Consider the following 115,343-nt stretch of genomic DNA (forward strand, 5'->3'; position numbering starts at 1 on the left):
CTTTTTTCAGCGATTTTCTCCGGCGGCTCAGCTTCCCGAGCCTCCTGAACACCGCGCTTCGTAAGCCGTTGTGCCGTGTCAGTGGAGGCGCATTATAGGGAGTTCTTTCCGGCTGACAAGCATTTCTTTGAAATTAATTTCCGGATGCCTTTTTTTTAACCGAACGGTTTAAAAGCACGCTTTTCCAGGTGAAAAACCGCACAGAAACGGACATGCGCGATGGAAATTGCCCCCCTGCCCCTTTATGCCGATGCTATGCTGTCACTTCGGTTCCCCGCCAGTTACTGACACATATATATAGAAGGATTTTCGATGATACGATCCGCGCGCAGTATGGCCGGTCTGCCATGGATAGCCGCCATGGCGTTTTTTATGCAGGCACTGGATGCCACCATTCTCAACACCGCGTTACCCGCCATCGCTCACAGTCTCGAACGCTCTCCTCTGGCCATGCAGTCCGCCGTTATTAGCTACACGCTTACCGTCGCGATGTTAATTCCCGTCAGCGGCTGGCTCGCTGACCGCTTCGGTACACGCAAGGTGTTTATCATCGCCGTTTCGCTCTTTACCTTTGGCTCGCTGGCCTGCGCCTTTTCGCAATCGCTGACGGTGCTGGTTATCTCACGCATCATTCAGGGCGTTGGCGGCGCGATGATGATGCCCGTCGCGCGTCTGGCGCTGCTGCGCGCCTACCCGCGCAGCGAACTTCTGCCGGTACTGAACTTCGTGACTATGCCTGGTCTGGTCGGCCCGATACTGGGCCCGCTGCTCGGCGGACTGCTGGTCACTTACGCGACCTGGCACTGGATATTCTTAATCAACATTCCGGTCGGCATCCTTGGCATTTTCTATGCGCGGAAATATATGCCGGACTTCACGCTTCCTAAGCGTCGCTTCGATTTCCTCGGTTTCTTGCTGTTCGGCGCCGGGCTAGTGTTGCTCTCTATCGGCATCGAGCTGTTCGGCGAGCGCATCGTCTCCGCCTGGCTGGCGTCGGGCGTGCTGGCTATGGGCGTAATACTGCTGCTTCTTTATATTGTTCATGCGCGTCGCCATCCGTCCCCCTTGATCAGCCTGCCGATGTTCAAGACCCGTACCTTTTCGGTCGGTATTATCGGTAATATTGCTTCGCGCCTCGGTACCGGCTGCGTACCCTTCCTGATGCCGTTAATGCTGCAGGTTGGCTTTGGTTTTTCAGCGGTGGTGGCGGGCTGCATGATGGCGCCTACGGCCATAGGCTCGATTCTGGCGAAATCGACGGTGACTCAGGTGCTACGCCTGTTCGGCTATCGCCGTACGCTGGTCGGCATAACCGTCATCATCGGCATCTTAATCGCCAGCTTTGCGCTGCAGTCACCCACTGAGAGCATTATTTTGCTGCTGCTGCCGTTGTTTATTCTTGGTATGTCGATGTCAACGCAGTTCACCGCGATGAATACCATCACGCTGGCCGATCTGAATGATGAGAACGCCAGCGGCGGCAACAGCGTGCTGGCGGTAACGCAGCAGCTGTCGATTAGCTTTGGCGTCGCGGTGAGTGCGGCGGTGCTGCGTTTTTATCAGGAATTCGAAACCGACACCGTTACGCAGTTCCATGCGACCTTTCTGACGATGGGCATCGTAACGGTCATCTCCGCCTTTACCTTTGCATTGCTGCGGTCCGGCGATGGGCGTCATCTCATCACCAACCGCGATAAAAAGAAAAAAACCGCTTAGGTCGAAGCGCGTACCACCAGTTCCGGCGTCAGCACCAGGGTTTGCTGGCTGGCGTCGGGATCGCTCAGGCGATGGATTAACGTATCTATCGCCAGCTGGCCCAGCTCATCTTTCGGCTGATGAATGGTAGAGAGCGGTGGCGTCAGATAGCGCGCCAGCTCAATATCGTCATATCCCATCACCGCGATATCCTGCGGGATGCGCAACCCGGCTTCAAACAGCGCGTGATAAACGCCGACCGCCATCGCATCGTTGCTGGTGAACACCGCCTGCGGCGGTAACGCCAGCGCCAGCAGTTGCTTCATGGCGCTATAGCCGCCCTGAAACTCAAAGTCGCTGTTAACCACATAGCCGGGCGGGATAGCCAGACCATTCTTCTCCATTGCATGGTAATAGCCCTGCAGACGCATGCGCCCCGGCGTTTTATCCAGCGGACCGGAAATGCAGGCGATGCGCGTATAGCCAGTATCAATCAGATGCTGCGTCGCCATTTCGCCACCCAGCAGCGCATTGTCCTGAATAATATCCCCACGTCCCTCAAACGGCGCCCAGTCCATCATGACGGTCGGAATAGAAGGGTAGCGGTTAAGAATAGCCGCCGACGGCAGGTGGCTTTCGGTACACATGATGAGCAGTCCGTCGACGCGCTTTTGCAGCAGCGTTTCCAGGCTGCGATTCATGCGATCTTCATCGCCAGCCGTATTGCAAAGGATGAGGCTGTAGCCGCGCTCGTAGCAGCTATCCTCAACGCCGCGCACCACTTCGGCGTAGAAGGGGTTGCTGCTGGTCGTCAGCAGCATACCGATAGTATGCGTCTGGTTAAGCTTGAGGCTGCGCGCCAGCGCCGAGGGCGCATAGTTTAGCGTGCTGATCGCCTGCTCGACCTTCTCGCGCACCGCTTCGCTGACAAAACGGTTATTGTTGATTACGTGCGAGACGGTAGAGGTGGAGACGCCCGCCAGGCGGGCGACATCTTTCATGGTTGCCAAGGCTTAACTCTGCTGAAGTAAAAAATCATCAATTTCCGCGCGCCACGGCACAGAGGGCTGCGCTCCCGGACGCGTGACGGCAATCGCCGCCGCCGCATGGGCGAAGCGCACCGCCTCATGCAGGCTTTTGCCCTCCAGCCGCGCCGTAATAAACGCGCCGTTAAAGGTGTCGCCTGCGGCGATGGTATCTACCGCTTTCACCGTGAAACCGGCAATGCGTTCGCCTTTGCCCTGCTCGCTCAGCCAGACGCCGCGGCGTCCCAGCGTAATGAGTACCGTACCAATGCCTTTGGCGTGCAGCGCCTCAGCAGCGCGGGCGGCTTCTTCATCACTGGTAACGGCGATGCCGGTCAGGCTTTCCGCTTCGGTTTCATTGGGCGTAATGATATCCACCAGCGCGAGCAGCTCATCATCGAGCGGGGTCGCCGGGGCGGGGTTGAGGATGACCTGGGTCTGATGGGCGCGAGCAAGCTTCGCCGCGGCTAATACGCTTTCCAGCGGTGACTCCAGCTGCATAAGCAGCGCCGAGGCGTTAACAATAACCTGCTGATGGCGCGCCACGCAGGCGGGCGTCAGCGCCGCATTGGCGCCAGCGCAGATGCCGATACTGTTTTCACCTTCACCATTAACGAAAATCATCGCCACGCCGGTCGGTTCACCGCTGACGGTCTCAACTGAGGCGACATCGATGCCATCCCGCGTCAGCTGCGCGCGGATACGTTCGCCGATGGCGTCATCGCCAAGACAGGCGATAAAGGCGATATCTGCGCCAGCCCGTCCGGCGGCAACCGCCTGGTTCGCCCCTTTGCCGCCAAACGCAACGGTGTACTGCTCCCCGATCACCGTTTCGCCGGGACGGGGAAAGTGCGCGAGGTTAAGAATGTGGTCAGCATTAATGCTGCCGAGAACGGCCAGTTTTGCGCTTTTGCTCATAGGGTGTGATCCAGAAAGAGTGCGCCACCGGTTTAAGGGTGGCGCATTGCCCTGCTTTTCTTTGAGTTATTTGGTGACCAGTTTCAGGTCAACGGGATTGATGGCCTGCACTTTTTCACCTTTCAGCACTTTATCAGCGGTATCAACGCCAATCATGCCGATCTTATCCGGCATCTGAGCGACTGTCGCCGCCAGCTTGCCGCCTTCGACCGCTTTCACGCCGTCGGCGGTGCCGTCAAAGCCGACTACCACGACATCAGATTTCCCGGCGGTTTGCAATGCGCGTAACGCGCCAAGTGCCATTTCATCATTTTGCGCAAATACTGCCTGCACGTCCGGATGCGCCTGCAGCAGGTTCTGCATCACGTTCAGGCCCTTAGTACGATCGAAGTCTGCCGGCTGGCTCGCCAGCACCTGGAATTTATGCGCATCGGCGGCCTGCTTAAAGCCTTCGCCGCGCTCGCGCGCCGCAGAGGTTCCTGCAATGCCTTGCAGTTCAATAATCTTCGCGCTGTCGCCCAGGCGTTTAGCGATGTAGTCACCCGCCATTTTACCGCCGAAACGGTTGTCGGAGGCGACATGGCTTACCACCTTGCCCTGCGCCGCCACGCGGTCGAGCGTGATCACCGGAATATTCGCCTGGTTCGCCATTTTCACCGCGTTGCCGACCGCATCGGAGTCGGTTGGGTTAATCAGCAGCAGTTTGGCTCCGCGCACAGTGAGATCCTGCACGTTAGCCAGCTCTTTTGCCGGGTTGTTCTGCGAATCCAGCACCACCAGGTTATAGCCCAGTTTGTCAGCCTCTTTCTGCGCGCCCTCTTTCAGCGAAACGAAGAAGGGGTTATTCAGCGTAGATACCACCAGCGCGATGGTATCCTTCGCCATTGCGCTGGCGCTTAAGGTCGCGCCGAGGATCACTGCCAGTGCGGTCAACTTTTTCATCATTTCATCCTGTGTAAAGGTCAGAGTTATTTACTGCTTTTGTTATCCACCAGTACCGCCAGCAGGATTACCACCGCTTTTACGATCATCTGGTAGTAGGAAGAGACGCCCATCAGGTTCAGGCCGTTATTAAGGAAGCCCAGGATCAGCGCGCCGATCAGCGTGCCCATAATGCGTCCTTTGCCCCCGGCCAGGCTGGTGCCGCCCAGCACCACCGCTGCGATAGCGTCCAGCTCGTAGCCGGTACCCGCCGTCGGCTGCGCGGAAGAGAGGCGCGCGACTTCAATGGTGCCCGCCAGCGCCGCCAGCATGCCGCTCAGGGCATAGACGATTACTTTTACGCGGTTTACGTTAATGCCGGAGAGGCGCGTCGCCGCTTCATTGCCGCCCAGCGCGTAGATATAGCGGCCGAGACGCGTGTGGTGCAGCATGTACCAGGCGAGCAGGAAGACAACGGCCATCAGCCACACCGGCGTCGGAATGCCCAGCGGGCGGCCGATACCAAACCAGCCGAAGAGATCGGCATTGTCGTTAAAGCCGGTATTAATCGGGCTGCCGTCGGTGTAGACCATCGTGACGCCACGCAGCAGCAGCATCATCACCAGGGTGGCGATAAAGGCCTGCACCTTGCCGCGCGCCACAATAGTGCCGGTAACGGCACCAATCGCCGCGCCCAGCGCCAGTGCGCCCGCCACTGCCACCAGCGCGTTTACTTCCATGCCCACCAGCGAAGCGGCTACCGCACCCGTTAGCGCCAGCAGCGATCCCACCGAGAGATCGATGCCGGAAGTCAGGATCACCAGCGTCATACCAACAGCCATAATGGCGTTGACCGAGGTCTGCTGCAGGATATTGAACAGGTTCGCTACGGTAAAAAAGTTGGGGCTCTGGCTCGCTACCACTGCGATCAACACAATGAGCGCAATCAGCGATTTCTGTTCCATCAGCCAGGCTTTGCTGAACCAGCGACGGCTGGACGGTAAGGTTTGAGTACTCATACAACTAAATCCTCGCTGTGTTGCTTGCCTACGGCTGCCGCCATTAAAGATTCCTGCGTCGCCTGCTCACGGGTAAATTCGCCGCCGGAACGGCCTTCATGCATCACCAGGATGCGGTCGCTCATGCCAAGCACTTCCGGCATCTCAGATGAAACCAGGATGATGCTCAGCCCTTCGGCCTTGAACTGATTGATAAGCTGGTAAATCTCTTTTTTCGCGCCGACGTCAACGCCGCGCGTCGGTTCATCCAGAATCAGCACGTTGGGACGCGTCATCAGCCCGCGCGCGATGGCCACTTTCTGCTGATTGCCGCCAGAGAGTAGACCGATAGCCTGATCCATCGAGGGCGTCTTGATATTAAAGAGGCGAATAAAATCGCCTACCGCCAGCTGCTCTGCGGCGTGCTTCAGGCTGCCGCCGCGGCTGAAATAGCGCAGCGCCGTCAGTGACATGTTCTCTTTCACCGACATGCCCAGCACCAGTCCGTCGCGTTTGCGGTCTTCTGAGATATAGACGATGCCGCTGGCCAGCCCGTCCTGCGGCGCGCGCGTCGCGATCTCTTTCCCGTCGAGCCAGACACGGCCTTTGCTGCGCGGCAATGCGCCATAGAGCAGCTTCATCAGTTCGGTGCGTCCGGCGCCCATTAGCCCAGACACGCCAAGAATTTCGCCTTTACGCAGCGTGAAGCTGACGTCGTGCACGCCTGGTCCGCTGAGGTTTTCAACCTTGAGACGAATGTCGCCCGGCGCCTGGTCGAGGCGCGGATATTGATCTTCCAGCTTGCGCCCCACCATCATCTCGATCAGGCTCTCTTCGCTGAGCGTGTTTACGGGACGCTCGGCAATAAACTGGCCGTCGCGGAAGACCGTGACGTCATCGCAAATCTCAAAGATCTCTTTCATGCGGTGAGAGATATAAACAATGCCGCAGCCCTGCGCCTTCAGCTCGTTGATAACGCGAAACAGCGACAGCGTTTCGGTATCGGTAAGCGCGTCGGTCGGTTCATCCATGATGATCACCTGCGACTTAAAGCTCAGTACCTTAGCGATCTCCACCATCTGCTGATCGCCGATCGACAGATCGCCCACCAGCTTGTGGCTGTTAAAGCGCAGGTTGAGGCGCTTCAATAACGCATCCGCCTCGGCATACATCTGCTTCCAGTTGATGCGGCCAAAACGGTTAACGAACTCGCGACCCAGGAAGATATTTTCCGCCACGCTGAGCTGAGGGATGAGGTTCAGCTCCTGGTGAATAATGCCGATGCCCGCTTCCTGCGACGCTTTGGGGCCGCTGAAGGTGGTCTCCTCGCCGAGCCAGCGCAGCGAACCCGCATCGCGGCTATAGATGCCGGTCAGCACCTTCATCATGGTGGACTTACCGGCGCCGTTCTCGCCTACCAGCGCCATGACGCGTCCTGGATAGACCGCCAGCGACGCGCTCTTTAACGCCTTTACGCCGGGAAAGGACTTCTCAATCCCCTGAAGCTGTAATAAGGGTTGCATAACGGCCTCAGAAGGTGACGCCAGCGCTCAGGATGACATTCGCAAACGGAGAGCACTCTCCGCTGCGAATGACCGCCTGACTGCGTTGAGTCTGTTGTTTGAACTGTTCGTGACTGATGTAACGCACTGCAATGCTGTTTCCCTGGTGCTGTTGCAAAGCTTCGAGCACAGCGAGAAGCTCGCTATGGCGCTGCGGATTGTGCTGCTTAATCTCTTCCGCAATAAGGGCGCTTTCTACCTGCATCTCCAGCGTAACGGCTTCCACCACCTGCATAAAATCGGGCGTACCTGGCGTAAGCGCCAGATCAATGCGCTGCGGTCCCGCCGGGATCGGTAAACCAGCATCGGCGATAGTCAGCGTATCCGTATGGCCCAGGCGGGCAATCACGTAAGAGAGTTCAGCGTTTAACAGGCGACCTTTTTTCATTTTCTGCTCCAGAGCGAAACGTTTCGCTAGCGGCAGTGTATGAAATGGCGGCGGTAACTCAACGGGGGAGATCGAGAAGTGTGATCGTCATCGAAACGTTTCGCGCTCGCTGACGAGAATTTGGCTTAGGTATGAAAAAGGCCGCTGAAGCGGCCCGGTGTGGTCAGTATCAGGGCGCTTTGCGTACCCGTTTGACGTCAAGTTCAATGCTGTTGAAATCTTTGTCCAGCTCGCCCGTCAGCTCAACGCGGTCTTTCGGCGTAATAGTCAGACCATCCCAGCGCTTGTGGTCGATCTCTACTTTCATGGTGCCGGTAGCGTCGCGGAACAGATAATCTTCATCGCCGATCTGCTTCTCCAGCTGGCCGCGTACGGTGATCCAGCTGTCATCTTTCATCTCTTCCGCCTGCTTAACGGTCACCACGCTGCCCTGAGCGTTTTGAAAACCTCCCTGTTTCGCCTGGGCTGCAGGCGCATTCGCATCGACGAATCCGCCCTGCGCGGCGGCAAAAACCGGCGCGGTAGCCAGCGCCAGGATAGCTAAAAGTGCGGCATGCTTTTTCATCTTTTCACCTCTTTTCCATGAATGTCTCTTGTGTACGTCCTTATTAAAACAGCCAGTTCTTAACAGGATCTTAAGGGGTAAAAAAGGCGAAAAGTCGCGATATCGCCTGTACAAGCGGCGTTCTGCTTCGTATAAAGCCTTTGCGGATTAAGGAGAGATTATGCGCATTTTACTGATTGAGGATGACCGGCTGATTGGTGACGGCATCAAGGCCGGACTGGGCAAGCTGGGCTTCAGCGTTGACTGGTTTACCTCTGGCGACGAGGGTTTCGCCGCGCTGCATGCCGCGCCCTGGGACGCGGTGATCCTCGACTTATCGCTGCCGCAGCGCGATGGACTGGATATCCTGCGCGCCTGGCGACAGCAGGGCGCGGAGGTGCCGGTGCTGATCCTGACCGCGCGCGACGCCCTCGATCAGCGTGTCGAAGGCCTGCAGCTCGGCGCTGACGATTACCTTTGTAAACCCTTCGCGCTGGCCGAAGTGGCGGCGCGGCTGCAGGCATTGATCCGTCGCCGTCACGGCCAGCTACAGCCAGAACTGCGCCACGGCAGGCTGGTTATGCAGCCTGCAAGCCACAGCGTTACGCTGGATGGCGAACCTCTGACCTTAACGAGCCGCGAGCTGACGCTGCTGGAACTCTTTCTGCGCAATCCTGGCCGCGTGCTGACGCGCAGCCAGCTTGAGGAGAAGCTCTACAGCTGGGACGCCGACGTCTCCAGCAACGCGGTTGAAGTGCATATTCACCACCTGCGTAAAAAGCTCGGCACCGCCTTTATCCGCACCGTACACGGCGTCGGTTATATTCTGGGAGAAGCGGAATGAGCCTGTTTCTCCGGCTCGGCATCGGCTTTGTATTGCTGCTCGGCCTCTGCTGGGGCAGCGCCAGCCTGAGTGTCTGGTTACAGACGCGCGCCACCATCAACGAGCTGTTCGATACGCAACAGCTACTGTTCGCTAAGCGCCTGATGGCGCTTGACCTTGCCGCGCCCGACAGCGCCACGTTGCCGAAGAATAAGGTGCTGCTGCGCCAGCATCGCGGCAATCAGGATGACGACGCCCTCGCCTTCGCGATTTTTACCCGCGACGGCAAACCGGTACTGAACGACGGCGAAAACGGCAGAATGCTGCCGTTCGACGCTGACGCGCAAGGATTCCACGACGGGCGGCTCACCGATGACGACGACGCCTGGCGTTTTGTCTGGCTGACGACGCCGGATGGACAACACCGAATCGTGGTAGGTCAGGAGTGGGAGTACCGTGACGACATGGCGGAAACGCTGGTGAAAAGCAGTATCCTGCCCTGGCTAATCGCGCTGCCGCTGATGCTGTTATTGCTGCTCGTGCTGGTATGGCGCGAGCTACGTCCGCTCAAGCGCATCACAAAACTACTGGCGCAGCGCGCGCCGGACGACGACAGGCCGCTGGATGCTGGCCGGGTGCCGCTGGAGGTCAAACCGCTGACAGAAGCGCTGAATGGACTGTTCAGCCGCATCAGCGCAATGGTCCAGCGCGAGCGCCGGTTTACCTCCGACGCCGCCCATGAGTTACGCAGCCCGCTGGCGGCGCTGCGCGTACAGAGCGAAGTGGTGCAACTTGCCGCTGACGATGAGGCGATGCGTCTGCACGCTTTACGCCAGCTGGATAGCGGCATTCAGCGCGCCACGCGGCTGGTAGATCAGCTACTGACGCTGTCGCGCGCCGAGGCAGAGGACGCGCGCGACGCGTTCCAGCCTGTCGATTTACAGCGTCTGTTGCAGGAGGCGCTGGCCGAGCAGCTGCCGCAAGCTGACCGCGTCGGCGTCGCGCTGCGTCTGGAAAGCAGCGCCGAACCCGTGATTCAGGGCCATCCTCTGCTGCTGTCACTGCTGGCACGCAACCTGCTGGACAACGCCATTCGCTATACGCCTGAAGGCAGCGAGGTCAGAGTAATTCTGGAAAGCCGCAGCTTGCGCGTTGAGGATAACGGCAAGGGGTTGAGCGAGGCGGAAATGCAGCGCCTGGGCGAACGCTTCTGGCGGCCGCCGGGACAGGAAAAAAGCGGCAGCGGGCTGGGATTGTTGATTGTGCGCAATGTTGCGCAGCTGCACGCTATGCAGCTCAGCTTCAGCCAGCGCCAGGGCGGCGGACTCTGCGTCGCCCTGCGCTGGTAGAAATCAGATTTCGACCTGGGTGCCCAGTTCAATAACCCGGTTCGGCGGGATCTCAAACTGATCGGGCGCGCGCAGGGCGTTGCGCTGCAGCGCCAGGAAGAGTTTGCCGCGCAGGCGCAGATACCAGGGACGTTTGCCCATAATCAGCGACTCGTGCGACATAAAGAACGAAGTCTCCATCATCCGGCAGTTAAGCCCTTCCAGACCACAACGGTGGAAAATTTCTTCCACGTTCGGCGTTTCGCGCCAGCCATAGCTCGCCACGACGCGCCAGAAGGTCGGCGACAGCTGCTCTATGGCCACGCGGCGCACGTTGTGCACGTAAGGGGCGTCCTCGGTGCGCAGCGTCAGAAAGACTACGCGCTCATGCAGCACCTTGTTGTGCTTGAGGTTATGCAGCAGCGCAAAAGGGATCACGTTCAGCGCGCGCGACATATAGACGGCGGTGCCCGGCACGCGCACCGGCGGCGACTTCTCCAGCGAGGCGATCATCGCCTCCAGTGAATTGCCGTGTTCATGCATCCGGCGCAGCAGGCGGAAACGCTCGCTCTTCCAGGTAGTCATAATCAGGAACATAACCAGACCCAGGCAGATTGGCAGCCAGCCGCCGGAGAAGAGCTTAATCAGATTGGCGGAGAAGAGCGGCACGTCGATGCAGAGAAACAGCGTCAGGATCAGGCCGACCGCCAGCTTGTTCCAGTGCCAGTTTTTCACGGCAACGGTGCAGGAGAGAATTGACGTCAGCACCATGGTGCCGGTCACGGCAATGCCGTAAGCCGCCGCCAGGTTGCTGGAGTGTTCAAAGCTGATAATCACAATCAGTACGGCAAAATAGAGCACCCAGTTGATCATCGGCACGTAGATCTGACCAGACTCCATCTCCGAGGTATGAATGATGCGCATCCCCGGCAGATAGCCCAGGCGAACCGCCTGGCGCGTCAGCGAGAAGACCCCGGAAATCACCGCCTGCGAAGCGATAACCGTTGCCAGCGTCGCCAGAACCAGCAGCGGAATCAGCGCCCAGTCAGGTGCCAGCAGAAAGAAGGGGTTTTTAATCGCTTTCGGATCGCTGAGCAGCAGCGCGCCCTGACCGAAATAGTTCAGCACCAGCGACGGCAGCACCACAATAAACCAGGCGATGCGAATCGGCAGCTTGCCGAAGTGTCCCATATCCGCATAGAGAGCTTCCACGCCGGTAATCGCCAGCACCACCGCGCCCAGCGCAAAGAAGGAGATGGTTTTGTAGTGAACGAAAAAGTTTACCGCGTAGAGGGGATTAAGCGCCTGCAGCACGTCCGGGTTCTTCATAATGCCGGTCACGCCCAGTACCGCCAGCGTCAGGAACCAGACCAGCATCACCGGCGCGAAGAGCTTGCCGACGATGCCGGTGCCGTGTTTCTGGATCATAAACAACAGCGTCAGTACCGCGATTGAGAGCGGAACGATAAAAGGATCGAGCGACGGCGCGGCGATCTCCAGTCCTTCTATCGCCGACATTACGGAGATGGCAGGCGTAATCACCACTTCGCCATAAAAGAAGCTGCCGCCGATCAGGCCCATAATAACCAGTACCGCCGTCGCACGCGCGCCGGTATTTCGCCCCGCCAGCGACATCAGGGTTAAAATCCCACCCTCGCCGGCGTTATCCGCGCGCATGACGTAGCTGATATATTTCAGCGACACCACCAGCAGCAACAGCCAAAAAATCAGCGACAGAAAGCCGAAAACCGCTTCGCGCTCAACGCCGAAACCGAACTGACCGGAGAGGCATTCACGCAGGGTATAGAGCGGGCTGGTGCCGATATCGCCATACACTACGCCAATTGCGGCCAGCGTTAACGCACTAAGTGATTGCTTGTTATCCGAGCTCATAGAGTTATCTTTTGTTGGAGCAGAGAGGCGCGAAACCCCATCGCTCTTGCTGTCAAAAAGCGCACAGTATGCACGTATTTCCCAAAAAACCCATATAGCTCCTTCATCAATGCAGCCGACGCTGACGATTTTTCTCGCGACATTACAAGCCGCAGCGGCATTATGCGATGATTGAATTTTGTGACACAAAAAAGCGGACGGCAATCAACGCTTTCACGCATCATAATCAGTAGAGTAGCGCGCCTGCCATAATACGACGGCAGCAGTAACAGAAGGACAATGAAGTGATTATGGCTCAACCCCATCTTTTGGCAGAAAGAATTTCTCGTCTCAGCAATGCCCTGGAGAAGGGTTTGTACGAACGCCACGACGCTATTCGCCTCTGCCTGCTGGCGGCGCTGAGCGGTGAAAGCGTCTTTCTGCTTGGCCCGCCGGGCATCGCCAAGAGCCTGATCGCCCGCCGCTTAAAGTACGCTTTTCAGCACGCCCGCGCGTTTGAATATCTGATGACGCGCTTCTCAACGCCGGAGGAAGTGTTCGGCCCGCTGTCGATTCAGGCGCTAAAAGATGAAGGCCGCTATCAGCGCCTGACGAAAGGCTACCTGCCTGACGCGGAAATTGTATTTCTGGATGAGATCTGGAAAGCGGGCCCCGCTATCCTCAATACCCTGCTGACCGCAATTAACGAGCGACGCTTTCGCAACGGGGACAGCGAGGAAAAAATTCCGATGCGCCTGCTGGTTACCGCTTCAAACGAACTACCGGAAGCGGACAGCGGACTGGAAGCGTTATATGACCGCATGCTGATCCGTCTCTGGCTCGACAACGTGCATGAAAAGCAAAACTTTCGCAGCATGCTGACCCACCAGCAGGATGAGAACGCCAATCCGGTCGCGGAATCGTTGCGCATCAGCGATGAAGAATATCATCAGTGGCAGCAGGGCATCAGCCAGGTCAGCCTGCCGGATAATGTTTTCGAACTGATCTATCAGCTGCGCCAGCAGCTGGAAAAGCTGCCCGACGCGCCCTATATCTCCGACCGTCGCTGGAAAAAAGCGATACATCTGCTGCAGGCGAGCGCCTTCTACAGCGGCCGTAACGCTATCGCGCCAGTCGACCTTGTTCTGTTAAAGGATTGTCTGTGGCACGACGTTGCCTCGATGCAGGTGCTGGAGCGCGCCATTGATCAGCTAATGACTCAGCAGGCGTGGCAACAGCAGACGCTGCTGCTCAAGCTACAGCAGCTCAAAGCGCGGCGTCTGGTGCTGCAACAGCAGCAGAGCGTGGCGCAGGCGATCACGCTGGAAAAACACAGCGGCATGTTCAGCCGCAAGCCGCACTATGAGCTTCCCGCCAGCCTGGCCGACGCGCAGCTGACCCTGATGCTGCAACAGCCGCTGACGCTGCACGATATGCAGGTAACCCATGTGGTGATCGCCCGCGACGCGCTGGAGCAGTGGTTGCTGAAGGGCGGAGACATTCGCGGCAAGCTGAACGGCATTGGTTTCGCCCAGACGCTCGATCTGCTGGTGGATGCGCAGCATTGTCTGGCGCTACGCGACGTCAGCCTGCAAACGGCGCGCCTGACGCTGCCAGGCGCCGTGTCGCACAGCGAACTGCCCGCAGAAATCAGCGAGGCGCTGGACGAACTAGAGGCTCAGCTGCGCGCGCAGCGCCACCAGTTCAGCCAGCATCAGCGCTGCCTGTTTATCAGCGACGACTGGCTGGCGCGTATCGAAACCAGCCTGCAGGATGTGGCCGATCAGCTAAAACAGGCGCGTAAATGATCTCGCTGGAGACGCTCAGCGCCCTGCTCTCCATTGGCGAAGCCGAACTGATAGATGAGCTGATCCTTGCGCTGCTCGCCACCCCGCAGCTGGCGATCTTTTTTGAAAAATTTCCCGGCCTGAAGCAGGCGATGATGCGCGATGTGCCGCGCTGGAAAGCGGAGATCACCGCCGAGCTGAAAGCGACGCCGGTGCCGGAAACGCTGGCTGCCGAGTTTCAGCTGTTCCAGCGCGCCCAGCTGCTCAGCCATCACGATTTCAGCCAGCAGCTGCCAGAGATACTCGCCAGGCTGACGCAGTTGCCCTCGCCCTTTCTTGAAGAGGCGCACCGGCTGCTGCTGCATACCGATGCGCATCAACTGAGCGGCGCGCAGCATACGCTGTTCCTCCAGCGCTGGCGCCTTAGCCTGACGCTGCAAACCCTGACGCTTAACGAACAGCTGCTGGAGCAGCAGCGTGAGCGGTTAATGGCCGAGCTGCAGCAGCGTATGGCGCTGAGCGGCCAGCTGGCGCCTTTGCTGAGCGAAAACGACGAGGCCGCCGCCGGTCGCTTATGGGACATGAGCAAAGCCTCGCTGCAGCATGGCGATTATCAGCTGATGCTGGAGTATGGTGACTTTCTGGCGCAGCAGCCGGAGCTGCTGGCGCTGGCGCAACAGCTGGGCCGCAGCCGCGAGGCGAAGTCGGTGCCTTCGCAGGATGCGCCGCTGGAAGCGTTCCACCAGCTGGTACGTGAACCAGACGCGGTGCCGGAAGAGGTGAGCGGCATTCACCAGAGCGACGACGTGCTGCGCCTGCTGCCGCCAGAGCTGGCGACCATCAGCATCAGCGAGCTGGAGCTGGAGTTTTATCGCCGCCTGGTAGAAAAACGCCTGCTGACTTACAAACTACAGGGCGACGCCTGGCATGAAAAAGTCACGCTGCGCCCGGTCAGCCACCAGCAGCACGAAGAGCAGCCGCGCGGCCCTTTTATCGTCTGCGTTGATACTTCAGGATCGATGGGCGGCTTCAATGAGCGCTGCGCTAAGGCGTTCTGCCTTGCGTTACTCAAGGTGGCGCTGGCCGACCGTCGCCGCTGCTATATTATGCTGTTCGCCCACGAGGTTATCGGCTACGAACTCACCGGCGACGACGGGCTGGAACAGGCGATCCGCTTTCTCAGCCAGCGTTTTCGCGGCGGCACCGACCTCGCCGCCTGTCTGGCGGCCGTGGTCAAGCGCATGGAGGGCTCGCTGTGGCAGGATGCTGACGCCGTTGTGGTCTCCGATTTTATCGCTCAGCGCCTGCCAGACGAGATCGTTAATGTTGTTAAGCTGCGCCAGCTGCAACAGCAGCAGCGCTTTCACGCCGTGGCGATGTCGGCTCACGGCAAACCCGGCATTCTGCGTATCTTCGATCATATCTGGCGTTTCGACACCGGCATGAAAAGCCGCCTGCTGCGCCGCTGGCGCCGTTAGTCACGGAGCAGAAATCCTTATTTGCTATAGTGAGCTACCCGCTGTGTTTATTCAGCTAACGGAGTTCACTGTGACCCTCTTCCAGCAACAACAACAACTACCGGCGCCAACCCGTACGGTCCGCCTTTCCGGCAGCAGCGTCGCAGATAAACGCGCTGAATTGCTGGCTTACTACACGCAAACCTGGGAACTGTATGAAAGCCTGTTCGATTGTCTCGCCGACGATCGCGCCTGGTTCACGAAAGCCATTACGCTGCGCCATCCTTTAATCTTCTATTTCGGTCACACCGCTTCTTTCTATATCAATAAGCTGATGGCGGGCCGCTACATCGATGCGCGCATCGACGATCGCATTGAGGCGATGATGGCGATAGGCGTGGATGAGATGAGCTGGGACGATCTCGACGACAGCCACTACGCCTGGCCCACTGTGCAAGAGGTGCGCGACTACCGCCACAAGGTGAAAAGTCTGGTGACGCGCTTTATTCAGACCATGCCGCTGGAGCTGCCCATCGACTGGGAAAGCCCGGCGTGGGTGATCCTGATGGGCATCGAACATGAGCGCATCCATCTTGAAACCTCCAGCGTGTTGATACGCCAGTTGCCCATCCAGTGGGTGCAAGCGCAGCCGCAGTGGCCGGTATGCCAGGAGGCGCGCCATACGCGCAACAAGGTGCCCGCCAATAGCCTGATCGCGATGCCTGGCGGCGTCGTCACGCAGGGGAAAAGCGACGATACCTACGGCTGGGACAATGAATATGGCACTCAGTCAGTCGAACTCCAGCCCTTTAAAGCGAGCAAAATGCTGGTCAGCAATGCTGAATTCTTTGAGTTTGTCGCGGCGGGCGGCTATCAGCAGCGTCAGCACTGGGACGACGAAGGCTGGGGCTGGCGCAGCTTTACCGATGCGCAGATGCCGACCTTCTGGCTTGGCGATGTGAAGCACCCCGACGCGCTGAAGCTGCGCCTGATGACTGAAGAGGTGGCGATGCCCTGGGACTGGCCAGCGGAAGTGAACCAGCTGGAGGCCGCCGCGTTTTGTCGCTGGAAAGCGCAGCAAACCGGCGCGCCCGTCCAGCTGCCGTGTGAGGCCGAATGGATGCAGCTGCGCGAGCAGGTCGAAGGCGATCAGCCGGAGTGGCAGCAGGTGCCAGGCAACCTTAACCTGGCGTACTGGGCCTCCTCCTGCGCGGTGGACCGCTTCGCCCAGGGCGACTTTTTTGACATCGTAGGCAACGTCTGGCAGTGGACCACCACGCCGATTAACGGCTTTGAAGGGTTCCGCGTGCACCCGCTCTATGATGACTTTTCCACGCCGACGTTCGACGGCAAACATTCGCTGATCAAAGGCGGCAGCTGGATCTCTACCGGCAATGAAGCGCTGAAATCGTCGCGCTATGCGTTTCGCCGCCACTTTTTCCAGCATGCGGGCTTCCGCTACGTCGTCTCCTCGCATCAGGAATCAATGTCGCTTAATCCCTACGAAACCGACGACATGGTGTCGCAGTATCTCGACTTTCAGTACGGCCCGCGCTATTTCGGCGTCGACAACTATGCCGAATCGCTGGTGGCGCTGGCGCTGCCCCATTGTCAGGCGCGCGGCAGCGCGCTCGATATCGGCTGCGCCACCGGCCGCGCCAGTTTCGAGCTGGCGCGCCATTTCGAACAGGTGATCGGGATGGATTATTCGGCGCGCTTTATTGATGTGGCGTTGCAGCTCGCCTCCGGCGAGGATTTCCGCTACGTGGTGCCGGAAGAGGGCGAGCTGGTGGAGTATCGTCAGGTACGTCTGAAAGAGCTGGGTCTCGACGCTGGCCAGTCGCAGCGTATTCAGTTTGTTCAGGGCGACGCCTGCAATCTGAAACCGCAACCCGCACAGTACGATCTGGTGCTGGCCGCTAACCTTATCGATCGCCTGCGTCAGCCGCAGCGCTTTTTGCAGGATATCGCGCCGATGATACGTTCCGGCGGTCTGCTGCTGCTCTCCTCTCCTTACACCTGGCTGGAAGCCTTTACGCCGAAAGAGAACTGGCTGGGCGGCATCCGCGAAAACGGCGAAGCGCTCACCACGTTACAGGCGCTGCAGCGGCTGCTGGCGGCGGAGTTCGAGCCGATCGACGCCCCGCAGGATGTTCCTTTTGTCATCCGCGAGACCGCGCGCAAATATCAGCATTCGCTGGCCCAGGTCACGCTGTGGCGTAAGCGGTAAACCTAACGGCAGCGGCAAACGCCGCTGTCGGAGATTGCCTGACGGCGCTTTTTGCTGCACATTCTCCTCTGTTCAAAGAAGAAGAGCTGACACGAGGATGATATGGCCGAATCACTGCAACTGGACAACCTGGATCGCGGGATCCTGAATGCGCTGCTGGACAATGCCCGCACCGCTTACGCCGAACTGGCGAAACAGTTCAACGTTAGTCCGGGCACGATCCATGTTCGCGTGGAGAAGATGAAGCAGGCCGGCATTATTCTCGGCACCCGCGTGGAGATCGATCCGCGCCAGCTGGGGTTTGATGTCTGCTGTTTTATCGGCATCATCCTGAAAAGCGCACGCGACTACCCGGCCGCGCTGAGCAAGCTGGAGGCGCTTGATGAAGTGGTCGAGGCCTGGTACACCACCGGGCACTACAGCATTTTTATTAAGGTTATGTGTCGATCTATCGACGCGCTACAGCAGGTTCTGATCAACAAGATCCAGACCATTGACGAAATCCAGTCCACCGAAACGCTGATCTCACTGCAAAACCCGATCATGCGCACCATCAAGCCCTGATCCTTTTTTCCTGTGCATAACCTTATCCCGTACGAACGCCGCCTGCGCCAGCGGCTGCGTTCGTATCTTCATTTCTGATAACCCTGTTTTCCACAGGTGGATCACGGCTTGATCACAGCGTACAATGCTCGCCTTTATTCCGGGAGAGCATCATGGCCGACATTACTTTAATCAGTGGCAGCACGCTGGGCAGCGCCGAATATGTGGCCGAACATCTAGAAGAGAAGCTGCAGGAAGCGGGTTTTTCCACACAGCTGCTACACGGCCCGGCGCTGGATGAGCTGCCGCAGCAGGGGATCTGGCTGGTGGTGAGTTCTACCCACGGCGCGGGCGAACTGCCTGACAACCTGCAACCTTTATATGAGGCCATTGCGGAAACCCAGCCCGATTTGTCGGCGTTGCGCTTTGGCGCGATCGGCCTCGGCAACCATGAATACGATCTGTTCTGCGGCGCTATTCGTTCGCTGGACGCGCTTTTGATCGCCCGCGGCGCACAGCGCATCGGCGAGCGACTGGAAATCGACGTGCTGGAGCATGAGATCCCCGAAGATCCGGCAGAAGCCTGGCTAACCGGCTGGACCGCCCATCTCTGAGCGGATCTTTTGCCGCAGGGGATCGGGTATTTCGCCGGATCCCCAGTTAAAACGCCTGTTTTTTTACGATCGCGGGCGCTTTATTTGTGGATAACTATGCTTGATTGCTGCGTAAAACCCGTAGTTATCCAAAGAACAACTGCTGATGCTTTTCTGAGCTGTGCATAAGTCCGCATTTTGATCTCAGCTTATACGGATCAGGATCACCGATCATTCACAGCAAAGGATCCTTTCTATCCGGTTGATAATCTCCAGCTTTTCTGGGTTATCCACAGAGAGTGGCGATCCTAATAAAGAGATCTAACAGAAAGATCATATACAGAATAAAGATCCTTTCTTTTAAACCCGCAGATCCCGCCGCTTTCACCCTCGGCGGAATTTCAGTAGAATCCACCGCCCAGGGCAACGATCCCTGCCAGTTCATCAACGAGGTACCACTTCATGTTTTATCCAGATCCTTTTGACGTCATCGTAATCGGTGGTGGTCATGCGGGCACAGAAGCCGCAATGGCCGCTGCCCGAATGGGTCAGCAAACTCTGTTACTCACCCATAACATTGATACGCTTGGACAAATGTCCTGCAACCCGGCGATCGGTGGCATTGGAAAAGGACATCTGGTTAAGGAAGTGGATGCCTTAGGCGGCCTGATGGCCACGGCGATCGACAAAGCGGGCATTCAGTTTAGGATACTAAACAGCAGCAAAGGCCCGGCCGTACGCGCTACTCGTGCACAGGCGGATCGCGTGCTGTATCGCCAGGCGGTACGCACCGCGCTGGAGAACCAGCCCAACCTGATGATCTTCCAGCAGGCGGTCGACGATCTTATCGTCGAAAACGATCGCGTGGTGGGGGCTGTCACCCAGATGGGCCTTAAGTTCCGTGCGAAAGCCGTTGTGCTCACCGTCGGTACTTTCCTCGACGGCAAAATTCATATCGGGCTGGATAACTACAGCGGCGGTCGTGCTGGCGATCCGCCTTCCGTTCCGCTGGCGAAGCGCCTGCGTGCCTTGCCTTTGCGCGTCAGCCGTCTGAAAACCGGTACGCCGCCGCGTATTGACGCGCGAACCATCGACTTTTCGGTGCTCAGCCCGCAGCATGGCGATAACCCGATGCCGGTCTTCTCGTTCATGGGCGATGCGTCGCAGCATCCGCAGCAGGTTCCCTGCTGGATTACCCATACCAATGAGCAGACCCATGAGGTGATCCGCAATAACCTCGATCGCAGCCCGATGTACGCCGGGATCATCGAAGGGATCGGCCCGCGTTACTGTCCGTCGATCGAAGACAAAGTTATGCGCTTCGCCGATCGTAATGCGCACCAGATCTTCCTGGAGCCTGAAGGGCTGACCAGCAATGAAATTTACCCGAACGGCATCTCTACCAGCCTGCCGTTTGACGTGCAGATGCAAATCGTTCGCTCAATGAAGGGCCTGGAAAACGCGAAAATCGTCCGTCCGGGCTATGCGATCGAATATGACTTCTTCGATCCGCGCGATCTGAAGCCGACGCTGGAAAGCAAATATATTCACGGACTCTTCTTCGCCGGTCAGATCAACGGCACCACCGGTTACGAAGAAGCTGCCGCGCAGGGTCTGCTGGCCGGTCTTAACGCCGGACGTCACTCCGCCGACAAAGAGGGCTGGGCGCCGCGTCGCGATCAGGCCTACCTCGGCGTACTGGTGGATGACCTCTGCACGCTCGGCACCAAAGAGCCCTATCGCATGTTCACCTCGCGCGCCGAGTATCGTCTGATGCTGCGCGAAGACAACGCCGATCTGCGTCTGACCGAAACTGGCCGCGAGCTGGGCCTGGTAGACGATGCCCGCTGGGCGCGCTACAACCAGAAGCTGGAAGCTATTGAGCAGGAGCGTCAGCGTCTGCGCGATCTCTGGATCCATCCGAAGTCAGAGAACGTTGAAGAAGTGAATACGTTGCTCAGTACCGCGCTGACCAAAGAGGCGAGCGGGGAAGACCTGTTACGCCGCCCGGAAATGACTTACGCGCAACTGACCGCCCTGCCGAGCTTCGGCCCGACGCTGCCTGACGCGCAGGCGGCTGAACAGGTTGAGATCCAGGTGAAATACGAAGGCTATATCGCGCGCCAGCAGGAAGAGATCGATCGTCAGCAGCGTAATGAAAATACGCTGCTGCCAGCCGAGCTGGACTATCGCCAGGTCAGCGGTCTGTCCAATGAAGTGATCGCCAAGCTCAACGATCATAAACCTTCTTCTATTGGCCAGGCGTCGCGCATCTCCGGCATTACGCCGGCAGCAATTTCAATTCTGTTGATTTACCTGAAAAAACAAGGGCTGCTGCGCAAAAGCGCCTGACCTGAAACGGGGCGAGGCTACTCGCCCCCGCTGACTGGACTTATGCTGTGATCACAAAACTCACTTCGCTGCTTAAGGCAGCCGGTATTTCCCTCTCCGATCAACAAAAAGAGCAGCTGGTTGCCTATGTCGGCCTGCTGGACAAGTGGAACAAAGCCTACAATCTGACGTCGGTGCGCGATCCGCAGCAGATGCTGGTGCGCCACATTCTCGACAGTATCGTGGTGGCCCCTCATCTGCAGGGCGAACGCTTTATTGATGTCGGCACCGGACCGGGCCTGCCTGGCGTTCCGCTCGCTATCGTGCTGCCGCAGGCGCACTTTACGCTACTCGACAGCCTGGGCAAGCGCGTGCGCTTTCTGCGCCAGGTGCAGCATGAACTGGGATTAACTAACATTACGCCGGTGCAGAGCAGGGTAGAGGAGTTTCCGTCCGAGCCGCCGTTTGACGGCGTTATCAGCCGCGCATTCGCTTCGCTGCAAGATATGGTGAACTGGTGCCACCATCTGCCTTCCGCGCAGGGACACTTTTATGCGCTGAAAGGCGTACGTCCCGACGAGGAGATCGCCAGTCTGCCAGCCGGTTTCCGTCTCGTCTCTGTGGAAGCGCTTAAGGTGCCCGAACTGGATGGCGAACGTCATCTGGTGGTTATCGCACGCGAATAGCCCTAAAAGGTGAAGGGATTAAGGCATTCCCGTGCGTTTGCCTTAGTGAATTCGCTGTTCAAAAAACAGGCAGTTGATTTCGCAGCGCGGCTCAATTTTAATCGTGACGGCTGCGAAATAACGTTAACAGCGCTGGCGGAAATTATCCGAAAATCTCTGTTACATTTAACGATTAATTCACATTTATTTATCACGAAGATCACTTCAGGCTGTTGTGTAAAGAGTGCAGATAATCACGCGGGAAAATATATCAGGGTAATAACTCCGCGTACGTAATATCAATTTAACGTTTTTACCTCACTCTGGGTTGTCAATGCGCTGTTTTTATCGAAAATACCGCCAGCCCGAAGCGAGAAAAATAGTAGGTTTCTGATTTACAAAAGATTATGAGCGATTTAATAGGCGTCGCTACTGTTTGTCAGCAAATTTGAATAGCGGAACAGTGTTTGGAATGTGATCTAAAGCACGCTTTAAAAGCAAGGCTCAAGCCGAATTACCGCTACGCAGGCACATAATTTCGCCTGCCAATCTTTGGAAAAATAGCCGTTCGGAAAGAAATTTAAATAATTGTTCACCTTTTGGCTACTTACGGATTGAAATCGCAAGTGCGGCCCGTATAATTTGCACGGCTTTTGCTGCTTGACTCGAGTGAGTAAAGGCAGTCTTATACGACACGCGACATACCCCTTATGGGGCAGGAGAGTAACCGCGCCATGTCAGTGTCTCTTTACAGTGTAAAATTCGCCCGAACCGTGCTGGCAATCCAGCTGGTGACTGTTGTCATCATCGGCGCTCTCTTTGCCCTGAAAGATGTCACCTGGGGCGTCTCTGCGTTTGCTGGCGGAGCGGCAGCCTGGCTGCCAAACGTGTTGTTCATGTTTTTAGCCTGGCGCCTGCAAGGGCAATCCCCGGCTTCCGGACGGGTTGCGTGGAGTTTCGCCCTCGGCGAAATCGGCAAAGTCATCGCAACCATCGTGTTGCTCATTGTGGCGTTGGGTGTTTTCAGGGCGGTTTTCTGGCCGCTTGGGATAACCTGGTTATCGGTGCTGGTGGTTCAGATGTTGGCACCGGCGGTAATTAACAACAAAGGGTAAAAGGCATCATGGCTGCAGGAGAAACTCAAACTCCGCAAGAGTACATCGGTCACCATCTGACGCACCTTCAGTTGGACCTGCGTACCTTCGAGTTAGTGAATGCTCACGACGCTCCCGCGACGTTCTGGGTATTAAATATCGATTCTATGTTTTTCTCTCTGGTGCTGGGATTCATCTTCCTGGTGTTGTTCCGCAAAGTGGCGAAAAGCGTCACCAGCGGCGTGCCAGGGAAGATGCAGGCTGCTATCGAACTGGTTGTCGGCTTCGTTGATGGCAACGTGCGCGACATGTACCACGGTAAAAGCAAACTTATCGCCCCGCTGGCTCTGACGATTTTCGTCTGGGTCTTTTTGATGAACTTCATGGATCTGCTGCCTATCGACCTGCTGCCGTATATCGGCGAGCACTGGCTGGGCCTGCCGGCGCTGCGCGTCGTGCCGTCCGCAGACGTGAACATCACGCTGTCTATGGCGTTGGGCGTCTTTATTTTGATTCTGTTCTACAGCATCAAAATGAAAGGTGTAGGCGGCTTCGCGAAAGAGCTGACGCTGCAGCCTTTTAATCACCCGATCTTCATCCCCATCAACCTGATCCTTGAAGGTGTTAGCCTGCTGTCCAAACCGGTTTCACTCGGTCTGCGACTGTTCGGCAACATGTATGCGGGTGAGCTGATCTTTATCCTTATTGCCGGTCTGTTGCCGTGGTGGTCGCAGTGGGTGCTGAATGTGCCGTGGGCCATTTTCCACATCCTGATCATCTCGTTGCAGGCTTTCATTTTCATGGTCCTCACGATTGTCTATCTGTCGATGGCATCTGAAGAACATTGATTTTTTTCTCAACACTAAGCGTTTAACTGAAACAAACTGGAGACTGTCATGGAAAACCTGAATATGGATCTGCTGTACATGGCTGCCGCTGTGATGATGGGCCTGGCGGCAATCGGTGCTGCGATCGGTATCGGCATCCTCGGAGGTAAATTCCTGGAAGGCGCCGCGCGCCAGCCGGATCTGATCCCTCTGCTGCGTACGCAGTTCTTTGTTGTAATGGGTCTGGTGGATGCAATCCCGATGATCGCTGTTGGTCTGGGTCTCTATGTGATGTTTGCTGTCGCCTAAAGCCTGTCGCTGTTTGTTCATTCAGGGCATTGAACGCCATGAATGAACGGTTCTGCCGCTTATCGTTGAGATAACGGCAGATAAGTTACTCACTTACTTAGAGGCATTGTGCTGTGAACATTAACGCAACAATCCTCGGCCAGGCCATCGCGTTCATCCTGTTTGTCGCGTTCTGCATGAAGTACGTATGGCCGCCGATTATGGCTGCCATCGAAAAGCGCCAGAAAGAAATTGCTGAAGGCCTTGCTTCTGCTGAACGCGCGAAGAAAGATTTGGATCTCGCGCAGGCTAATGCGACCGACCAGCTGAAGAAAGCGAAGGAAGAAGCTCAGGTCATTATCGAGCAGGCGAACAAACGCCGTACTCAGATTCTGGACGAAGCGAAAACTGAAGCTGAGAACGAACGTAACCGCATCGTGGCGCAAGCGCAGGCAGAGATCGACGCCGAGCGTAAACGTGCCCGCGAAGAGCTGCGTAAGCAAGTCGCGTTGCTGGCAATGGCTGGCGCCGAGAAGATCATCGAACGTTCCGTGGATGAAGCTGCTAACAGCGACATCGTTGATAAACTGGTCGCTGAACTGTAAGGAGGGAGGGGCTGATGTCTGAACTGATTACTGTAGCTCGCCCCTACGCCAAAGCAGCTTTTGACTTTGCTGTTGAGCATCAAAGTATTGAACGCTGGCAGGATATGCTGGCGTTTGCCGCGACCGTAGCACGCAATGAGCAAATGGCCGATCTTCTCTCCGGCGCGCTGGCGCCGGAAGCGTTATCGGCTTCTTTCATTGCCGTCTGCGGCGATCAATTAGATGAACACGGTCAGAACCTGATTAAGGTAATGGCTGAGAACGGACGTTTGACCGCGCTTCCGGCTGTACTGGAGCAGTTCATTCAACTGCGCGACGCCTATGAGGCGACGGCGGAAGTTGATGTGATTTCCGCCAGTACGCTGAGTGACAGCCAGCTGACCAAAATCAGCGCCGCGATGGAAAAACGTCTGTCACGCAAAGTTAAGCTGAATTGCAAAATTGATAAGTCTGTCATGGCAGGCGTGATCATCCGTGCGGGTGATCTGGTGATTGATGGCAGCGTGCGCGGCCGTCTTGAGCGTCTGGCAGACGCCTTGCAGTCTTAAGGGGACTGGAGCATATGCAACTGAATTCCACCGAAATCAGCGAACTGATCAAGCAGCGCATTGCTCAGTTCAATGTCGTGAGCGAAGCTCACAACGAAGGTACAATCGTCTCTGTTAGCGACGGTATCATCCGCGTACACGGCCTGGCCGATGTAATGCAGGGTGAGATGATCGCCCTGCCGGGCAACCGTTACGCTATCGCCCTGAACCTCGAGCGCGACTCTGTCGGCGCCGTGGTAATGGGTCCGTATGCTGACCTCGCCGAAGGCATGAAGGTTAAGTGTACTGGCCGTATTCTGGAAGTGCCGGTCGGTCGTGGCCTGCTGGGCCGCGTGGTGAACACCCTGGGTGCGCCAATCGACGGCAAAGGCGCGATCGACAACGACGGCTTCTCGCCGGTTGAAGTGATCGCACCGGGCGTTATCGACCGTCAGTCAGTCGACGAGCCGGTTCAGACCGGTTACAAATCTGTCGATGCGATGATTCCAATCGGTCGTGGCCAGCGTGAGCTGATCATCGGCGACCGTCAGACCGGTAAAACCGCGCTGGCGATCGACGCTATCATTAACCAGCGCGATTCCGGCATCAAATGCGTCTACGTCGCAATTGGTCAGAAAGCTTCTACCATCGCTAACGTGGTGCGTAAGCTGGAAGAACACGGCGCGCTGGCGAACACCATCGTGGTCGTGGCTTCTGCGTCTGAATCTGCTGCACTGCAGTACCTGGCGCCCTACTCCGGCTGCGCCATGGGCGAATACTTCCGCGACCGCGGTGAAGATGCGCTGATCGTATACGATGACCTGTCTAAACAGGCTGTCGCTTACCGTCAGATCTCTCTGCTGCTGCGCCGTCCGCCGGGCCGTGAAGCATTCCCGGGCGACGTGTTCTATCTCCACTCCCGTCTGCTGGAGCGTGCGTCACGCGTAAGCGCTGACTACGTTGAGCGTTTCACCAACGGCGAAGTTAAAGGTAAAACCGGTTCACTGACCGCGCTGCCGATTATCGAAACCCAGGCGGGCGACGTTTCCGCGTTCGTTCCGACCAACGTAATCTCGATTACCGATGGTCAGATCTTCCTGGAATCGAACCTGTTTAACTCCGGTATTCGTCCGGCGGTTAACCCGGGTATCTCCGTATCGCGCGTAGGTGGTGCTGCTCAGACCAAGATCATTAAGAAACTGTCCGGCGGCATCCGTACCGCGCTGGCGCAGTATCGTGAACTGGCTGCGTTCTCGCAGTTCGCTTCCGATCTGGACGACGCAACCCGCAAACAGCTGAGCCACGGTCAGAAAGTGACCGAGCTGCTGAAACAGAAACAGTATGCGCCGATGTCTGTCGCGCAACAGGGTCTGGTGCTGTTTGCTGCCGAGCGCGGCTACCTGAACGACGTTGAACTGGCGAAGATCCTGAGCTTCGAAGCTGCGCTGCTGGCGTTCGCGGATCGCGACCACGCCGAGCTGATGCAGGAAATCAACCAAACTGGTAACTACAACAACGACATCGAAGCGAAGCTGAAAGGCCTGCTCGATACGTTTAAAGCAACCCAGTCCTGGTAATGTCTGGCGGCTTGTCTGAAAAGACAGGCCGCAAGGCTTTGAGGAGAAGCTAATGGCCGGCGCAAAAGAGATACGTAACAAGATTGGAAGCGTGAAAAACACGCAGAAGATCACCAAAGCGATGGAAATGGTCGCCGCCTCCAAAATGCGTAAAACGCAGGAACGCATGGCGGCCAGCCGTCCGTATGCAGAGACTATGCGCAAAGTGATCGGTCACCTTGCGTTAGGGAATCTGGAATACAAGCACCCTTACCTGGAAGAGCGCGACGTTAAGCGCGTCGGCTACCTGGTCGTTTCGACTGACCGCGGGCTTTGTGGTGGTTTGAACATTAACCTGTTCAAAAAATTGCTGGCAGATATGAAGGCCTGGTCCGATAAAGGCGCGCAGAGCGATCTGGCGATCATCGGTTCCAAAGGTCTGGCGTTCTTCGGTTCCGTAGGCGGCAACGTCGTGGCTCAGGTCACCGGCATGGGCGATAAACCTGCCCTGTCCGAACTGATCGGCCCGGTAAAAGTGATGTTGCAGGCTTACGACGAAGGGCGTATCGACAAGCTCTATGTCGTCAGCAACAAATTCAATAACACCATGTCTCAGACTCCGACCATTACCCAACTGCTGCCGTTACCGCCAGCGGAAGGTGAAGAAGATATGAAGGCGAAGACCTGGGATTACCTGTACGAGCCCGATCCGAAAGCGCTGCTGGATACCCTGCTGCGTCGTTATGTCGAATCGCAGGTTTATCAGGGTGTGGTGGAAAACCTGGCCAGTGAGCAGGCCGCACGTATGGTGGCGATGAAAGCCGCAACCGATAACGGCGGAAATCTGATCAAAGAGCTGCAGTTGGTATACAACAAAGCTCGTCAGGCCAGCATCACCCAGGAACTCACCGAGATCGTCTCGGGAGCCTCCGCGGTTTAACCAGGTAAGAATTAGGTAGAGGATTCAAGATGGCAGCTGGAAAGATTGTCCAGATTATCGGCGCCGTAGTTGACGTCGAATTCCCTCAGGACGCGGTACCGCAAGTGTACAACGCCCTTGAGGTTAAGAATGGTGATGCTCGTCTGGTGCTGGAAGTTCAGCAGCAGCTGGGCGGCGGCGTGGTGCGTACCATCGCCATGGGCTCTTCTGACGGCCTGAAGCGCGGTCTGGAAGTTGCTGACCTGAAAAAACCGATCCAGGTTCCGGTGGGTAAAGCCACCCTCGGCCGTATCATGAACGTGCTGGGCGAGCCGATCGACATGAAAGGCGACATCAAAGAAGAAGACGGCAGTGCAGTAGAGATCTCCTCTATTCACCGCGCGGCACCTTCTTATGAAGACCAGTCTAACTCGCAGGAACTGCTGGAAACCGGCATCAAGGTTATCGACCTGATGTGTCCGTTCGCCAAGGGCGGTAAAGTCGGCCTGTTCGGCGGCGCGGGCGTAGGTAAAACCGTAAACATGATGGAGCTGATCCGTAACATCGCGGCTGAGCACTCAGGTTATTCGGTATTTGCCGGCGTGGGCGAGCGTACTCGTGAAGGTAATGACTTCTATCATGAAATGACCGACTCCAACGTAATCGACAAAGTTGCGCTGGTGTATGGTCAGATGAACGAGCCGCCGGGCAACCGTCTGCGCGTTGCACTGACCGGTCTGACCATGGCGGAAAAATTCCGTGACGAAGGCCGCGACGTTCTGCTGTTCATCGACAACATCTATCGTTATACCCTAGCCGGTACGGAAGTTTCCGCACTGCTGGGCCGTATGCCGTCAGCGGTAGGCTATCAGCCGACCCTGGCTGAAGAGATGGGTGTGCTGCAGGAGCGTATTACCTCCACCAAGACCGGTTCAATCACCTCCGTACAGGCCGTTTACGTTCCTGCGGATGACCTGACTGACCCGTCTCCGGCGACCACCTTCGCCCACCTGGACTCAACCGTTACTCTGAGCCGTCAGATCGCGTCTCTGGGTATCTACCCGGCCGTTGACCCGCTGGACTCCACCAGCCGTCAGCTGGATCCGCTGGTTGTTGGCCAGGAGCACTACGACGTTGCGCGCGGCGTGCAGTCTCTGCTGCAGCGTTACCAGGAACTGAAAGACATCATCGCCATCCTCGGTATGGACGAGCTGTCTGAAGACGACAAACTGCTGGTGGCACGCGCGCGTAAGATTCAGCGCTTCCTGTCTCAGCCGTTCTTCGTAGCGGAAGTCTTCACCGGTTCTCCGGGTAAATACGTTACGCTGAAAGACACTATCCGTGGCTTTAAAGGCATTATGGACGGCGAGTTCGACCATCTGCCAGAGCAGGCTTTCTACATGGTCGGCGCTATCGAAGAAGCCGTGGAAAAAGCGAAGAAACTGTAATAACGGTTTCCCGGGAGGACAGAAATGGCTATGACTTATCACCTGGACGTCGTCAGCGCAGAGAAACAGCTGTTCTCTGGCCTGGTGCAGAAAATTCAGGTGTCAGGTAGCGAAGGTGAGCTGGGTATTTTCCCTGGCCACGCGCCGCTGCTGACTGCCATCAAGCCTGGAATGATCCGTATCGTGAAGCAGCACGGCGAAGAGGAATTTATTTACCTCTCTGGCGGCGTGCTGGAAGTGCAGCCGGGCAGCACCACCGTTCTGGCCGATACCGCTATCCGCGGTACCGACCTGGACGAAGCGCGTGCGCTGGAAGCGAAACGCAAAGCAGAAGAGCATATGAACAGCAGCCACGGCGACGTGGACTACGCTCAGGCCTCTGCAGAGCTGGCGAAAGCCATTGCTAAACTGCGCGTGATCGAGCTGACCAAAAAAGCGATGTAATCAGGCTTTATGCGTCACGAAATGCCAGCCCTTCGGGCTGGCATTTTTTTTGCCCGCGCGCCGATAGCAGAGCGCGCCTAATTTCGACCTGAGAAAAATGTAGTAATCTCAGGAGCAACCGTTTAACTTTCGCATGTCAAAAATTCTGTCAGGATGGTTATGTCTAACAGCGCAATGAGCGTGGTGATCCTTGCTGCCGGCAAGGGAACCCGTATGTATTCCGATCTGCCCAAAGTTCTGCATACGCTTGCAGGGAAGCCCATGGTTCAGCACGTGATCGACGCCGCCACCGGCCTCGGCGCGCAGCATATTCATCTGGTTTACGGCCACGGCGGCGACCGGCTGAAAGCCACGCTGACGGAGCCGTCGCTCAACTGGGTTTTGCAGGCGGAACAGCTGGGCACCGGACACGCGATGCAGCAGGCTGCCCCCGCATTCGCTGACGACGAAGATATCCTGATGCTCTACGGCGACGTGCCGCTTATCTCTCAGGAGACGCTACGGCGTCTGCGCGATGCCAAGCCCCAGGGCGGCATCGGCCTGCTGACGGTGGTGCTGGATAACCCCAGCGGTTACGGACGCATCGTGCGTGAAAATGGCGCTATCGTCGGCATTATTGAACAGAAAGACGCCAGCCCGGAGCAGCTGAAAATCACGGAAATCAATACCGGCATTCTGGTCGCCAACGGCGGCGATCTGAAACGCTGGCTGGCGCAGCTCACCAATAACAACGCGCAGGGCGAATATTACATCACCGATATCATCGCGCTGGCGCACCAGGAAGGTCGCCAGATTAATGCGGTGCATCCGGCGCGCGCCAGCGAAACCGATGGCGTCAACAACCGTTTGCAGCTGGCGACGCTGGAGCGGGTTTATCAGAGCGAACAGGCGGAGAAGCTGCTGCTGGCGGGCGTTATGCTGCGCGATCCGGCACGCTTCGACCTGCGCGGCGTGTTGAACCACGGCCGTGACGTCGAGATCGATATTAATGTCGTCATCGAAGGCGAAGTCACGCTGGGCGACCGCGTGAAAATCGGCGCAGGCTGCGTCATTAAAAACAGCGTGATTGGCGACGACTGCGAAATCAGCCCCTATACGGTGATCGAGGATGCGAACCTCGCCGCCGACTGCACCGTTGGACCGTTCGCGCGTCTGCGTCCCGGCAGCGAGCTGGCGCAGGCCGCGCACGTCGGCAATTTCGTTGAAATGAAAAAGGCGACGCTGGGCAAAGGCTCCAAGGCTGGCCATCTGAGCTACCTCGGCGACGCGGAGATCGGCGCGAACGTCAATATCGGCGCGGGCACCATTACCTGCAACTACGACGGCGCCAACAAATCAAAAACCATTATCGGCGACAACGTCTTTGTCGGTTCCGATACCCAGCTGGTGGCACCGGTCAGCGTGGCGGCAGGCGCGACTATCGCGGCGGGCACCACCATTATGAAAGATGTCACCGAGGCATCGCTGGTTTACAACCGTAAAGAGCAGAACAGCAAAGCGCACTGGCAGCGTCCGGTGAAGAAGAAGTGATTTTTTAGCGGCCAGCCATATGCTGGCCGCAGCAGTAACACAATAATAATCCCCACTCTCTACAAGGCTCGGGGAGCCCGGCACAGCCGGTTATCAGGTCGTATGACAACGAAAGATGGTTTAAAGCCATCAGGTCAGGAATAACATTTATGTGTGGAATTGTAGGTGCAGTAGCGCAGCGCGATATCGCAGAGATCCTGCTGGAAGGTCTGCGTCGCCTGGAGTATCGCGGGTATGATTCGGCCGGTCTGGCCGTCGTTGATCGTCAGGGTCACGTAACGCGCCTGCGTCGCGTCGGCAAAGTGCAGATGCTGGCGGAGGCTGCAGAGCAGCAGCCGCTGATCGGCGGCACCGGCATCGCGCATACGCGCTGGGCAACGCATGGCGAGCCGTCGGAAGCTAACGCGCATCCGCATGTCTCTGAGCAGATTATCGTGGTGCACAACGGCATTATCGAAAACCATGAGCCGCTGCGTGAAGCGCTTATCGCGCGCGGTTATCGCTTCACGTCCGAGACCGACACGGAAGTGGTAGCGCATCTGGTGCACTGGGAGCAGAAACAGGGCGGAACGCTGCGCGAAGTGGTGCTGCGCGTTATCCCGCAGCTGCGCGGTGCCTATGGCATGGTGATCATGGACAGCCGCGATCCGTCGCTGCTGGTGGCCGCGCGTTCGGGCAGCCCGCTGGTGATTGGCCTCGGCGTCGGCGAAAACTTTATCGCCTCCGATCAGTTGGCGCTGTTGCCGGTGACGCGTCGCTTTATCTATCTGGAAGAGGGTGATATCGCCGAAGTGAGCCGCCGCGAGGTGACCATCGTCGATAGCGCTGGTAACCCGGTGAATCGCGCCGAGATCGAATCCAGCGTCCAGTACGACGCGGGTGATAAAGGCGTTTATCGCCACTATATGCAGAAAGAGATCTACGAACAGCCGATGGCGATTAAAAACACCTTAACCGGTCGTTTCAGCCATGGCGAAGTCGATCTCAGCGAGCTTGGGCCGCATGCCGAAACCCTGCTGAGTCAGGTCGAGCATATTCAGATCATCGCCTGCGGCACCTCCTACAATTCCGGTATGGTGGCGCGCTACTGGTTCGAGTCGCTGGCGAACATCCCTTGTGACGTCGAGATCGCCTCTGAATTCCGCTACCGCAAATCCGCTGTGCGGAAAAACAGCCTGCTGATTACCCTGTCGCAGTCTGGCGAAACCGCCGATACGCTGGCGGCGTTGCGCCTTAGCAAAGAGCTGGGCTACCTCGGTTCGCTGGCTATCTGCAACGTCGCGGGCTCTTCGCTGGTGCGTGAGTCGGATCTGGCGCTGATGACCAAAGCGGGCACTGAAATCGGCGTCGCATCGACCAAAGCCTTTACCACGCAGCTTACCGTATTGCTGATGCTGGTGGCGAAGCTGGGACGTCTGCGCGGCATGTCGGCTGAGGTCGAGCATGATATCGTTCACGGCCTGCAGGCACTGCCGAGCCGTATCGAACAGATGCTGGCGCAGGACAAGTGTATTGAACTGCTGGCGGAAGATTTCTCCGACAAGCATCACGCGCTGTTTCTGGGACGCGGCGATCAATATCCGATCGCTATGGAAGGCGCGCTCAAGCTGAAAGAGATCTCCTATATCCACGCGGAAGCCTACGCCGCTGGCGAGCTGAAGCATGGCCCGCTGGCGCTGATTGATGCCGATATGCCGGTTATCGTCGTGGCGCCGAATAACGAGCTGCTGGAAAAACTGAAGTCCAATATTGAAGAGGTGCGCGCGCGCGGCGGTCTGCTGTACGTGTTCGCCGATCAGGACGCCGGCTTCAGCGACAGCGACGGCATGAAGATTATCTCTCTGCCGCATGTGGAAGAGGTGATTGCGCCCATCTTCTACACCGTTCCGCTGCAGCTGCTCTCTTATCACGTCGCGCTGATCAAAGGCACCGACGTGGATCAGCCGCGAAACCTGGCGAAGTCAGTTACCGTCGAGTAAAAAGCGGGCCCGGAAACGGGCCCCTTTGCTTTTTGCGGCCTGTCATATAACTGTAATATTTCCTACATTTCACTGTCATCAAACTGTCCTATTTTCCCTCCTGCAGCAATCACTGACTCCAACTACAACGGCTTTGAGCCTGAGATTAACTCCCCTGGAGGGAACATGACACTGATGCGTAGCACCGTAGCCCGAATCCTTACCGCCACTCTCGCCGTAAGTACGGTTTCTGCCTTTGCAGCCACCGATCTGACGGGCGCGGGCGGTACTTTCCCGGCGCCGGTTTATGCCAAGTGGGCAGCAGAATATCAGCAAGCCACCGGTAGCAAAATCAACTACCAGGGCATTGGTTCATCCGGCGGCGTCAAGCAGATCATCGCTAAAACCGTGGATTTTGGCGCGTCAGATGCGCCGATGAAAGATGAAGACCTGCAGAAAAACGGCCTGTTTCAGTTCCCGACCGTTATTGGCGGCGTTGTGCTGGCTGTTAATATTCCGGGTGTGAAGTCGGGCGAACTGACTCTCGACGGTAAAACAGTCGGCGACATCTACCTGGGTAAAATCAAAAAGTGGAACGATTCGGCGATCACTAAGCTGAACCCGGGCGTGAAACTGCCAGATACCAACATCAACGTGGTTCGCCGCGCGGATGGTTCCGGCACCTCTTTCGTTTTCACCAGCTACCTGGCGAAAGTGAACGAAGAATGGAACAGCAAAATCGGCAAAGGCAACACCGTTAACTGGCCGGCTGGTCTGGGTGGCAAAGGCAACGACGGCGTCGCCGCGTTCGTTCAGCGTCTGCCTGGCTCTATCGGCTATGTGGAATACGCCTATGCCAAGCAGAACAACCTGACCTACACCAAACTGGTTGATGCCGACGGCAAGCCGGTCGCGCCAAGCGAAACCAGCTTCTCTAACGCAGCGAAAGGCGCGGACTGGAGCAAATCTTTTGCTCAGGATCTGACCTTCCAGAAAGGTAACGATGCGTGGCCGATCACTTCCACCACCTTCATCCTGGTTTATAAAGATCAGGCGAATGCCGAGAAAGGCAGCGAAGTGCTGAAGTTCTTTGACTGGGCTTACAAAAACGGCAGCAAAACTGCGAACAGCCTGGACTACGCTACCCTGCCGGACAGCGTAACCCAGCAGATCCGCGCTGCATGGAAAGCCAACATCAAAGACAGTTCTGGCAAAGCGCTGTACCAGTAAGCGAACAACCCCGGCCGGACACGCGTCCGGCCAGATCTAAGGGCGGCCTTGTGCCGCCCTGACAACCTCTGAAGAATGAGACTTCTATGGCTGCAACGAAGCCGGCATTCAAAGCCCCCGGTAAGCAAGGTGACATGATTTTCGGCGCGCTGGTTAAGCTGGCGGCGCTGATTGTCCTGTTGCTGTTGGGCGGCATTATCGTCTCCCTGATTTTCTCCTCCTGGCCAAGCATCCAGAAATTTGGTTTCTCCTTCCTGTGGAACAAAACCTGGGATGCGCCAAATGAAGACTTTGGCGCGCTGGTGCCGATTTACGGCACCCTCGTGACCTCGCTGATTGCGTTGATTATTGCTGTGCCGGTGAGCTTCGGCATCGCGCTGTTTCTGACGGAGCTGTCGCCTGGCTGGCTGCGGCGTCCGCTCGGCACCGCTATTGAGCTGCTGGCGGCGATCCCCAGCATCGTTTACGGCATGTGGGGCCTGTTTATCTTCGCGCCGCTGTTCGCCGAATATTTTCAGACGCCGGTCGGTGAGGTGATGTCGAATATTCCGTTCGTCGGCGCGCTTTTTTCCGGCCCGGCCTTCGGCATCGGCATCCTGGCGGCGGGCGTTATTCTGGCGATCATGATTATTCCTTACATCGCCTCGGTGATGCGCGACGTGTTCGAGCAGACGCCGGTAATGATGAAAGAGTCCGCCTACGGTATCGGCTGCACCACCTGGGAAGTGATCTGGCGCATCGTGCTGCCGTTCACTAAAAACGGCGTGATCGGCGGCGTGATGCTGGGGCTGGGACGCGCCCTGGGTGAAACCATGGCGGTCACCTTTATTATCGGCAACACCTACCAGCTCGACAGCGCCTCGCTGTTTATGCCGGGCAACAGCATCACCTCTGCGCTGGCGAATGAGTTCGCCGAAGCGGAGTCGGGCGTGCATGTTGCCGCGCTGATGGAGCTGGGGCTGATCCTGTTTGTTATTACCTTTATCGTGCTGGCGATTTCCAAACTGATGATCCTGCGCCTCGCGAAAAGTGAAGGAGCGCGCTCATGACGACGATTGAACTGCAGGCACGCGCCGAACTGGACGCCTCGCGCCGTAAGATGCAGGCCTGGCGCAGCACCAAAAACAAGATTGCGCTGGCGCTGTCGCTGCTGACCATGGCCTTTGGCCTGTTCTGGCTGGTGTGGATCCTGTTCACTACCGTGACGCGCGGCGTTGACGGGCTGAGCTGGTCGCTGTTCACCGAATCGACGCCGCCGCCCAATACCGCCGGCGGCGGTCTGGCCAACGCCCTGGCGGGCAGCGGCCTGCTGATCCTCTGGTCGACGGTGATTGGCACGCCGCTGGGTATTCTGGCAGGCGTCTACCTGGCGGAATATGGGCGCAAGTCGGCGCTGGCGGAAGTGATCCGCTTTATTAACGATATTCTGCTCTCGGCGCCGTCGATCGTAGTCGGCCTGTTCGTTTACACCATCGTGGTGGCGCAGATGCACCACTTCTCCGGCTGGGCGGGCGTTATCGCGCTGGCGCTGCTGCAGATCCCGATTGTTATCCGCACCACCGAAAACATGCTGCGACTGGTGCCGGACAGCATGCGTGAAGCGGCATACGCGCTGGGCACGCCGAAATGGAAGATGATTTCCGCGATTACGCTGAAGGCATCGGTATCGGGCATCCTGACCGGCGTGCTGCTGGCGATTGCGCGTATCGCGGGCGAAACCGCGCCGCTGCTGTTTACCGCGTTGTCGAACCAGTTCTGGTCCACCGACATGATGCAGCCGCTGGCGAACCTGCCGGTGACCATCTTTAAGTTCGCGATGAGCCCCTTTGCCGAGTGGCAGAGCCTGGCCTGGGCGGGCGTGCTGATTATCACGCTCTGCGTGCTGCTGCTGAACATTCTGGCGCGCGTGGTCTTCACCAAGAGCAAACACGGATAACCTTCGGCGCTGCCTGGCGCGGCGCCGTTTAAGAGAGACGAGCAATGAGTATCGCGACTTCCAACAGCGGTAAAATTCAGGTGCGTAACCTGAACTTCTATTACGGCAAATTCCACGCGCTGAAGAACATCAACCTGGACATCGCCAAGAACCAGGTCACCGCGTTTATCGGTCCGTCTGGCTGCGGCAAATCGACCCTGCTGCGCACCTTTAACAAAATGTACTCGCTCTATCCTGAGCAGCGCGCCGAAGGTGACATTCTGCTGGATGGCGACAATATTCTGGCCTCCAGCCAGGATATCGCCCTGCTGCGCGCGCGCGTCGGCATGGTGTTCCAGAAACCAACGCCCTTCCCGATGTCGATTTATGACAATATCGCCTTTGGCGTACGCCTGTTTGAAAAGCTGTCGCGCGCCGATATGGACGAGCGCGTTCAGTGGGCGCTGAGCAAAGCCGCGCTCTGGAATGAAACCAAAGACAAGCTGCATCAGAGCGGTTACAGTCTCTCTGGCGGTCAGCAGCAGCGCCTGTGCATCGCGCGTGGCATTGCGATTCGCCCGGAAGTGCTGCTGCTGGACGAGCCCTGCTCAGCGCTCGACCCGATCTCTACCGGCCGTATTGAAGAGCTGATCACCGAGCTGAAGCAGGACTACACCGTGGTTATCGTGACGCATAATATGCAGCAGGCGGCACGCTGTTCTGACCACACTGCCTTTATGTATCTGGGCGAGTTAATTGAATTCAGCGATACGGACAGGCTGTTCACCAAACCGGCGCAGAAACAGACCGAAGATTATATTACCGGCCGCTACGGCTGATTTTCAGGAGATAACCATGGATAACCTTAATCTGAACAAGCATATCTCCGGTCAGTTCAATGCGGAGCTGGAACATATTCGCACGCAGGTGATGATCATGGGCGGCATGGTGGAGCAACAGCTTACCGACGCCATCACCGCGATGCACAATCTTGACGGCGAACTGGCGCAGCGCGTAATCGACGGCGACCAGAAGGTCAATATGATGGAAGTGGAGATTGATGAAGCCTGCGTGCGCATCATCGCCAAGCGCCAGCCCACCGCCAGCGATTTGCGTCTGGTCATGGCGATCATCAAAACCATCTCAGAGCTGGAGCGCATCGGCGACGTGGCGGAAAAAATCAGCCGCACCGCGCTGGAAAAATTCGGTCAGCAGCATATGCCGCTGCTGGTCAGCCTGGAGTCGCTGGGCCGTCATACCGTCGAGATGCTGCACGACGTGCTGGACGCCTTTGCGCGCATGGATCTTACCGAAGCGATTCAAATCTACCGTGAAGATAAAAAGGTAGATAAAGAGTACGAAGGCATTGTGCGTCAGCTGATGACCTACATGATGGAAGATCCGCGCACCATCCCGAGCGTATTGACCGCGCTATTCTGCGCCCGCGCCATCGAGCGCATCGGCGACCGCTGTCAGAACATCTGCGAAATCATCTTCTATTTCGTTAAGGGACAGGATTTCCGCCACGTTGGCGGTGATAAGCTGGACGAGTTGCTCTCCGGCGACGACGGCTCCAACAAACCTTCCTGATTGCTCTCTGCTGTGCGCCGTCTGGCGCACAGCCTGCTCCTTTTCTGTCACACGCAACCGTTTCCTCTATATACTTGGCGCACTTTTTCTTCATTAAGGTGCTGACTCATGTCTCTTTCTGGCAATAAGCAGAGCGTGACGCCTGCGAAAGCGATGCTGGCCGTCGTCAGCGGTTACGCTATGGATGGCTTCGATCTATTGATTCTGGGATTTATGCTGCCGGCCATTAGCCTGTCGCTGGCGCTGGATCCGTCGCAGGCTGGCTCGCTGGTCACCTGGACGCTGATCGGCGCGGTAGTGGGCGGCATTCTGTTCGGCCAGCTCAGCGATCGTTTCGGCCGTATCCGGATTCTCACCGTCACCATCCTGATGTTCTCGCTTTTTACCGGCCTGTGCGCGGTGGCGCAGGGCTACTGGGATCTGCTGGCGTACCGTACGCTGGCGGGCATGGGGCTGGGCGGCGAGTTTGGCATCGGTATGGCGCTGATTGCGGAAGCCTGGCCCGCGGAAAAGCGCAACCGCGCCTCGGCGTGGGTCGGCATCGGCTGGCAGCTTGGCGTGCTGCTGGCGGCCTTTATTACCCCGCCGCTGCTTGGCGTGATCGGCTGGCGCGGCATGTTTCTGGTCGGCCTGCTGCCCGCGCTGCTCTCGTTTGTGCTGCGGCGCAGCATGGGCGAACCGGAAGCCTTTACCCGTCAGGTAAAGCAGACGCCTTCGCTCTCTTTCGTCGCGCGTCTGAAAATGCTGGTGCAGGATCGCGCCACGGCGAAAGCGAGCCTTGGCATCTTTATCCTGACCTCGGTGCAGAACTTCGGCTATTACGGACTGATGATCTGGATGCCGAGCTATCTTTCCGCTAACTTCGGCTTCAGCCTGACGAAGTCGGGTTTATGGACGGCGGTCACCGTAGTTGGCATGACTTTCGGCATCTGGCTGTTTGGCGTGCTGGCGGACCGCTTCGCGCGCTGGAAAATTTTCCTGCTCTATCAGTTCGGCGCGGTAGCGATGGTGGTGATCTACGCGCAGCTGCGCGATCCCACCGTGATGTTGTTCACCGGTGCGCTAATGGGCATGTTCGTCAACGGTATGATTGGCGGCTACGGCGCGCTGATCTCCGACACCTTTCCACCGCAGGCGCGCGCCACAGCGCAGAATGTCTTATTCAACCTCGGACGCGGCGTCGGCGGTTTCGGCCCGCTGGTGATCGGGCTGCTGGCGGCGAAGATCTCCTTTGTCGCGGCGATTACGCTGCTGGCGCTAATTTACCTGCTGGATATCTTCGCGACGCTCTTTTTGCTGCCGAAAAAGCAGGGTAACGACGATTCGCTGGGCGCGATTGGTTGAATAAGGAAGCCAGCCGCGCAACCACCGTCAGTCCGTTAACTGCCAGCCGCGCGCCTGCCACAGCGCGGGCAGTTCTGACATCTCAGTAAAGCGCGTCACCAGCGGGTGATCGATGTCAGGATTATGCGCGTCTGCGCAGTAGTAAAACACCGGAATGCCTGCCGCAATGCCAGCGCGGGCGCCCGCTTCTGAATCATCAACCAGTATGCAGCGCTCGACAGGCACCTGCATCTGTTCGGCGGCGTGATACATCAGTCCGGGATCGGGCTTCCAGCGCGAGATATCGTAGCCGCTGAAGAGGCGCTGGTTAAACCAGGGCAGCATACCGGTCAGTCCCAGCGAGTGTTGCATCTTCTTTACCGTACCGTTAGAGACGACGCACATCGGTACGGTGATTTTCTCCACCAGCGCTTTTGCGCCGGGGATCGGCGTCAGGGATTCGTCGAACAGGCGCGCCACTTCGGCGCGGTAATCGGTTTCAAACGCCGCCTGCGGCAGCGAGACGTGATGTGTTTCGGCCACGTCGCGGATAATGTCGTAGAGCTGGACGCCTTTATATTTTTCGAACATCTCCTGCAGTGAGCAGCTAATTCCGTAGCGGGCGAAGGTGTTGACGTAAGCCTGGGTACAGAGCAATTCGCTGTCTACCAGGGTGCCGTCGCAGTCAAAAAACACACACTCTACTGACATCTGTCGCTATCCTTCTGATTTCGGGAGAGCACACACTTTAACCTAATCGCCGCAGATTGCGATCCCGGAAACGGTTGCGAAAAATCATTGTATTGCCGCGGCAAAGCGGTCAGGATACGCGCCGAGTTCTTTTCATCAGGATCCTGGCATGAGTAAACAAGGCCTTTTGCAGCGCGTTTTCAGGCTGCAGGAACATGGCACTACGGTGCGCACCGAGATTATCGCCGGTGTTACCACTTTCCTGACGATGGTCTACATCGTCTTTGTAAATCCACAGATTCTTGGCGTGGCGGGCATGAATACCCAGGCGGTATTCGTCACTACCTGCCTGATCGCCGCCTTCGGCAGTATTCTGATGGGGCTGGTCGCCAACCTGCCGGTGGCGCTGGCACCGGCGATGGGCTTGAACGCCTTTTTCGCCTTTGTGGTGGTCGGCGCGATGGGCTACTCGTGGCAGGTCGGCATGGGCGCGATTTTCTGGGGCGCGCTGGGCCTGCTGATCCTGACGCTGCTGCGCGTGCGCTACTGGATGATCGCCAATATCCCGCTGGGCCTGCGCGTCGGCATTACCGCGGGCATCGGCCTTTTCATCGCCATGATGGGGCTGAAAAACGCCGGTATTATCGTGGCGAATCCCGATACCATCGCCGCCGTGGGTAACCTGACCTCGCACAGCGTCCTGCTCGGCGCGCTCGGCTTCTTTATTATTGCGATTCTGGCGTCGCGCAATATCCATGCGGCGGTGCTGATCTCGATGGTGATTACCACGGCAATCGGCTGGGCGCTGGGCGATGTGAAATATGTCGGCCTCTTCTCTGCGCCGCCTGCAATCGGCAGCGTATTAGGGCAGGCGGACATTAAAGGCGCGTTCAATATCGGCATGGCGGGCGTGATTTTCTCCTTTATGCTGGTCAACCTGTTTGACTCCTCCGGCACCCTGATTGGCGTAACCGATAAAGCGGGCCTCACCGATGAGAAAGGCACGTTTCCGCGCATGAAGCAGGCATTGTTCGTTGACAGCTTCAGTTCAGTAACCGGCGCGCTGGCGGGTACCTCGTCAGTGACCGCTTACATCGAAAGTTCGTCCGGCGTGGCGACTGGCGGTCGCACCGGCCTGATGGCGGTGGTGACCGGCGTGCTTTTTCTGCTGGTGATGTTCCTCTCGCCGCTGGCGGCGATGGTGCCGGGCTATGCGGCCGCAGGCGCGCTGATTTATGTCGGCGTACTGATGACCGCCAGCCTGTCGCGCGTGCGCTGGGACGATTTGACTGAAGCTGTACCGGCTTTTGTGACTGCGGCGATGATGCCGTTCAGCTTCTCAATTACCGAAGGTATTGCGTTAGGCTTTATCGCCTACTGCGTGATGAAGCTGGGCACTGGCCGCTGGCGCGAGATCAGCCCCTGCGTGGTGGTTGTGGCGCTGCTGTTTGTGTTGAAAATCGCCTTTATCGACGCGCATTAACCCCCACGCCGGTTAATAAACCCTTCGCGGAACCTCTGCTCAGAGGTTCCGCGCCTTCTCAGGCGGTCTTCGCCTGCTTTACCCGCGGCGATGAGCGCAGGGTAAACAGAAAGTTGAACCAGCCGCGCTGGCGCAGCAGACAAAGACTCCACGGCAAAATCATCGCCGCCGCAAAGGCCAGCACAAACAGTAAATCCTGCAGCCAGAGCGAATCGGTATGCAGCTTAAAGAGTTTGCTGAACAGCTGGATCACCAGGTAATGCGACAGATAAAAGACGATAGAGTTAACGCCCACATAGTGCACGACACGTGAATTCAGCTTCAGGGAAATCCAGACAAACAGCGGCACTGAGAGCAGTGCCAGCGCCGCCAGCAGCGTGTGCGAGGGCGGCTGAGCCGTCATCAGCGTCAGGCACTCAAACAGAATAACGCTTGCCAGCGACGCGAGCACCAGCAGGATATTTTCACTTCGCTTAGCAATATCAAACTGGTTACGCACGACCTGATCGCCCAGATAGAAGAAAATAAACAGATTAATGGATTTGTTGAGGTGCGTATTATCAAAGCTGGCAAACATGCCGTTGGCATCAAGCGGCGGCAGCAGGTAACCCGCCAGCAGACAGGCTGGAATAACTAGCCAAAAGGGCAGCTGGCGAACCACGATAATGGCGATAAAAAAGAAAAAGAGCGAATGTAAAAACCAGGTAATATCGCCGCCGCCGCTTAAATGCATCGCCAGCACATGCAGCGGCGACTGTGGATTATTAGCCATAGAGCTGAACAGAATTTTTAATCCGCCATAGATGGCCACCCACACCACAAAAGGATAAAGAATCGTCTGCGCTTTATTATGGATGAATGGTCCTAATCCCTTGCGCAATCCCGCATCGACAAAGAGTCCGGAGACAAAAAAGACCAGGCCGAGGAAAACAGGGATCAGCAAAGGATCCAGTATCTTAATCAGTGGTGAAAAATGCCCCACATTACCGTTTACCGCAATAACGCAGTGCAACAGAATAACAACAAGTACGCCAATACCCCTCAGATTATCAACCCACGCTATACGCTTCATATATTTTTCCCTGTCCAGATAACAGGCTTCCTCTCCGCAGCCTGTGCAGAGTGACGCCTTAATTATGCGTTGCTATGTAATTTAAGCGCTAAAATAACGCGCGTTTATAATTTTCCAGACTGGGCTTAATAATGACAAGTCAGAAATTAAGCTTAAAGCATAATAAAATCTTAACAACTTACAGATTAATAACTTACAAAGCGTCTGCGACGTCATTATCGGAATAATTTCAGAAAGGGCGTCAACGCGCTAAAGCGGTTTATATTTAGTCGGTTTCACCGCGCGCGTTGATAATATATTCAGTATTATTCTTAAGCTTTCGATCCACGCGTTTTAATAGCGCGTGGCACCGACGAAGTTCGGGCAGGTTAGTCCCAGGCCGCTTACGCGGCCTTTTTTACATCTCAGGATGGGCGCTGCGTTCCAGCGGCGAGCTGGTCAGACGCAGCGTGCGCGGCCCGATATTGGGTTTACTCATCTCTACGTCGCGCAGCGCGTGCCACTGTTGCGAGGCATCAATTTCCCATAAATGCAGACGCTGGGTCGCGGGCGACAGAGCGCATGACCATACCAGCGTCGGCTCCGCATCGCACACCGCTTGAATATCGGGGTAAATCGTCGAGCGGAGGCGACCAGCGGCAGGCTGCAACCGCAGCGAGGCCATATTGTCGCTGCCTTCGCCGGTCAGCTTGAGAATGCTCTGGCGCAGCGTCCAGATTTGCGTCACCGCTTCCATAAAGTCCTGCTGCGCATTAATCCAGGTGCGTTCGCCTGACGTAAGCGACTGCATCAGCTGCTCCTGCGTCTGTCGGCTGTGGGCGCGTACGATCTCCATATCCAGCCCGGCGCGTCCGCCTTCTTCCGCCAGCAGCACGCCGACCATATTTCCGGCATAGGCGATACTAAAATCGGGTAAATCACGATCGGCAAAGGCCGGGCGGCCATTGGACTGGGTAACGAGGGCTGGAAGAGTAGTAATGCCGTAAACGCGCATCATCAGCTGCGCCAGCATCAGACGGGCAATAAGAAAGCGACCGCGGTGTTTGTCAGGAAGCTGTCGCGCCTGATCAATCACATCCTGCGGCATGCGCATGGCGTCGGCCACAATGCCGCGATCGCCCATCCAACGTACAAAATGACCCGCCATCCGTCGCTCCGTGAAAATGGTCACTTAATCATCAGGGCGCATTGTAAGAATTTTCTGAGCACATTGCATCCGGCATGGAGCACAATGGCACCATATTCAGAATTGACTGATAACAGGCTGCGGGAAGAAGGAAGCCGCTACGCAAGGGCACAGCGGCTGATTGCCGTCAGGCAAGTTTACATGCCTGTTCAAAAGGCAGGCGCGGCAGGCGTGGATGCAGTTTTTCATGGTTGCCGTAACCGAGGTTAATCAACATATTTACCTGCCAGTTGCTGCCTGTGAAAAACGCCTCATTGATTTTCGATGGATCGAAGCCAGACATCGGACCGGCGTCCAGCCCGAGCGAACGTGCGGCCATTATCAGATAACCCGCCTGCAGACTGCTGTTGCGAAAGGCGGTCTCTTTCACCAGCTCCGTATTGCCGGTAAACCAGCTGCGCGCATCGGCGTGCGGAAACAGCTGCGGCAGCTGCTCATAAAACGCCAGGTCATGGGCGACGATCACCGTCACCGGCGCGGTCATGGTCTTTTCCAGGTTGCCGGATGAGAGCGCCGGTTTCAGCTTCTCTTTGCCCTCCTGCGAGGTGACAAAGACAAAGCGGCCAGGCGAGCAGTTGGCCGAGGTCGGGCCAAGGGCGGTCAGCGTATAGAGCTGTTCCAGCACGTCAGCGTCAATGGCTTTGTCCTGCCAGTAGCTGTAGGTGCGGGCTTCGTTAAACAGCTGGTCCAGTGCGGAATTGTCGAGCGGTGTGTGCATTTTACTCTCCTTTGTCGGGCGGAAACGGCCGCCTGAGGCTTGCCATATTGAAGGCGTATCCGGAAAAAACGATGGGTTTCTTACCGTTTATACTCCAACAGCGGTTCGCCGCCAAATGAGAAAGGCATAAATAAGCGGGGCGTAAATTCGTACTGTTTGTGGCGGGCGCTGCGCCGGACATTAGCTCATGTCCGGCGACTGGTGGTGGAGGGAAGGCGCGTTTAAGCGCTTACTTACCGATACAGAAGCTGGAGAATATCCTGCCCAGCAAATCGTCGGAGGTAAACTCGCCGGTGATTTCGCTCAGAGCCTGCTGCGCCAGCCGCAGCTCTTCCGCCAGCAGCTCGCCCGCCCATGCGCCCAGCAGCTGCGCCTTGCCCTGCTGTAAGTGAGTAGCTGCTAACTCCAGCGCCTGAAGATGGCGGCGGCGCGCCAGGAAGCCGCCTTCCATATTGCCGGAAAAGCCCATCGACTGCTTCAGGTGGTCGCGCAGCGCGTCCACGCCCGCGCCGGTGCGCGCCGAGAGACGAATAAGTGAGTGATGATTTACTTCCGTCAGGCCCAGCGTTTCGCCGGTAACGTCCGCTTTGTTGCGCACAACGGTAATCGGCAACGCTGCAGGAAGGCGCGAAACAAAGTCGGGCCAGATCTGCGCCGCTTCCGTGGCGTCGGTGGTGGTGCCGTCAACCATAAACAGCACGCGATCCGCCTGCTCGATCTCCTGCCAGGCGCGCTCGATGCCGATACGCTCGACCTCATCGCTGGCTTCGCGCAGCCCGGCGGTATCAATGATATGCAGCGGCATGCCGTCGATATGAATATGCTCGCGCAGCACGTCGCGCGTGGTGCCGGCGATATCGGTGACGATCGCCGCTTCGCGCCCGGCCAGCGCATTGAGCAGGCTCGACTTGCCGGCGTTCGGACGACCAGCGATCACCACCTTCATGCCTTCGCGCAGCAGGCTTCCCTGCCGCGCCTCGGCGCGCACGCCATCAAGATCGGCAATCACCTCATCAAGCTGCGCTTCGATTTTGCCGTCGGAGAGAAAATCGATCTCTTCATCGGGGAAGTCGATGGCCGCTTCGACGTAGATGCGCAGATGAGTCAGCGCCTCGACCAGCTGGTTGATGCGGGTCGAGAAAGCGCCCTGCAGCGAGTTGACCGCCGAACGTGCCGCCTGCTCGGAGCTGGCGTCAATCAGGTCGGCGATAGCCTCGGCCTGCGCCAGATCGAGCTTGTCATTAAGAAAGGCGCGCTCAGAGAACTCGCCCGGCTGGGCGATGCGCACGCCGGGCAGCGCCACGATGCGTTTCAGCAGCAGGTCGAGGATCACCGGGCCGCCGTGTCCCTGTAGCTCCAGCACATCTTCGCCGGTAAAGGAGTTCGGGCCAGGGAACCACAGCGCGATGCCCTGATCCAGTACGCTGCCGTCGGCGTCTTTGAACGGCAGATAGTCGGCGTAGCGCGCCTTCGGCAGTTTGCCGAGCACCTGCTGCGCCACCTCGGCGGCGCGCGCGCCGGAGATACGCAAAATACCGACGCCGCCGCGTCCGGGAGGCGTCGCCTGGGCGACGATAGTATCGCTGTGGCTCATGGGATTTTCTCTCGCTAAAAAATAAGGCGGTCTTAATGACCGCCTCAGGGTAAACCAGATTGTCAGACGGGCGTAAGCGCGTTACGCCTTCTTCTTGTCGCGGCTATGCAGGCCGCGTTTTTCCAGCCCGCGATAAATCAGCTGCTGCTGGAGAATGGTTACCAGGTTGCTGACGATGTAGTACAGCACCAGACCTGACGGGAACCACAGGAAGAACACGGTAAAGATAACCGGCATATAGGTCATGATCTTCTGCTGCATCGGATCGGTCACGGTGGTCGGTGACATCTTCTGAATGAAGAACATGGTGATGCCCATCAGAATCGGCAGGATGTAGTAGGGGTCCTGCGCCGACAGGTCATGGATCCAGAGCACAAACGGCGCATGGCGCAGTTCTACCGAACCAGAGAGCATGTAATAGAGCGCAAGGAAGATCGGCATCTGGATAACCAGCGGCAGACAGCCGCCCAGCGGATTAACCTTTTCCGCTTTATACAGCGCCATCATCTCCTGGCTCTGCTTCTGCTTGTCGTCGCCCAGGCGCTCGCGCATCGCCTGAATCTTCGGCTGCAGCATGCGCATTTTCGCCATCGAGGTGTACTGCGCTTTGGTCAGCGGGTACATGATGCCGCGCACGATAAAGGTGATGACGATGATGGAGAAGCCCCAGTTGCCGATAAAGCTGTGCAGGAACTTCAACAGTTTAAACAGCGGCTGAGAGATAAACCACAGCCAGCCGTAATCGACAGTCAGGTCGAGATGCGGCGCGACGGCAGCCATCTTGTCCTGAATTTCCGGACCGACCCACAGCGTTGCGCCCAGATCCTGCTGCTGGCCCGCAGCGACAGTAACAGGTGCGGATTTATAGCCGATCGCCGCAATGCCGTTGCCCAGGTTGCTGGTATAGAGCGCATTGTTGCCTGCGGTACGCGGTACCCATGCGGTAGCAAAATATTGCTGCAGCATCGCCACCCAGCCGTTGCTGGTGGTCGCGTTCAGGTTTTCGTTATCCGCGATGTTATCGAACTTATATTTTTCGTACTTCTCTTCGCTGGTGGAGTACGCCGCGCCGCGGAAGGTATGCAACGCAAAGTTGTTGCTGCCGGTATCGCGATGCTTAGGCAGATCGATGGTCTGCTTCAGCTGGCCGAACAGCGACACTTCCAGCGGCTGCTGAGTGGTGTTGTTAACGTGATAATCCACGTCCACCGCAAACTCACCGCGCTTGAAGACGAAGGTTTTCGTGTAGACCACGCCGTTTTCGGCGGTGTAGGTCATCGGCACGCGCAGCTCGGTCTGGCCATCGGCCATTTCAAAGTGATCCTGAGCGGCGGTGAACAGCGGACGCGCGCCGTTGTTCGGGTTATCCGGACCGTTGCGGCCAGTCAGCCCGCTCTGTGCCTGATAAACGAAGGACGGCGTGGTTTCCAGCAGCTGGAACGGCTCATCGGAACCCAGTTTAGCTGGGTAGGTCAGCAGCTGAGCTTGCTCGACATCGCCACCGCGGGTGTTGATATTCAATGACAGGACATCAGTCTTAACGGTGATCGTTTTGCCCTGGCCGCTGGCCGGTACGCCCTGGCTGGCGGCATCACCTGCTGCGCTGTTGGTGTTCTGCGTGGTCTGGGTCTGCTGCGGCTGCGGAGCGTGGTCCGTCTGCCAGGCTTGCCAGATCATGAAAGACACGAACAGAAAAGCGATGAGAAAAAGATTGCGTTGCGAATCCATCGTTAATGTTCTCTGGTATCAAAGGTTTTTTGGCGGCACAGGATCGTCACCACCCGGGTTCAAAGGGTGGCATTTTAATACGCGTTTGAATGTCAACCAACTGCCTTTTATCAGGCCAAACCTGCGTAACGCCTCAATTCCATAATGAGAGCAGGTTGGCTGAAACCGGCAGTGCGGTCCCAGCAAGGGGCTGATGCCGCGCTGATAGACGCGGATCAGGACGATCAGGAGCCGCGCGCCAGGCGACAGTGACGACGCCATAACTTCTCCAACGCTTCCGCCAACGTACGGTTGTCGAGATCGGCAATCCCCTTTTTCGCCACGACGACGAAATCCATCGCCGGCAATTCATGCTGACGCAGACGAAAGCTTTCACGGGTCAGACGTTTGATCCGGTTGCGTTCGTGCGCGCGCTTGACGTGCTTTTTGGCGACGGTAAGACCGATGCGGGGATGCCCCAGCGAATTAAGGCGGCCGAGTATGGTAATTTGCGGCGTGCCAGCCCGTTGTGGCTGCTGGAAGACGAAAGTGAAATGAGTGGGAGTTAACAAACGTAACTCCCTGGGAAATGCGAGCTTAACCACGAGGGTTAGCTTTTATTACTTAGAAACGGTCAGACGAGAACGGCCTTTAGCACGACGACGTGCCAGAACCTGACGACCATTTTTGGTTGCCATACGAGCACGGAAGCCGTGAGAACGGTTGCGCTTCAGTACGGACGGTTGAAAAGTGCGTTTCATGGCGATTTCTACCTAAACTTGAAAAATTTCACTGGGTGACGCGTTTTGTGGGCCAGTAAAACGACCGACGCCTCAATGTGTCTTTAATAAAGAGGCGGGATTGTAATAATTGTACAGTCCGGAGTCAATTTACTTCGCTGGTCGCGGTACCTGGAAACCCGGATACAGCCCGCTGAGTCCGGGCATTGGGCATAGCGCGACAACGCCGGGGGAAGAATTATACGGCCTCCGCTTTAAAGCGCAAGGATCCAGCGGGATCTTCTTACGATCGGGCAGCAGGCCGCTACGGTAAAAACGAGAGGCTGCCTGAAAAACCACTCTTTTTTTGTCCTGGCCCGCATCTTTTTTCGCCAGCAGGCGTAAACTGGTTTACCTGTCCACGGCCTGTGGATAAAAAGGATCAAAACTGTGTAGAAAGTGAAGATCTCTGACTCGCTTTGCGCTATGATCCGCCCTTCCGCTGACGATCCGGTCGCGATCCCAGGGACGGAAACCGCTGATAGCGGTCGCAGGCGCTTTCTACCGTCTGTGTCAAAAATGAACGTTTCTTTATTAGCGCCTACTATTTCTTATCGATTTTGTACAAGTGGAGTCCGCCGTGTCACTTACGCTCTGGCAACAGTGTCTTGCCCGTTTGCAGGATGAGCTTCCTGCCACCGAATTCAGCATGTGGATTCGACCGCTGCAGGCGGAGTTAAACGACAATACGCTGGCCTTGTATGCACCAAATCGGTTTGTGCTCGACTGGGTACGAGATAAATATATTAATAATATCAACGGGCTGCTGAATGAATTCTGCGGCGTGGACGTACCTTTGCTGCGTTTTGAAGTGGGAACGCGTGCTACACAGCAACAGCAGCCAGCGGCCATGAGCCAGCCGGCGATGGCGAGCGTCAGCGCGCCTGCGCCGGTCGAGAGCCGTCCCGCGCCTGCGCAGCTTCTGCGCCCAAGCTGGGACAACGTTCCGGCGCCTGCCGACGTAACTTACCGCTCCAATGTGAATAACCGCCATAACTTCGATAACTTCGTTGAGGGTAAATCTAACCAGCTGGCGCGCGCGGCGGCGCGACAGGTGGCGGACAATCCTGGCGGCGCCTACAACCCGCTTTTCCTTTATGGCGGCACAGGCCTGGGCAAAACGCACCTGCTGCACGCGGTCGGCAACGGCATTATTGCGCGCAAGCCAAATGCCAAAGTGGTCTATATGCACTCCGAGCGTTTTGTGCAGGATATGGTGAAAGCGTTACAAAACAACGCGATTGAAGAATTCAAACGCTACTACCGCTCCGTTGACGCGCTGCTGATCGATGATATTCAATTCTTTGCCAATAAAGAGCGCTCGCAGGAGGAGTTTTTCCACACCTTCAACGCGCTGCTGGAAGGCAATCAGCAAATCATTCTGACGTCAGACCGTTATCCTAAAGAGATCAACGGTGTGGAAGATCGTCTCAAGTCGCGCTTCGGCTGGGGACTGACGGTCGCCATCGAGCCGCCGGAGCTGGAAACGCGCGTGGCGATCCTGATGAAAAAAGCAGATGAAAACGATATTCGTCTGCCGGGCGAAGTCGCCTTTTTTATCGCCAAGCGGCTGCGCTCCAACGTGCGCGAGCTGGAAGGGGCGCTGAACCGTGTGATCGCCAATGCGAACTTTACCGGTCGCGCCATCACCATCGATTTCGTGCGCGAAGCGCTGCGCGATCTGCTGGCGCTGCAGGAAAAGCTGGTCACCATCGACAATATCCAGAAGACGGTGGCCGAGTATTACAAAATTAAGGTCGCGGATCTGCTTTCCAAGCGCCGTTCGCGTTCGGTCGCGCGTCCACGCCAGATGGCGATGGCGATGGCGAAAGAGCTGACGAACCACAGTCTGCCGGAAATCGGCGACGCCTTCGGCGGCCGCGACCATACCACGGTGCTTCACGCCTGCCGTAAAATCGAGCAGCTGCGCGAAGAGAGCCACGACATAAAAGAAGATTTCTCTAATCTCATCCGAACATTATCCTCCTGACGCTATGAAATTTATTGTTGAACGTGAGCAGTTGCTAAAGCCGCTGCAGCAAGTCAGCGGCCCGTTAGGCGGTCGTCCGACGCTGCCGATCCTGGGAAATCTGCTGATGCAGGTCAACGACGGCACGCTGTTGCTGACCGGCACCGATCTGGAAATGGAGATGGTAGCGCGCGTGGCGCTGGCCCAGCCGCACGAGCCGGGCGCAACGACTGTGCCGGCGCGTAAATTCCTCGATATCTGTCGCGGACTGCCGGAGGGCGCGGAGATCAACGTGACGCTGGAAGGCGAACGTATGCTGGTGCGCTCCGGGCGCAGCCGCTTTTCGCTCTCGACCTTGCCAGCCAGCGACTTTCCTAATCTGGATGACTGGCAGAGCGAGGTGGAATTCACCCTGCCGCAGGCGACATTGAAGCGCCTGATCGAAGCGACGCAGTTCTCTATGGCGCATCAGGATGTGCGCTATTACCTCAATGGCATGCTGTTTGAGACTGAAGGCGAGGAGCTGCGCACCGTAGCAACCGACGGCCACCGGCTGGCGGTCTGCTCGATGCCGATTGGCCAGGCGCTGCCGAACCATTCGGTGATCGTGCCGCGTAAAGGCGTAATTGAGCTGGTGCGTCTGCTGGACGGCGGCGAAACGCCGCTGCAGGTCCAGATTGGCAGCAGCAATATTCGCGCGCACGTCGGCGACTTTATCTTTACTTCGAAGCTGGTAGATGGCCGTTTCCCCGACTATCGCCGCGTTCTGCCGAAAAATCCGGACAAGTCGCTGGAAGCGGGCTGCGATATCCTTAAGCAGGCCTTTGCGCGCGCCGCCATTCTGTCGAATGAGAAGTTCCGCGGTGTTCGCCTCTATATCACCGAAAATCAGCTTAAGATCACCGCCAATAACCCTGAACAGGAAGAGGCGGAAGAGATGCTCGACGTAACCTACGGCGGCAGCGAGCTGGAGATCGGTTTTAACGTTAGCTATGTGCTGGACGTGCTGAACGCGCTGAAGTGCGAAAATGTGCGTCTGCTGCTGACGGATTCGGTGTCGAGCGTGCAGATTGAAGATGTGGCCAGCCCGGCTGCCGCCTACGTCGTCATGCCCATGCGGTTGTAGAATACCTGGCTTACTGACTACTTTGCGTCCCGGCAGTGCCTGCCATCCCCACGTACTTCAGTACGTTCCGGTGGCTGCGCTGGCGAGACGCAAAGTAGCGGTGACGCCGACGACGGCCTGGTCAGGTCGATATCGGGCTAACTCGCTTCGCCGCTGACGCCCTGGATCGCGAAGACGCGACACCTCTTAATTGCCTTCACGCTGGACTGATTCATGGCTTTAACCCGCCTCCTTATCAAAGACTTTCGTAATATCGAACAGGCCGATCTGGCGCTGGCGCCGGGATTCAATTTCCTGGTCGGCGCGAACGGCAGCGGCAAAACCAGCGTGCTGGAGGCGATCTATACGCTGGGCCATGGCCGCGCGTTTCGCAGTTTGCAGGCTGGCCGCGTAATCCGTCACGATGAGGCCGCTTTTGTGCTGCATGGCCGAATTGAAAGCAGCGAGCGTGAAATCTCGGTGGGCCTGACGAAGAACCGCGCCGGCGACAGTAAGGTGCGCATTGACGGCAGCGACGGGCATAAGGTTGCAGAGCTGGCGCAGCTGCTGCCGATGCAGTTAATTACGCCTGAGGGGTTTACTTTGCTCAACGGCGGCCCCAAATACCGTAGAGCCTATGTTGACTGGGGCTGTTTTCATAACACGCCCGGTTTCTTTAACGCCTGGAGCAATTTACGGCGGCTGCTCAAGCAGCGCAACGCCGCACTGCGCCAGGTCACGCGCTATAGCCAGATCCGCGCCTGGGACCAGGAGCTGGTGCCGTTAGCGGAACAGATCAGCCAGTGGCGCGCCGAATACAGCGAGGCTATCTCGGCGGAGATTGTCGCCACCTGCGGGCAGTTCTTGCCGGAGTTTGCGCTGAATTTCTCTTTCCAGCGCGGCTGGGATAAAGAGAGCGCCTACGGCGAGCTGCTGGAGCGCAATTTTGAGCGCGATCGCGCCCTGACCTATACCGCCAGCGGCCCGCATAAAGCGGATTTCCGCATTCGCGCCGACGGCACGCCGGTCGAAGATCTGCTGTCGCGCGGCCAGTTAAAATTATTGATGTGTGCATTGCGTCTGGCGCAGGGCGAGTTCCTGACGCGCCAGAGCGGACGCCGCTGTCTTTACCTGATTGATGACTTCGCTTCCGAGCTGGACGACAGCCGTCGGCGCCTGCTGGCGCAACGACTGAAAGCCACGCAGGCTCAGGTGTTTGTCAGCGCTATCGCCACCGATCATGTCATCGATATGAGTGACGAAAAGGGCAAGATGTTCCGCGTGGAACAGGGTAAAATAGCGGTTCAACCTGAAGATTAAATGAGCGAGAAACGTTGATGTCGAATTCTTATGACTCCTCAAGTATCAAAGTTCTGAAAGGGCTGGATGCGGTACGCAAACGTCCGGGTATGTATATCGGCGATACGGATGACGGCACCGGTCTGCACCACATGGTATTCGAGGTCGTGGATAACGCAATCGACGAAGCGCTCGCCGGTCACTGTAGTGATATCGTCGTGACCATTCATGCCGATAATTCCGTTTCCGTTCAGGATGATGGCCGTGGTATCCCCACCGGCATTCACGAAGAAGAGGGCGTTTCCGCTGCGGAAGTGATCATGACCGTCCTGCACGCAGGCGGCAAGTTTGACGACAACTCTTATAAAGTGTCGGGCGGTTTACACGGCGTGGGCGTCTCGGTAGTTAACGCCCTGTCGCAGAAGCTGGAGCTGACCATTCGCCGCGAAGGCAAAGTGCATCAGCAGACCTACGTGCATGGCGTGCCGCAGGCACCGCTGCATGTTACGGGCGAAACCGATCTGACCGGTACCCGCGTGCGTTTCTGGCCAAGCCATGACACCTTTACCAACGTTACCGATTTCGAGTACGAAATCCTGGCGAAGCGCCTGCGCGAGCTGTCGTTCCTCAACTCTGGCGTATCGATTCGTCTGGAAGACAAACGTGACGGCAAAGCCGATCACTTCCATTACGAAGGCGGCATCAAGGCGTTTGTTGAGTACCTGAATAAGAACAAAACCCCTATCCATCCGAATGTATTCTATTTCTCGACCGAGAAAGACGGCATTGGCGTGGAAGTGGCGCTGCAGTGGAATGATGGCTTCCAGGAGAACATCTACTGCTTCACCAACAACATTCCGCAGCGCGACGGCGGTACGCACCTGGCTGGTTTCCGTGCGGCAATGACGCGTACGCTGAACGCCTATATGGATAAAGAGGGCTACAGCAAGAAAGCGAAAGTCAGCGCCACCGGCGATGACGCTCGTGAAGGTCTGGTTGCGGTCGTTTCGGTCAAAGTGCCGGATCCGAAGTTCTCCTCGCAGACCAAAGACAAGCTGGTCTCGTCCGAAGTGAAATCGGCGGTGGAACAGCAGATGAACGAGCTGCTGAGCGAATACCTGCTGGAAAACCCGAGCGACGCTAAAATCGTGGTCGGCAAGATCATCGATGCGGCGCGCGCCCGTGAAGCGGCCCGTCGCGCACGCGAAATGACGCGTCGTAAAGGCGCGCTCGATCTGGCTGGCCTGCCGGGCAAGCTGGCGGATTGCCAGGAGCGCGATCCGGCGCTTTCTGAAATTTACCTGGTGGAGGGTGACTCCGCAGGCGGCTCGGCGAAACAGGGGCGTAACCGTAAGAATCAGGCGATCCTGCCGCTGAAGGGTAAAATCCTTAACGTAGAGAAAGCGCGTTTCGACAAGATGCTCTCTTCGCAGGAAGTGGCGACGCTGATTACCGCGCTGGGCTGCGGCATCGGCCGTGACGAATATAACCCGGACAAGCTGCGCTACCACAGCATCATCATCATGACCGATGCGGACGTCGACGGCTCGCACATTCGTACGCTGCTGTTGACCTTCTTCTATCGTCAGATGCCGGAAATCATCGAGCGCGGCCACGTTTATATCGCGCAGCCGCCGCTCTACAAGGTGAAGAAAGGCAAGCAGGAGCAGTACATCAAAGATGATGAGGCGATGGATCAGTATCAGATCGCCATCGCGCTGGACGGCGCCACCCTGCACACCAACGCCAGCGCACCGGCGCTGGGCGGCGAGCCGCTGGAAAACCTGGTCGCAGAGTTCAACAGCACGCAGAAGATGATCAAGCGTATGGAGCGCCGTTATCCGGTCGCGCTGCTGCGCGCGCTGGTTTACCATCCGACGCTGGCTGACCTGAGCAATGAAGCAGAAGTTCAGACCTGGCTGGACGAGCTGGTGGCCTTCCTGGGCGAGCGTGAAACCCATGGCAGCAGCTATGTCGCCCAGGTACGCGCTAACCGCGAGCAGAATATCTTCGAACCGGTACTGCGCGTGCGCACACACGGCGTCGATACCGATTACACGCTGGACGCCGAGTTCATTCAGGGGCCGGAATATCGCAAAATCAACGCGCTGGGCGAAAAGCTGCGCGGCCTGATTGAAGAAGACGCCTACATCGAGCGCGGCGAACGCCGTCAGCCGGTCGACAGCTTTGAGCAGGCTATCGAATGGCTGGTGAAAGAGTCGCGTCGCGGTCTGTCGGTACAGCGTTATAAAGGTCTTGGCGAGATGAACGCCGAGCAGCTGTGGGAAACCACGATGGATCCAGACAGCCGTCGTATGCTGCGCGTTACCATCAAGGACGCCATCGCCGCCGATCAGCTCTTCACCACGCTGATGGGCGATGCGGTTGAGCCGCGCCGCGCCTTTATCGAAGAGAATGCGCTGAAAGCGGCAAATATCGATATCTAACGATCAACAGACGGCGGATAAAGCCAAAGCGCGGGTGACGGGAACCGAAGAGCAAAGCGTCCCGCGACAGGGATGTCGCGGGCCGAGCGAGCAAGGATGCCTTGAGCGACTTTGCGATCGGTTTCCGTCACCCACGTCGGCACCCTGTCTTCAGACCCTTCCTGACCGGAAGGGTTTTTTTATGCCTGAAGCATCACGAAAGTGGTCATTGTGAGCTGAATCGCGCTAGCATTTAAGCCAAACCCCGAATCAACGAGGAAGCTATGGCGATTAAACTGGTTGCAATTGATATGGACGGCACGCTGCTTAACCCGCAGCATGAGATCACCGCTGGCGTAAAATCAGCTATCGATCGCGCGCATAAAAAAGGCGTTGCCGTGGTGCTGGCGACCGGTCGTCCCTACGTAGGGATACAGCGCTACCTGATGGAACTGGGTCTGGCTGACGAGGGTCAGTACTGCATCAGCTACAACGGCGCGCTGGTGCAGCAGGCAAAAGATGGCGAATGCGTAGCGGAAATTACGCTGGGTTTTGACGACTACCTCTACATCGAACAGCTGTCACGCGAGCTGGGCGTACATTTCCAGGCGTTCGACAAATCCTTTCTCTATACGCCAAACAAAGATCTCAGCGAATACACCATTCATGAAGCGAGCCTGACCGGTATTCCGGTGCGCTATCGCTCGGTTGAGGAGATGGACCGCGCGACGCGCTTTCCCAAGCTGATGATGATCGATAAACCCGATCTGCTGGATGCCGCTATCCAGCGCCTGCCAGCTAAAGCCCAGCAGACTTACACCATCCTCAAGAGCGCGCCTTACTATCTGGAAATCCTCGATCGCCGGGTCAATAAAGGCCAGGGCGTTAAAATGCTGGCGGAAAAACTCGGTCTGGCGCGCGATGAAGTTATGGCGATCGGCGACCAGGAGAACGACCTGGCGATGATCGAATACGCCGGAATGGGCGTCGCGATGGGCAATGCCATCGACTCTGTTAAGCAGATCGCGCAGTTTGTCACCAAAACCAATATGGAAGATGGCGTCGCGCACGCTATCGAAGAACTGGTGCTGTAATCCCCTCACGGACGGCATTCCGCCGTCCGACCTCGCATTTTTCGCTTCCTGCTCAGGCCTGTGGGTCTGGGTTGTCTGTTTTGTGATCTTCATTGTAGTACAACTTTGTTTTTGAGTACTACAATCAGCCTCACTCCATGTTGGCTCAGACGAGCCAGTCACTGAAGGTTGGTCGCACCGTATCGACGCGCTGACGCGGTCAAAATGCGCTACGCCGCTGCATTAAATATAAAACATATAAATCAAAAAGTTACTTACCGCTGTTATCCTACTCGACCTGAGGACCTCACGATGAACAACCATCTTCACCTCAGCACTATTAAGAAAATGAACCTGCGCATCATGCCTTTTATCATGGTGCTTTATCTGATCGCCTATATCGACCGCGCCAATATCTCGGTCGCCGCGCTGCAAATGAACGCCGATTTAGCGATGACCGCCGAAATGTATGGCATCGCCGCCGGTATTTTCTATGTCACTTACATCATTTTTGAGGTGCCGAGCAACGTGCTGATGACGCGCGTCGGCGCGCGCCGCTGGATCGCGCGCATCATGGTGAGCTGGGGCATTATCGCCGCCGGTATGAGCCTGGTGCAGACGCCGACGCAGCTCTACGTGATGCGCTTTTTGCTCGGCGCGGCGGAGGCTGGCTTTACGCCCGGTATCATTTTTTACCTGAGCTGCTGGTATCCGCGCAGCGACCGCGCTCGCGCGATGTCGCTGTTTTATATCGGCGCGGCGCTGGCGTCGGTCATCGGACTGCCGCTCTCCGGCAGCCTGCTTAATCTTCACGGTATGCTGGGCGTCGAAGGCTGGCGCTGGCTCTTTCTGCTGGAGGGCATCCCGGCGTTCGTGCTGGGTGTCGTCACCTGGTTTTATCTGGACGATGCGCCAGCCAACGCGCGCTGGCTGACCGCAGAACAGCGCAGTTATCTGCAGCAGACGCTGGCGCGCGACGAGCAGCATTCGGCGCTGAACGATCACGACTGGCGCGTGGCGTTGAAAAGCAGGCGCGTCTGGACGCTCAGCCTGTTGTGGCTGCTACAGGCTTTCGGCACTATCGGCATTACGCTGTTTTTGCCGCTGATAGTGAAAGCCGTGGCGGCGGAACGCAGCAACCTGACCGTTAGCCTGCTGTCGGCGGTGCCTTTCCTGTTCGCCTGTATTTTTATGTATCTTAACGGACGACACTCCGATCGCACCGGCGAAAGGGCGCGTCATCTCGGCCTGCCACTGATGGCGTCGGGTCTGCTGCTGCTGGCGGCGCTGGCGGTGCCGCAACAGTGGATGGCCTACCTGCTGCTGGTACTGATGGTGGGTCTGAACTGGGCGATCACGCCAGTCTTCTGGGCGGTCACCACCGAAACGGTGTCCGGCGTGGCGGGCGCGGCGTCGGTAGCGCTGATTAACGCAGTGGCGAATATTGCCGGGCTGGGTTTTCCGCCAGTGATGGGTCGTATTAAAGACGCCACCAGCAGCTATAACGACGGTCTGCTGATTGTGGCGGGCGCGCTTATCCTCGGTGGCGTGCTGGGGCTGTTCGTCGGGCGTAAGCGGTCGATAGAGGGTGCCGCCGCGTCGCTGCCGCAGACAAAATCAAAGCTGCATCTTTAACGCTTTTGGCGTAGCGTGTGGGGCAACATTTTTAGTCAGGTTGCCCTATGCGCGAAAAACAGATCACCTTCAGCCCGCGACATCATCAGCTTACCAACAGCAACGTCTGGACCGCCGACAGCCAGTGGCTGGCCTTCGACGTTCGTCCGTCGGGCGCCTCCTTTACCAGCGAGACCATTGAACGCGTCAATGTAGAAACCGGCGCGGTTGAGGTGCTCTATCAGGCAACCGACGGGGCGCATGTCGGCGTCGTGACCGTCAGCCCGGATCTGCCGCCGCGCTATCTCTGCATTCATGGCCCGGAACATCCTGACGAAACGTGGCATTACGATTTTCATCACCGGCGCGGTGTGATTGTGCAAAACGGCCGGGCGCAGAATCTCGACGCCTGCGATATCACTCCGCCCTTTACGCCCGGCGCGCTGCGCGGCGGCTCGCATGTGCATCTCTACAGCCCTGACGGCTCGCGCATCAGCTTTACCTACAACGATCATGTGATGCATGAAAAAGACCCGAAAGAGGATCTGCGCAACGTCGGCGTTGCGGTGCCGCTGCGTGCGGTCGCGCCGGTCAGGCAGCATCCCCGCGAATACAGCGGCAGCCACTTCAGCGTGTTGATCAGCCGCACTACCGCGACGCCGCGTCCGGGCAGCGACGAAATTAATCGCGCATATGAAGAGGGCTGGATCGGCGCGCGCGGCTATCAGAAGCCGGACGGCAGCTGGCAGCGCTGGGCTATCGCCTTTATCGGCGACACGCTCTCCGCTGCCGGTGAAAAACAGCCGGAGGTCTTTGTCGTCGATCTGCCGGAGGCGCTGGAAGATTACGCTATGGCGGGCGACGAACCGCTGGAGGGAACGGAAAGCCGCCTGCCGGCGCCGCCCGCGGGCGTGCGGCAGCGTCGGGTGACCTTTACGCGCGGGCTGGCTCAACAGCCGCGCCACTGGCTGCGCAGCGCGCCTGACGGCAGCGCCATCGCCTTTTTAATGGCGGATGAGCAAGAGGTGATTCAGCTCTGGACGGTATCGCCCAATGGCGGCGCGCCGCGACAGGTGACGCGGCTGACGCATTCGGTGCAGTCAGCTTTTAGCTGGCATCCTCAGGGCAGCGCCGTCGCCTTTATCAGCGACAACCAGATCGTTCGCTGCGATATCAGCAGTGGCGCCTGCCAGCCGCTGACCGACCGCAGCGAACAGCCGCCGAGCGGCGACGCGGTCGTCTGGTCGCCGGACGGAGAAAAGATCGCCTTTATGCGTGAGGTTGACGGCTGGCGACAGCTCTTTACTGTGCTGGCCTGACCGCTGGAAAGGGCGCGGCCTGCGCCAGATTCTCCTGCGTGTGGTTCAGCTTTTCGCTCTGAAGGATACGCTCACGCGGGGAATCGATCGATTTGTCTTCGTCGCTGCGCGCATAATCCCAGGGCAGCAGCAGCGTATCCAGTACGGCGGAGAAGGGCAGATCGATCAGCGCCAGCGGCTTAAGCACCCAGCTGCTGTGATCGTCGACCAGAATATTGGCGCTGGCGCGCGTGCCCGGATAGTAGCCCTGATTCGGGCCGGTATGTGACATCACGCTGGAGCACCCGGTAAGGGTAAAGGTGCAGCAGGCCAGCGCGCCTGCCAGAGGAAATGCTTTTAATAAATTCATCTTCATCGTCCCTTCAACTGTGGCGTTCGCCCCGGCTGAGTTAGCTTGTCCGTTAACATCCTCACTCTACGGCGAGGTGCGTTATGTCAGACGAAAGGTCCCCTGAGTGTATGCCACTTCAGCAGAATGGCGAAAAAAATTGCGATTCGCCTCTTGAAAGCACACTGGGCATACCCATTTTTAAGCTACGGACGCACCCGCTGTCGCCGACAGGGACATCGGGGCGCCGCACAACCTGTCCATGGTGGAAGGTTGCCAAAACTTGCTGAATATCAGGAGTCATTCCATGCGTAATTTTGATCTTGCTCCGCTTTATCGCTCTGCTATCGGTTTTGACCGTTTGTTTAACCTGCTGGAGTCCAACCAGAACCAGAGCAATGGCGGTTATCCTCCGTACAACGTTGAACTGGTTAGCGAAAACCACTATCGCATTACCATTGCGGTGGCGGGCTTTGCCCAGAACGAACTGGATATTACCGCTCACGACAACGTACTGATCGTACGTGGCGCGCATCCTGAAGAGCAGACCGAGCGTAAATATCTCTATCAGGGTATCGCCGAACGCAACTTCGAGCGCAAATTCCAGCTGGCTGACCACATTGTGGTTCGCGACGCACGCCTGGAAAACGGCCTGTTGAGCATCGATCTGGAACGCATCGTCCCTGAAGAGGCGAAACCGCGCCGGATTGAAATTCTGAACTAATCAGAATCAACGAGAAAAAAACGCCGCTTCTGCGGCGTTTTTGTTTTTCATACTCTGTGTGACAAAAACCATGCACGCCATTACGGATGGGTGCGCATCGCCAGGCGCTGGCTTACCAGACCGCCAAAGACGTTGACCAGCAAGCCGAAGATAATCACCGCCGCGCCCAGCATCTGCTGCGCCGAAAGCCGTTCGTCCAGCACCAGCGCGGCGCTGAGGATACCCACTACCGGCACCAGCAGCGACAGCGGCGCCACGCGCCAGGTTTCATAGCGGCTAAGCAGGTTGCCCCAGATGGCGTAGCCGACGATGGTGGCGATAAAGGCGAGATAGATCAGCGCCAGTACGGTTTGCAGCGAGATGTGCGTCAGGCTGAAGAGAATGGCGCTTTCGCCTTCGAAGTACCATGAACAGGCGAAAAAGGGCAGCACCGGCACCAGCGCGCTCCAGACCACCAGCGACATCACCGGCACCTTGCGGTTGCGCAGAATGATCTTATTGGTGATATTGCCCAGCCCCCACGACAGCGCCGCCGCCAGCGTCAGCATCATGGTCGTCAGCGTAATGCCCGCGGCCGACTGTCCCTCCATGCCCGCCGTCGCCAGCATAAACATCCCCAGCGTCGCGATGAGTACGCCTGCGATATGGTTCCAGCGCAGTTTTTCTGCCAGCAGCAGTGCGCCCAGCAAAAGCGTGAAAAACGCCTGCGCCTGCAGCACCAGCGAGGCGAGCCCGGCAGGCATGCCGAGCTTGATGGCAAGAAACAGAAAAGCGAACTGGCCAAAGCTGATGGTCATACCGTAAACCACCAGCCAGCGCAGCGGAATGGCGGGGCGAGAGACAAAAAAGATCGCCGGAAACGCCACCAGGGTAAAGCGCAAACCCGCCAGCAAAAAAGGCGGCATGCCTTGTAAGCCGAGCTTGATCACCACAAAATTAACGCCCCACGCCACCACGACACAGAGCGCCAGCAACATATCTTTGGCTGACATAACCTTTCCTCTGCCGTCAGGCGCTAACCGCTACCGGCGTGGCGATATCGGCATAGCAGGCGTCGCCCACAATACGGTGATAGTCGTCTGCATTAAGGGCGATCGATTTTTCCAGCGCGCCGGCGTTAAACCACAACGTGCCAACGTCGCGCAGACGCGTATCGACGCGCAGCGCCAGCCGGTCATCAAAACTAAACGGCGGCACCGCGCCCATTACGCATTCGGTCAGCGACTGCGCCATCTCAGGCGCAGCGAAGCTCGACTTTTTACCGCCGATGGCGCGCGCCGCGCTTTTGAAATTGATTTTGCAGTCGCCCGGCACGATCGCCAGCAAGAAGCGCGACCCACCCCCTTCCGGCATTGCGACTTCCAGCACCATCGCCTTCGCCGCCTGGTTAAGCGCATTGCCGCGCAGCGCGCTGATGGTGTCGGTCTGGCCGATCGCCTCATGCTCCACTACGCGATAGTCCGCCTTATGCCGATCCAGCAGTTCGGTAATTTTTGAAAAGGTCGTCATCTGTTCTCCTCGTTTTGCAAGGCTGCGCGTCGGGCGTCAGCTCCACGCAATCGCGTGTTTCATTTTTTTATCGGTCAGGCCAAAAAAGAAGCCCATGGTTATGCGGGTATCGCCCTCGACGCGATCGATTTCATGGTAAAAGGCGGGATTAAACAGGTAGATATCGCCGCTGCGCGGCGAGAATTCGCAGGTTTCGCTCTGCGCCACCACGCCGCTCTGGTAGCCCAGCTCGCCTGGCGTTTTGAAACGCTCATCTTCAGGCGCCCACTTTTTATTGAAAATGCGCAGCTCGCCGCCCGCGTTGCACTCCTGCAGGCAGACCACGCAGCTGAGCTGGTGCAGGATCTGCGTCACCGCCAGACCGGTGTCGGCAGCGTCGCGCACGATATTGTCGTTGTGCAGCGGATTGGCGACGCCGTTGGCGTGGAAGCGCACAATCGATCCGGCGTAGTCGCCCAGCTCCGGCTCCTGGGCGGTTTTCAGGCTTTCCAGCTTCAGCGCGTGGCGCACCCACTCATAGATTTGCAGGCGCAGCGCGGCGAGAGAGGGCGGCAGCGCAGGCTCGATGTCGCGCCATTCGGTAAAATAGTTTTCCGGTGCGGCCGTATGTTTCGCCAGATAAGGGCCAAGCGTAGTCAACGCGCCGTTGGGATAGTGTGAAACGCGGATCTTCTCGCGGCAGCGCTGCAAATCTGTTACCACTTCCCGACGATCCTCATCGGTCAGGAAATTGCGTAGCACCAGCAGCGGCACGCGCGCCGTGACAATATCGTCCAGCCAGGTTCGCTCCACATACATGCTGGGATTGATGACGCGTATCTGATTAAAAATGGCCATGATGTTTACTCCCCCAAAGGAATTTCGCGTAGTTCATGGTTAGCCATGCGTCGCCAGCTGGCGGCGTCGCCCAGAGTTGGAACAGGTTCAGATGAAATATAGGTGCAGCGCTCATGCTGCAGTGTGTGCAGCGTAAAATAATGCGGATAGGGTGTATCCTCCGGATGCCACTGCCACGCCCATGCGCGTTCACGCGTGACGAAAATCGCATTGCCCGCGCTGCCGCCCGGCTCGACCTGCGCCAGCTTGTCGCGCAGGTAGTCGCGCGTGAAGTCGGCGGGGGTAATGCGATCCACCAGATATTCCAGATATTCCGCAGAGTCGAAGCGGGACGCCGCCATGCCGAGGCGGGCGTAAACCTTAGGCATAAAGCCGTTATGCATCATGTACCAGCGCGTGCCTGCGCTGTCGCGCAGCAGCGGATGGGAAAACTCCAGCCCCTGATTTGTACTCAGCGTGGCGTGGCGTACATGCACCGCCAGAAAACGCCCCCTGATACGATCGACATCAATATCGGGCAGCGCGTCGGCAAAAGGGCCGCTGCCGCGCAGCGTACGGATCTCACCCTCTTCCAGCCATAAACATCCCCAGCCGTTAGGGTGCTCTTTAATCGGGCCGTCATGACAGGCGGTTTCTCCGCAGCTCATCGCGCGTGCCGCATCCAGTACCTGCGCCGCGTTGAATTCGCCCTGCGCCAGAATCATTCTGCACACAATAAATTTCCTTCTGAGAGTAAAGATGTCGCGCTGACCAGGTTGTTAAAGACGGCAAGAATATCGTCGCGACCGTCGGCAGCCAGGCGCAGCGTGCCGAGAATGCCCGCATGGCGCGTTAAATCGGCATAGAGCGACGAGCGCCGCGAGACCTGCAGGCCGGGAAAGGTCAGCGGCGGCAGCAGCGCGCCCTGTTGATGCTCCGCAATCCAGCTTTCCGCCTGACGGAGCTGGGCAGGCTGGCGCAGGCGCAGCTGGCCAACGGCGCGCGGCGGCGCGGTGAAGCGCAGCGCGGGCATCTCGCCGCCCGCTTCAAGCCGAAACGCGATCTCTACCCAGTTGATGCCGGTCGCTTCTTCCACCAGATTCACAACGCCCATGCCGGAAAGGCGAAAACCCATTTCAAGAAAATGCGGCACGCCATCCACTACGATGAAATCGATATGAAAGGCGCCGAGTCGATAGTCGAAGGTTTCACAGCAGAGCTTCATCAGGCTGGCAAACGCCGGCGGCAGCGGCTCGGCGGCGACGGCGACGTGGCCGGATTCGTAAAAACTGATCCCGCCCTGCGCGTCGCGATGCTGCTCAATCACTTTCTGGCAGCAGGTCAGCGCGTGCGGCTGCCCCTCATGCACCACGCCCTGCAGCGAATATTCATCGCCGTCCAGCCAGCTTTCGACGATAAACCCGCTAAAGCTGCGGCCGCCGTAGTTCATCGTCTCTTCCAGATTCTGCACGATGCCAGCAAGCCGCTCAGGCGACTCCACCAGCCAGATCCCCAGCCCGCCGCCGCTGTCCACCGGCTTGATAACGCAGGGATAGATCAGGGCCTGGTGGGCGTCGAGAATACTGAGCGGCGAGGCGAAAAAACGAAACTCCGGCTGGGGAAAGCGCGGCCAGGCTTTTTTCAGCGCCATCCGCTGGGCATATTTATCCAGCGGGATAAAGGTGCGCGGCGCATCAGGCCCGGCCAGAATTTCCCGCACCCGACCGGCGCTGGCGTTATAAGCCTCAAACCCGGCCAGCACCACGCGCGGATGCTCCATCAGACCGGCGTGCAGACAGGCCTGCAACACATCCCAGGCATTTTCCGGCCGATCGAGGCGAAGGATTAGATCAAACGGCAGCGTCAGGCTGAGCGACTGGTAGTCGATAAAGTCGCTCATCTCCGCCAGTACGGTAAAGTAGCCGTCGCGCTTCGCCACTTCGCAGTAGGGATTCTGGCCGTCGCGCGTGGCGCCTATTTGCAGGAAGACCTTTCTCATCGCTTCGCCTTACCGGGATCAGCGCCCGGAAATCACTTCGGTCACGGTATCCTGCAGGACGCCGTGGTTAACCTGAATTACCGTCTTGTGCGGGTCGAAGCGCAGAACGCGCGACAGCGGATCGGCGCTTTTACCCTCCAGCAGCGAACTCACCTGGCTGCTGCGCCAGCAGTGGCGCATCTGGGTGAGATCCAGGCCAGAGAGCTGGCTTAGCTGCTGCGTCAGCGTTGCGTCGTCGCGCTCGCCGGAGAGCAGCTGGCGAATCGCCTCTTCATCCAGCGCGATCTGCTGCTGCGTCAGCCAGCTGTGCAGCTGGTTGCCCTGGGCGATAAAGGGGGAGTAGATCATGCAAATCAGCTGGGTCTCATCGAGGCCGAACGCCTCAGCGGCGAAGCGCGCCGCGCGCTGGCGCTGCTGTTCGATAGCCTCGTCGTCCTGATAGCGCGCCGCCATCTCGGCGATCAGCGGCTGCGGAAAATCTTTCTGCGCCATCAGCCCCAGCGCAAAGCGCACATATTCGCGGATGCCTTCAGCGTAGCTGCGCTGCAGCAGCGTTTCTGCGCGCAGGCCGCGGATATGCGCCATCAGCGTTGGGTTGCCGCAGTCCGATTCGGAAAAGCTGAACATCAGCGCGTCGAAGCGGAAGCGCATAAAGTCATTGAGCAACGCCCAGTGCGCGCCAGCTTCGTAAGCGGTGTCCTGATAGATATTGAAGAACAGCGGGTTGCGCGTCAGCTGATGCATGATGCGGCGCGCGGGCGTAACGCCCTCTTCGCCGTGAATGGCGGCCGAGTAGCGATCTGCCACGCCGTCGAGCGTCTGCAAAAAGCCGCGAAAGCCCTGATCTTTTTCCGCCGTCGGCGCGTTAAACAGGCGAGAAAGGTGGCGCGCCCAGGCGACATAGGCGGTCTGTTCCTGCGGCGAGTCGCCGGTGATAATCAGATCCACGCCGCCGTTATAGTGCGCCGCCAGGCCGAACGAGTTCACCATGCTGAGGTTGCAGGCGTTGCAGAAGGTCGAGCGCGCGTCGGCGCGAAAGCGGTGGCCGTTCATCAGCACATCGCTGCGGTTTTGCTGGCGCACCGCCTCAGGCAGGGGAAGATGACGTTCAAAAGGGCGGATCTGCTGGCCGTCGACGATCAGGCTCTCTACGAAGGCGTCATGGTGAATAGCCAGCGCGTGATAAACGCGGTCGATATTCTCCATCACGCTGTCGCTCATGGCGGCGTGGCGGTTAGTGCTGATGCGCAGGCGGAAGGTGTCGCCGCGCTGCTGCCAGATTAACCCCTGAATATAACGCACATAGGCCACCATATAGCTGCTGTCTTTACCGCCGCCGTAGGCGAGCAGAATACGGTTGCGCGAGAGATGCTCGCTATCAGGCAGCGCGGCAAGCAGGCGATGAGAGCACCGTTTAGCGGAATCGATGATTGCGGGCGTCAGATAGCCTTCAATTTCTCTCATCATGGTGGACAGATTATTCATTTCTCGCGTTTTCCTTTGGCTGATAAACTCGGTTAACTGCATGTAACCCGGTGATTTCATGTAAAACAGGCCATTAAGCGGTGTAGCAATGAATGCCTGAACTGAGACGGTCGTCAGGGAACCTGGCGCAGAGAACGGAACGGTTTTGCGTCATAAATAATTAAGAGATGCAGCCTAAAGTACTTTGAATGTACTCTCTTGAATACGCACAGATCAGTACGATATGGGGTGGAACAGATGCCCGGTGAAACGGACGAGCAGGAGAGTCAGAACAGTCGTTACCGCCAGATAGCCGAGCAGATCAAGCAGGCTATTCGCAGCGGCTCGCTGCTGCCCGACAGCCGGTTGCCCTCGGTGCGCACCCTGGCTACGCAGTACAGCGTCAGCCTGACAACCGCGCTAAAAACGTTACGCACGCTGGAGGATGAGCGCTTTGCGGTGGCGAAGCCGAAGTCGGGCTTTTTCGTCGCGGCGCGCCTGACCCATAAAGAGGCGCAGCCGTCGCAGTTAGCGCAGCCGCGCCTGGTCGCGCCGCTGGATGAGCAGACGGAGATGCATCTGGCGATCCTCGGCTCGGAGTGTCGCGTCCGTCTCGATCTGGCGAACGGCGACAGCTCGCTCTATCCGGTAAAAAAAATCGGGCTGCTGATGCGCCAGATGGGATACAGCAAACCGGCGCTGCTGGGCACCACGGTTAAAGGCACCGGCTACCTGCCGCTGAAGCATGAGATCGCGCGCCGCGCGGTGGAGTACGGCTGTAATATCAGCGCTGATGATATTCTGATCACCAACGGCTGTATTGAGGCGGTATCGCTGTCGCTGCGGGCTACGCTCAAGCCTGGCGACGTGGTGGCGGTAGAGTCGCCCTGCTACTTTGTACTGCTACAGATGCTGCATAATCTCAACCTGCGCGTCATTGAAGTAGAGGCCGGGCCGGAGGGCTATGTCGACGTCGAAAAACTTACCGCGCTGTTTCGTCGTAAAGCGGTGCAGGCCTTTCTTACCATCAGCAACGTCAACAATCCGCTCGGCAAATCGATTCCCAACGAGCAGAAAGCCTATATTGCCCGTCAGGCCGATGAGAATGACGTGGTTATCGTTGAAGATGATATTTTCGGCGACACCGCCTTTGGCGAACGGCGGCCCTTTCCGATGCGCGCGTTTAGCCCCAACGCCATCCTGTGCAGCGGCTTTTCTAAAACCATCGCGCCCGGCATCCGCATCGGCTGGGTGCACAGCGTCAACTACATGCGCAAAATCGCTTCGCTGAAATATACCTCGACCATGGGCACCTCGACGCTGTCGCAGGCGGCGATTGCCGAACTGCTGCGCAGCGGCGGCTATGACGCCCATCTGCGCAAGCTGCGGCGCGAGCTGGCCGGGCAAATCCAGAAGATGCGGCAGTCGCTGCTGAGCGAATTCCCTGCGGGCACGCGCGTCTCAGAACCAGAAGGGGGCTATGTGTTGTGGGTAGAGATGCCGCATGGGGCGCTGAACGTGCGCGCGCTGTTTCTCAAGGCGCGTAACGCCGGCATTGGCATTGCGCCAGGCCATATTTTCGCTACCGATCACCGCTACGACCACTGCTTCCGGCTTAACGCCGGGTTTGGCTGGAATAAAGAGGTCGAGCAGGCGATCCGCCAGCTGGCGCAGTGGTGTCGGGAGTCGCTGGTGGAAAAGGAAGAGGAGTAAGCTCCGGTCAGGCCGGAGCTTATTCAGGGCAGCCGATTACAGCTGCTCCGCAAACGCCTTTTCTACCTCTTCCGCCAGAATCTGCACCGCGCGCTCGATGTTCTCGGCGTCCGGCACATAGTTCATGCGCATGCACTGGTGCGTGTGCGGCCACGCCTGCTCCAGGCCGGGGAAGAAAAAGTGGCCCGGCACCATTAATACGCCGCGCGCCTTCAGCCGCTGGTAGAGCGCCTCGGTGCTGATCGGCAGATCGCGGAACCAGAGCCAGAGAAAAATCGCGCCTTCCGGTTTATGGATCAGGCAGCGTTCTTCCGACAGATAGCGGCGAAGAATCGCGATCGTCTGCGTCACTTTCGCCTGATAGAAGGGTTTAATCACCTCTTCCGACAGCCGCAGCAGGTCGCCGCGCTGGATCATCTCGGCGGCGATAGCGGGGCCGATGCTGCCGGGCGCCAGGCTGATAATGCCGTTCATATTGCTGATGGCGCTGATAGTCTTTTCGTCAGCGACGATAATGCCGCAGCGCGCGCCGGGCAGACCGAGCTTCGACAGGCTCATGCAGAGAATAATATTGGGATTCCACAGCGGGCGCGCTTCGCTGAAGATAATACCGGGGAAAGGCACGCCGTAGGCGTTGTCGATCAGCAGCGGCACATCATGCTGCTGCGCCAGCGCGTCGAGCTGCATCAGCTCGTCGTCGGTCACTACGTTGCCGGTCGGATTGGTGGGGCGCGACACGCAGATCAGGCCGATGTCGTCATGCATCGGCAGATGTTCAAAATCGACGTGATATTTAAACTGTCCTTCCGGCAGCAGCTCAATATTGGGTTTCGCGGAAACGAACAACCCTTCATCCAGGCCGGCATCGGCGTAACCCAGATATTCAGGCGCCAGCGGAAAGAGCACGCGCTTTTTGCTGCCGTCGGCGCGGCGACCGGCGAACAGATTAAACAGATAGAAAAAGGCGCTCTGGCTGCCGTTGGTCAGGGCGATATTCTGCGCGGTTACCGGCCAGCCTAGTTCGCTGCTGAGCAGCGTCGCCAGCGCATTCAGCAGCGTGGCTTTGCCGCGCGGGCCGTCATAGTTGCAGAGCGCTTCGCTCAGCTTGCCCTCGTCATGCATCTGCTGCAGCAGCTGCTGAAAATAGGCGTTCATCGCCGGGATCTGCGCCGGATTGCCGCCGCCGAGCATAATGGTGCCGGGCGTGCGCAGGCCTGCGCCCATATCTTCCATCAGACGTGAGATGCCGGTGTGCTGGGTAAACTTGTCGCCGAACTGAGAAAAAGCCATATAGAAGTTAAAAACGTGTGACGAATGGGAAAACAACGATAACGCCCGCCAGCGGCGGGCGCAATGGAAAGGGCGGATTACTTAAGCACGTCAGGATTGACGCAGTTCTTTTCCACCTTGCCGGTCAGCGCGGCGATCAGGTTATCTACCGCATCCTGCGCCATACCGTAGCGCGTTTCATGGGTGGCGGAGCCGATGTGCGGCAGCGTTACCACGTTAGGCAGAGAGAAGAGCGGCGATGAAGTCAACGGCTCCTTCTCGAATACGTCCAGGCCCGCCGCGTGGATCGTGCCCTCTTTCAGCGCGGCGATCAGCGCCTCTTCGTCCACCACCGGCCCGCGTCCGGCGTTGATCAGGATGGCGCTCGGCTTCATCAGCTTAAGCTGCGCCGCGCTGATCATATGGTGCGTCTGCTCGGTCAGCGGCAGGCTGATGCAGACAAAATCGCTCTCTTTCAGCAGCGTCTCCAGATCGCAGCGCTGCGCGCTGAAGCGAGACTGCGCCTCTTCATGTTCGCGACGCGCGTTATAAAGCACTTTCATGCCGAAGCCAAAGTGCGCGCGCTGCGCCAGCGCCATACCGATGCGGCCCATGCCGAGAATGCCGAGGGTTTTATGATGCACGTCGACGCCGAATCTGTCCGGCCCGATGCTTTTGTCCCACTGGCCCGATTTTACCCACGCGTCCAGTTCGGTCACGCGGCGCGCGCTGCTTAGCACCAGCGCCATCATGGTGTCGGCTACCGTTTCGGTCAGCACCGTCGGCGTATGCATCAGCAGCACATGGCGTTGATTGAGTGCGTCGACGTCGAAGTTGTCATAACCCACCGATACGGTTGAGCAGGCGCGCAGCTTCGGCATTTTCGCCAGCAGTTCGCCGTCAACCTTGCCGCCAGAGCCGATCAGCCCTTCGGCCTGCGCCAGCGCGTCAGCGTGCTGCTGCTGGCTCTCTGGCGACAGATCGCGGATTTCGGTTACGCTGAAGTGGGCATCGAGTCGGGCGCGCAGGTCGTCCGGCAGGCTTTTATACAGAATCACGGATGGTTTCATCGTTCGCTCCCTGTAAAACGTGTGACGGGCGACACACAGGTCGCCCGGAGAAGAGGGTCAGCGCTTACGCTTTCAGGCGTGTTTCGCACCGTGTAGCGGCGGCGTTTTGTTTTCGGCCGGCTTGACGATCAACGTCAGCCACACCGATACCAGCAGCGCTGCGCCCATAAAGATATAGGAGGCCGCCGGACTGCCCGTCGCTCCATTAAGATAGCCGACAATCCAGGAACCGACGAACGACCCCAGCGCACCCATGCTGTTGATCAACGCCATCGCGCCGCCGGAGACGTTGCGCGGCAGCATTTCCGGGATGATGGCGAAGAAAGGTCCGTAAGGGGCATACATGGCACCGCCTGCAATCACCAGCAGCGTGTAGGAGAGCCAGAAATTGCCGCTGCCCACCAGATATGATCCCAGGAAGGCGAGCGCGCCGATCAGCAGCAGCGGCCAGACGAAGAGCTTGCGGTTCTGCATTTTGTCCGACGCCCAGGAAACCACGATCATCGCAATGGTCGCCGCCAGATAAGGTACGGCTGACAGCCAGCCCGCTTCCACCATGCCCATCTGCGTGCCGTTACGCAGAATTGACGGCAGCCACAGCACGAAGCCGTAGACGCCGATGCTCCAGGCGAAATATTGCATGCAGAGCAGAATAACGTTGCGGTTGCGGAAGGCCTCGCCGTAGTTGCGTACCGCCTTGATATTCTCCTGCTCTTTTTTCAGCTGGGCAGCCAGCGCGGCTTTCTCTTCATCGCTCATCCAGCGCGACTGCTCCGGCTTATCCTGCACCATAAACCACCAGGCGACAGCCCAGATTACGGCCGGGATCCCTTCGAAGATAAACATCTCGCGCCAGCCGAACGCGTTGATCAGGTAGCCGGACACCACCGACATCCAGAGCACCGTGACCGGGTTGCCAAGGATCAGGAAGGTGTTCGCGCGCGAGCGTTCTGATTTGGTGAACCAGTTACTGATATAAATCAGCATGGCGGGCATAACCGCCGCTTCCACCACGCCGAGCGCGAAGCGGATCGCCGCCAGCATGGGGATATTGCTCACTACGCCGGTCAGCGAAGCGCAGACGCCCCACAGCACCAGGCACCAGAAAATCAGTTTTTTCACGCTGCGGCGTTCGGCATAAACCGCGCCGGGGATCTGGAAGAAGAAGTAGCCGAGAAAGAAGAGCGCGCCCAGCAGCGAGGACATGCCTTTGGTAATGCCCAGGTCGTCGTTGATGCCGGCGGCAGAGGCGAAGCTAAAGTTTGCGCGATCCAGGTACGCCAGACTGTAGGTGATAAACACGATGGGCATGATATACCACCAGCGTTTCGGCGCGATTGTCTGCGTTTTCATGGTGTTCTCCTCTGATATTGCGGTTCCGGATGCAGGCTAGTAATCGCCTAACTCGCTGCGTGTCGGCAGCCCTTCGCTGTCGCCGATCACCTGAATCGCCAGCGAACCAATTCTGTTGCCGCGCTTAATCGCCTGCGGCAGCGTTTTACCTTCCAGCAGCGCGCTGATCACGCCGACGGCGAAGCCGTCACCCGCGCCAACGGTGTCCACCACGTTTTCAACGCGGATCGCCTCGACCTGACCCTGCTCGCCCTGCGCGGTTTTATACCAGGCGCCATCGCAGCCGGTTTTAATCACCACCGCTTTCACCCCTTTATCCAGGTAGAAATCGGCGATGGCTTCCGGCTGACGATAACCGGTCAGGATATAGCCCTCTTTTTCGCCCGGCAGCACCCAGTCGGCGTATTCCGCCAGATGGTTAAGCTGCTGACGCATCTCCTCTTCGCTGCGCCACAGTACCGGCCGCAAATTGGGATCGAAAGAGATGGTTTTGCCGCGCGCGCGCATCTCTTTCGCGCTGTGCTTCAGCAGCGCCAGCGAGCTGTCGGAGAGCGCCGCGGCGACGCCGCTGAGATGCAAATGGCGCGCGGCGCCGAAGTAGTCGCTGTTAAAATCGTCAACGGAAAGATGGCTGGCGGCGGAGCCTTTACGAAAATACTCCACCAGCGGATCGGAGCCGTCGTCGACTTTGGATTTCAGCTGAAAACCGGTGGGATAGCGCGCGTCTTTCGTGACCTGACGGTGGTCAACGCCTTCGCTCTCCAGCACCTGGCAAATAAAGCGGCCGAAGCTGTCGTCGCCGACGCGGCTTACCCAGCCGACTTTCAGACCGAGACGCGCCAGCCCGACGGCGACATTAAGCTCTGCGCCCGCTGCGCGCTTGATAAAGGTTTCGGCGGCGGCGAGATCGCCGGTTTCACGAGCCACGAACATCGCCATCGCTTCGCCAATAGTAACGACGTCCAGCGTGCCGTAATTCAGGGTAGTCATCTTCTCTCCTTACCGAGTGCGCAGCAGGGATACATAGTGGCGAGTTACCGCCAGCAGATCCTCGCCTTCCAGCGGGAATTCGATGCCGCGCGGCGCGTCGTCCGGCAGCTGTTGCAGCAGCTGACGCCAGTCATCTTTTTTCGCCTCGTCCAGCGCTACCGCGCGATAGCTGTCGCCATGCGGTTCAGCGGCTTTGACGTGAATATAGCGCACAAAACGACCAAGCATCGCCGCCGCGTCCTGCGCGTTTTCCTGCGTCCAGAGCCAGTTGCCCATATCGAAGGTCATCACCACCGGCAGGCTCTCCCGCTCCGCCGCCTCGAAAAAATGCAGCGTAGGCGCGAGCTTGCCGTTGACGGTTTGATCGTTTTCAACCGCCAACTCAAGCGGATAACGTTCACTGAACGCGCGCAGATCCGCGCCGTACAGTTCGCCGTTAAATCCGCCCAGCGATAGCTTGAGGCGCTGCGCATTCAGCTGCTGAGCTTCTTTAAGGTAGTTCTCCAGCCGGGGATTTAACGCGCCGTCGTCACAAAACAGCGTGTCGGGTACCGAGTAGCTGGCGCGCAGCTGATGTTGCTGAATAGCATGGGCCAGCGCGGGCAGGTTCGCGAGCGTAGCGGCATCGAAGAGTTCGCGGCGGATTTCTACGCCGTCGGCGCCTGCCTGCTGGATCAGCGGCAGCAGCGCTTGCTGACCGCCTAGCGCGGCGACCTGTTGTTGTCCGTAAGCTGCGGTCACCACAACAATTTCAGCGTTCATCGTCACTCCTCAAAAGCGCATTTAGCAAAATTCACAGAGAAAACGTTAATTGGAACCGGTTCCAAAGCAAAGGAGCAGAGGCTGAAACTATGATCGTGCTCACGAAGCGAGCACGAGAATGGAGGAAAGAGAGGAGGATCAGGGAAGCGGCTGGCTGGAGCCGCGCACCACCAGTTCACCGGAAAAAACCTGCTCTCCGGCAGGTCCGGCATTGCCTTCAATGCGGGCGATCAGTCGCTCCAGCGCCGCATAGCCAATTTGCCAGGTAGGCTGCCTGAGCGTAGTGATGCCGACGCCCGCCAGCGCGGCCCACTCCAGCTCGTCGAAGCCGAGCAGCCCGATATTTTCGCCCCAGCGCAGGCCGACGCGCTGCATGGAGCGCGCAACCTGCAGCGTCATCGCGCCGTTCGCCACCATCACCGCCGCGCGTTTTCCGCGCTGACGCTGCGCGTAGTCGAGCAGCAGCGCATCCAGCGCCGCGGGCTGATGCTGTGGCACCTCCGCGTTTTCATGCGCAATCTGCGGCCAGGCGGCGAGCCGCTGGCGGAAAGCCTGCAGGCGTTCGCGGCGTGTGTTGACGCTGCCCAGCGGCTCGCTCAAAAACAGCAGCGCCTCATAGCCGTTGTCGAGCAGATGCTGCGTGGCGATCTCCGCGGCTTCGGCGTTATTCAGGCCGACCACATCGCAGGCGAAGTCGGGTATTTTTCGGTCGATCAGCACCATTGGCAGCAGCGACTGCTGCAGGCGGCTCAGCGCCTCTTCGCGCATGCCGACGGCATTCACCACCACGCCCTCAACCTGATAGCTGCTCAGCAGCTGAAGATAGTGCTGCTCCAGGTCCACTTCATTGTTGGTGTTGCACATCAGCAGCGTAAAGCCGCGTTCGCGGCAGGCGGCTTCAATACCGCACATGACGTCGACCGAATAGGGATTGGTGATATCCGCGATAATCAGCCCAATCAGACGCGTGCGGCCGCGCTTCAGCCCGCGCGCCATCTGGCTGGGACGGTAGTCAAGCTCGGCTATCGCCTGTTCGATACGGGCTTTTAAATCAGCGGAAAGAAGATGCTGCTCGCCATTGAGATAGCGAGAGACGCTGGTTTTACCGGTTCGCGCGCTGCGAGCAACATCGCTGATGGTGGCGCGAGGCGGTCTGTTCTTCATGTCGATACCTGTAAAAAGAGAAACAGGCAGAGACTAGCACAGCCGCTGGCCGTCGCAAAAAGGGCGATCAGCGCGCCGCGCTGTCCAGCCAGGGCTGACGCAGCAGCTGTAGCTGTTCCAGCGGCGCGCCGTTCAGCATCTGCACTACCATATCAGCAAGCTGCTCGCCGGTTTCGCGCTCTGAAGCCTGGCGTATAGCGACGACCGGCGCCTCGACGATCGCTTCACGCGGCAAGCCCTCCCAGGCGTACAGGCGAACCGCCTGAGGGCCGTCAAGCCGGTTCGCCTGCTGCATCGCCAGCGCCGCACCTTCCGCCAGCGCGCTGCTGTCGGCGATAATCGCCTGAAGCGGCTTCTCCTGCGCCAGCCAGGCGGCGCTCTGCAGATAGCCGGCGCGACGCGACGGCGGCACCGCCACCATATCAACAGGCGCGACGGCGCCCATGGCGTCGAGAAAACCCTGGCGGCGGTCGCGGACAAAGGTTGTCGCCTCATCGCTGCCCAGCCAGGCGATACGCGTCAGTCCCTGCTGCAGACAGGCTTCCACCGCCAGGCGCGAGCCGAGGTGATTATCGACGTCAAGCCAGGCGTAGGGCTGCGGCAGGTCGCTACGGCCGAGCGCCAGAAAGCGAAAGTTTTTTTGCTGCAGGCTCAGCAGGCGTTCATCCTGCGGAAGAGTATGAGTGACGATTAGCGCATCCAGCACCCGGCTGCGCAGCAGTCGGGTCAGGGTGCGCGGCCCGTCCTGAGGCTTATCGACCAGCAGCAGCAGATCGATCTCCAGTTGCGCAAGGCGCTGATCGAGCGTCAGCAGCATTTCGCTGAAACGGCAGTCGCTGATGGGTGACGTACTGACGGGAAAAACTAAACCCACCGCATTAGCGCGGCCGGTTTTCAGACGGCGTGCGGCGGCATTGGGACGGTAGCCGCGACGCTGTGCTTCTGCTTCGACACGTTTGCGGGTCTCCTCTGCCACATCCTCATAGCCGTTTAATGCCCGGCTAACCGTGGTGACGGACAACCCTAATTCGCTGGCGATGGCCTTTAGTGACATGCTGGACGACTCGCTGAACACGTTTATTTTCACGCTAACATAAAGTCTGTTTTGGCACTACAGAATGCACGCCAACTGGCCGCTTTTGTCGAAATAAGCGCGTAAAAATGCCAGAAAAATAACAGAGAGAGAAGAAGCGCCCCGCTGCGGGGCGCTTTCGCATCAGCCCGTGGGGCTGAGGGTGATTTCCACGCGGCGGTTTTGCGCTTTGCCTGCCTCGGTGCTGTTGGTAGCGACCGGGTTATCAGGCCCCAGACCCTGCGTGCGCAGACGGCCCGCCGCAACGCCCTGCGTAATCAGCGCGCTGGCGACGCTCTCTGCACGCTGCAGTGAGAGACGCATATTCAGCGCGCGCGAGCCGGTGCTGTCGGTGTAGCCCACCACATTTACCGCGGTTTTTGGATACTCTTTTAGTACCATAGCGACGCCGGTCAGGGTATTGGCGCCCGCCGCTTTCAGGCTGCTGCTGCTGGAGTCGAAGGTGACGTTATTGGGCATATTCAGCACAATGTTGTCGTCCTGGCGCGTCACGCTGACGCCGGTGCCGCGCATTTTTTCACGCAGCTTGGCTTCCTGCATATCCATGTAGTAGCCGATGCCGCCGCCCAGCGCCGCGCCGGACGCTGCACCAATCAGCGCGCCTTTGCCGCGATCTTTTTTCGATGAGGAGAGAACGCCGACGCCGGCGCCCATTAACGCGCCGATTCCCGCGCCGATACCGGATTTACCGGCCTGTGATTCGTTGGTGTATGGATTAACGGTACAACCTGACAGCGCAAGGCTGCCGCTCAGTAACAGGCAAAGCGTAAGTGATTTTTTATACATGCTCATTCCCTAAATCAAATAAAGACCTGACGTCTTTTAAGCGGCGAGATTATGCCGCTTATAATCAGAGAAAGGGTGAGGGAAACTCTTATTTTGCTGAGGTTAAGCGTTAAAGGTTATCAGGATGGCAAAAACAGTCTGTCTGATGATCGCTAATCAGCCCACAGGCCTGCATAAAGGAATAGCAAATTGTCGGGCCGACGAATTTAAAACCACGCTGCTTTAACGCCTTCGACAGCGCTATGGCATGCTCTGTCGTCGTGGGCGCCTCTTTATAATGCGCGAAGTGATGAACAATCTGCTGGTTATCAACAAATCCCCACACGAAACGCGCAAAATCCTCTCCTTTCGCCTCCATTGCCAGATAAGCGCGCGCGTTAGTGATAATGGCGGCGAGTTTACCGCGATGGCGTATCAGCCCGCTGTCTGTCATCAGGCGCGCCAGATCCGCTTCATCCATCAAGGCCACCGCCTCTGGATCGAAAGTGTGAAAAGCACGACGATAGTTTTCGCGTTTTTTCAGTACGGTAATCCAGGAGAGGCCCGCCTGCTGACCCTCCAGACAGAGCATCTCAAACAGCACCTGCTTATCGGTTTGTGCAATGCCCCACTCCCGATCGTGGTAGGCCAGGTAAAGCGGGTCCTGAGTGACCCAGCCGCATCGTTGCATATTCAGTATCCTGAGAGAGAAAATTTTATGACGACGCTTGATCTTACGTTCAGCCGGTTAATAGTTATACAACAGGCGCGATAAAACGGCCCCTTAATAGCGCCGAGTGTTCTCTTCAGCATCGTCTGGAGCTTTTCATGTTGCAGAAAAGTCAGTGTGCCAGCCAGCGCCTTGTGGCGTTGGGGCTGAGTAGTGCGTTGCTTTTTTGTTCTGCAACGCCTCTGTTTGCGTGGAGCAGCGAGACGTTGTCATCAACGGATGACGGCGTGCGCACGCGTCCCGATTACAACACTATCCTTGCTGAAAAGATTTCCCGAAATCACCTGATTGTCGGCAACGACGCCGATATGAATTTCCTGGACGCGGCGCTGAACCCGGCTCAGGGCCCGTTCACGCTGCGCGTCGAGCCTGTGCCGACCGGCAAGCGCTACAGCGCTGGCTGGGATATGCCGCTCGGCGCTTCGCTGACCACCGGACCGGTGGCGCAGTATGCGACAGCGGTCGCGCCGCTCAGCTGCCCGCAGTGCGATTTTAGCCGCGACGCCGTAGCAACGCTGGGCTGGCGCGTTGACTCCCGGCTGGGCTGGATCGCGCCCTACGCGCAGCTTAGCTATAGCTATCAGCCGGGCGAGGGCTTTCCAGGCGAGGCGCGCGATCGGCTGCCGGATGACGCGGCCCCGCGCGAAGAGAGCCGGCTGGACGTCAGCTTCGGCGCCAATATACCAATAAATCATCAGGTTGCAGCGTTCGCGGCTTTTTCGCAAAGCAGCGCGCTTAACAATGGCGATCAGTTGATTTACAGCCTCGGCCTCAGCGCCAGCTTTTAGTTCAGGGGCATAAAATGAGAAAGGGCGAGCAGTCAGCGCCATATAATAAGCGCGCTAATCAAAAAAGTGGTGATAAAATGCGCGAAAAACTCTCAATACTTGGCCGTGAATGCGCGGCTTTTTTATTTGCAACACTCTTCATTGTGCTGATGATGTCGGCTATCTATATCGATGTTAACTGGATGAACAATGCCATGCACGAGACTTCACTGACGGAGACGCTACAGGAGTTTATGCTCGCCTCCATCGCGGTGATGTTCTTCTGGTCGGCGCACCGGCGTCCCGGCCTGCGCGGCGCGCTTATCCTGGTCGGCGGTTTCTACAGCTGTATGTTGATCCGCGAGCTGGACTTTGTGTTCGATATGGTTAAACACGGCAGCTGGATATGGTTCGCGCTGGCGACCACTGCCGCCTGTCTGGCGCTGGCGCTGCGTTCGCCGCGCGGCACGCTGGACGGGCTGGTCGCCTTCATAACGAATCGTTGCTGGCTGATGACCGTCAGCGGCATGCTGGTCGTACTGGTGTTCTCCCGCCTGTTCGGCATGCATCAGCTCTGGCAGCACCTGATGCTGGATGGCTATAACCGCGTGGTAAAAAACATCGCGGAAGAGGGCACCGAGCTGCTGGGCTACAGCCTCTGCTGGCTCGCTTCGGTACGCTATCTGTGGCAAACGCGTCCGGCGCGCGTCAGGGTTGCGGTTGCTGAGCCGCTACAGACGCCGCTTCCCGTCGGGACTGCTTCATCCTCCTCGTAACCTACGCCTTTTTTGGCGATCCAGGACGCTAAAAAAGGTACAATAGAGACTTGTGCGCCGGTGCTCTGCCGGCGCAACGTGCAGGTCAACGTCAGGTTTCATCATGTCAGTCAAAATTCTTACTTCTACGCTTATTGGCCTGGATGCCTTTCGTCAGGATCCGCGCCAGGCGCTGCAGCAGGCGGAAAACGGTACGCTGGCGGTGCTGGATAATTACGTTCCGGCATTTTACGCCGTGACGCCCGAGCGGCTGGCGCATCTGCTGGCGCTGGAGACGGCGGCGCAGCAGCCCAGCGATGTGACGCTGGATGACAGTTTATATGACGACCTGCCAGCCGCCTTGCCGACGCCGGTCGGCAAGTTCGCCATGTATTCAGGCTGGCAGCCCGACGCCGATTTTCAGCGGCAGGCCGCTATCTGGGGCGTGGCGCTGAGCGAGCCGGTAACGCCTGCCGAGCTGGCCGCCTTTGTCGCCTACTGGCAGGCGGAAGGTCGCCTGTTCCACCATGTGCAGTGGCAGCAGAAGCTGGCGCGCAGCGTGCAGATGAACCGCGCTGCCAGCGGCGGCCAGCCAAAACGCGACATTACGCAAATCAGCAATACTGATTACAACATTCCCGATGGGTTCCGAGGTGAGTAATGAAAACGCCGACCGATCTGTTCAGCCGTTTGAAAAAGATGATGCCCGCCAACGTACAGCCGAAGTTCACCAGCGGTGAAGAGCTGCTGGCCTGGAACCAGGAGCAGGGCCGCCTGCGTTCGGAGTCTATCGTGCGTGAAAACCGCGCGATGAAAATGCAGCGCGTAATGGGGCGATCCGGCATTCGCGAGCTGCATATGAACTGCTCGTTCGATAACTATCGCGTCGAGAACGAAGGCCAGCGCAGAGCGCTGACAATGGCGCGTCAGTATGCGGACGATTTTGAGGGCAGCATCGCCAGCTTCGTTTTTTCTGGCCGTCCGGGCACCGGTAAAAACCACCTGGCGGCGGCTATCGGTAACGATCTGATCCTGCGCGGCAAAAGCGTGCTGATCGTCACCGTCGCAGACCTGATGTCCAGCATGAAAGGAACCTTTAGCGGCGGCAGCGACATTACCGAAGAGCGGCTGTTGCAGGATCTCAGCACCGTCGATCTGCTGGTGATTGACGAGATCGGCATGCAGAGCGAATCGCGCTACGAAAAAGTGATTATCAACCAGATCGTCGATCGCCGCTCCTCCTCGAAACGCCCGACCGGTATGCTCTCTAACCTCGATCCCGCAGGCATGAATACCCTGCTGGGCGAACGCGTAATGGACCGCATGCGTCTCGGCAACAGCATGTGGGTACGCTTCGACTGGGAAAGTTACCGCAGCCGCGTGCGCGGCGATGAGTATTAATCTTCTCTTCTCTGTAGAAAACCGGGCGCGACCCGGTTTTTTTACGCCTTTCGCATTGTGCTGCGACTTGTGTGAAACAGCGCGCAAAAGTGCCGGATAAGGCGCGACACGGGCTGTTACACTGAAAGATACGTTGCCTGTCAGATGAGCGCTAAAAAATATGAGTAAAGGCCCTGCACTACTCAGACTTAACAATCAGAAGCGCGTGATGACGCAGCTCCGCCGGTTGCGCGTTACCTCGCGTCAGGATTTAGCCCATATATTGTCGCTCAGCAAAAATACGGTTTCGCTGATCGTGGATGAACTGCTGGAAAAGTCGCTGCTTCGGGAGATAGGGCCGATCAGCGTGGCCGCCGCCGGAAGGCCGAAGATAGAGATCGCTCTCTGTCCGGAAAAGTTGAAAAGCGCAGGCGTCATGGTGGAGCGCAACGCGATTTACTGGCGCGTCTGCGACTACTTTTCGCAGGTGATGGTGGAGCAGACGCGCCGTATCGATACCACGAACCCGAAAAAGCTGCTGGATGAGGTAGCTAACCTGTGCGCCGAACTGGCGGAGAAGCATCCGCAGCTGCTGGGCATCGGGCTGGGCTTTCCCGGCATCGTCGATCCAGAGCGCGGCTGGATGCATCTTTCAACCCAGCTCGGCTGGCAGGATGTCGATCTGCTGACGCCGGTCAGACAAAAGGTGGGTTTGCCGCTGCGCGTGATGAATAACGTCAAGGCGTCGGCGCTGTTGGCGGTTCAGCAGCTTGGGCTAAGAACGGAAAACAGCCACTTCTATTTGCGTATTGCCGAAGGGACAGGCGGCGCGCTGGTGCAGCAGGGCGAGGTAGTGACCGGCCATAGCTGGACCGCGGGCGAGGCGGGGCATCTTAACGTGCAGCCGGACGGCCCGCGCTGTCGCTGCGGACGTCAGGGATGCGTCGAGACGCTGATTAGCAAGCCGGCGATAGAACAGCAGCTGGCGCAGCGCCGCCCTGGTTTAAGCTGGCAGACGCGCCATGAAGCACCAAAGGTCGTGGATGAGGTGATGCAGCAGGCGGGCAGCTTCCTCGCCAGGGCGATTGGCCAGATTATTTTGCTGCTGAACCCGGCCAGCGTCATTATCGATGCGCCCTGGAATACGCACACGCTGTTTTGCGAAACGGTGCGCAAGCGTATCGAATCCAGTACGCCCGCTTTTACCTTCCAGAATACGGCGCTGCATTTTTTGCAGACGCGTCTCGATCCGGCTGTAGGGCTGTCGCTGGCGGTGATAGAGCAGTATGAACAGAGGCTGGACTAGAGGGCAGGAGAGGCTGACTGAAAATCCGGATGCGGGGAGCGATCGCAACGTTACACCGGGCTTCCTTGCCCGCTCGTCCCGCGACTTTTCTGTCGCGGGACGCTTTGCTCTGCGCTCCCCGTCACCCGGGTATCGGCTTTGTCAGCCGTTTGCTACGGTTACTGCGCGGCGGCTACCGGCGTCGCTGCCGGGGCGCTGTTCGCCGCTGGCGTCATCGGCGTGTAGTCGAGCTGCAGTACGCGGCTGGTTTCCGACAGCTCTTTCTCTGTTGCCGCCACGTTGCCGTTCAGCTTCTGGCCGTAAGAAGGGATGATCTCCTTCAGCTTGCTCTGCCAGGCGTCAGACGCCACTTTGTCTTTAAAGACTTTTTCCATCAGCGTCAGCATGATAGGCGCAGCGGTTGACGCGCCCGGCGAAGCGCCCAGCAGCGCGGCGATAGAGCCATCTTTCGATGCGACCACTTCAGTGCCGAGACGCAGCACGCCGCCTTTCTCCGCATCTTTCTTGATGATCTGCACGCGCTGGCCTGCAATCGCCAGACGCCAGTCCTCTTTCTTCGCCTCAGGGAAGTACTCTTTCAGCGCCGCGAAGCGATCGTCGTCCGACAGCATCAGCTGGCCAATCAGGTATTTCACCAGATCGAAGTTATCCAGGCCGACATGCACCATCGGCATGAAGTTGGAGGTCGTGGTCGCGCTGAACATATCCCACAGCGACCCATTTTTCAGGTACTTGGTAGAGAAGGTCGCGAAAGGTCCAAACAGCAGCACGCGCTTGCCGTCCAGCATACGGGTATCAAGGTGCGGCACCGACATCGGCGGCGCGCCAACAGAGGCCTTACCGTACACTTTCGCCAGGTGACGCTGCACCACGGCTGGGTTATCGGTGACGAGGAACTCGCCGCCCACCGGGAAGCCAGCGTAGTTATCCGCTTCCGGAATGCCTGACTTCTGCAGCAGCGGCAGCGCCGCGCCGCCTGCGCCGATAAACACGAACTTCGCGTGCACCACATGCTCGGCGTTGTTGTTGTGCAGATCGGCGATGGTCACGTTCCAGCCGCCATTATCGGCGCGCTTGATATCGCGCACTTCGTGGCCGGTCTCCAGCGAGAAGCGATCGCTTTTCTGCAGCGAAGCCACCAGCTGGCGCGTAATTTCGCCAAAATTCACGTCGGTGCCGATAGGAATACGCGTTGCCGCGACTTTCTGCTTAGGATCGCGGCCTTCCATTACCAGCGGGATCCACTTCTCAATCTGCGCGTGGTCTTCTGAATATTCCATGCCGCGGAACAGCGTGCTTTTCTGCAGCGCTTCATAACGCTTATGCAGGAAGTTGACGTTATCGTCTCCCCATACAAAGCTCATATGTGGCGTGCTGTTAATAAAGCTTTTCGGGTTGGTCAATACGCCGCGATTTACCTGGTAAGTCCAGAACTGGCGGGAAATCTGAAAAGATTCATTAATTTCGACAGCTTTGCTGATATCAATGCTGCCGTCATCTTTTTCCGGGGTGTAGTTCATTTCCGCCAGCGCGGAGTGGCCGGTACCTGCGTTATTCCAGCCGTTGGAGCTCTCTTCAGCGACTTTATCGAGACGCTCAACCATCTCAATATTCCACTGCGGCTCCAGTTCCTGCAAATAGGTTCCCAGTGTGGCACTCATTACGCCGCCGCCAATCAGCATGACGTCGACATTTTTCTGCTCGTCGGCCCAGGCCGCGTGTTGCGCGACCAGCAGCGGCGCGCAGAGAGCCAGAAGTTGTACAATTTTACGCATGAAAAACTTCTCCAACGGCTATCTGTCGATAACCGGCAAGTGACACCGCGCGCCTTCTGCGGAAGCGCTGCGATCTCCATTCAAATTTCAACTCACATCCAGCACAAGCGGTAGTGTGTTAAGTTACAGTTAAAAGCGCGGCGGAATATAACATTCGCAACACATGTTTTAAAAATAATTACAAATATTGTAACTATTGTAACTTTTGAAAGTGGGAAAAACAGGAGAGGCAAACGAGCTTATTTAACAGGCAGGGCAAGAAAGGTAAAAACAATATTAACCGCAAGGCTAAACCGCCCGGCTGCAATAAATAGCGGTTTATTTTTTGTCAGCGCGCGGCTTAGCCTTGATAAAATCAGCGGCCATTTTACATCACGCTTTCACCATGATGCTGTCGATACTCCTTCGGCGTGGTGGCATAGCTTTTTTTAAATACCGAATAGAAATATTGCAGCGATGGGTAGCCGCACATCTGAGAAATTTCATTGATGTTCAGAGAGGAGGAGGCCAGCAGCTCGCGCGCTTTTTCCAGCTTCTCGCGGTGGATCATGGCGTGAATAGTATCGCCGGTTTCATCGCGGAAGCGTTTCTCCAGGTTAGAACGCGACAGGCCGATGGCGTCCAGCACTTGCTCCACCTTGATGCCTTTACAGGCGTTGAAGCGAATATAGTGCATGGCCTGAATCACGGCCGGATCGCGCAGCGAGCGGAAGTCGGTGGAGCGGCGGGCGATCACTTTAATTGGCGGCACCAGAATGCGCTGGAGCGGCAGCGGCTGCTTGTCCAGCAGGCGATGCAGCAGTTTGGCGGCCTGATAGCCCATCTGCCGCGTGCCCTGCGCCACCGACGAGAGCGCCACGCGCGACAGATAGCGCGTCAGCTCTTCGTTGTCGATGCCAATCACGCTTAGCTTCTCTGGCACCGGGATTTTAAGATATTCGCAGGCCTGCAGCAGATGGCGCGCGCGCGCGTCGGTGACGGCGATAATGCCCGTTTGCTGCGGCAGGGTTTGCAGCCAGTCGGCCAGCCGGTTCTGCGCGTGCTGCCAGTTTTCCGGCGCGGTATTCATGCCCTGATAAACCACGCCCTGATAGCGCTCGCGCTGTACCAGCTGACGAAACGCGTGTTCGCGCTCCTGCGCCCAGCGCTTGCCGCTGGAGGCGGGCAGCCCATAAAAGGCGAAGCGGTTAATGCCCTTCTCTTTAAGGTGAAGAAAGGCGCTCTCTACCAGCGCCGCGTTGTCGGTGGCGATATAGTGCACCGGCGGATAATCCTGCTGGCGATGATAAGAGCCGCCGACGCCGACAATCGGCACCTCGACGTTCGCCAGCAACTGTTCGATGGAGCTGTCGTCATAGTCGGCGATTACGCCATCGCCCAGCCATTCCCGGATATTGTCGATGCGGCAGCGAAAATCCTCTTCGATAAAAATATCCCAGTCGGTCTGCGACGCCTGTAAATATTCGCCGACCCCCTCCACCACCTGACGGTCGTAGACTTTATTGGCATTGAACAGCAACGTAATGCGATAGCGTTTTTCATGCATAGTGGCGCGCTCTCCTGAATCCCAGCGCAATGGATAGCATGGCCGGATGAACAGCAGAAATTGTTTGCGCCAGGTTGTGATCGCCGACGCGATTACACCCGGCGGCGCGTGGCGGTGTCCATCCACACTGCCAGCAGCAAAATCGCTCCTTTAACGATGTACTGCCAGAAGGTGGGCACATCCATCATGCTCATGCCGTTATCCAGCGAGGCCATAATAAAGGCGCCCATCACCGCGCCCGCAACCGAACCCACGCCGCCCGCCAGGCTGGTGCCACCGATCACGCAGGCGGCAATCGCATCCAGTTCGGCGATATTGCCCGCCGACGGCGAGCCAGCGCCGAGGCGCGAACTCAGGATCAAACCGGCGATCGCCACCATCACGCCGTTGATGGCGAATACCGCCAGCTTGGTACGCGCCACGTTAATGCCCGACAGCCGCGCGGCGTCCAGGTTGCCGCCGATAGCATAGATACGACGGCCAAAAGCGGTGCGCGTCGCCATAAACATACCGCCCAGCAGCAGCAAAGCCAGCAGCAGCACCGGCGTCGGCACGCCGCGATAGTCATTCAACAGCCAGATCGCGCCCAGCACCAGGACGGCGGTCAGCGCCTGACGCGCCACCGTACCGCCAGCGGCAGGCTGGGTCAGTCCGAGCTGCTGACGGCGCAGCCGCAGCCGCCACTGCCACAGCATAAAGAGCGCCAGCCCGGCGATGCCGAAACCGAAGCCGACGCCGTCGGAGAGATAGCTCTGCCCAATCTGCGACATCGCAGGCGTGGTCGGCGCAACCGTTGTGCCGTTGGTGATCCCCACCAGAATGCCGCGGAACGCCAGCATTCCGGCCAGCGTGACGATAAACGACGGCACTTTGCGGTAGGCGACCCACCAGCCGTTCCAGGTGCCCAGCAGCAGCCCCATCAGCAGCGTCACCGCTATCGTCAGCGGCAGCGGCCAGCCGAGCCAGACGTCGAAAATCGCCGCCGCGCCGCCCAGCAGGCCCATCATCGATCCAACCGACAGATCGATCTCTGCTGAAATAATCACGAACACCATGCCGACCGCCAGAATCCCGGTGATCGCGGTCTGACGCAGCAGGTTAGAGACATTGCGCGGGCTGAGCCAGGCACCGTCGGTGGTCCAGGTAAAAAACAGGGCGATAACCACAATTGCGCCCAGCATCACCAGCACCTGTAGATTAGGCAGCGAAAATTTACCCGGCGACGGCGCGCCCGGCAGCGTGCCCTGACGACTTTCGGTTTTAAGCATAATGTTCACTCCGCAGGGCCGCTTCCATAACTTGCTCCTGAGTCAGGTTGTTATTAATCAGATCGGCTTTGATCCGCCCTTCATGCATCACCAGAACGCGATCGCTCAGGCCCAGCACTTCAGGGAGTTCAGATGAGATAACGATCACGGCGATCCCCTGCTGTACCAGACTGTTGATCAGCAGATAGATCTCCTGACGCGCGCCAACGTCGATGCCGCGCGTCGGTTCGTCGAGGATAAGAATTTGCGGGTTCAGCAGCAGACATTTGGCGATAATCGCTTTTTGCTGGTTGCCGCCGCTCAGTCGGCCGATCGCCAGCTCCGGCGAAGAGGTTTTGACCCGCAGTCGCGCGATCGACGCGTTAATAACGTGCTGCTCGCGCGTCTCATCGAGCGGCGCAAAGCGGTGGCTGAACTGGTCCAGCGCCGCCAGGGTAATATTTTTCCCGACGCCCATCAGCGGCACGATGCCATCTTTTTTGCGGTCCTCCGGCACCATCGCGATGCCCTGCGCAATCGCCTGCTGGCAGTCGCGGATCTGCACCTTTTTTTCGTTTATCCAGATATCGCCCTGCCAGCGGCCGGGCCAGACGCCGAACAGGCACTGAACCGTTTCGGTGCGGCCCGCGCCGACCAGCCCGGCGATGCCGAGGATTTCGCCGCGCTTCAGGCTGAAGGAGACGTCGTTGACGCGGCGCACCTGACGGTTAACCGGATGCCAGGCGGTCAGATGTTCGACGCGCAGCACCGTTTCGCCGATAGTGTGTCGCTGATGCGGGTAGAGCGCGGTCAGCTCGCGTCCCACCATCATGGTGATGATGTCATCCTCGCTGAGTCCGGCGGCTGGCCGGGTGGCGATATGCTTGCCGTCGCGGATCACGCAGATGGTATCGGAGATCGCTTTAACCTCGTTCAGCTTGTGCGAGATATAGATGCAGGCGATGCCGTGATCGCGCAGGTTGTGAATAATGCTCAGCAGCACTTCGGTTTCACGCTCGGTAAGCGAAGAGGTCGGCTCATCAAGGATCAGCAGCCGCACCTGCTTGTTCAGCGCGCGGGCGATCTCGACCAGCTGCTGCTGTCCCAGCCCCAGGTCGCCGACCCGGGCGTCAGGCGAGACGTCGAGCTTCACCCGCGCCAGTAGCTGCTGGCAGCGCAGCGTCATGGTTTCGTCATCGACAATGCCGAAGCGGCCCAGCTCCGTGCCGAGAAAGATGTTCTCCATCACCGTCAGCTGGCGCACCAGCGCCAGCTCCTGATGGATAATCACAATGCCCTTGCGTTCGGTATCGCGAATGGTCTGCGCCTGAATCTTCTCTCCGGCGAACTGGATCTCTCCGTCGAACTCGCCGTGTGGGTAAAGCCCGCACAGGATTTTCATCAGCGTGGATTTACCCGAGCCGTTTTCGCCGCACAGCGACATGACTTCGCCGCTCTCCAGCCGCAGGCTGACGTTATCCAGCGCCTTCACCGCGCCGAAACGCTTGGTGATATTGTTCATTTCCAGCAGCATCGATCTCTCCTCTTCGCGGCGCGCGCGCTCAGAGCTCGCTCTGTTTATGGAAACCGTCTTTCACCACGGTGCTTTCGATATTCTCTTTATTGACCTGAATCGGCGTCAGCAGGCGAGAGGGCACCTCTTTCAGGCCGTTATTCAGCTTGCCGTTGCTGGCGGGCGTTTTGCCGTTGCCCAGCTCAATAGCGATATTGGCGGCTTCGTTGGCGAGCTGGGTGATGGGTTTATAGACGGTCATGGTTTGCGTGCCGTTAATAATGCGCTTGATGGCGGCGAGATCGGCGTCCTGGCCGGAGATGGCGACTTTGCCCGCCAGCCCCTGTGCGCTCAGCGCCTGAATCGCGCCGCCTGCGGTGGCGTCGTTGGAGGCGACCACGGCGTCGATATGGTTGCTGTTGGCGGTCAGGGCGTTTTCCATTATTTTCAGCGCGTTTTCCGGCAGCCAGGCATCGACCCACTGATCGCCCACTATTTTAATGCTGCCGTTGTCGATGTAGGGTTTTAACACCTTCATCTGACCGGCGCGGAACAGGTGTGCGTTATTATCCACCGGTGAGCCGCCCATCAGGAAATAGTTTCCTTTCGGCACCTGCTTAACAATACTTTCCGCCTGAAGTTCGCCAACTTTCTCATTATCAAACGATATATAAAAATCGATATCCGCGTTATTTATCATGCGGTCATAGGCCAGCACCTTAATCCCTTCACGTTTCGCCTCGGCGACGACATTGCTTAATACCTGGCCGTTATAGGGAATGATCACCAGCACATCGACGCCGCGGTTGATCATATTTTCAATTTGCGACATTTGCGTCTCTTCATTGCCGTTTGCCGACTGCACGAACACTTTCGCGCCCTGCGACTCCGCCTGCCTGACGAAGATGTCGCGGTCTTTTTGCCAGCGCTCAAGGCGCAGGTCGTCAATCGCCATACCGATTTTTACTTCTTTCGCTAAGCCAGCATGACTGACGAGCGCCAGCGCGGCGCAGGCGGCTAACAGCGTAAGTTTCATTTTCATGATTTTTATCCTGTAGGTAGAGGCTGTTGTCGTTATCGCATTGGTCCAGGCGAATGAATTGTTGACCTGAGCTTCCGCCAACTTCAATTACTGATTTTTATCCGGCGATTACGTTTTTTGGTTTATTTCTGTTTTTATGAGCGGGATCGATATTTAACGTTTTTAAGAGGAGCGGAGGGCAGATGTAGCGGAAGTTGTTATTAATTTGCGAGCAGACGCACAAATAATAATTATCTCAATCTGAGTGTGAAATATCGTAATTGAGCCAGCAGAAAAGGCGCAAGCAATATAAAGGCTCACGGCCGACTGTCCGGATTTTCACGCTGAGGAGCGAAACATGCACGCCTATTTCGACCAGATCGAACGCGTTCGTTTTGAAGGGGTAAAGAGCACCAATCCACTGGCTTTTCGTCATTACAATCCTGACGAAGTTATTCTTGGCAAAACTATGGCCGAACACCTGCGTTTCGCCGCCTGCTACTGGCATACCTTCTGCTGGAACGGCGCGGATATGTTCGGCGTCGGCGCTTTTGACCGTCCGTGGCAAAAGAGCGGCGACGCGCTGCAGCTGGCAAAGCTGAAGGCAGACGTGGCGTTTGAGTTCTTCCACAAGCTGAACGTGCCTTACTACTGCTTCCACGACGTTGACGTCGCGCCGGAAGGGGACTCGCTGCGCAGCTATCAGGAAAATTTTGCGGTGATGACCGACAAGCTGCTGGAAAAACAGCAGGAGAGCGGCGTGAAGCTGCTGTGGGGCACCGCCAACTGCTTTACCCATCCGCGCTACGGCGCAGGCGCGGCGACCAGTCCCGATCCGGAAGTCTTCGCCTGGGCGGCGAGCCAGGTTTGTAGCGCCATGCAGGCGACGCAGACGCTGGGCGGCGAAAACTACGTGCTGTGGGGCGGCCGCGAGGGCTATGAAACCCTGCTCAATACCGATCTGCGCCAGGAGCGCGAACAGATTGGGCGCTTTATGCAGATGGTGGTGGAGCACAAACATAAAATCGGCTTCCAGGGCACGCTGCTCATCGAGCCGAAACCCCAGGAGCCAACCAAACATCAGTATGATTATGACGTGGCAACGGTTTACGGCTTTTTGAAGCAGTTTGGCCTGGAAAAAGAGATCAAGGTGAACGTCGAGGCGAACCACGCCACGCTGGCGGGTCACTCGTTTCATCATGAGATCGCTACCGCCATCGCGCTGGGTATTTTCGGCTCGGTGGATGCCAACCGCGGCGACATACAGTGCGGCTGGGATACCGACCAGTTCCCGATCAGCGTCGAAGAGAATGCGCTGGTGCTGTACGAAATTATTAAAGCGGGCGGCTTCACTACCGGCGGGCTGAACTTCGACGCCAAAGTGCGTCGCCAGAGCACCGACAAATACGATCTCTTCTACGGCCATATCGGCGCGATGGACACGATGGCGCTGGCGCTGAAGGCAGCGGCGCGTATGGTGGAAGCGGGCGAGCTGGACAAGCGCGTGGCGCAACGTTACAGCGGCTGGAATGGTGAGTTCGGCCAGCAAATCCTGAAAGGAGAATTTTCCCTCGCTTCGCTGGCGGCGCATGCTCAGCAGCAGCAGTTTAATCCGCAGCATCGCAGCGGTCGCCAGGAGCAGCTGGAAAACCTGGTAAACCACTATCTTTATGATTTCTGAGATAACCGGGAGTAAGGCATGTATATCGGGATCGATTTAGGCACGTCCGGGGTCAAGGTAGCGCTGCTGGACGCGCAGGGGCAGGTGGCGGCGGTAAGCAGCGCGCCGCTGCAGGTGTCGCGTCCGCACGCGCTCTGGAGCGAGCAGGATCCCGAAAGCTGGTGGCTGGCGACCGATCGGGCGATGCAGGCGCTGGCGCTGCAGCACAGCCTGAGCGAGGTCAGAGCCATCGGCCTGAGCGGTCAGATGCACGGTGCGACGCTGCTGGACGCCGCGCATCAGGTACTGCGCCCGGCCATTTTATGGAATGACGGACGCAGCGGCGAACAGTGCCGCGAGCTGGAGCAGCGCGTGCCGGAATCGCGCCAGATCACCGGCAACCTGATGATGCCTGGCTTTACCGCGCCCAAATTGCTGTGGGTACGGCAGCATGAACCGGAGATTTTTCAACGGGTGGCGAAGGTGCTGCTGCCAAAAGATTATCTGCGCTGGCGGCTGAGCGGCGACTTCGCCAGCGACATGTCCGACGCGGCGGGCACGATGTGGCTGGACGTGGCGCGGCGCGACTGGAGCGACGTTATGCTCGACGCCTGCGGGCTGACGCGCGACCAGATGCCGCAGCTGTTCGAAGGCAACGCCGTAACCGGTTCACTAAGCCGCGAGATTGCGGCGCGCTGGGGCTTGCCGCCGGTGCCGCTGGTGGCGGGCGGCGGCGACAATGCCGCAGGCGCGGTGGGCGTCGGGATGACCGAGCCAGGGCAGGGTATGCTGTCGCTCGGCACCTCCGGCGTCTATTTCGTGGTAAGCGACGGCTACCTGAGCAACCCGCAGCGCGCGGTGCACAGCTTCTGCCATGCGCTGCCGCAGCGCTGGCATCTGATGTCGGTCATACTCAGCGCCGCTGCCTGCCTCGACTGGGCCGCAGCGCTGACCGGCTGCGCAGACGTGCCGCAGCTGCTGGCGGAAGCGGAGCGCGCCGATGAAAGCGCGCCGCCGCTGTGGTTTCTGCCCTATCTTTCCGGCGAGCGCACGCCGCACAACAACCCGCAGGCGACAGGCGTCTTTTTCGGCCTGACGCATCAGCACCGTCGGCCAGAGCTGGCGCGGGCGGTGCTGGAGGGGGTCGGTTATGCGCTGGCGCAGGGCATGGATGCGGTGCACGAGTGCGGCGTCACGCCCTCCAGCATTATGCTGATCGGCGGCGGCGCGCGCAGCGCGCTGTGGCGGCAGATGCTGGCCGATATCAGCGGTCAGACGCTTGATTACTGTCAGGGCGGTGAAGTCGGCCCGGCGCTGGGCGCGGCGCGTCTGGCGCAGCTGGCGATCGAACCGCAGGCGATGCTGCCCGCCTTAACGCGGGTGCAGCGCCATCAGCCTGATGCGGCGAACCATCAGCGCTATCAGCCGCTGCGCGACACCTTTGCTCGTCTCTATACGCAGCTTGCGCCGCTGATGCAGTAAGCCTGTCCCGCGCTGTCGCTATCCTGTCCCGATTTGGCCTTCCTGCTGCGCTCCAGGCCCGTCATGATGGGCCTGGGTTCATATCTCAGGAGGCGCAAAATGGCGCAGGCAGCTCTGTTGGTAATTGATGTTCAGCAATCTTTTCTCCACCGCGATTTCTGGCAGGAAGATGACTTTCCGGCGTTTCAGCACCACATCAGCGCGCTGATCGCAGGCTGCCAGGCGAAAGGGCTCCCTGTGTTGGACGTGTTTCACGTCGCGCCGGAAGGCCCCTTCGCGCTGGCGTCCGGCTGGGTGAAGCGAATGGAATTTTTGCAGCACAAGGCGACGCTGAGCGTCCAGAAACGGGTTCACAACGCCCTGACCGAATCGGGTCTGCTGCCCTGGCTGAACGAGCAGGCGATCGATACGTTGATTATCAGCGGCATTCGCAGCGAACAGTGCTGCGAAACCACCGCGCGCGTGGCGTCCGATCTCGGTTTTAAGGTACTGTTTGTCAGCGAAGCGACCCTGACTTTCCCGATGACGCATAACGGCATTACGCTCAGCAGCGCCGAGCTTATTCACCGTACCGAAACTGTGCTGGTCAACCGCTTTGCCGAGATCGTGAGCGTGGAAGCGTGCCTGGCGCGCGTCTGACAACAAGGAATGCCGCAATGCCGCAAACCGTCCTGTTTCTTACCCTGCCCGGCGTGATGGCGCTCGACCTGACCGGACCGGCGGAGACGCTGCGGCTGGCGGGAGATCGCTTTACGTTGCGCTATATCGGCCCGCAGGAGGCCGTTTTAAGCTCCACGCAGATGACCATCGCCGGCATCGAGCCGCTGCCGGAAAACCTGCCGCCCGACAGCCTGCTGGTGGTGCCAAGGGTTTATGATTCTGCAGTTTGGTTCGCTACGCCGCAGGCGGAGATGGCGCGGCGCTGGCTGCAACGACAGCAGCCGCTGCTGCGCGCGCAGCAGTTTTCCCTTATCTGCGTCTGTTCCGGCGCGCTGCTGGCAGCAGAGGCCGGTTTGCTCGACGGCGTGCAGTGCACGACCCATCACGATGTGCTGTCACGCCTGAAATCTGCCGCGCCCGCCGCGCTGGTAAAGGAGAATCGCGTCTTTGTCGATGACGGCAATATCTGGACCAGCGCAGGTATCACCGCCGGGATCGACCTCTCCTTACACCTGATTAACCGGCTGTGCGGCGCGCAGATCGCGCTGGAGGTCGCGCGTGACATGGTGGTGTGGTTCCGCCGCTCCGGCGACGATCCGCAGCTGTCGCCCTGGCTGCGCTATCGCAATCATCTGCACCCGGCGATACACCGGGCGCAGGACGTGATGATCGCGCATCCCGAGCGCGGCTGGTCGCTGAAGGATCTCGCCGCACGCGTTCACGTCAGCGGCCGCCATCTGGTGCGCCTGTTCCGGCAGCATCTGGGTATTAGCGTGCGTGAATACCACGAGCAGCTGCGGCTGGGCATCGCGCGCCAGCGCCAGCAGCAGGGCGAAGGCGCGGAAAAAGCGGCGCTGGCGGCGGGTTTCTCTTCGGCGCGCCAGCTGCGACGCGCCCGTGACCGCTGGCGCGATCAGCTTACCCAGTGACGCTTATCGAGACGCTGAAGACCCATCGCCAGCAGCAGACTGCCCCCCAGCGTCACGCCGAACACCCAGGGGAGATCGAGCAGCGGCCGCGACATATCGTCATAGTGGCGGGTGCGCAGGAAGTGGATAAAGAGCGCGTGAAAGCCGTAGATCGGCAGCGAATAACGAGAAAGCGTGCCGAGCACCGGCAGCGTCCGGGCGCTTAGCGCATTCTTGAACAGCACCAGCAGGCTGATGGCGGCGATAAACACCAGCGGGCCGCAGTAGAGATACCAGCGATCGTTGAACGCGCCGTTGGCGATCAGCGCCTGTTTTGTTCCTAACGTAATGCCGATGACGCAGGCGATGAACAGCCCCGCCGCCAGCGGCGTCACGCCGCGTTTTTCGGTTTCCATGGTGCCGATAGCGCGTCCCAGCAGGGCGTAGAGCAGGTAATAGATGCTGTCGCCGCTGACGTAGAGATTCACCGGTAGCCAGTGAAAGGGGCCGACCGCCTGATCCACCGTGTTCGGGTTCGCCAGCACCGCCAGCACCAAAACCAGCAGCGTCACATAGCGCGCCTGCACCGCTTTCACCTGAATCAGCGGCGACAGCAGATAGATGCCAATCAGCGCAAAGAAAAACCACAAATGATAAAACACCGGCTTTTGCAGCATTTTTAGCAGCGAGCGCCCCTCGCTGATGGGCGTCAGCCAGGTGATATAGGCCAGCGCGACCGCGCTGTAAAACAGCAGACAGAGCACCAGTCGCAGCAGATGGCGCGGCTGCGCGCTGCGTTCGCCGAAGAACAGGTAGCCGGAGATCATAAAAAAGAGCGGCACGCAGACGCGCGACGCTGAATTAAGCAGGTTGGCGATATCCCACCAGTGACCGGTCACCGCCATCGGGCCGGTGATATACCAGGTGGTGGTATGGATCACGATCACCATCAAACAGGCGACCGCGCGTAAATTGTCGATCCAGCAAATCTTTTGCGACATCGGGTCCTCTTGCGCATCACATTAGTGCGAAGAAGGGTAGACAGTCGCGATGCGCGCGACAACTTTTCGCGTCAGGATTCGGAGCCGTCTGGCGACGCGACGCCCGGCAGGATTTCCGGCTGCACATCGCGCGGTCAAAGGGTATACTGTCGCACTCTTTTTTCATCTACCCGACTCGCGTGCGAAATCATCATGCAAAAGTTTGATACCAAAACCTTTCAGGGCCTGATCCTGACATTGCAGGATTACTGGGCGCGTCAGGGCTGCACCATCGTTCAGCCGCTGGACATGGAAGTGGGCGCTGGCACTTCACACCCTATGACCTGCCTGCGCGCACTCGGACCAGAGCCGATTGCCGCAGCCTACGTGCAACCGTCGCGTCGACCTACCGACGGCCGCTACGGCGAAAACCCGAACCGCTTACAGCACTACTACCAGTTCCAGGTGATTATCAAGCCGTCGCCGGACAACATTCAGGAGCTGTATCTCGGATCGCTGAAAGAGTTAGGCATCGATCCCACTGTGCATGATATTCGCTTCGTGGAAGATAACTGGGAAAACCCGACGCTGGGCGCCTGGGGTCTCGGCTGGGAAGTGTGGCTCAACGGCATGGAAGTGACGCAGTTTACCTACTTCCAGCAGGTGGGCGGCCTGGAGTGTAAGCCGGTGACCGGCGAGATCACCTACGGCCTTGAGCGACTGGCGATGTATATCCAGGGCGTTGACAGCGTTTACGATCTGGTCTGGAGCGACGGCCCGCTGGGTAAAACCACCTATGGCGACGTGTTCCATCAGAACGAAGTAGAGCAGTCCACCTACAACTTCGAATACGCCGACGTCGATTTTCTCTTTACCTGCTTCGAGCACTACGAGAAAGAGGCGCAGCAGCTGCTGGCACTGGAAAAACCGCTGCCGCTGCCGGCCTATGAGCGCATCCTGAAAGCCGCGCACAGCTTTAACCTGCTGGACGCGCGCAAGGCGATCTCCGTGACCGAGCGCCAGCGCTATATTCTGCGCATCCGCACCCTGACCAAAGCCGTGGCTGAAGCCTACTACGCCTCCCGCGAGGCGCTGGGCTTCCCGATGTGCAATAACAACAAGTAAGAGGCAGCCATGACTGAAAAAACGTTTCTGGTGGAAATCGGCACCGAAGAGCTGCCGCCGAAAGCTTTGCGCAGCCTGGCCGAAGCCTTTGCTGCACAGGTAACCGCCGAGCTGGATAGCGCCGGTCTGGCACACGGCGAAGTGCGCTGGTATGCCGCGCCGCGCCGTCTGGCGTTGAAAGTGGCTAAGCTGAGCGCCGCGCAGCCCGATCGCGAAGTCGAAAAACGTGGCCCGGCCGTGTCCGCTGCCTTTGACGCCGACGGCAATCCGACCAAAGCGGCGGAAGGCTGGGCGCGCGGCAACGGCATCACTGTCGATCAGGCTGAGCGCCTGAGCACCGATAAAGGCGAATGGCTGGTTTACCGCGCGCAGGTGAAAGGCGAATCCGCCCAGTCGCTGCTGCCCGGCATGATTGCTACCGCGCTCGGCAAGCTGCCGATCCCGAAACTGATGCGCTGGGGTGCGAGCGACGTGCAGTTTGTGCGTCCGGTGCACACCGTGACGCTGCTGCTGGACGACGAGCTGATCCCGGCCACGATTCTCGGCATTGAAGCAGGACGCACTATTCGCGGTCACCGCTTTATGGGCGAGCCTGAGTTCACCATCGACCACGCCGACCAGTATCCTGACATCCTGGAAACGCGCGGCAAAGTCATCGCCGATTACGCGGTGCGTAAGGCGCAGATCAAAGCCGATGCGGAAGCGGCGGCGCGCCAGCTGGGCGGCAATGCCGACCTGAGCGACAGCCTGCTGGAAGAGGTGACCTCGCTGGTCGAGTGGCCGGTCGTGCTGACGGCAACCTTTGAGGAGAAATTCCTCAAGGTGCCGGCGGAAGCGCTGGTCTACACCATGAAGGGCGATCAGAAGTATTTCCCGGTCTACGACGACGCGGGCAAGCTGCTGCCGAACTTTATCTTCGTCACCAATATCGAATCGAGCGATCCGCAGCAGATTATCGCCGGTAACGAGAAGGTCGTGCGCCCACGTCTGGCGGATGCTGAATTCTTCTTTAATACCGACCGTAAAAAGCGTCTGGAAGATCATCTGCCGCGTCTTGAAACCGTACTGTTCCAGAAAGAGCTGGGCACGCTGCGCGACAAGACCGACCGTATTCAGGCGCTGGCGGGCTGGATCGCCGCGCAAACCGGCGCGGACGTGAATCATGCGACGCGCGCCGGTCTGCTCTCTAAATGCGACCTGATGACCAATATGGTGTTTGAGTTTACCGACACCCAGGGCGTGATGGGGATGCACTACGCGCGTCACGACGGCGAAGCTGAAGATGTGGCGGTGGCGCTCAATGAGCAGTATCAGCCGCGCTACGCCGGCGACGATCTGCCCTCTAATCCAGTGGCCTGCGCGCTGGCGATCGCCGACAAAATGGATACCCTGGCGGGCATCTTCGGCATTGGTCAGCATCCGAAAGGCGACAAAGATCCGTTTGCGCTGCGCCGCGCCGCGCTGGGCGTGCTGCGCATCATCGTAGAGAAGAACCTGCCGCTCGATCTGCAAACCCTGACGGAAGAAGCGGTGCGTCTGTACGGCAGCAAGCTGAGCAACGCCAACGTTGTAGATGACGTCATCGACTTTATGCTGGGCCGTTTCCGCACCTGGTATCAGGAAGAGGGCCACAGCGTCGATACGCTGCAGGCAGTGCTGGCGCGTCGTCCGACTCGCCCGGCTGATTTCGATGCGCGTATGAAGGCGGTGTCGCACTTCCGCACGCTCGACGAAGCGGCGGCGCTGGCGGCGGCGAACAAGCGCGTCTCCAATATTCTGGCGAAATCGACCGAAACGCTGAATGAGAGCGTGCAGGCGTCGCTGCTGAAGGAGAACGAAGAGATCCAGCTGGCGACCTTTGTTACCGCGCTGGGTGACAAACTGCAGCCGTACTTCGCTGAAGGTCGCTATCAGGATGCGTTGATCGAACTGGCGCAGCTGCGCGAAGCCGTCGATAACTTTTTCGACAAAGTGATGGTGAACGCCGACGATCAGGCGGTGCGGGTGAATCGCCTGACGCTGCTGGCGAAGCTGCGCGAGCTGTTCCTGCAGGTGGCAGATATTTCGCTGTTGCAGTAAGCGAGTAATAAATTGAAAAGGCCGACATTACTGTCGGCCTTTTTTTTCTAAAAAGTATCCTGTACTAACAGTTTTCGGGTCGTTTAACTCTGTTTAATCAGCCGACAGAGATTGAGAGATGTTTGATCTGACCCGTAAGGAAGACTATAGTAACGCTTACGGATGAAAGGTAGGCAGAGGGAGCTATGGGCATTTATTTGACGCCTGAGTTCGATGAGGAGCGCAGGCGACTGGGAATTACCGATAAAATTATTTGCAAAACAGCCCGGAAAGTTTACAGCGGCCTTAAAGGCGATCAACTGGGTAAATTCACTTATAAAAGGCGAATTGCTTTACCAAAAGTGGGCGAAAGAGGTGGAGCACGATCAATCGTTTTCTTTAATGAGGGTGAGCACCTTTACTTTTTTTACCTTTACGCCAAGAGCGAGTTGTCTAAAAAGAAAGGTAAAGAAATAGAAGATGCCGAAATAGAAATTTTTTGTGATATCGCGTCGGATTTTATAGAGATGGACGATGCAAGGATAAAACATCTTCTTGAAGAGAGAGAACTATTCGAGGTGAAGTGCGATGAGTGACGATTTGAAAAAAATTTACGCGATGGCCAGACGCTATAACAAGCATGGCGTTGTGAAAGACGAAACCCTTAAAACTATCGAAAATCGTATCAAAGCTGCTGATATTCCTGAAGTTCGCCCTATGACGGGTGAAGAAATTAAGGAGGTTCGTCAACGCTGGAAATTGTCTCAATCAGCTCTGGCGCGAACGACTGGAATGTCTGTTGAAAGCGTCTCTAAATGGGAGCGTGGCGAAAGTAAGCCTAATCAGGCGGTGCTACGTATTATTAATATGATTTCTGACAAAGGGCCAGAAATATTCATGAGTTAAGGCCGTTTCAGACGATTAAAAATATTTAAACAGCCTTTTGTTATCTCTGCAAAAATTTATTATCTGAGGTTTTATCACCAATGATTGCCCCCTTCAGGTCGTATAGCTTTATGCTACAGCGCTAAGATACGGGTTCATATCTTAAGCGCTGAGCATGTTATTGGCAGAAATTGTCACAGACCGCTAGGCAGCCGGCGGCGCGGTGCGCGCAAAGCTTTCGCGCTGGAACAGATTCTCCGCCAGCTTCACCAGCGCCGGGCGATCCACGCACCAGTTCGGCACCACATGACGGAAGTTGATGTAGCCGATCATGCAGCCCGTGGCGATATCGGCCAGATTAAGCGTGCCGCTGTTCAGCAAGCGTCCTTCCGCCGCAATCGTTTCCAGCTTATCCAGCCCGCGCAGGATTTTTTCCCGGTGGCGCGTCAGCACCTCAGTGGACTGCTGCTCCGGCGCGCGCAGCTTCTCGCGCACGATAATGCTGGCGCAGTCGCTGACGCCGTCCGCCAGACGCTCAACCTGGCGAATATGCAGCGCCAGCCAGGCGTCATCCGGCAGCAGCGCGGGCGCATCGCCGCGCAGTTCCAGATACTGTGCGATGATTGAGGAGTCGAACCAGGCCTGCTGCTGATCGTCAATCAGCGTCGGCACCTTGCCCAGCGGATTATGGAGCGAGACGTGGCTATCGGGGCTGTAAGGCGCATCGTTAACGAATTCAAATACAATGCCTTTTTCCAGCAGAATGACCGATATTTTTCGTACAAATGGGCTGGTATAGCTGCCGATCAGTTTCATCACTCTTCTCCGCCATCAAAAGGTTAGTCAGCTCTCATCGGGAAAAAGAAAGGGATTCAGGCTGCTGCGGGAGAACCCCTCCTGCTCCATGCGCGCATCCAGCACCAGCGAGGCGAGATCGTCCGCCACCGGCTCCAGCGCCGGATCCTTTTCCTGATAAAGCATCTTCAGATAGGTGCCGCAGTCGCCGCAGCTCTCTGCTTTCACCGACGCCTTCTCGCTGTCCAGCGACCAGTAGTGCAGATCGCGCGTTTGCTCGCAGTTGCTGCACTTGCTGCGCGCCACATACCATTCACTTTCGCACAGATTGCAGTGCAGATAGCGCAGCCCTTGCTGCGTGCCGAGATGCACGACGCTTGTGACCGGCATGCTGGCGCACACCGGGCAGAACTGCCGCTGTTCGCCATATTCGGCGCGCGCTTTGCCCGGGATCAGCGCCGCCATCTGCGCCCAGTAAACCGACAGCGCGGCCCAGATAAAGGGCGCTTTATCACTGCTGACCAGCGCGAACTCGCCCGCCAGCAGCGCGCTGGCCAGGATTTCCAGTTCGCCCGCGGCGGTTTTTTCCAGATTCTCCAGCACCGCCAGCGCCTGACCGGTCATCTCCGGCTTCAGCTCGGCGATAAGCGAGTGCAGCAGACGCTGCCAGTGCCCATCGCGCGGCAGCGTGTGAATATCCAGCGGCGGTTTTCCCTCGGCGGCGCTCTGCACCAGACGATCGTAGAGATCCTGGTGCAGCGGATGGTCATACAGCACGATCTCCTGCGCCTGCGCGATCTTGGCGGCGAAACGCAGATAATCGCCAAGGGGATTCTTTGCCGCCAGCTCGCGCAGGCGCGCGGCGCGGCGGCTATAAAGATTTTTCAGCCGTGGAAAAAGTAACGGCGGAATGGTATCCGCCGTGGTTTTTTCGCTCTTCTCCAGCTGGTCTTGGGGGATGATGCGAATACTCATCAGGGGCGTTTTTCCTGTTGTAGTGAGCGGTTACGCTGCTCGCGGTACCAGCGGGGATGGTGCTTCTTCGCCCAGGCGGAGCTTACCCAGCCTTCGACCATCGCCGTAATGGTGCCTTTAACCCACAGCGCCGCATAAACGTGCACCATGATCACCAGAATCAGGCCCACGGCGGAGAGAGAATGCACCAGCAGCGCCGCGCGGATCAGCGGGATGCTGAAGGCACCAGCAAACCAGGGACGCCAGATCGCTACGCCGCTGAGCAGAAGCAGCACTAAGCTGATGATAGCAGCCCAGAACACACACTTCTGGCCAAAATTATAGCGGCCAGTATCGCCGACCTCTTCATTAAGGGCAATTTTGTGGATATTGCGCGCCCACAGCAGGTCCTCTTTATCCAGCAGATTGTGATGCCAGTAGCGGAAAAACATCAGCATAAAGGCGACGAACATGGTTACGCCGATAAAGGGGTGCAGGATGCGCGCCAGCTGCGGCGTGCCCAGCACATTCAGCAGCCAGTTGAAGGAGGGAAAGAGAAAACCCAGTCCGCTCAGGGCCAAAAGCACAAAACAGAAGGCGACAATCCAGTGGTTGATACGCTCCGGCGCGCGGTAACGTATGATGCGATCGCTTTTTTTCATTCTTCCTCTTCCTTATGCTGCTCCTCTTCGACCCGATTCGGGCCTACACCGACATAGTGAAACACCGAGGCGGCGAAGGTGGCGGCAAAACCTATCGCCGCCAGCGGTTTCCAGATCCCTTTCCAGAAGGTTACGGTCGGGCTGATGCCGGGATTCTCCGGCAGCCCATGATAGAGCTGCGGCTTGTTGGCATGGTGCAGCACATACATAACGTGGGTGCCGCCAACGCCTGCTGGATCGTACAGACCGGCGTTTTCAAAGCCGCGCGACTTGAGGTCGGCGACGCGCTCCGTCGCCAGCTGCTGCATCTCCTCTTTACTGCCGAAGTGGATCGCGCCGGTCGGACAGGTTTTGACGCAGGCCGGTTCCTGACCCACGTTGACCCGATCGACGCAGAGCGTGCACTTATAAGCGCGGTTATCCTGCTGGCTGATGCGCGGGACGTTAAACGGACAGCCCGCGATACAGTAGCCGCAGCCGATGCAGTGATCGGACTGAAAATCGACGATGCCGTTGGCGTACTGCACGATGGCGCCCGCCGAAGGGCAGGCTTTCAGACAGCCGGGATCGGCGCAGTGCATACAACCATCTTTGCGGATCAGCCATTCCAGGCGGCCATTCTCTTCCACTTCCGAGAAGCGCATAACCGTCCAGGCTTTAGCATCAAGATCGGTCGGGTTGTCGTAAATGCCGATATTGTGTCCAACCTCGGCGCGAATATCGTTCCACTCCGAGCAGGCGACCTGACAGCCCTTGCAGCCAATGCAGGTGGTGACGTCGATCAGCTTGGCGACCTGCTGCCTGTGATCGCGCGCCTGCGGCGCTGGCGTGAGGGAACTGGTCGCGGAGCGACGAATAATGTCCTGTGTGGAGTAATCCATGTTCGTTCTCCGTTACGCCTTTTCCACTTTCACTAAAAAACCTTTATATTCCGGCGTTTGCGAGTTAGCGTCGCCCACTGACGGCGTCAGCGTATTGGCGAGAAAGCCTTTGCGCGTCGTGCCTTCAAAACCCCAGTGACAGGGGATGCCGACGGTATCGACCGGTTTGCCGTCAATGTGCAGACGCTGGAGACGTCGCGTTACCACCGCTTTGGCTTTGATATAGCCGCGCCGGGAGGTGACCTTAACGCTGTCGCCCGCCTTGATGCCTTTCTCCGCCGCCAGCTCTGTACCAATCTCTACAAACTGCTCCGGCTGCGCGATGGCGTTCAGCAACGCATGTTTCGTCCAGTGACGGAACAGTTCGGTGATGGAGTAGGTGGTCGCGACGCAGGGATAATCGGCAGCCTCGCCCAGCTGTGCGGCGTCGCGCGTAAAGAGGCGCGCCACCGGGCTATGGCTCTGCTGCGGATGGAGCGGATTGGCGGCCAGCGGGCTTTCCATCGGCTCATAGTGCTCAGGAAACGGCCCGTCAGCCATTTTATCGAGCGCGAAGAGATGACCCAGACCGTCCGGCTGCATGATAAAAGGCCCGGCCTGCTGCTGCGGCGCCATCGTCAGCGGATAGTCCGGCACGTCGATGCCCTGCCAGCGCTGGCCGTCCCACTCGATCAGACGGCGATTCGGGTCCCAGGCTTTGCCCTGTTCGTCGGCGGAGGCGCGGTTGTAGAGAATGCGGCGGTTCGCTGGCCAGGCCCAGGCCCAGCCGGAAACCGCGCCCAGGCCAGAGGGATCGGCGTTATCGCGGCGCGCCATCTGGTTGCCCTGCGGCGTCCAGCTGCCCGCATAGATCCAGCAGCCGCTGGCGGTGCTGCCGTCGTTACGCAGTTCGGCGAACGAGCTAAGCTGCTGGCCCTTTTTCAGCAGCAGTTTGCCGCTGGCGTCGTAAACATCCTGTAGCGCGCGACCGTTGCTCTCCTGCGCCACCTCTTCCGGCGAGGGATCGGCGGGATTGCTGTAGTCCCAGCGCATCGCCATCAGCGGTTCCGGCGCGACGCCGCCTTCCTGACGATAGAGTTCGCGCAGGCGTAAAAAGAGATTGCCGAGAATTTTGCCGTCGTGCAGCGCTTCGCCCGGTGGCTCCGCGGCGGCCCAGTGCCACTGCAGCCAGCGCGACGAGTTGGCGACCGAGCCATCCTCTTCGGCGAAGCAGGAGGAGGGCAGACGGAACACCTCCGTCGCTATCTGCGCGGGATCGACGTCGTTGAATTCACCGTGTGGCTGCCAGAAGCTGGCAGTTTCGGTGCTGAGCGGATCGATCACGACCATATATTTCAGGCGCGAGAGGGCGCGGCACGCTTTATTTTTATCGGGGAAGGCGGCCAGCAGGTTAAAGCCCTGAATAAGCGCGCCGTTTATTGCGCCCTGTTCCATCATCTCCGCCTGGGCCATGCAGTCGTAGCTCTTGTCCCACTTGGGCAGCCAGTCGTAGCCCCACTGATTCTCCGCCGTGGCGTTATCGCCGTAAAAGCACTTCATCAGGCTGATAAAGAACTTATCGGTGTTCTGCCAGTAGTTGACCTGGCCTGGCAGTGACGCGACGGGCGTCGCCTTTTGCAGGTAGTCCGCCAGCGTCGCCATCTTCTCCGACGGCAGCGGCAAATAGCCCGGCAGGCTTTGCGACAGCAGGCCGAGATCGGTATAGCCCTGCACATTAGAGTGGCCGCGCAGCGCGTTAATGCCGCCGCCCGGCATGCCGATATTGCCCAGCAGCAGCTGGATCATCGCGGCGGTGCGGATAATCTGCGAGCCGTTCGTATGGTGCGTCCATCCCAGCGCATAGAGGATGGTGGCGGTGCGGTTGGGCGCGCTGGTGGTAGCAAGCTGCCGACATATGGCGAGGAAGGTCTCATGCGGCGTGCCGCACAGGCGCGTTACCATCTCCGGGGTATAGCGGCTGGCGTGCGCCTTTAGCAGATTCAGCACGCAGCGCGGGTGGCTAAAACTGTCGTCGCGGCGCGCGTGGCCGTTCTCATCCAGCTCATAGTGCCAGCCAGCGCGATCGTACTGGCGCGTCGCCGCGTCATAACCGCTGAACAGGCCCTCTTCGAAGCTGTAGCCGTCGCTGACGATCAGCGCGGCGTTGGTGAAGGCGCGCACGTACTGCTGCTGGATCTGATTGTGCTGCAACAGATAGTTGATGACCCCCATCAGGAACACCACGTCGCTGCCCGCGCGTACCGGCGCATAGAGGTCCGCCACCGAGGCGGAGCGGTTGAAGCGCGGATCCACGACAATCACCTGCGCGTTATTGCCTTTCTTCGCCTCTATTACCCATTTAAAGCCGACCGGGTGCGCTTCTGCCGGATTGCCGCCCATGATCAGCACCACGTCGGCGTTTTTGATGTCGTTCCAGTTATTGGTCATCGCGCCTCGGCCGAAGCTGGGCGCCAGCGCGGCGACCGTCGGGCCGTGGCACAGCCGGGCCTGGTTCTCCAGCGCGACGATGCCGAGCGCGCGGGCGAATTTATGGTCGAGCAGGCCGGTTTCATTACTGGCGGCCGACGAGCAGAACATGGCGGTGGTCGGCCAGCGGTTGACCGTAACGCCTGCGGCGTTGGTCTGCTGGAAGTGAGCATCGCGATCCTGCTTCATCAGGCGGGCGATGCGCTCAAAGGCCTCCTGCCAGCTGATGCGTTGCCATTTGTCGCTGCCTGGCGCGCGATACTCTGGATACTTCAGCCGCTGGTCGCTGTGGATGTAGTCAAGCACGCCAGCGCCTTTGGGGCAGAGCGAACCGCGGCTGACCGGATGATCCGGATCGCCTTCAATATGGTAGATAGCGGCGCTGGCATTTTTAGCGCCGTCGCCGAGGCTGTAGATCAGCATGCCGCAGCCGACGGAACAGTAAGTGCAGTTATTGCGCGTCTCTCTGGCGCGAACGAGCTTATATTCCCTGGCGCTGGCTAATGCGGTTTCGGGGGCAAAACCCAGCAACGCCGCGCTGGTTCCCGCCATGCCGCCAGCGCAGATTTTGAAAAAACTCCGTCTGGTAATTTGCATTTTTCTTTCTTCTTTTATTGGCTCCATTGCGAAGCTATGCAAAATAACAATCCTGTCTGCGCCTTATTTGACGGGGGTCAATAAGTTAGCCTTTAGTAATGCTTTTTTTAAATTCTGTTTAAATCCTTTTAGAGATGAGTCGCTTTATCCGCTTGTTTTCCGGCCAGCGATAAAAATATATTCCGTTATTAAAACGGTTGTTAAAGCGCAACGGAAAACCATTCTCATTCCCGCGACTAAGGCGCGCCGCATCGGCATCGGCTATCTTTTCACCGCATAATTTGTATAGCGGTTTTTTTGCGCTACAGAAGACAACAGGGCAAAATTAGCCGCGTGGCTGCGCCTGTGCGGCAGCGCACACTTTAATTTCTTGTTAATAACAGGTCGTAATCCTTGAACGTTATCCCGCAAACCACCGGCGAAAATTTAACAACTCAGACCGGCGCCAGCGAAAGGCTGGTGTGGCAGCGCGCCGATCTCACCGTCGCGCAGCCCGACTGGCTGGCAGACGAAGTGCCCGTCGCCCTGGTTTATAACGGCATCTCCCACGTAGTGATGATGACCACGCCAAAAGATTTAGAGGCGTTCGCTATCGGCTTTTCCCTCTCGGAAGGCATTATTGACGCGCCGGGCGATATCTTTGGCCTGGACGTGGTGCCGGGCTGTAACGGCATCGAGGTGCAGATCGAGCTTTCCAGCCGTCGCTTTATGGCGCTGAAAGAGCAGCGTCGCGCGCTGGCGGGACGGACGGGCTGCGGCGTATGCGGCGTTGAGCAGCTGGAGCAGATTGGCAAGCCGGTTCAGCCGCTGCCTTTTACTCAGACCTATGATCTGGCCCAGCTGGATCGCGGTCTGAGCCAGCTCAAAAATTATCAGCCGGTGGGCCAGCAAACCGGTTGCACCCATGCGGCGGCCTGGCTACGCCCGGACGGGGAGCTGGCGGGCGGCTGCGAAGATGTGGGCCGTCACGTCGCGCTGGATAAGCTGCTCGGCTATCGCAGCCGCGCGGAGTGGGGCGACGGCGCGGTGCTGGTCTCCAGCCGCGCCAGCTATGAAATGGTGCAGAAGTCCGCCATGTGCGGCGTTGAGATCCTGTTCGCCGTCTCAGCGGCGACGCGTCTTGCCGTGGAAGTAGCGGAACGCTGCAACCTTACGCTGGTGGGCTTTAGCAAACCGGGACGCGCCACGGTTTATACTCACCCGCAGCGCCTGCGTTAGCGGGGCGAAGCGGCTCGTGTTACTGCCCTGTGACGAAACCGGGACGCGGTTGCTGGCCGCGCTTAATGCATTACCGGTAACGCTGAAGCCGCACAGCAGTACCGGCAGTCTGTAAAAACAACAGGTTGTTTATAACAGATTTATCAAAACCTTATGTTTAATAGGGCATTGATTACCCTTTTCCGGATCATGAATTTAACTATAATGGTTCGACTGCTTACGCGGCACGCCATCGGGCGCCGCCGCCCAAATATGAAATGGAGAGGAAGAACATGAGTTATTCACTGCCATCTTTGCCTTACGCCTACGACGCACTGGAACCGCACTTCGACAAGCAGACGATGGAAATCCATCACACCAAACACCACCAGACCTACGTTAACAACGCTAACGCCGCGCTGGAAGGTACCGAATTCGCTGACCTGCCGGTTGACGAGCTGATCACCAAACTGGATCAGGTTCCGGCAGACAAAAAAACTGTGCTGCGCAACAATGCCGGCGGTCACGCTAACCACAGCCTGTTCTGGAAAGGCCTGAAAATCGGCACCACGCTGCAGGGCGACCTGAAAGCGGCTATCGAAAAAGATTTCGGCAGCTTTGAGAAATTCCAGGAAGAGTTTGAGAAAGCCGCTGCTACCCGCTTTGGTTCAGGCTGGGCGTGGCTGGTGAAAAAAGGCGACAAACTGGCCGTGGTCTCTACCGCTAACCAGGACAACCCGCTGATGGGCGAAGCGATTTCTGGCGCGTCAGGCTACCCGATCCTGGGCCTGGACGTGTGGGAGCACGCCTACTACCTGAAGTATCAGAACAAACGCCCTGACTACATCAAGGCGTTCTGGAACGTGGTGAACTGGGACGAAGCCGCAGCGCGTTTCGCCTCTGCAAAATAAGTTTGTCCGTTTAACAGCAAAAACCGGTGAAGCGATTCGCCGGTTTTTTTATGCCTGCAAAAGCAATAATTAAACCGCAGCTAAACATGCGCGCAGTTGTTTTTTAACCTTTCACGATATTAACCTTCCGTTGAATTTCACGCAGGTAGGCTAAATAACATTCCACAAGAGAATGTTACATCATGTCTATTATAACTACTCCTGCGCCGGCTCTTGAGTCGTCGGCTTCGCTGTTTTTTCGGTTAGTCAGCGGAAAATATATCCCTAATAAACTGTGGTTGAGTAAAGGTTTTCGCCTGAAGTTCGCCCTGAGAACCCTGGTGTTTCCCGTGACGACGCTGCGTTATCTTAACCAGCTTTCTCAGCTGCCCGATTTGCATCAGGTCATGAGCGTGCAGGGCTTATTGCCCGCTAAGCCGCATCGTCCCTATTTACGCGCCGGGATCAGCGTGGCGGCGCGCGCGCAGGCGATCCTTGACCACTATCAGCTGGTCGCGGCTTTGCACAATCCCCGGCTGCGGCAGCTGCTGCAAAGTCCCGGCGATAATCTGCTGGCGACGCTGCGCGGCAAAAATGATGAAACCTTCGAGCTTTTCTCCTGCCCGGGACGTTTCGATCGCGAAGGCGAGATTACGCTGGTGCTGCACTACCAGCATGAGGCGATCGCCTCGCTCTCTTTTTCGCTGATGAATGAAGCGGGCCAGCGCACCTTGCTGATCGGCGGTTTACAGGGGCCGCGCAAACATATCTCTAACGAGGTGATCCGCGAAGCGACGAAAGCAGCACACGGGCTGTTCCCCAAACGCATCGTTATGGAAGTGGTGTGTATGCTGGCGCAGCACTGCGCGGCGGAGAAAATCGTCGCCGTCGGCGATACCACGCATGTGTTTCGCAGCCTGCGCTATCGCCACAGCAAGAGCGATTATTTCTTTGCCAGCTACAGCGAGTTCTGGACATCGCTCGGCGGCGAAGCGCGCAAAGATGCGCTCTATGCGCTGCCGCTCAGTATGCCGCGCAAAGCGCTGGAGGAGATCGCCAGTAAGAAACGGGCTGAGTATCGTCGACGTTACGAACTGCTTGATGCGCTGGCGCAGCAGGTATCAGCTGCCGTCGGCCAGCGCGGAGAGGATCAGGCGGCCGCCTGATCCCAGGCTCAGAACGGCTTCTTCGCGAAGCCGGTCATCACCTTCAGACCCATTTCGCGGCCCAGCGCGGTCATGGGATGCACGACCACCAGGCCGCGTACGCTCTTCTTCAGCGTGCCCATGTCGGCCTGCTCTTTTTTGGTAATCTCGCGGCTGAACGGCAGATTTTGCAGCTTCTGCGCCTCCTGGCTCAGCTTGTCGTCGCGCTTGTCGCGCAGACGCTCGATCTCCGTAACCAGCGTCTCTTTCTCTTTCAGCAGCGCGCCCAGCTTCTCGGCGTCGCCTGACTCCAGCAGCTGCGGCTCTTTGCGGTTCAGGGCGTCCAGCTGATCGCTCAGACGTTTAATCTCGGCTTTTTCTTGCTCTTTCATGGCGAAAACTCGTTGTGGAAAACAGGCAAAGGATACACGAAAAGCGGCGCAGATTCGCGCGCGTCGATGGAGCGGGGCGCCTGAATCTCAGGCGCCGGGACGTTTGAACGCCTGTTTCAGGCTGATGCGCGAGATAAGTTCAGTCAGAGAAAGCACCATGGTCGAGCGCACCATCTGCAGATAGCGCTGCTGCTGCATGGCGCGCAGCTCGGCGTCGTCGGGATGAAAGTCCGGTTTCGGCGGCCACGCCGCCACACAGTGCAGCTCGCCGAACGGGCCGAGTATCTCATCGTCGGTAAAGCGATAGTCGCCCTGATCGTGATTTAGCTCTTCGCGCAGCGCCAGCAGCAGCTCGCAATCTTCATACTCATGGCGGTTGATAACGCCCAGACCGTAGATAAGCTTGAGGCGCACCGGCAGCTCGCCGAGCGGGCCATCGCCCAGCAGCAGCGGCTCAACCGCATATTTCACCGCGTAGTCGTCCTTGCGAAACACCTGCAGCACCAGCAGATTGACTGCTTCGGCCAACAGTTCGACGGCAGCGATCAGGAAGCTTCTCACCGAACGTCCGGCGTTCAGGCGCTCAAGCACCCGGTTTTCAAAAGCTTGCTTCTCTTCCATTGTCGCCTGCAGAATTCTGATACCCTCAACGGGCGCAGCGTCGCTGCGCCCGTACCGCTTGTGCGTGACCAACACGCGACTGTTATGCCATCGCGTTGTACGCGCTGACCGCCGCCGCCACCACGTCGCTGTCGGCATCCAGACCGGATACCTGCGCCAGCGTCGCCTGCGGGCCTTTCTCGTTAATCAGTGCCTCCAGCTCCTGAGCCTGGGGATCCTGCGCGCTGCGGTAGTGCATTGCGGCGGCGATGCCCTGCACCAGATGCGCATTCGGCAGCTGATACTCCAGCGTGCCCAGCGTAGGTTTAATCAGACGATCGCCCGCGCTCAGTTTACGCAGCGGCTGACGGCCTACACGCTCTACGTCGTCCTTCAGGTAAGGATTTTCGAAGCGCCCCAGGATTTTCTCGATATAGGCGGCGTGCTTGTCGGCGTCGAATCCATAGCGCTTGATCAGTACTGCGCCGCTCTCTTCCATCGCGCCTTTGACTACCGCGCGGATTTTCTCATCCAGGATAGCGTCGCGAATAGTCTGATGACCGGCGAGCTGGCCAAGATAGGCGGTGATCGCGTGGCCGGTGTTCAGGGTAAAGAGTTTGCGCTCGACGAAAGCCATCAGGTTATCGGTAAGCTCCATACCTGCGATAGTGGGCAGCTCGCCTTTGAACTGGGTTTTATCAACAATCCACTCGCTGAAGGTTTCAACAGTTACTTCCAGCGGATCGTTGCTGCCCGCTTCGGACGGCGGCACGATACGGTCTACGGCGGAATCAACGAAGCCGACATGCTGCTCAACCCAGGCGTGGTGCTGCTCCGGCAACGCTTTCAGCACATGCTGTTTTAGCTGGCTGGTGCCGCGCACCATGTTTTCACAGGCGATAATATTGAGCGGTCGGTCGTTGCCTGCTTCCTGACGTTTCGCCAGGCCTTTTGCCACGCTGCCCGCGATGCGCTCAAGGATCTGCGGCCCGACTGCGGTAGTGACCAGATCAACGTCCGCAACCAGCGCAATGATATCATCGCTGGTGCTGTTAACGGCGCTGACGCCCTTCACGATTTCCACTTTTGCCTGCTCGCCAACTACATGTACTGGATATTCATGACGCGCGTTCAGTGCATCCAGCACCACCTGGTTGACATCGGCAAACACCAGCTCAATGCCTGCATCCGCCAGCAGTTTGCCGATGAAACCACGACCGATATTACCTGCTCCAAAATGTAACGCTTTCATAATATTGACCCATATCAAATGACGATGGGGCGGGCATGTCCGCCCCGGAAATCGGGACGGGCATACCCGCCCCAGGGAAAATCACGCAGGACGTTTAGGCGGTCGCCGGGCTGCCCGACAGCAGATCCAGCACTTCCTGCACGCTGTTGGTGTGCGCCAGCTTCTCGATGACGCTTTCGTCGTCCAGCGCATTCGTCAGGCTGGTGATGACCTGGATGTGCTCATTGTTACGCGCCGCGATGCCAATGACCAGACGCGCCACGTCATCCGCATCCTCGCCGAACAGTACGCCCTGCGGATACTGACAGAACACCACGCCCGTTTTCAATACGCGATCTTTCGCTTCCACTGTGCCATGCGGCACCGCAATTGACTCGCCCAGATAGGTTGGGGTGAGCTGTTCACGCGCCAGCATCGCTTCCACATATTCCGGCTGAACGTAGCCGCCTTTCACCAGCTGCTCGCCAGCGAAGCGGATCGCCTGCTCTTTATTGCTGGCGCTCAGGCCGAGGAAGACGTTGTCCGCGCCCAGTTTAAACAGATGGGCGTTGCTGGAGTCGTAGCTGTCCGCCAGCGCGGTCTGTACGGTTTCGCGATGTGTTTCGCTACGGTTCGCCGCAATCAGGCGATCGGTCAGGTTGGTGTAGAGCGCACTGTCGAGGAAGTTATTCAGCGAAATATGCTGCGCCTGCGGTGCCTGACGCATCGCGCGTTCGGTGAGGTCGCGGTGGGTAATCACCAGATCGACGTCGCCCGGCAGCGAGTTAATCGCGCTGTTGGTGACAGAGACATTCGTCAGTCCCGCATCCTGCACTTTCTTACGCAGCACGCCGGCGCCCATCGCGCTGGAACCCATCCCAGCGTCACAGGCGACAATGATTTTACGCACATGGCTGACATCAACGCTGTTGGCGTCAGCTACGACCGGCGCGCCCGCTACAGCCTGGCCTTTAGACTGCGCTTTCATCTCATGCATGCGTTTAGTGGCCGCTTCGATATCGTCTTCTTCTTTAACTTTGCTGGTTTTCAGCAGAATAGAGGAGACGACGAAGGAGACGGCAAAGGCCGCGATAATCGCCGCGATGTTGGCGAAGTAGGCACCTTTCGGCGTCATCGCCAGCACTGCCAGGATTGAGCCTGGAGAAGCCGGAGAGACCAGACCGCCATTAAGCAGCGTCAGGGTGAAGACGCCGGTCATGCCACCCAGGATTACCGCCAGCAGCAGACGTGGTGCCATCAGCACGTACGGGAAGTAGATTTCGTGAATACCGCCGAGGAAGTGGATGATCGCCGCGCCGCCCGCAGACTGTTTAGCGCTGCCGCGGCCAAAGAGCATATAAGCGACCAGCACGCCCATACCCGGGCCTGGGTTTGCTTCAATCAGGAAGAAGATTGATTTGCCCGCTTCACTTGCCTGCTGGATGCCCAGCGGCGAGAAGATGCCGTGGTTAATGGCGTTATTGAGGAACAGGATTTTCGCCGGCTCAACAAAAATCGAGGTCAGCGGCAGCAGGTTGTGCTGCACCATCAGGTTGACGCCTGCGGCGAGAATATGCGACAGACCTTCTACCAGCGGACCGATAGCCAGAAACGCCAGCAGCGCCAGCAACATGCCGATAATGCCGGCAGAGAAGTTGTTGACCAGCATTTCGAAACCGCTTTTGATTTTACCGTCAACGGCGCGGTCGAAAGATTTGATCGCCCAGCCACCCAGCGGACCGGCAATCATTGAGCCAAGGAACATCGGCATATCGGCGCCGACGATCACGCCCATTGTTGTGATCGCGCCGACTACACCGCCGCGATCGCCACCAACCAGACGACCACCGGTGAAACCGATCAGCAGCGGCAGCAGGTAGGTGATCATCGGGCCGACCAGCTTCGCCAGCGTCGCGTTAGGAATCCATCCGGTTGGGATGAACAGCGCAGTGATGATACCCCATGCGATAAACGCACCGATGTTAGGCATCACCATATTACTCAGAAAGCGACCAAAGCTCTGAACCTTGACCTTGACTGATGAGGACATAAAGCCACCCCTTATCGAGACGCGCTGCAATAAGAGAGCGCGTTTGTTTTTGTTAAGCCAGCACGGCGGAAAGCCGTCGCTATTACTGTATGCACGCGGACTCTATCACGCGAATATGAAGCTGCGTAGCGGCCGGTCTAAGTGTGATGCAGATCACCTAATTCGGGTGGGGGCAGGGGGCATTTTAGTGAGGAAGATCACATAATAAACGTGTAAAAAAACCACAATGGCTATTTTTTCGCCGCAAAACTGACCTAAATGTGAAGAACATCACGTTTAAGGGTGTTTGGTTTGTTTCATATATGTGACTAAGATCACAAACTATTTTTGGTCGAAAATGCGCCAGATCACACTCCTGACGAGGCGCTTATCGGGCTGGCGAAAATCTGAAAGGAAGCGACGCTGTAGAAGCCGGGGCAAGCCTGAGGCTCGCCCCGGAAGAGGTGTTACTGCAAACCGCTCTGAACGGCAGTCTGCGCCTGCGTTAACGCCTGCGCATTGGCGGAGATGGTGCTCATCAGGGCGTTATATTGCGTTACCTGATCCGGCGTCGGGAACTGAACGGCATTGTTGTTGAAGCTTACGCGCGGTCCCTGCTGCTGCAGGAAGTCGCCCGCCTGCGCCGCGCCCTGGCTCAGCGCCTGCAGCTTCGGCAGCAGCGGCACCAGCTGGCTGGCTGGCTGCGTCACGACTTTATCGTAAACGGTGTCGTAAACCTTTTTCAGATCCTCTTCCTGCTTAAGCGCGGCTTTGCTGCTGTCCGCCTGCATTTTGGCGCTCTCCAGCTGCTGCGTCACAATGACCAGCGCGCCGTTCGCCTGGCGGAGCGCGTCACGGCGCGTCAGGTAATCCTGCGGAACGTGGATCGCCGACAGCTCATCGACGACCGGGCGCATGCCCTGATCTATCGCTTTATTCACCTGCTGGGAAAAACCGTAAAGAATGGCGTAGTCGCCTGCATATTTACCAAAATTCTGCTTCTGACTTTCGCTCAGGCTTGGCAGGTGTTCGCCGCTGCGCATGACGGTATTTTGCAGGAAGTCGATAAAGGCTTTGCGCTGATCGCCCTCTTTGTCGCCGCACGCGGTGAGGTTAAGCACCAGCAGCGCGGCGCCGAGCAACATGCCGGTACGCATCCAGATGCGAGAAATTCCTGATGCCATAAGGCAACTCCTGTAAATGAGAATGTGGATAACTGAGGAATGGTCCTAAAGAATAGAGCAAAGTAGCGCCCAGGCACAACGCTCGCAAGCGCGAAACAGGCAGCAGAACAGAGGTTTCCGGGCAGGGGGCCTGCCCGGGAGTGGTCAGGAAGATTAACCGGTGTTGCGCATACCCGCCGCTACGCCCGCGATGGTCACCATCAGCGCCTGCTCGACGCGCGGATCGACCTCTTCGCCGCGCGCTTCCTGGGCGCGTGAACGCTGCAGCAGCTCCGCCTGCAACACGTTGAGCGGATCGGTGTAGACGTTGCGCAGCGCGATCGACTCGGCTATCCACGGCTGATCCGCCATCAGATGCGCGTCGTTGGCGATGGTCAGCACTGCTTTAATATCGGCGTCAAGCTGGTCGCGTAGCTGTTTGCCCAGCGGCCACAATGTTTTGTCCACCAGACGCTGATCGTAATATTCCGCCAGCCACAGGTCAGCTTTGGCGAACACCATTTCCAGCATTCCCAGACGCGTAGAGAAAAATGGCCAGTCGCGGCACATCGCTTCCAGCTGATCCTGATGACCCTCCTCCATCGCTTTTTGCAACGCCGCGCCCGCGCCGAGCCAGGCGGGCAGCATCAGACGGTTCTGTGTCCAGGCGAAGATCCAGGGAATGGCGCGCAGCGACTCGACGCCGCCGGTCGGGCGACGCTTGGCCGGACGTGAACCGAGCGGCAGTTTGCCCAGCTCCTGCTCCGGCGTGGCGGAGCGGAAGTAGGGCACGAAGTCTGGATTTTCGCGTACGTAGCCGCGATACATAGCGCAGGAGTGCGCCGAAAGCTGATCCATAATGCTGTGCCACTCTTTCTTCGGCTCCGGCGGCGGCAGCAGGTTAGCTTCCAGAATCGCGGCGGTGTAGAGCGACAGGCTGGCGATGGTGACTTCTGGCAGACCATATTTAAAGCGGATCATTTCGCCCTGTTCAGTCACGCGCAGGCCGCCTTTCAGGCTGCCCGGCGGCTGCGACAGCAGCGCCGCATGGGCAGGGGCGCCGCCGCGGCCGATACTGCCGCCGCGTCCGTGGAACAGCGTCAGCGCGATACCGGCTTTCTCGCAGGTTTTGATAAGCGCGTCCTGCGCCTGATACTGCGCCCAGCTGGCGGCCATTACGCCGGCGTCTTTCGCCGAGTCGGAATAGCCAATCATCACCATCTGTTTGCCCTGGATAAAACCGCGATACCAGTCGATGCTCAGCAGCTGGCTCATCACGTCGTTGGCGTTGTTGAGGTCGTCGAGGGTTTCAAACAGCGGCGCGACCGGCATGGCGAAGTTAATACCTGCTTCTTTCAGCAGCAGATGCACAGCCAGCACGTCGGACGGGGTTTTCGCCATGGAGATCACGTAGGCCGCGATAGAGCCTTGCGGCGCCTCGGCGGCGACGCGGCAGGTTTCCAGCACTTCGCGCGTTTCGTCGCTCGGCTCCCAGTGACGCGGCAGCAGCGGACGCTTGGAGTTCAGCTCGCGCACCAGGAAAGCCTGTTTATCCGCTTCCGACCAGCTTTCATAGTCGCCGAGGCCGAGATAGCGGGTCACTTCTGCAATCGCTTCGGTATGGCGCGTACTCTCCTGACGCAGATCGATGCGCACCAGCGGCACGCCGAAGCACTTCACGCGGCGCAGCGTATCCAGCAGCTGACCGTTGGCGATAATGCCCATATCGCACTGCTGCAGCGACTGGTAAATAGCGTAAAGCGGCTCCCACAGCTGATCGTTGGAAACCAGCAGATCGGCCGGGCGCGGCAGACGCTCGCCTTTCAGGCGGCGTTCAAGCCAGGATTGCGTCGTAAGCAGCTGGCTGCGCATACGCTTCAGGATGACGCGGTAAGGCTCAATCGCCTCTGGATCGCCGCACAGCTCGCGTACCTCTTCGCTGCATTCAGACATTGAAAGCTCAGAGATCAGCACGCCGATATCGCGTAAAAAGAGATCGGCGGCTTTCCAGCGGCTGAGCTGCATGGCGTGGCGCGTTACCGTGGCGGTAACGTTCGGGTTGCCGTCGCGGTCGCCGCCCATCCAGGAGGTGAATTTTACCGGTACGAAATCTACCGGCAGTTTGACGCCGAACGCCTCTTCAACCTGCTCGTTCAGCTCGCGCAAAAAAGCAGGCACGCCTTCCCACAGGCTGTTCTCCACCACGGCGAAGCCCCATTTAGCTTCGTCGATCGGCGTTGGGCGATATTTACGGATCTCATCGGTGTGCCACGCCTGCGCCACCAGTTGACGCAGGCGGCGCATAATCTGGTTGCGTTCATAGTCTGAGATATCGCTATGATCGAGCTGCTTCAGGCAGCTGTTTACTTCGACCAGCTTATGGATCAGCGTGCGGCGGGTGATCTCTGTCGGGTGCGCAGTCAGCACCAGCTCCAGCGACAGCGACTCGATCGCTGCGCGAATATCGCTTTCGCTGACGTCAGGCTGCTGCTTAAGGCGATCGAAGGTGGTTTTCAGCAGTTCGGGATGGTTCGCGCCATCGCCGCTGCGTGAAAT

The 115,343-nt window shown here is 58.1% G+C and carries 103 protein-coding genes and 1 pseudogene (1 of these 104 running past the window's edge); 54 read left to right on the plus strand and 50 right to left on the minus strand.

All coding sequences use genetic code 11. The annotated features are described in order from the left end of the window. The first annotated feature begins 312 nt into the window (after positions 1-312). Entirely contained in the window at positions 313-1,716 is a 1,404-nt protein-coding gene (mdtD, locus tag MHZ89_RS19195; protein WP_311784297.1) for a multidrug transporter subunit MdtD, read from the plus strand. Here mdtD and rbsR read toward each other — a convergent pair. The 7 genes from rbsR to MHZ89_RS19230 all read right to left on the minus strand — a co-directional run bounded on the left by rbsR (position 1,713) and on the right by MHZ89_RS19230 (position 8,072). Continuing rightward, positions 1,713-2,696, minus strand: a complete 984-nt coding sequence (gene rbsR, locus MHZ89_RS19200; RefSeq protein WP_311784382.1) for a ribose operon transcriptional repressor RbsR — start codon at positions 2,694-2,696, stop codon at positions 1,713-1,715. The genes mdtD and rbsR overlap by 4 nt on opposite strands. Positions 2,697-2,708: 12 nt before the next feature. After that, positions 2,709-3,638, minus strand: coding sequence for a ribokinase (gene rbsK / locus MHZ89_RS19205; protein WP_311784298.1), 930 nt, complete (start codon positions 3,636-3,638; stop codon positions 2,709-2,711). Between the two features lie 66 nt (positions 3,639-3,704). Beyond that, entirely contained in the window at positions 3,705-4,580 is an 876-nt protein-coding gene (gene rbsB / locus MHZ89_RS19210; protein WP_311784299.1) for a ribose ABC transporter substrate-binding protein RbsB, read from the minus strand. Between the two features lie 26 nt (positions 4,581-4,606). Continuing rightward, positions 4,607-5,578: a ribose ABC transporter permease gene (rbsC, locus tag MHZ89_RS19215; RefSeq protein WP_033755349.1), complete on the minus strand. Its 972-nt coding sequence runs from the start codon at positions 5,576-5,578 to the stop codon at positions 4,607-4,609. Beyond that, the gene (gene rbsA, locus MHZ89_RS19220) at positions 5,575-7,080 is read right to left on the minus strand and encodes a ribose ABC transporter ATP-binding protein RbsA (RefSeq protein WP_311784300.1); all 1,506 of its coding nucleotides are present in this window, start codon (positions 7,078-7,080) and stop codon (positions 5,575-5,577) included. The genes rbsC and rbsA overlap by 4 nt, the downstream gene beginning before the upstream one ends. 7 nt (positions 7,081-7,087) lie before the next feature. Continuing rightward, positions 7,088-7,507, minus strand: coding sequence for a D-ribose pyranase (gene rbsD, locus MHZ89_RS19225; protein ID WP_311784301.1), 420 nt, complete (start codon positions 7,505-7,507; stop codon positions 7,088-7,090). A 169-nt stretch (positions 7,508-7,676) separates the two neighbouring features. After that, on the minus strand, positions 7,677-8,072 hold the full coding sequence (locus MHZ89_RS19230) for a NirD/YgiW/YdeI family stress tolerance protein (RefSeq protein WP_311784302.1): 396 nt from the start codon (positions 8,070-8,072) through the stop codon (positions 7,677-7,679). Positions 8,073-8,232: 160 nt separating this feature from the next. Between MHZ89_RS19230 and qseB the strand changes: the two genes are divergently transcribed. Then, positions 8,233-8,895 carry a quorum sensing response regulator transcription factor QseB gene (gene qseB, locus MHZ89_RS19235; protein ID WP_311784303.1) on the plus strand — a complete coding sequence of 221 codons (663 nt, stop codon included), beginning with the start codon at positions 8,233-8,235 and terminating at the stop codon, positions 8,893-8,895. Then, complete coding sequence (gene qseC / locus MHZ89_RS19240) at positions 8,892-10,223, plus strand: quorum sensing histidine kinase QseC (RefSeq protein ID WP_311784304.1); 1,332 nt, start codon at positions 8,892-8,894, stop codon at positions 10,221-10,223. The genes qseB and qseC overlap by 4 nt, the downstream gene beginning before the upstream one ends. A gap of 3 nt (positions 10,224-10,226) precedes the next feature. Here the strand turns inward: qseC and kup are convergent, their stop codons facing one another. After that, on the minus strand, positions 10,227-12,095 hold the full coding sequence (gene kup / locus MHZ89_RS19245) for a low affinity potassium transporter Kup (RefSeq protein ID WP_311784305.1): 1,869 nt from the start codon (positions 12,093-12,095) through the stop codon (positions 10,227-10,229). Between the two features lie 290 nt (positions 12,096-12,385). On the opposite strand from kup, the gene ravA reads away from it, so the two are divergent. The 24 genes from ravA (at position 12,386) to MHZ89_RS19365 (ending at position 38,955) form a co-directional block, all read left to right on the plus strand. After that, positions 12,386-13,882 (plus strand): ATPase RavA, encoded by a 1,497-nt coding sequence (ravA, locus tag MHZ89_RS19250; RefSeq protein ID WP_311784306.1) that lies wholly within the window; start codon positions 12,386-12,388, stop codon positions 13,880-13,882. Then, positions 13,879-15,339, plus strand: a complete 1,461-nt coding sequence (viaA, locus tag MHZ89_RS19255) for an ATPase RavA stimulator ViaA (protein WP_311784307.1) — start codon at positions 13,879-13,881, stop codon at positions 15,337-15,339. Before ravA ends, viaA begins: the two co-directional genes overlap by 4 nt. 70 nt (positions 15,340-15,409) lie before the next feature. Continuing rightward, positions 15,410-17,548 carry a 5-histidylcysteine sulfoxide synthase gene (gene ovoA / locus MHZ89_RS19260; RefSeq protein WP_311784308.1) on the plus strand — a complete coding sequence of 713 codons (2,139 nt, stop codon included), beginning with the start codon at positions 15,410-15,412 and terminating at the stop codon, positions 17,546-17,548. A gap of 102 nt (positions 17,549-17,650) precedes the next feature. Next, complete coding sequence (gene asnC, locus MHZ89_RS19265) at positions 17,651-18,112, plus strand: transcriptional regulator AsnC (protein ID WP_033755376.1); 462 nt, start codon at positions 17,651-17,653, stop codon at positions 18,110-18,112. Positions 18,113-18,264: 152 nt separating this feature from the next. Beyond that, entirely contained in the window at positions 18,265-18,705 is a 441-nt protein-coding gene (mioC, locus tag MHZ89_RS19270) for an FMN-binding protein MioC (RefSeq protein WP_311784309.1), read from the plus strand. A gap of 441 nt (positions 18,706-19,146) precedes the next feature. Then, on the plus strand, positions 19,147-21,036 hold the full coding sequence (gene mnmG / locus MHZ89_RS19275) for a tRNA uridine-5-carboxymethylaminomethyl(34) synthesis enzyme MnmG (protein WP_311784310.1): 1,890 nt from the start codon (positions 19,147-19,149) through the stop codon (positions 21,034-21,036). A gap of 47 nt (positions 21,037-21,083) precedes the next feature. Then, complete coding sequence (gene rsmG, locus MHZ89_RS19280) at positions 21,084-21,701, plus strand: 16S rRNA (guanine(527)-N(7))-methyltransferase RsmG (RefSeq protein WP_311784311.1); 618 nt, start codon at positions 21,084-21,086, stop codon at positions 21,699-21,701. Between the two features lie 713 nt (positions 21,702-22,414). Next, the gene (gene atpI / locus MHZ89_RS19285) at positions 22,415-22,795 is read left to right on the plus strand and encodes a F0F1 ATP synthase subunit I (RefSeq protein ID WP_311784312.1); all 381 of its coding nucleotides are present in this window, start codon (positions 22,415-22,417) and stop codon (positions 22,793-22,795) included. A gap of 8 nt (positions 22,796-22,803) precedes the next feature. Next, positions 22,804-23,622 carry a F0F1 ATP synthase subunit A gene (atpB, locus tag MHZ89_RS19290; protein ID WP_311784313.1) on the plus strand — a complete coding sequence of 273 codons (819 nt, stop codon included), beginning with the start codon at positions 22,804-22,806 and terminating at the stop codon, positions 23,620-23,622. A 48-nt stretch (positions 23,623-23,670) separates the two neighbouring features. Next, the gene (gene atpE, locus MHZ89_RS19295) at positions 23,671-23,910 is read left to right on the plus strand and encodes a F0F1 ATP synthase subunit C (RefSeq protein ID WP_003849523.1); all 240 of its coding nucleotides are present in this window, start codon (positions 23,671-23,673) and stop codon (positions 23,908-23,910) included. Positions 23,911-24,023: 113 nt separating this feature from the next. Further along, positions 24,024-24,494 (plus strand): F0F1 ATP synthase subunit B, encoded by a 471-nt coding sequence (atpF, locus tag MHZ89_RS19300; protein ID WP_081140530.1) that lies wholly within the window; start codon positions 24,024-24,026, stop codon positions 24,492-24,494. Positions 24,495-24,508: 14 nt separating this feature from the next. Continuing rightward, complete coding sequence (gene atpH, locus MHZ89_RS19305) at positions 24,509-25,042, plus strand: F0F1 ATP synthase subunit delta (RefSeq protein WP_120457693.1); 534 nt, start codon at positions 24,509-24,511, stop codon at positions 25,040-25,042. A gap of 14 nt (positions 25,043-25,056) precedes the next feature. After that, positions 25,057-26,598 carry a F0F1 ATP synthase subunit alpha gene (gene atpA, locus MHZ89_RS19310; RefSeq protein WP_311784314.1) on the plus strand — a complete coding sequence of 514 codons (1,542 nt, stop codon included), beginning with the start codon at positions 25,057-25,059 and terminating at the stop codon, positions 26,596-26,598. A 52-nt stretch (positions 26,599-26,650) separates the two neighbouring features. Continuing rightward, positions 26,651-27,517 carry a F0F1 ATP synthase subunit gamma gene (gene atpG, locus MHZ89_RS19315; protein WP_311784315.1) on the plus strand — a complete coding sequence of 289 codons (867 nt, stop codon included), beginning with the start codon at positions 26,651-26,653 and terminating at the stop codon, positions 27,515-27,517. A gap of 29 nt (positions 27,518-27,546) precedes the next feature. Beyond that, a complete protein-coding gene (atpD, locus tag MHZ89_RS19320; RefSeq protein WP_311784316.1) occupies positions 27,547-28,944 on the plus strand; it encodes a F0F1 ATP synthase subunit beta in 1,398 nt (465 codons plus the stop codon). 24 nt (positions 28,945-28,968) lie between these two features. Further along, positions 28,969-29,388: a F0F1 ATP synthase subunit epsilon gene (locus MHZ89_RS19325; RefSeq protein ID WP_033755408.1), complete on the plus strand. Its 420-nt coding sequence runs from the start codon at positions 28,969-28,971 to the stop codon at positions 29,386-29,388. Between the two features lie 159 nt (positions 29,389-29,547). Then, on the plus strand, positions 29,548-30,918 hold the full coding sequence (glmU, locus tag MHZ89_RS19330) for a bifunctional UDP-N-acetylglucosamine diphosphorylase/glucosamine-1-phosphate N-acetyltransferase GlmU (RefSeq protein WP_311784317.1): 1,371 nt from the start codon (positions 29,548-29,550) through the stop codon (positions 30,916-30,918). Between the two features lie 149 nt (positions 30,919-31,067). Next, positions 31,068-32,897, plus strand: a complete 1,830-nt coding sequence (gene glmS / locus MHZ89_RS19335; protein ID WP_311784318.1) for a glutamine--fructose-6-phosphate transaminase (isomerizing) — start codon at positions 31,068-31,070, stop codon at positions 32,895-32,897. A gap of 165 nt (positions 32,898-33,062) precedes the next feature. Next, positions 33,063-34,106, plus strand: a complete 1,044-nt coding sequence (gene pstS / locus MHZ89_RS19340) for a phosphate ABC transporter substrate-binding protein PstS (protein ID WP_120457705.1) — start codon at positions 33,063-33,065, stop codon at positions 34,104-34,106. An 86-nt stretch (positions 34,107-34,192) separates the two neighbouring features. After that, positions 34,193-35,155, plus strand: coding sequence for a phosphate ABC transporter permease PstC (gene pstC / locus MHZ89_RS19345; RefSeq protein WP_311784319.1), 963 nt, complete (start codon positions 34,193-34,195; stop codon positions 35,153-35,155). Beyond that, positions 35,152-36,042: a phosphate ABC transporter permease PstA gene (pstA, locus tag MHZ89_RS19350; RefSeq protein WP_311784320.1), complete on the plus strand. Its 891-nt coding sequence runs from the start codon at positions 35,152-35,154 to the stop codon at positions 36,040-36,042. The genes pstC and pstA overlap by 4 nt, the downstream gene beginning before the upstream one ends. A gap of 44 nt (positions 36,043-36,086) precedes the next feature. Further along, the gene (pstB, locus tag MHZ89_RS19355; RefSeq protein WP_120457711.1) at positions 36,087-36,860 is read left to right on the plus strand and encodes a phosphate ABC transporter ATP-binding protein PstB; all 774 of its coding nucleotides are present in this window, start codon (positions 36,087-36,089) and stop codon (positions 36,858-36,860) included. Between the two features lie 16 nt (positions 36,861-36,876). Beyond that, positions 36,877-37,611, plus strand: coding sequence for a phosphate signaling complex protein PhoU (gene phoU / locus MHZ89_RS19360; protein ID WP_033755423.1), 735 nt, complete (start codon positions 36,877-36,879; stop codon positions 37,609-37,611). A gap of 108 nt (positions 37,612-37,719) precedes the next feature. Further along, a complete protein-coding gene (locus tag MHZ89_RS19365) occupies positions 37,720-38,955 on the plus strand; it encodes an MFS transporter (protein ID WP_311784321.1) in 1,236 nt (411 codons plus the stop codon). 27 nt (positions 38,956-38,982) lie between these two features. On the opposite strand, the gene yieH is transcribed toward MHZ89_RS19365, so the two are convergent. Beyond that, the gene (gene yieH, locus MHZ89_RS19370; RefSeq protein ID WP_311784322.1) at positions 38,983-39,645 is read right to left on the minus strand and encodes a 6-phosphogluconate phosphatase; all 663 of its coding nucleotides are present in this window, start codon (positions 39,643-39,645) and stop codon (positions 38,983-38,985) included. A gap of 148 nt (positions 39,646-39,793) precedes the next feature. Here yieH and MHZ89_RS19375 point away from each other — a divergent pair, with 148 nt between their 5' ends. After that, on the plus strand, positions 39,794-41,107 hold the full coding sequence (locus MHZ89_RS19375; protein ID WP_311784323.1) for an NCS2 family permease: 1,314 nt from the start codon (positions 39,794-39,796) through the stop codon (positions 41,105-41,107). Positions 41,108-41,165: 58 nt separating this feature from the next. On the opposite strand, the gene MHZ89_RS19380 is transcribed toward MHZ89_RS19375, so the two are convergent. From MHZ89_RS19380 to rpmH, 8 genes and pseudogenes are all read right to left on the minus strand, one after another. Further along, positions 41,166-42,179, minus strand: a complete 1,014-nt coding sequence (locus tag MHZ89_RS19380) for an acyltransferase family protein (RefSeq protein WP_311784324.1) — start codon at positions 42,177-42,179, stop codon at positions 41,166-41,168. Positions 42,180-42,576: 397 nt separating this feature from the next. Further along, positions 42,577-43,326, minus strand: coding sequence for a 4'-phosphopantetheinyl transferase superfamily protein (locus MHZ89_RS19385; protein WP_269949688.1), 750 nt, complete (start codon positions 43,324-43,326; stop codon positions 42,577-42,579). Positions 43,327-43,492: 166 nt separating this feature from the next. Next, the gene (locus MHZ89_RS19390) at positions 43,493-44,083 is read right to left on the minus strand and encodes a malonic semialdehyde reductase (RefSeq protein ID WP_311784325.1); all 591 of its coding nucleotides are present in this window, start codon (positions 44,081-44,083) and stop codon (positions 43,493-43,495) included. Between the two features lie 229 nt (positions 44,084-44,312). Beyond that, positions 44,313-45,677 carry a tRNA uridine-5-carboxymethylaminomethyl(34) synthesis GTPase MnmE gene (gene mnmE, locus MHZ89_RS19395; protein WP_311784326.1) on the minus strand — a complete coding sequence of 455 codons (1,365 nt, stop codon included), beginning with the start codon at positions 45,675-45,677 and terminating at the stop codon, positions 44,313-44,315. Positions 45,678-45,758: 81 nt separating this feature from the next. After that, complete coding sequence (gene yidC / locus MHZ89_RS19400) at positions 45,759-47,405, minus strand: membrane protein insertase YidC (RefSeq protein WP_311784327.1); 1,647 nt, start codon at positions 47,403-47,405, stop codon at positions 45,759-45,761. Between the two features lie 2 nt (positions 47,406-47,407). Beyond that, positions 47,408-47,666 (minus strand): annotated as a pseudogene (yidD, locus tag MHZ89_RS19405) (membrane protein insertion efficiency factor YidD). Beyond that, on the minus strand, positions 47,630-47,989 hold the full coding sequence (gene rnpA / locus MHZ89_RS19410; RefSeq protein WP_081140549.1) for a ribonuclease P protein component: 360 nt from the start codon (positions 47,987-47,989) through the stop codon (positions 47,630-47,632). The pseudogene yidD and the gene rnpA overlap by 37 nt, the downstream one beginning before the upstream one ends. A 15-nt stretch (positions 47,990-48,004) precedes the next feature. Beyond that, positions 48,005-48,145 (minus strand): 50S ribosomal protein L34, encoded by a 141-nt coding sequence (rpmH, locus tag MHZ89_RS19415; protein WP_003849659.1) that lies wholly within the window; start codon positions 48,143-48,145, stop codon positions 48,005-48,007. A gap of 598 nt (positions 48,146-48,743) precedes the next feature. On the opposite strand from rpmH, the gene dnaA reads away from it, so the two are divergent. The 7 genes from dnaA (at position 48,744) to MHZ89_RS19450 (ending at position 58,968) form a co-directional block, all read left to right on the plus strand. Further along, on the plus strand, positions 48,744-50,153 hold the full coding sequence (gene dnaA / locus MHZ89_RS19420; RefSeq protein WP_120457728.1) for a chromosomal replication initiator protein DnaA: 1,410 nt from the start codon (positions 48,744-48,746) through the stop codon (positions 50,151-50,153). A 4-nt stretch (positions 50,154-50,157) separates the two neighbouring features. Continuing rightward, positions 50,158-51,258 carry a DNA polymerase III subunit beta gene (gene dnaN / locus MHZ89_RS19425; protein ID WP_120457729.1) on the plus strand — a complete coding sequence of 367 codons (1,101 nt, stop codon included), beginning with the start codon at positions 50,158-50,160 and terminating at the stop codon, positions 51,256-51,258. Between the two features lie 213 nt (positions 51,259-51,471). Continuing rightward, positions 51,472-52,557 (plus strand): DNA replication/repair protein RecF, encoded by a 1,086-nt coding sequence (gene recF / locus MHZ89_RS19430; protein ID WP_311784328.1) that lies wholly within the window; start codon positions 51,472-51,474, stop codon positions 52,555-52,557. Positions 52,558-52,574: 17 nt separating this feature from the next. After that, on the plus strand, positions 52,575-54,983 hold the full coding sequence (gene gyrB, locus MHZ89_RS19435; RefSeq protein ID WP_120457733.1) for a DNA topoisomerase (ATP-hydrolyzing) subunit B: 2,409 nt from the start codon (positions 52,575-52,577) through the stop codon (positions 54,981-54,983). Between the two features lie 263 nt (positions 54,984-55,246). Further along, positions 55,247-56,056, plus strand: a complete 810-nt coding sequence (yidA, locus tag MHZ89_RS19440) for a sugar-phosphatase (RefSeq protein ID WP_311784329.1) — start codon at positions 55,247-55,249, stop codon at positions 56,054-56,056. Between the two features lie 291 nt (positions 56,057-56,347). Beyond that, on the plus strand, positions 56,348-57,670 hold the full coding sequence (locus tag MHZ89_RS19445) for an MFS transporter (RefSeq protein ID WP_311784330.1): 1,323 nt from the start codon (positions 56,348-56,350) through the stop codon (positions 57,668-57,670). Between the two features lie 47 nt (positions 57,671-57,717). Next, positions 57,718-58,968, plus strand: a complete 1,251-nt coding sequence (locus MHZ89_RS19450) for a DUF3748 domain-containing protein (protein ID WP_311784331.1) — start codon at positions 57,718-57,720, stop codon at positions 58,966-58,968. Here MHZ89_RS19450 and MHZ89_RS19455 read toward each other — a convergent pair. After that, a complete protein-coding gene (locus MHZ89_RS19455) occupies positions 58,952-59,317 on the minus strand; it encodes a YceK/YidQ family lipoprotein (protein WP_311784332.1) in 366 nt (121 codons plus the stop codon). The genes MHZ89_RS19450 and MHZ89_RS19455 overlap by 17 nt on opposite strands. A 286-nt stretch (positions 59,318-59,603) precedes the next feature. On the opposite strand from MHZ89_RS19455, the gene ibpA reads away from it, so the two are divergent. Continuing rightward, complete coding sequence (gene ibpA, locus MHZ89_RS19460; protein ID WP_033755460.1) at positions 59,604-60,020, plus strand: small heat shock chaperone IbpA; 417 nt, start codon at positions 59,604-59,606, stop codon at positions 60,018-60,020. A gap of 80 nt (positions 60,021-60,100) precedes the next feature. Here ibpA and MHZ89_RS19465 read toward each other — a convergent pair whose 3' ends face one another. Genes MHZ89_RS19465 through MHZ89_RS19490 form a run of 6 tightly spaced genes read right to left on the minus strand, consistent with a single transcriptional unit; the run spans position 60,101 to position 65,829 of the window. Then, the gene (locus tag MHZ89_RS19465; protein ID WP_311784333.1) at positions 60,101-61,012 is read right to left on the minus strand and encodes an EamA family transporter; all 912 of its coding nucleotides are present in this window, start codon (positions 61,010-61,012) and stop codon (positions 60,101-60,103) included. A gap of 16 nt (positions 61,013-61,028) precedes the next feature. After that, positions 61,029-61,529 (minus strand): YbaK/EbsC family protein, encoded by a 501-nt coding sequence (locus tag MHZ89_RS19470; protein ID WP_311784334.1) that lies wholly within the window; start codon positions 61,527-61,529, stop codon positions 61,029-61,031. A gap of 36 nt (positions 61,530-61,565) precedes the next feature. Further along, a complete protein-coding gene (locus MHZ89_RS19475; RefSeq protein ID WP_311784335.1) occupies positions 61,566-62,366 on the minus strand; it encodes a 2OG-Fe(II) oxygenase in 801 nt (266 codons plus the stop codon). Positions 62,367-62,371: 5 nt separating this feature from the next. Then, positions 62,372-63,070 carry a class II glutamine amidotransferase gene (locus tag MHZ89_RS19480; RefSeq protein ID WP_311784383.1) on the minus strand — a complete coding sequence of 233 codons (699 nt, stop codon included), beginning with the start codon at positions 63,068-63,070 and terminating at the stop codon, positions 62,372-62,374. Beyond that, the gene (locus tag MHZ89_RS19485; protein ID WP_311784336.1) at positions 63,067-64,344 is read right to left on the minus strand and encodes an ATP-grasp domain-containing protein; all 1,278 of its coding nucleotides are present in this window, start codon (positions 64,342-64,344) and stop codon (positions 63,067-63,069) included. The genes MHZ89_RS19480 and MHZ89_RS19485 overlap by 4 nt, the downstream gene beginning before the upstream one ends. An 18-nt stretch (positions 64,345-64,362) precedes the next feature. After that, positions 64,363-65,829 carry a hypothetical protein gene (locus MHZ89_RS19490; RefSeq protein ID WP_311784337.1) on the minus strand — a complete coding sequence of 489 codons (1,467 nt, stop codon included), beginning with the start codon at positions 65,827-65,829 and terminating at the stop codon, positions 64,363-64,365. 237 nt (positions 65,830-66,066) lie between these two features. On the opposite strand from MHZ89_RS19490, the gene MHZ89_RS19495 reads away from it, so the two are divergent. Next, positions 66,067-67,521 carry a PLP-dependent aminotransferase family protein gene (locus MHZ89_RS19495; RefSeq protein ID WP_311784338.1) on the plus strand — a complete coding sequence of 485 codons (1,455 nt, stop codon included), beginning with the start codon at positions 66,067-66,069 and terminating at the stop codon, positions 67,519-67,521. A gap of 36 nt (positions 67,522-67,557) precedes the next feature. Here MHZ89_RS19495 and MHZ89_RS19500 read toward each other — a convergent pair whose 3' ends face one another. The 9 genes from MHZ89_RS19500 to MHZ89_RS19540 form a co-directional block, all read right to left on the minus strand. Then, on the minus strand, positions 67,558-68,811 hold the full coding sequence (locus tag MHZ89_RS19500) for a valine--pyruvate transaminase (protein WP_311784339.1): 1,254 nt from the start codon (positions 68,809-68,811) through the stop codon (positions 67,558-67,560). A 77-nt stretch (positions 68,812-68,888) separates the two neighbouring features. Beyond that, positions 68,889-69,860 carry a glyoxylate/hydroxypyruvate reductase GhrB gene (gene ghrB, locus MHZ89_RS19505; protein ID WP_311784340.1) on the minus strand — a complete coding sequence of 324 codons (972 nt, stop codon included), beginning with the start codon at positions 69,858-69,860 and terminating at the stop codon, positions 68,889-68,891. Positions 69,861-69,932: 72 nt separating this feature from the next. Then, on the minus strand, positions 69,933-71,213 hold the full coding sequence (locus MHZ89_RS19510; protein ID WP_311784341.1) for an MFS transporter: 1,281 nt from the start codon (positions 71,211-71,213) through the stop codon (positions 69,933-69,935). A 36-nt stretch (positions 71,214-71,249) separates the two neighbouring features. Further along, on the minus strand, positions 71,250-72,203 hold the full coding sequence (locus tag MHZ89_RS19515) for a sugar kinase (RefSeq protein WP_311784342.1): 954 nt from the start codon (positions 72,201-72,203) through the stop codon (positions 71,250-71,252). Between the two features lie 9 nt (positions 72,204-72,212). Further along, on the minus strand, positions 72,213-72,965 hold the full coding sequence (locus tag MHZ89_RS19520) for a sugar phosphate isomerase/epimerase (protein WP_311784343.1): 753 nt from the start codon (positions 72,963-72,965) through the stop codon (positions 72,213-72,215). Positions 72,966-73,103: 138 nt separating this feature from the next. Further along, on the minus strand, positions 73,104-74,129 hold the full coding sequence (locus MHZ89_RS19525; RefSeq protein WP_311784344.1) for a LacI family DNA-binding transcriptional regulator: 1,026 nt from the start codon (positions 74,127-74,129) through the stop codon (positions 73,104-73,106). A 67-nt stretch (positions 74,130-74,196) separates the two neighbouring features. Continuing rightward, complete coding sequence (locus MHZ89_RS19530; RefSeq protein ID WP_311784345.1) at positions 74,197-75,183, minus strand: LacI family DNA-binding transcriptional regulator; 987 nt, start codon at positions 75,181-75,183, stop codon at positions 74,197-74,199. A gap of 162 nt (positions 75,184-75,345) precedes the next feature. Next, positions 75,346-76,008 (minus strand): OmpA family lipoprotein, encoded by a 663-nt coding sequence (locus tag MHZ89_RS19535; RefSeq protein WP_311784346.1) that lies wholly within the window; start codon positions 76,006-76,008, stop codon positions 75,346-75,348. Positions 76,009-76,117: 109 nt separating this feature from the next. Continuing rightward, the gene (locus MHZ89_RS19540; RefSeq protein ID WP_311784347.1) at positions 76,118-76,678 is read right to left on the minus strand and encodes a DNA-3-methyladenine glycosylase I; all 561 of its coding nucleotides are present in this window, start codon (positions 76,676-76,678) and stop codon (positions 76,118-76,120) included. 137 nt (positions 76,679-76,815) lie between these two features. Between MHZ89_RS19540 and MHZ89_RS19545 the strand changes: the two genes are divergently transcribed. The 5 genes from MHZ89_RS19545 (at position 76,816) to MHZ89_RS19565 (ending at position 80,925) form a co-directional block, all read left to right on the plus strand. Then, complete coding sequence (locus MHZ89_RS19545) at positions 76,816-77,505, plus strand: autotransporter (protein ID WP_311784348.1); 690 nt, start codon at positions 76,816-76,818, stop codon at positions 77,503-77,505. Positions 77,506-77,582: 77 nt separating this feature from the next. Further along, positions 77,583-78,260: a hypothetical protein gene (locus tag MHZ89_RS19550; RefSeq protein WP_311784349.1), complete on the plus strand. Its 678-nt coding sequence runs from the start codon at positions 77,583-77,585 to the stop codon at positions 78,258-78,260. A 103-nt stretch (positions 78,261-78,363) separates the two neighbouring features. After that, positions 78,364-78,900 carry a primosomal protein DnaT gene (gene dnaT, locus MHZ89_RS19555; protein WP_311784350.1) on the plus strand — a complete coding sequence of 179 codons (537 nt, stop codon included), beginning with the start codon at positions 78,364-78,366 and terminating at the stop codon, positions 78,898-78,900. Beyond that, entirely contained in the window at positions 78,900-79,640 is a 741-nt protein-coding gene (gene dnaC, locus MHZ89_RS19560; protein ID WP_120457773.1) for a DNA replication protein DnaC, read from the plus strand. Before dnaT ends, dnaC begins: the two co-directional genes overlap by 1 nt. Before the next feature lie 208 nt (positions 79,641-79,848). Then, complete coding sequence (locus MHZ89_RS19565) at positions 79,849-80,925, plus strand: ROK family protein (protein WP_311784351.1); 1,077 nt, start codon at positions 79,849-79,851, stop codon at positions 80,923-80,925. Between the two features lie 158 nt (positions 80,926-81,083). Here MHZ89_RS19565 and MHZ89_RS19570 read toward each other — a convergent pair whose 3' ends face one another. The 5 genes from MHZ89_RS19570 to xylF form a co-directional block, all read right to left on the minus strand. Then, complete coding sequence (locus MHZ89_RS19570) at positions 81,084-82,700, minus strand: malate:quinone oxidoreductase (protein ID WP_126690127.1); 1,617 nt, start codon at positions 82,698-82,700, stop codon at positions 81,084-81,086. A 367-nt stretch (positions 82,701-83,067) separates the two neighbouring features. Further along, complete coding sequence (gene xylR, locus MHZ89_RS19575) at positions 83,068-84,246, minus strand: D-xylose utilization transcriptional activator XylR (protein WP_311784352.1); 1,179 nt, start codon at positions 84,244-84,246, stop codon at positions 83,068-83,070. Positions 84,247-84,338: 92 nt separating this feature from the next. Then, entirely contained in the window at positions 84,339-85,514 is a 1,176-nt protein-coding gene (gene xylH, locus MHZ89_RS19580) for a xylose ABC transporter permease XylH (protein WP_311784353.1), read from the minus strand. Beyond that, positions 85,507-87,027: a xylose ABC transporter ATP-binding protein gene (locus MHZ89_RS19585; protein WP_311784354.1), complete on the minus strand. Its 1,521-nt coding sequence runs from the start codon at positions 87,025-87,027 to the stop codon at positions 85,507-85,509. The genes xylH and MHZ89_RS19585 overlap by 8 nt, the downstream gene beginning before the upstream one ends. Before the next feature lie 28 nt (positions 87,028-87,055). Further along, positions 87,056-88,048, minus strand: a complete 993-nt coding sequence (xylF, locus tag MHZ89_RS19590; protein ID WP_311784355.1) for a D-xylose ABC transporter substrate-binding protein — start codon at positions 88,046-88,048, stop codon at positions 87,056-87,058. Positions 88,049-88,385: 337 nt separating this feature from the next. On the opposite strand from xylF, the gene xylA reads away from it, so the two are divergent. From xylA to MHZ89_RS19610, 4 genes are all read left to right on the plus strand, one after another. After that, on the plus strand, positions 88,386-89,708 hold the full coding sequence (gene xylA, locus MHZ89_RS19595) for a xylose isomerase (RefSeq protein WP_311784356.1): 1,323 nt from the start codon (positions 88,386-88,388) through the stop codon (positions 89,706-89,708). Positions 89,709-89,726: 18 nt separating this feature from the next. Further along, positions 89,727-91,169, plus strand: coding sequence for a xylulokinase (gene xylB / locus MHZ89_RS19600; protein ID WP_311784357.1), 1,443 nt, complete (start codon positions 89,727-89,729; stop codon positions 91,167-91,169). Positions 91,170-91,268: 99 nt separating this feature from the next. Continuing rightward, the gene (locus tag MHZ89_RS19605; protein WP_311784358.1) at positions 91,269-91,808 is read left to right on the plus strand and encodes an isochorismatase family protein; all 540 of its coding nucleotides are present in this window, start codon (positions 91,269-91,271) and stop codon (positions 91,806-91,808) included. A 17-nt stretch (positions 91,809-91,825) separates the two neighbouring features. After that, positions 91,826-92,758, plus strand: coding sequence for a helix-turn-helix domain-containing protein (locus MHZ89_RS19610; RefSeq protein ID WP_311784359.1), 933 nt, complete (start codon positions 91,826-91,828; stop codon positions 92,756-92,758). Here MHZ89_RS19610 and MHZ89_RS19615 read toward each other — a convergent pair. Then, a complete protein-coding gene (locus tag MHZ89_RS19615) occupies positions 92,743-93,738 on the minus strand; it encodes an acyltransferase (RefSeq protein WP_311784360.1) in 996 nt (331 codons plus the stop codon). The genes MHZ89_RS19610 and MHZ89_RS19615 overlap by 16 nt on opposite strands. A gap of 192 nt (positions 93,739-93,930) precedes the next feature. Here MHZ89_RS19615 and glyQ point away from each other — a divergent pair, with 192 nt between their 5' ends. The 4 genes from glyQ to MHZ89_RS19635 all read left to right on the plus strand — a co-directional run bounded on the left by glyQ (position 93,931) and on the right by MHZ89_RS19635 (position 97,806). Further along, positions 93,931-94,842, plus strand: coding sequence for a glycine--tRNA ligase subunit alpha (glyQ, locus tag MHZ89_RS19620; protein ID WP_311784361.1), 912 nt, complete (start codon positions 93,931-93,933; stop codon positions 94,840-94,842). 9 nt (positions 94,843-94,851) lie between these two features. Then, on the plus strand, positions 94,852-96,921 hold the full coding sequence (gene glyS / locus MHZ89_RS19625) for a glycine--tRNA ligase subunit beta (protein WP_311784362.1): 2,070 nt from the start codon (positions 94,852-94,854) through the stop codon (positions 96,919-96,921). Positions 96,922-97,106: 185 nt separating this feature from the next. Further along, positions 97,107-97,496: a type II toxin-antitoxin system RelE/ParE family toxin gene (locus MHZ89_RS19630; RefSeq protein WP_311784363.1), complete on the plus strand. Its 390-nt coding sequence runs from the start codon at positions 97,107-97,109 to the stop codon at positions 97,494-97,496. Beyond that, the gene (locus MHZ89_RS19635) at positions 97,489-97,806 is read left to right on the plus strand and encodes a helix-turn-helix domain-containing protein (protein WP_311784364.1); all 318 of its coding nucleotides are present in this window, start codon (positions 97,489-97,491) and stop codon (positions 97,804-97,806) included. The genes MHZ89_RS19630 and MHZ89_RS19635 overlap by 8 nt, the downstream gene beginning before the upstream one ends. Positions 97,807-97,989: 183 nt before the next feature. On the opposite strand, the gene MHZ89_RS19640 is transcribed toward MHZ89_RS19635, so the two are convergent. From MHZ89_RS19640 to fdnG, 5 genes are read right to left on the minus strand one after another with little or no spacing between them, the layout of a single operon-like run. Next, the gene (locus MHZ89_RS19640) at positions 97,990-98,601 is read right to left on the minus strand and encodes a glutathione S-transferase (RefSeq protein ID WP_311784365.1); all 612 of its coding nucleotides are present in this window, start codon (positions 98,599-98,601) and stop codon (positions 97,990-97,992) included. A 27-nt stretch (positions 98,602-98,628) separates the two neighbouring features. Next, positions 98,629-99,555, minus strand: a complete 927-nt coding sequence (gene fdhE / locus MHZ89_RS19645; RefSeq protein ID WP_311784366.1) for a formate dehydrogenase accessory protein FdhE — start codon at positions 99,553-99,555, stop codon at positions 98,629-98,631. Next, the gene (gene fdoI, locus MHZ89_RS19650) at positions 99,555-100,196 is read right to left on the minus strand and encodes a formate dehydrogenase cytochrome b556 subunit (protein ID WP_311784367.1); all 642 of its coding nucleotides are present in this window, start codon (positions 100,194-100,196) and stop codon (positions 99,555-99,557) included. The genes fdhE and fdoI overlap by 1 nt, the downstream gene beginning before the upstream one ends. Next, positions 100,193-101,077 carry a formate dehydrogenase subunit beta gene (gene fdxH, locus MHZ89_RS19655; RefSeq protein WP_311784368.1) on the minus strand — a complete coding sequence of 295 codons (885 nt, stop codon included), beginning with the start codon at positions 101,075-101,077 and terminating at the stop codon, positions 100,193-100,195. The genes fdoI and fdxH overlap by 4 nt, the downstream gene beginning before the upstream one ends. Before the next feature lie 12 nt (positions 101,078-101,089). Further along, on the minus strand, positions 101,090-104,095 hold the full coding sequence (fdnG, locus tag MHZ89_RS19660) for a formate dehydrogenase-N subunit alpha (RefSeq protein ID WP_311784369.1): 3,006 nt from the start codon (positions 104,093-104,095) through the stop codon (positions 101,090-101,092). Between fdnG and MHZ89_RS19665 the strand changes: the two genes are divergently transcribed. From MHZ89_RS19665 to MHZ89_RS19680, 4 genes are all read left to right on the plus strand, one after another. After that, positions 103,989-104,420: a hypothetical protein gene (locus MHZ89_RS19665; RefSeq protein WP_311784384.1), complete on the plus strand. Its 432-nt coding sequence runs from the start codon at positions 103,989-103,991 to the stop codon at positions 104,418-104,420. The two genes, fdnG and MHZ89_RS19665, sit on opposite strands and share 107 nt — an antisense overlap. Before the next feature lie 122 nt (positions 104,421-104,542). Then, the gene (fdhD, locus tag MHZ89_RS19670) at positions 104,543-105,358 is read left to right on the plus strand and encodes a formate dehydrogenase accessory sulfurtransferase FdhD (RefSeq protein WP_409373370.1); all 816 of its coding nucleotides are present in this window, start codon (positions 104,543-104,545) and stop codon (positions 105,356-105,358) included. Between the two features lie 272 nt (positions 105,359-105,630). Then, entirely contained in the window at positions 105,631-106,248 is a 618-nt protein-coding gene (gene sodA, locus MHZ89_RS19675) for a superoxide dismutase [Mn] (RefSeq protein WP_120457808.1), read from the plus strand. A 182-nt stretch (positions 106,249-106,430) separates the two neighbouring features. Beyond that, a complete protein-coding gene (locus tag MHZ89_RS19680; RefSeq protein WP_311784371.1) occupies positions 106,431-107,393 on the plus strand; it encodes a VirK/YbjX family protein in 963 nt (320 codons plus the stop codon). Positions 107,394-107,401: 8 nt separating this feature from the next. On the opposite strand, the gene MHZ89_RS19685 is transcribed toward MHZ89_RS19680, so the two are convergent. The 6 genes from MHZ89_RS19685 to ppc all read right to left on the minus strand — a co-directional run. Further along, entirely contained in the window at positions 107,402-107,764 is a 363-nt protein-coding gene (locus MHZ89_RS19685; RefSeq protein WP_120457812.1) for a YibL family ribosome-associated protein, read from the minus strand. A gap of 87 nt (positions 107,765-107,851) precedes the next feature. After that, positions 107,852-108,385, minus strand: a complete 534-nt coding sequence (locus tag MHZ89_RS19690) for an MltR family transcriptional regulator (protein WP_311784372.1) — start codon at positions 108,383-108,385, stop codon at positions 107,852-107,854. 82 nt (positions 108,386-108,467) lie between these two features. Beyond that, positions 108,468-109,616, minus strand: coding sequence for a mannitol-1-phosphate 5-dehydrogenase (gene mtlD, locus MHZ89_RS19695; RefSeq protein WP_311784373.1), 1,149 nt, complete (start codon positions 109,614-109,616; stop codon positions 108,468-108,470). Positions 109,617-109,710: 94 nt separating this feature from the next. Continuing rightward, complete coding sequence (locus MHZ89_RS19700) at positions 109,711-111,645, minus strand: PTS mannitol transporter subunit IICBA (RefSeq protein ID WP_311784374.1); 1,935 nt, start codon at positions 111,643-111,645, stop codon at positions 109,711-109,713. A 446-nt stretch (positions 111,646-112,091) separates the two neighbouring features. Further along, the gene (locus tag MHZ89_RS19705; protein WP_120457820.1) at positions 112,092-112,808 is read right to left on the minus strand and encodes a DUF3053 domain-containing protein; all 717 of its coding nucleotides are present in this window, start codon (positions 112,806-112,808) and stop codon (positions 112,092-112,094) included. A 153-nt stretch (positions 112,809-112,961) separates the two neighbouring features. Further along, on the minus strand, positions 112,962-115,343 hold the 3' portion of the coding sequence (gene ppc, locus MHZ89_RS19710) for a phosphoenolpyruvate carboxylase (protein WP_311784375.1). 270 nt of this gene lie beyond the right edge of the window; 2,382 of the gene's 2,652 nt are visible here — the last part of the coding sequence; its start codon lies beyond the right edge, outside the window; the stop codon is at positions 112,962-112,964.

The organism is Pantoea sp. ACRSB (genome assembly GCF_022346905.1).
In the GTDB taxonomy this organism is placed as follows: domain Bacteria; phylum Pseudomonadota; class Gammaproteobacteria; order Enterobacterales; family Enterobacteriaceae; genus Pantoea; species Pantoea piersonii.

Bases quoted from the DNA above. Each gene is read 5' to 3' on its own strand.
- rbsR (WP_311784382.1), bottom strand. From the start codon at position 2,696: ATGAAAGATGTCGCCCGCCTGGCGGGCGTCTCCACCTCTACCGTCTCG.
- MHZ89_RS19510 (WP_311784341.1), bottom strand. From the start codon at position 71,213: ATGAAAACGCAGACAATCGCGCCGAAACGCTGGTGGTATATCATGCCC.
- xylA (WP_311784356.1), top strand. From the start codon at position 88,386: ATGCACGCCTATTTCGACCAGATCGAACGCGTTCGTTTTGAAGGGGTA.
- yieH (WP_311784322.1), bottom strand. From the start codon at position 39,645: ATGTCAGTAGAGTGTGTGTTTTTTGACTGCGACGGCACCCTGGTAGAC.
- atpH (WP_120457693.1), top strand. From the start codon at position 24,509: ATGTCTGAACTGATTACTGTAGCTCGCCCCTACGCCAAAGCAGCTTTT.
- MHZ89_RS19470 (WP_311784334.1), bottom strand. From the start codon at position 61,529: ATGACGACCTTTTCAAAAATTACCGAACTGCTGGATCGGCATAAGGCG.
- MHZ89_RS19385 (WP_269949688.1), bottom strand. From the start codon at position 43,326: ATGGCGGGTCATTTTGTACGTTGGATGGGCGATCGCGGCATTGTGGCC.
- pstS (WP_120457705.1), top strand. From the start codon at position 33,063: ATGACACTGATGCGTAGCACCGTAGCCCGAATCCTTACCGCCACTCTC.
- yidA (WP_311784329.1), top strand. From the start codon at position 55,247: ATGGCGATTAAACTGGTTGCAATTGATATGGACGGCACGCTGCTTAAC.
- MHZ89_RS19445 (WP_311784330.1), top strand. From the start codon at position 56,348: ATGAACAACCATCTTCACCTCAGCACTATTAAGAAAATGAACCTGCGC.
- viaA (WP_311784307.1), top strand. From the start codon at position 13,879: ATGATCTCGCTGGAGACGCTCAGCGCCCTGCTCTCCATTGGCGAAGCC.
- MHZ89_RS19585 (WP_311784354.1), bottom strand. From the start codon at position 87,027: ATGCTGCTGGAAATGAACAATATCACCAAGCGTTTCGGCGCGGTGAAG.
- dnaT (WP_311784350.1), top strand. From the start codon at position 78,364: ATGTCAGTCAAAATTCTTACTTCTACGCTTATTGGCCTGGATGCCTTT.
- mdtD (WP_311784297.1), top strand. From the start codon at position 313: ATGATACGATCCGCGCGCAGTATGGCCGGTCTGCCATGGATAGCCGCC.
- glyS (WP_311784362.1), top strand. From the start codon at position 94,852: ATGACTGAAAAAACGTTTCTGGTGGAAATCGGCACCGAAGAGCTGCCG.
- yidC (WP_311784327.1), bottom strand. From the start codon at position 47,405: ATGGATTCGCAACGCAATCTTTTTCTCATCGCTTTTCTGTTCGTGTCT.
- mnmG (WP_311784310.1), top strand. From the start codon at position 19,147: ATGTTTTATCCAGATCCTTTTGACGTCATCGTAATCGGTGGTGGTCAT.
- MHZ89_RS19480 (WP_311784383.1), bottom strand. From the start codon at position 63,070: ATGATTCTGGCGCAGGGCGAATTCAACGCGGCGCAGGTACTGGATGCG.
- recF (WP_311784328.1), top strand. From the start codon at position 51,472: ATGGCTTTAACCCGCCTCCTTATCAAAGACTTTCGTAATATCGAACAG.
- pstC (WP_311784319.1), top strand. From the start codon at position 34,193: ATGGCTGCAACGAAGCCGGCATTCAAAGCCCCCGGTAAGCAAGGTGAC.
- rbsB (WP_311784299.1), bottom strand. From the start codon at position 4,580: ATGAAAAAGTTGACCGCACTGGCAGTGATCCTCGGCGCGACCTTAAGC.
- gyrB (WP_120457733.1), top strand. From the start codon at position 52,575: ATGTCGAATTCTTATGACTCCTCAAGTATCAAAGTTCTGAAAGGGCTG.
- ravA (WP_311784306.1), top strand. From the start codon at position 12,386: ATGGCTCAACCCCATCTTTTGGCAGAAAGAATTTCTCGTCTCAGCAAT.
- xylF (WP_311784355.1), bottom strand. From the start codon at position 88,048: ATGAAAATGAAACTTACGCTGTTAGCCGCCTGCGCCGCGCTGGCGCTC.
- rpmH (WP_003849659.1), bottom strand. From the start codon at position 48,145: ATGAAACGCACTTTTCAACCGTCCGTACTGAAGCGCAACCGTTCTCAC.
- MHZ89_RS19490 (WP_311784337.1), bottom strand. From the start codon at position 65,829: ATGAATAATCTGTCCACCATGATGAGAGAAATTGAAGGCTATCTGACG.
- ghrB (WP_311784340.1), bottom strand. From the start codon at position 69,860: ATGAAACCATCCGTGATTCTGTATAAAAGCCTGCCGGACGACCTGCGC.
- fdoI (WP_311784367.1), bottom strand. From the start codon at position 100,196: ATGAAAAAAAGCGATCGCATCATACGTTACCGCGCGCCGGAGCGTATC.
- MHZ89_RS19530 (WP_311784345.1), bottom strand. From the start codon at position 75,183: ATGTCACTAAAGGCCATCGCCAGCGAATTAGGGTTGTCCGTCACCACG.
- MHZ89_RS19525 (WP_311784344.1), bottom strand. From the start codon at position 74,129: ATGAAGAACAGACCGCCTCGCGCCACCATCAGCGATGTTGCTCGCAGC.
- fdnG (WP_311784369.1), bottom strand. From the start codon at position 104,095: ATGGCGGGAACCAGCGCGGCGTTGCTGGGTTTTGCCCCCGAAACCGCA.
- MHZ89_RS19455 (WP_311784332.1), bottom strand. From the start codon at position 59,317: ATGAATTTATTAAAAGCATTTCCTCTGGCAGGCGCGCTGGCCTGCTGC.
- MHZ89_RS19495 (WP_311784338.1), top strand. From the start codon at position 66,067: ATGCCCGGTGAAACGGACGAGCAGGAGAGTCAGAACAGTCGTTACCGC.
- MHZ89_RS19390 (WP_311784325.1), bottom strand. From the start codon at position 44,083: ATGCACACACCGCTCGACAATTCCGCACTGGACCAGCTGTTTAACGAA.
- mtlD (WP_311784373.1), bottom strand. From the start codon at position 109,616: ATGAAAGCGTTACATTTTGGAGCAGGTAATATCGGTCGTGGTTTCATC.
- MHZ89_RS19570 (WP_126690127.1), bottom strand. From the start codon at position 82,700: ATGCGTAAAATTGTACAACTTCTGGCTCTCTGCGCGCCGCTGCTGGTC.
- atpI (WP_311784312.1), top strand. From the start codon at position 22,415: ATGTCAGTGTCTCTTTACAGTGTAAAATTCGCCCGAACCGTGCTGGCA.
- MHZ89_RS19450 (WP_311784331.1), top strand. From the start codon at position 57,718: ATGCGCGAAAAACAGATCACCTTCAGCCCGCGACATCATCAGCTTACC.
- dnaN (WP_120457729.1), top strand. From the start codon at position 50,158: ATGAAATTTATTGTTGAACGTGAGCAGTTGCTAAAGCCGCTGCAGCAA.
- glmU (WP_311784317.1), top strand. From the start codon at position 29,548: ATGTCTAACAGCGCAATGAGCGTGGTGATCCTTGCTGCCGGCAAGGGA.
- phoU (WP_033755423.1), top strand. From the start codon at position 36,877: ATGGATAACCTTAATCTGAACAAGCATATCTCCGGTCAGTTCAATGCG.
- MHZ89_RS19325 (WP_033755408.1), top strand. From the start codon at position 28,969: ATGGCTATGACTTATCACCTGGACGTCGTCAGCGCAGAGAAACAGCTG.
- MHZ89_RS19535 (WP_311784346.1), bottom strand. From the start codon at position 76,008: ATGTATAAAAAATCACTTACGCTTTGCCTGTTACTGAGCGGCAGCCTT.
- MHZ89_RS19705 (WP_120457820.1), bottom strand. From the start codon at position 112,808: ATGGCATCAGGAATTTCTCGCATCTGGATGCGTACCGGCATGTTGCTC.
- glmS (WP_311784318.1), top strand. From the start codon at position 31,068: ATGTGTGGAATTGTAGGTGCAGTAGCGCAGCGCGATATCGCAGAGATC.
- ibpA (WP_033755460.1), top strand. From the start codon at position 59,604: ATGCGTAATTTTGATCTTGCTCCGCTTTATCGCTCTGCTATCGGTTTT.
- xylR (WP_311784352.1), bottom strand. From the start codon at position 84,246: ATGCATGAAAAACGCTATCGCATTACGTTGCTGTTCAATGCCAATAAA.
- MHZ89_RS19640 (WP_311784365.1), bottom strand. From the start codon at position 98,601: ATGAAACTGATCGGCAGCTATACCAGCCCATTTGTACGAAAAATATCG.
- mioC (WP_311784309.1), top strand. From the start codon at position 18,265: ATGGCCGACATTACTTTAATCAGTGGCAGCACGCTGGGCAGCGCCGAA.
- MHZ89_RS19465 (WP_311784333.1), bottom strand. From the start codon at position 61,012: ATGTCAGCCAAAGATATGTTGCTGGCGCTCTGTGTCGTGGTGGCGTGG.
- rbsK (WP_311784298.1), bottom strand. From the start codon at position 3,638: ATGAGCAAAAGCGCAAAACTGGCCGTTCTCGGCAGCATTAATGCTGAC.
- pstA (WP_311784320.1), top strand. From the start codon at position 35,152: ATGACGACGATTGAACTGCAGGCACGCGCCGAACTGGACGCCTCGCGC.
- rbsD (WP_311784301.1), bottom strand. From the start codon at position 7,507: ATGAAAAAAGGTCGCCTGTTAAACGCTGAACTCTCTTACGTGATTGCC.
- rbsA (WP_311784300.1), bottom strand. From the start codon at position 7,080: ATGCAACCCTTATTACAGCTTCAGGGGATTGAGAAGTCCTTTCCCGGC.
- MHZ89_RS19545 (WP_311784348.1), top strand. From the start codon at position 76,816: ATGTTGCAGAAAAGTCAGTGTGCCAGCCAGCGCCTTGTGGCGTTGGGG.
- MHZ89_RS19605 (WP_311784358.1), top strand. From the start codon at position 91,269: ATGGCGCAGGCAGCTCTGTTGGTAATTGATGTTCAGCAATCTTTTCTC.
- MHZ89_RS19500 (WP_311784339.1), bottom strand. From the start codon at position 68,811: ATGGCTTTTTCTCAGTTCGGCGACAAGTTTACCCAGCACACCGGCATC.
- rbsC (WP_033755349.1), bottom strand. From the start codon at position 5,578: ATGAGTACTCAAACCTTACCGTCCAGCCGTCGCTGGTTCAGCAAAGCC.
- MHZ89_RS19635 (WP_311784364.1), top strand. From the start codon at position 97,489: ATGAGTGACGATTTGAAAAAAATTTACGCGATGGCCAGACGCTATAAC.
- qseB (WP_311784303.1), top strand. From the start codon at position 8,233: ATGCGCATTTTACTGATTGAGGATGACCGGCTGATTGGTGACGGCATC.
- MHZ89_RS19610 (WP_311784359.1), top strand. From the start codon at position 91,826: ATGCCGCAAACCGTCCTGTTTCTTACCCTGCCCGGCGTGATGGCGCTC.
- MHZ89_RS19230 (WP_311784302.1), bottom strand. From the start codon at position 8,072: ATGAAAAAGCATGCCGCACTTTTAGCTATCCTGGCGCTGGCTACCGCG.
- atpB (WP_311784313.1), top strand. From the start codon at position 22,804: ATGGCTGCAGGAGAAACTCAAACTCCGCAAGAGTACATCGGTCACCAT.
- xylH (WP_311784353.1), bottom strand. From the start codon at position 85,514: ATGCTTAAAACCGAAAGTCGTCAGGGCACGCTGCCGGGCGCGCCGTCG.
- mnmE (WP_311784326.1), bottom strand. From the start codon at position 45,677: ATGAGCCACAGCGATACTATCGTCGCCCAGGCGACGCCTCCCGGACGC.
- atpD (WP_311784316.1), top strand. From the start codon at position 27,547: ATGGCAGCTGGAAAGATTGTCCAGATTATCGGCGCCGTAGTTGACGTC.
- MHZ89_RS19515 (WP_311784342.1), bottom strand. From the start codon at position 72,203: ATGACTACCCTGAATTACGGCACGCTGGACGTCGTTACTATTGGCGAA.
- MHZ89_RS19685 (WP_120457812.1), bottom strand. From the start codon at position 107,764: ATGAAAGAGCAAGAAAAAGCCGAGATTAAACGTCTGAGCGATCAGCTG.
- dnaC (WP_120457773.1), top strand. From the start codon at position 78,900: ATGAAAACGCCGACCGATCTGTTCAGCCGTTTGAAAAAGATGATGCCC.
- fdxH (WP_311784368.1), bottom strand. From the start codon at position 101,077: ATGGATTACTCCACACAGGACATTATTCGTCGCTCCGCGACCAGTTCC.
- MHZ89_RS19485 (WP_311784336.1), bottom strand. From the start codon at position 64,344: ATGAGAAAGGTCTTCCTGCAAATAGGCGCCACGCGCGACGGCCAGAAT.
- MHZ89_RS19365 (WP_311784321.1), top strand. From the start codon at position 37,720: ATGTCTCTTTCTGGCAATAAGCAGAGCGTGACGCCTGCGAAAGCGATG.
- MHZ89_RS19375 (WP_311784323.1), top strand. From the start codon at position 39,794: ATGAGTAAACAAGGCCTTTTGCAGCGCGTTTTCAGGCTGCAGGAACAT.
- glyQ (WP_311784361.1), top strand. From the start codon at position 93,931: ATGCAAAAGTTTGATACCAAAACCTTTCAGGGCCTGATCCTGACATTG.
- MHZ89_RS19690 (WP_311784372.1), bottom strand. From the start codon at position 108,385: ATGGAAGAGAAGCAAGCTTTTGAAAACCGGGTGCTTGAGCGCCTGAAC.
- MHZ89_RS19550 (WP_311784349.1), top strand. From the start codon at position 77,583: ATGCGCGAAAAACTCTCAATACTTGGCCGTGAATGCGCGGCTTTTTTA.
- fdhE (WP_311784366.1), bottom strand. From the start codon at position 99,555: ATGAGTATTCGCATCATCCCCCAAGACCAGCTGGAGAAGAGCGAAAAA.
- MHZ89_RS19520 (WP_311784343.1), bottom strand. From the start codon at position 72,965: ATGAACGCTGAAATTGTTGTGGTGACCGCAGCTTACGGACAACAACAG.
- kup (WP_311784305.1), bottom strand. From the start codon at position 12,095: ATGAGCTCGGATAACAAGCAATCACTTAGTGCGTTAACGCTGGCCGCA.
- MHZ89_RS19630 (WP_311784363.1), top strand. From the start codon at position 97,107: ATGGGCATTTATTTGACGCCTGAGTTCGATGAGGAGCGCAGGCGACTG.
- MHZ89_RS19680 (WP_311784371.1), top strand. From the start codon at position 106,431: ATGTCTATTATAACTACTCCTGCGCCGGCTCTTGAGTCGTCGGCTTCG.
- MHZ89_RS19475 (WP_311784335.1), bottom strand. From the start codon at position 62,366: ATGGCCATTTTTAATCAGATACGCGTCATCAATCCCAGCATGTATGTG.
- MHZ89_RS19700 (WP_311784374.1), bottom strand. From the start codon at position 111,645: ATGTCCTCATCAGTCAAGGTCAAGGTTCAGAGCTTTGGTCGCTTTCTG.
- atpE (WP_003849523.1), top strand. From the start codon at position 23,671: ATGGAAAACCTGAATATGGATCTGCTGTACATGGCTGCCGCTGTGATG.
- atpA (WP_311784314.1), top strand. From the start codon at position 25,057: ATGCAACTGAATTCCACCGAAATCAGCGAACTGATCAAGCAGCGCATT.
- sodA (WP_120457808.1), top strand. From the start codon at position 105,631: ATGAGTTATTCACTGCCATCTTTGCCTTACGCCTACGACGCACTGGAA.
- atpG (WP_311784315.1), top strand. From the start codon at position 26,651: ATGGCCGGCGCAAAAGAGATACGTAACAAGATTGGAAGCGTGAAAAAC.
- qseC (WP_311784304.1), top strand. From the start codon at position 8,892: ATGAGCCTGTTTCTCCGGCTCGGCATCGGCTTTGTATTGCTGCTCGGC.
- MHZ89_RS19540 (WP_311784347.1), bottom strand. From the start codon at position 76,678: ATGCAACGATGCGGCTGGGTCACTCAGGACCCGCTTTACCTGGCCTAC.
- MHZ89_RS19565 (WP_311784351.1), top strand. From the start codon at position 79,849: ATGACGCAGCTCCGCCGGTTGCGCGTTACCTCGCGTCAGGATTTAGCC.
- pstB (WP_120457711.1), top strand. From the start codon at position 36,087: ATGAGTATCGCGACTTCCAACAGCGGTAAAATTCAGGTGCGTAACCTG.
- asnC (WP_033755376.1), top strand. From the start codon at position 17,651: ATGGCCGAATCACTGCAACTGGACAACCTGGATCGCGGGATCCTGAAT.
- MHZ89_RS19615 (WP_311784360.1), bottom strand. From the start codon at position 93,738: ATGTCGCAAAAGATTTGCTGGATCGACAATTTACGCGCGGTCGCCTGT.
- MHZ89_RS19380 (WP_311784324.1), bottom strand. From the start codon at position 42,179: ATGAAGCGTATAGCGTGGGTTGATAATCTGAGGGGTATTGGCGTACTT.
- xylB (WP_311784357.1), top strand. From the start codon at position 89,727: ATGTATATCGGGATCGATTTAGGCACGTCCGGGGTCAAGGTAGCGCTG.